110 protein-coding genes (2 of these 110 running past the window's edge) are annotated in these 114736 nt (G+C 68.8%); 20 read left to right on the top strand and 90 right to left on the bottom strand.

Annotated elements, in window-relative coordinates; genetic code table 11:
- Positions 1-124, top strand: the final stretch of a protein-coding gene (locus ELQ90_RS11255; RefSeq protein ID WP_128495379.1) for a hypothetical protein. It extends 302 nt beyond the left edge of the window; only the last 124 of its 426 coding nucleotides appear in the window; the start codon falls outside the window, past its left edge; the stop codon is at positions 122-124.
- A gap of 90 nt (positions 125-214) precedes the next feature.
- Here the strand turns inward: ELQ90_RS11255 and ELQ90_RS11260 are convergent, their stop codons facing one another.
- On the bottom strand, positions 215-3841 hold the full coding sequence (locus ELQ90_RS11260; protein WP_208020641.1) for a S8 family serine peptidase: 3627 nt from the start codon (positions 3839-3841) through the stop codon (positions 215-217).
- 379 nt (positions 3842-4220) lie between these two features.
- On the opposite strand from ELQ90_RS11260, the gene ELQ90_RS11265 reads away from it, so the two are divergent.
- Positions 4221-4676 (top strand): Hsp20/alpha crystallin family protein, encoded by a 456-nt coding sequence (locus ELQ90_RS11265; RefSeq protein WP_128495380.1) that lies wholly within the window; start codon positions 4221-4223, stop codon positions 4674-4676.
- A gap of 62 nt (positions 4677-4738) precedes the next feature.
- Here the strand turns inward: ELQ90_RS11265 and ELQ90_RS11270 are convergent, their stop codons facing one another.
- Positions 4739-5959 (bottom strand): NADP-dependent isocitrate dehydrogenase, encoded by a 1221-nt coding sequence (locus ELQ90_RS11270; RefSeq protein ID WP_128495381.1) that lies wholly within the window; start codon positions 5957-5959, stop codon positions 4739-4741.
- Between the two features lie 153 nt (positions 5960-6112).
- Here ELQ90_RS11270 and ELQ90_RS11275 point away from each other — a divergent pair, with 153 nt between their 5' ends.
- The 3 genes from ELQ90_RS11275 to ELQ90_RS11285 all read left to right on the top strand — a co-directional run bounded on the left by ELQ90_RS11275 (position 6113) and on the right by ELQ90_RS11285 (position 7516).
- The gene (locus ELQ90_RS11275; RefSeq protein WP_128495382.1) at positions 6113-6565 is read left to right on the top strand and encodes a GNAT family N-acetyltransferase; all 453 of its coding nucleotides are present in this window, start codon (positions 6113-6115) and stop codon (positions 6563-6565) included.
- Positions 6566-6570: 5 nt separating this feature from the next.
- Entirely contained in the window at positions 6571-6906 is a 336-nt protein-coding gene (locus tag ELQ90_RS11280) for an MGMT family protein (RefSeq protein ID WP_128495383.1), read from the top strand.
- A 118-nt stretch (positions 6907-7024) separates the two neighbouring features.
- Complete coding sequence (locus tag ELQ90_RS11285) at positions 7025-7516, top strand: hypothetical protein (RefSeq protein ID WP_128495384.1); 492 nt, start codon at positions 7025-7027, stop codon at positions 7514-7516.
- Positions 7517-7598: 82 nt separating this feature from the next.
- On the opposite strand, the gene ELQ90_RS11290 is transcribed toward ELQ90_RS11285, so the two are convergent.
- The 8 genes from ELQ90_RS11290 to sucC all read right to left on the bottom strand — a co-directional run bounded on the left by ELQ90_RS11290 (position 7599) and on the right by sucC (position 18618).
- A complete protein-coding gene (locus tag ELQ90_RS11290) occupies positions 7599-9416 on the bottom strand; it encodes an ABC transporter ATP-binding protein (protein WP_128495385.1) in 1818 nt (605 codons plus the stop codon).
- Positions 9413-11263: an ABC transporter ATP-binding protein gene (locus ELQ90_RS11295; protein WP_128495386.1), complete on the bottom strand. Its 1851-nt coding sequence runs from the start codon at positions 11261-11263 to the stop codon at positions 9413-9415. The genes ELQ90_RS11290 and ELQ90_RS11295 overlap by 4 nt, the downstream gene beginning before the upstream one ends.
- 389 nt (positions 11264-11652) lie before the next feature.
- A complete protein-coding gene (gene ddaH, locus ELQ90_RS11300) occupies positions 11653-12861 on the bottom strand; it encodes a dimethylargininase (RefSeq protein WP_128495387.1) in 1209 nt (402 codons plus the stop codon).
- Between the two features lie 65 nt (positions 12862-12926).
- Positions 12927-14528: a bifunctional phosphoribosylaminoimidazolecarboxamide formyltransferase/IMP cyclohydrolase gene (gene purH / locus ELQ90_RS11305; protein WP_128495388.1), complete on the bottom strand. Its 1602-nt coding sequence runs from the start codon at positions 14526-14528 to the stop codon at positions 12927-12929.
- 14 nt (positions 14529-14542) lie between these two features.
- Positions 14543-15124 carry a phosphoribosylglycinamide formyltransferase gene (purN, locus tag ELQ90_RS11310; RefSeq protein ID WP_128495389.1) on the bottom strand — a complete coding sequence of 194 codons (582 nt, stop codon included), beginning with the start codon at positions 15122-15124 and terminating at the stop codon, positions 14543-14545.
- Positions 15125-15165: 41 nt separating this feature from the next.
- Entirely contained in the window at positions 15166-16395 is a 1230-nt protein-coding gene (locus ELQ90_RS11315) for a cell division protein PerM (RefSeq protein ID WP_128495390.1), read from the bottom strand.
- A 138-nt stretch (positions 16396-16533) separates the two neighbouring features.
- The gene (gene sucD, locus ELQ90_RS11320; protein ID WP_128495391.1) at positions 16534-17421 is read right to left on the bottom strand and encodes a succinate--CoA ligase subunit alpha; all 888 of its coding nucleotides are present in this window, start codon (positions 17419-17421) and stop codon (positions 16534-16536) included.
- 33 nt (positions 17422-17454) lie between these two features.
- Complete coding sequence (gene sucC / locus ELQ90_RS11325; protein ID WP_128495392.1) at positions 17455-18618, bottom strand: ADP-forming succinate--CoA ligase subunit beta; 1164 nt, start codon at positions 18616-18618, stop codon at positions 17455-17457.
- Between the two features lie 183 nt (positions 18619-18801).
- Between sucC and ELQ90_RS11330 the strand changes: the two genes are divergently transcribed.
- Positions 18802-19590, top strand: a complete 789-nt coding sequence (locus ELQ90_RS11330) for an oxygenase MpaB family protein (protein ID WP_243696143.1) — start codon at positions 18802-18804, stop codon at positions 19588-19590.
- A gap of 40 nt (positions 19591-19630) precedes the next feature.
- Here ELQ90_RS11330 and ELQ90_RS11335 read toward each other — a convergent pair whose 3' ends face one another.
- Positions 19631-22069: an ATP-dependent helicase gene (locus ELQ90_RS11335; protein ID WP_128495394.1), complete on the bottom strand. Its 2439-nt coding sequence runs from the start codon at positions 22067-22069 to the stop codon at positions 19631-19633.
- Between the two features lie 73 nt (positions 22070-22142).
- Entirely contained in the window at positions 22143-23165 is a 1023-nt protein-coding gene (locus ELQ90_RS11340) for a glycerophosphodiester phosphodiesterase family protein (RefSeq protein ID WP_128495395.1), read from the bottom strand.
- 197 nt (positions 23166-23362) lie between these two features.
- On the opposite strand from ELQ90_RS11340, the gene ELQ90_RS11345 reads away from it, so the two are divergent.
- Positions 23363-24166 carry a Bax inhibitor-1/YccA family protein gene (locus ELQ90_RS11345; protein WP_128495396.1) on the top strand — a complete coding sequence of 268 codons (804 nt, stop codon included), beginning with the start codon at positions 23363-23365 and terminating at the stop codon, positions 24164-24166.
- An 80-nt stretch (positions 24167-24246) separates the two neighbouring features.
- On the opposite strand, the gene guaA is transcribed toward ELQ90_RS11345, so the two are convergent.
- Genes guaA through ELQ90_RS11370 form a run of 5 tightly spaced genes read right to left on the bottom strand, consistent with a single transcriptional unit; the run spans position 24247 to position 29048 of the window.
- Positions 24247-25833, bottom strand: coding sequence for a glutamine-hydrolyzing GMP synthase (gene guaA, locus ELQ90_RS11350; RefSeq protein WP_128495397.1), 1587 nt, complete (start codon positions 25831-25833; stop codon positions 24247-24249).
- Complete coding sequence (locus tag ELQ90_RS11355) at positions 25830-26273, bottom strand: DUF3817 domain-containing protein (RefSeq protein ID WP_128495398.1); 444 nt, start codon at positions 26271-26273, stop codon at positions 25830-25832. Before ELQ90_RS11355 ends, guaA begins: the two co-directional genes overlap by 4 nt.
- A 35-nt stretch (positions 26274-26308) precedes the next feature.
- Positions 26309-27154, bottom strand: a complete 846-nt coding sequence (locus ELQ90_RS11360) for an SURF1 family protein (RefSeq protein ID WP_166409003.1) — start codon at positions 27152-27154, stop codon at positions 26309-26311.
- Positions 27141-28517 carry a cation:proton antiporter gene (locus tag ELQ90_RS11365; protein WP_128495400.1) on the bottom strand — a complete coding sequence of 459 codons (1377 nt, stop codon included), beginning with the start codon at positions 28515-28517 and terminating at the stop codon, positions 27141-27143. Before ELQ90_RS11365 ends, ELQ90_RS11360 begins: the two co-directional genes overlap by 14 nt.
- A 3-nt stretch (positions 28518-28520) precedes the next feature.
- Entirely contained in the window at positions 28521-29048 is a 528-nt protein-coding gene (locus ELQ90_RS11370) for a cation:proton antiporter regulatory subunit (RefSeq protein ID WP_128495401.1), read from the bottom strand.
- A gap of 272 nt (positions 29049-29320) precedes the next feature.
- Here ELQ90_RS11370 and ELQ90_RS11375 point away from each other — a divergent pair, with 272 nt between their 5' ends.
- Positions 29321-30268, top strand: a complete 948-nt coding sequence (locus tag ELQ90_RS11375; protein WP_128495402.1) for a hypothetical protein — start codon at positions 29321-29323, stop codon at positions 30266-30268.
- A gap of 34 nt (positions 30269-30302) precedes the next feature.
- On the opposite strand, the gene ELQ90_RS11380 is transcribed toward ELQ90_RS11375, so the two are convergent.
- The 3 genes from ELQ90_RS11380 to guaB form a co-directional block, all read right to left on the bottom strand.
- Positions 30303-32033 carry a glycerol-3-phosphate dehydrogenase/oxidase gene (locus tag ELQ90_RS11380; RefSeq protein ID WP_128495403.1) on the bottom strand — a complete coding sequence of 577 codons (1731 nt, stop codon included), beginning with the start codon at positions 32031-32033 and terminating at the stop codon, positions 30303-30305.
- A gap of 50 nt (positions 32034-32083) precedes the next feature.
- Positions 32084-33202 carry a GuaB3 family IMP dehydrogenase-related protein gene (locus ELQ90_RS11385; protein WP_128495550.1) on the bottom strand — a complete coding sequence of 373 codons (1119 nt, stop codon included), beginning with the start codon at positions 33200-33202 and terminating at the stop codon, positions 32084-32086.
- 112 nt (positions 33203-33314) lie between these two features.
- Positions 33315-34814: an IMP dehydrogenase gene (gene guaB, locus ELQ90_RS11390; RefSeq protein ID WP_128495404.1), complete on the bottom strand. Its 1500-nt coding sequence runs from the start codon at positions 34812-34814 to the stop codon at positions 33315-33317.
- Between the two features lie 241 nt (positions 34815-35055).
- Between guaB and ELQ90_RS11395 the strand changes: the two genes are divergently transcribed.
- From ELQ90_RS11395 to ELQ90_RS11410, 4 genes are read left to right on the top strand one after another with little or no spacing between them, the layout of a single operon-like run.
- On the top strand, positions 35056-36375 hold the full coding sequence (locus ELQ90_RS11395; RefSeq protein WP_243696144.1) for a branched-chain amino acid ABC transporter permease: 1320 nt from the start codon (positions 35056-35058) through the stop codon (positions 36373-36375).
- 10 nt (positions 36376-36385) lie between these two features.
- Complete coding sequence (locus ELQ90_RS11400; protein ID WP_128495406.1) at positions 36386-37366, top strand: branched-chain amino acid ABC transporter permease; 981 nt, start codon at positions 36386-36388, stop codon at positions 37364-37366.
- Positions 37367-37400: 34 nt separating this feature from the next.
- On the top strand, positions 37401-38321 hold the full coding sequence (locus ELQ90_RS11405; RefSeq protein WP_128495551.1) for an ABC transporter ATP-binding protein: 921 nt from the start codon (positions 37401-37403) through the stop codon (positions 38319-38321).
- Positions 38318-39097 carry an ABC transporter ATP-binding protein gene (locus ELQ90_RS11410; protein WP_128495407.1) on the top strand — a complete coding sequence of 260 codons (780 nt, stop codon included), beginning with the start codon at positions 38318-38320 and terminating at the stop codon, positions 39095-39097. Before ELQ90_RS11405 ends, ELQ90_RS11410 begins: the two co-directional genes overlap by 4 nt.
- A gap of 296 nt (positions 39098-39393) precedes the next feature.
- Here the strand turns inward: ELQ90_RS11410 and ELQ90_RS11415 are convergent, their stop codons facing one another.
- From ELQ90_RS11415 to groES, 3 genes are all read right to left on the bottom strand, one after another.
- Positions 39394-40746: an ABC transporter substrate-binding protein gene (locus tag ELQ90_RS11415; protein WP_128495408.1), complete on the bottom strand. Its 1353-nt coding sequence runs from the start codon at positions 40744-40746 to the stop codon at positions 39394-39396.
- A 132-nt stretch (positions 40747-40878) separates the two neighbouring features.
- Positions 40879-41883: an EamA family transporter RarD gene (gene rarD, locus ELQ90_RS11420; RefSeq protein WP_424980813.1), complete on the bottom strand. Its 1005-nt coding sequence runs from the start codon at positions 41881-41883 to the stop codon at positions 40879-40881.
- A 146-nt stretch (positions 41884-42029) separates the two neighbouring features.
- Entirely contained in the window at positions 42030-42326 is a 297-nt protein-coding gene (gene groES, locus ELQ90_RS11425; RefSeq protein WP_128495409.1) for a co-chaperone GroES, read from the bottom strand.
- A gap of 133 nt (positions 42327-42459) precedes the next feature.
- Here groES and ELQ90_RS11430 point away from each other — a divergent pair, with 133 nt between their 5' ends.
- Positions 42460-43644, top strand: a complete 1185-nt coding sequence (locus tag ELQ90_RS11430; protein ID WP_128495410.1) for a THUMP-like domain-containing protein — start codon at positions 42460-42462, stop codon at positions 43642-43644.
- A gap of 18 nt (positions 43645-43662) precedes the next feature.
- On the opposite strand, the gene ELQ90_RS11435 is transcribed toward ELQ90_RS11430, so the two are convergent.
- The 9 genes from ELQ90_RS11435 to glmS form a co-directional block, all read right to left on the bottom strand.
- Positions 43663-43920: a DUF4190 domain-containing protein gene (locus tag ELQ90_RS11435; protein WP_279432136.1), complete on the bottom strand. Its 258-nt coding sequence runs from the start codon at positions 43918-43920 to the stop codon at positions 43663-43665.
- 99 nt (positions 43921-44019) lie between these two features.
- On the bottom strand, positions 44020-44442 hold the full coding sequence (locus ELQ90_RS11440) for an ABC transporter permease family protein (protein ID WP_128495412.1): 423 nt from the start codon (positions 44440-44442) through the stop codon (positions 44020-44022).
- 108 nt (positions 44443-44550) lie between these two features.
- Positions 44551-45609, bottom strand: coding sequence for a tRNA (adenosine(37)-N6)-threonylcarbamoyltransferase complex transferase subunit TsaD (gene tsaD / locus ELQ90_RS11445; protein ID WP_128495413.1), 1059 nt, complete (start codon positions 45607-45609; stop codon positions 44551-44553).
- Positions 45606-46100 carry a ribosomal protein S18-alanine N-acetyltransferase gene (gene rimI / locus ELQ90_RS11450; protein ID WP_341810322.1) on the bottom strand — a complete coding sequence of 165 codons (495 nt, stop codon included), beginning with the start codon at positions 46098-46100 and terminating at the stop codon, positions 45606-45608. Before rimI ends, tsaD begins: the two co-directional genes overlap by 4 nt.
- A complete protein-coding gene (gene tsaB, locus ELQ90_RS11455; protein ID WP_128495414.1) occupies positions 46097-46711 on the bottom strand; it encodes a tRNA (adenosine(37)-N6)-threonylcarbamoyltransferase complex dimerization subunit type 1 TsaB in 615 nt (204 codons plus the stop codon). The genes rimI and tsaB overlap by 4 nt, the downstream gene beginning before the upstream one ends.
- Positions 46712-46721: 10 nt before the next feature.
- Entirely contained in the window at positions 46722-47246 is a 525-nt protein-coding gene (gene tsaE / locus ELQ90_RS11460; RefSeq protein ID WP_128495415.1) for a tRNA (adenosine(37)-N6)-threonylcarbamoyltransferase complex ATPase subunit type 1 TsaE, read from the bottom strand.
- Positions 47243-48358, bottom strand: a complete 1116-nt coding sequence (gene alr / locus ELQ90_RS11465; protein WP_128495416.1) for an alanine racemase — start codon at positions 48356-48358, stop codon at positions 47243-47245. The genes tsaE and alr overlap by 4 nt, the downstream gene beginning before the upstream one ends.
- Complete coding sequence (locus ELQ90_RS11470; protein WP_128495417.1) at positions 48355-48717, bottom strand: holo-ACP synthase; 363 nt, start codon at positions 48715-48717, stop codon at positions 48355-48357. Before ELQ90_RS11470 ends, alr begins: the two co-directional genes overlap by 4 nt.
- Before the next feature lie 22 nt (positions 48718-48739).
- On the bottom strand, positions 48740-50590 hold the full coding sequence (gene glmS / locus ELQ90_RS11475; protein ID WP_128495418.1) for a glutamine--fructose-6-phosphate transaminase (isomerizing): 1851 nt from the start codon (positions 50588-50590) through the stop codon (positions 48740-48742).
- Positions 50591-50623: 33 nt separating this feature from the next.
- Between glmS and coaA the strand changes: the two genes are divergently transcribed.
- Positions 50624-51571: a type I pantothenate kinase gene (gene coaA / locus ELQ90_RS11480; protein ID WP_128495419.1), complete on the top strand. Its 948-nt coding sequence runs from the start codon at positions 50624-50626 to the stop codon at positions 51569-51571.
- Between the two features lie 29 nt (positions 51572-51600).
- Here the strand turns inward: coaA and ELQ90_RS17115 are convergent, their stop codons facing one another.
- The 6 genes from ELQ90_RS17115 to ELQ90_RS11510 form a co-directional block, all read right to left on the bottom strand.
- A complete protein-coding gene (locus tag ELQ90_RS17115) occupies positions 51601-53181 on the bottom strand; it encodes a serine hydrolase (protein WP_128495420.1) in 1581 nt (526 codons plus the stop codon).
- Between the two features lie 145 nt (positions 53182-53326).
- The gene (gene glmM, locus ELQ90_RS11490) at positions 53327-54691 is read right to left on the bottom strand and encodes a phosphoglucosamine mutase (protein WP_128495421.1); all 1365 of its coding nucleotides are present in this window, start codon (positions 54689-54691) and stop codon (positions 53327-53329) included.
- Between the two features lie 23 nt (positions 54692-54714).
- Positions 54715-55200: a 30S ribosomal protein S9 gene (gene rpsI, locus ELQ90_RS11495; RefSeq protein ID WP_128495422.1), complete on the bottom strand. Its 486-nt coding sequence runs from the start codon at positions 55198-55200 to the stop codon at positions 54715-54717.
- A 32-nt stretch (positions 55201-55232) separates the two neighbouring features.
- Positions 55233-55679, bottom strand: coding sequence for a 50S ribosomal protein L13 (gene rplM, locus ELQ90_RS11500; protein ID WP_128495423.1), 447 nt, complete (start codon positions 55677-55679; stop codon positions 55233-55235).
- Between the two features lie 132 nt (positions 55680-55811).
- Positions 55812-56738: a tRNA pseudouridine synthase A gene (locus ELQ90_RS11505; protein ID WP_128495424.1), complete on the bottom strand. Its 927-nt coding sequence runs from the start codon at positions 56736-56738 to the stop codon at positions 55812-55814.
- Positions 56739-56748: 10 nt separating this feature from the next.
- A complete protein-coding gene (locus ELQ90_RS11510; RefSeq protein WP_128495425.1) occupies positions 56749-57789 on the bottom strand; it encodes a GNAT family N-acetyltransferase in 1041 nt (346 codons plus the stop codon).
- A gap of 172 nt (positions 57790-57961) precedes the next feature.
- Here ELQ90_RS11510 and ELQ90_RS16635 point away from each other — a divergent pair, with 172 nt between their 5' ends.
- Together ELQ90_RS16635 and mdoH are read left to right on the top strand one after the other, a co-directional pair.
- Entirely contained in the window at positions 57962-58462 is a 501-nt protein-coding gene (locus tag ELQ90_RS16635) for a hypothetical protein (protein WP_166409005.1), read from the top strand.
- A complete protein-coding gene (mdoH, locus tag ELQ90_RS11515) occupies positions 58459-60492 on the top strand; it encodes a glucans biosynthesis glucosyltransferase MdoH (protein WP_166409007.1) in 2034 nt (677 codons plus the stop codon). The genes ELQ90_RS16635 and mdoH overlap by 4 nt, the downstream gene beginning before the upstream one ends.
- 233 nt (positions 60493-60725) lie before the next feature.
- Here the strand turns inward: mdoH and rplQ are convergent, their stop codons facing one another.
- The 12 genes from rplQ to ELQ90_RS11575 form a co-directional block, all read right to left on the bottom strand.
- Positions 60726-61271: a 50S ribosomal protein L17 gene (gene rplQ / locus ELQ90_RS11520; RefSeq protein ID WP_128495427.1), complete on the bottom strand. Its 546-nt coding sequence runs from the start codon at positions 61269-61271 to the stop codon at positions 60726-60728.
- 40 nt (positions 61272-61311) lie between these two features.
- Complete coding sequence (locus tag ELQ90_RS11525; RefSeq protein WP_128495428.1) at positions 61312-62301, bottom strand: DNA-directed RNA polymerase subunit alpha; 990 nt, start codon at positions 62299-62301, stop codon at positions 61312-61314.
- A 118-nt stretch (positions 62302-62419) separates the two neighbouring features.
- On the bottom strand, positions 62420-62818 hold the full coding sequence (gene rpsK, locus ELQ90_RS11530; RefSeq protein WP_128495429.1) for a 30S ribosomal protein S11: 399 nt from the start codon (positions 62816-62818) through the stop codon (positions 62420-62422).
- Positions 62819-62852: 34 nt separating this feature from the next.
- Positions 62853-63227, bottom strand: a complete 375-nt coding sequence (gene rpsM, locus ELQ90_RS11535; RefSeq protein ID WP_128495430.1) for a 30S ribosomal protein S13 — start codon at positions 63225-63227, stop codon at positions 62853-62855.
- A gap of 182 nt (positions 63228-63409) precedes the next feature.
- A complete protein-coding gene (gene rpmJ, locus ELQ90_RS11540; RefSeq protein WP_018191946.1) occupies positions 63410-63523 on the bottom strand; it encodes a 50S ribosomal protein L36 in 114 nt (37 codons plus the stop codon).
- A 65-nt stretch (positions 63524-63588) separates the two neighbouring features.
- On the bottom strand, positions 63589-63810 hold the full coding sequence (gene infA / locus ELQ90_RS11545; RefSeq protein ID WP_106561966.1) for a translation initiation factor IF-1: 222 nt from the start codon (positions 63808-63810) through the stop codon (positions 63589-63591).
- 260 nt (positions 63811-64070) lie between these two features.
- On the bottom strand, positions 64071-65207 hold the full coding sequence (locus ELQ90_RS11550; RefSeq protein WP_128495431.1) for a mannitol-1-phosphate 5-dehydrogenase: 1137 nt from the start codon (positions 65205-65207) through the stop codon (positions 64071-64073).
- Positions 65204-65644 carry a PTS mannitol transporter subunit IIA gene (locus ELQ90_RS11555; RefSeq protein WP_128495432.1) on the bottom strand — a complete coding sequence of 147 codons (441 nt, stop codon included), beginning with the start codon at positions 65642-65644 and terminating at the stop codon, positions 65204-65206. Before ELQ90_RS11555 ends, ELQ90_RS11550 begins: the two co-directional genes overlap by 4 nt.
- Positions 65641-67167: a PTS mannitol transporter subunit IIBC gene (locus ELQ90_RS11560; protein ID WP_128495433.1), complete on the bottom strand. Its 1527-nt coding sequence runs from the start codon at positions 67165-67167 to the stop codon at positions 65641-65643. The genes ELQ90_RS11555 and ELQ90_RS11560 overlap by 4 nt, the downstream gene beginning before the upstream one ends.
- Positions 67164-68831, bottom strand: a complete 1668-nt coding sequence (gene ptsP / locus ELQ90_RS11565; protein WP_424980814.1) for a phosphoenolpyruvate--protein phosphotransferase — start codon at positions 68829-68831, stop codon at positions 67164-67166. The genes ELQ90_RS11560 and ptsP overlap by 4 nt, the downstream gene beginning before the upstream one ends.
- A 54-nt stretch (positions 68832-68885) precedes the next feature.
- A complete protein-coding gene (locus ELQ90_RS11570) occupies positions 68886-69155 on the bottom strand; it encodes an HPr family phosphocarrier protein (protein ID WP_128495435.1) in 270 nt (89 codons plus the stop codon).
- An 82-nt stretch (positions 69156-69237) separates the two neighbouring features.
- Positions 69238-69555, bottom strand: a complete 318-nt coding sequence (locus ELQ90_RS11575; RefSeq protein ID WP_128495436.1) for a PTS sugar transporter subunit IIB — start codon at positions 69553-69555, stop codon at positions 69238-69240.
- Between the two features lie 219 nt (positions 69556-69774).
- Between ELQ90_RS11575 and ELQ90_RS11580 the strand changes: the two genes are divergently transcribed.
- Complete coding sequence (locus ELQ90_RS11580; protein WP_128495437.1) at positions 69775-71709, top strand: BglG family transcription antiterminator; 1935 nt, start codon at positions 69775-69777, stop codon at positions 71707-71709.
- Between the two features lie 21 nt (positions 71710-71730).
- Here ELQ90_RS11580 and ELQ90_RS11585 read toward each other — a convergent pair whose 3' ends face one another.
- The 25 genes from ELQ90_RS11585 to ELQ90_RS11705 all read right to left on the bottom strand — a co-directional run bounded on the left by ELQ90_RS11585 (position 71731) and on the right by ELQ90_RS11705 (position 86331).
- Positions 71731-72627, bottom strand: a complete 897-nt coding sequence (locus ELQ90_RS11585) for an aminodeoxychorismate lyase (RefSeq protein WP_128495438.1) — start codon at positions 72625-72627, stop codon at positions 71731-71733.
- A gap of 73 nt (positions 72628-72700) precedes the next feature.
- On the bottom strand, positions 72701-73528 hold the full coding sequence (gene map, locus ELQ90_RS11590; RefSeq protein WP_128495439.1) for a type I methionyl aminopeptidase: 828 nt from the start codon (positions 73526-73528) through the stop codon (positions 72701-72703).
- 3 nt (positions 73529-73531) lie between these two features.
- Positions 73532-74155, bottom strand: a complete 624-nt coding sequence (locus ELQ90_RS11595; protein WP_243696145.1) for an adenylate kinase — start codon at positions 74153-74155, stop codon at positions 73532-73534.
- Entirely contained in the window at positions 74152-75474 is a 1323-nt protein-coding gene (gene secY / locus ELQ90_RS11600) for a preprotein translocase subunit SecY (protein WP_128495440.1), read from the bottom strand. The genes ELQ90_RS11595 and secY overlap by 4 nt, the downstream gene beginning before the upstream one ends.
- Before the next feature lie 204 nt (positions 75475-75678).
- On the bottom strand, positions 75679-76377 hold the full coding sequence (gene rplO / locus ELQ90_RS11605) for a 50S ribosomal protein L15 (protein ID WP_128495441.1): 699 nt from the start codon (positions 76375-76377) through the stop codon (positions 75679-75681).
- Positions 76377-76562 carry a 50S ribosomal protein L30 gene (gene rpmD, locus ELQ90_RS11610; RefSeq protein ID WP_127050370.1) on the bottom strand — a complete coding sequence of 62 codons (186 nt, stop codon included), beginning with the start codon at positions 76560-76562 and terminating at the stop codon, positions 76377-76379. The genes rplO and rpmD overlap by 1 nt, the downstream gene beginning before the upstream one ends.
- A complete protein-coding gene (gene rpsE / locus ELQ90_RS11615; protein WP_128495555.1) occupies positions 76562-77254 on the bottom strand; it encodes a 30S ribosomal protein S5 in 693 nt (230 codons plus the stop codon). The genes rpmD and rpsE overlap by 1 nt, the downstream gene beginning before the upstream one ends.
- A 56-nt stretch (positions 77255-77310) precedes the next feature.
- Entirely contained in the window at positions 77311-77670 is a 360-nt protein-coding gene (rplR, locus tag ELQ90_RS11620; protein ID WP_128495442.1) for a 50S ribosomal protein L18, read from the bottom strand.
- Positions 77671-77672: 2 nt separating this feature from the next.
- Positions 77673-78209: a 50S ribosomal protein L6 gene (gene rplF, locus ELQ90_RS11625; protein ID WP_128495443.1), complete on the bottom strand. Its 537-nt coding sequence runs from the start codon at positions 78207-78209 to the stop codon at positions 77673-77675.
- A gap of 6 nt (positions 78210-78215) precedes the next feature.
- On the bottom strand, positions 78216-78614 hold the full coding sequence (gene rpsH / locus ELQ90_RS11630; protein WP_128495444.1) for a 30S ribosomal protein S8: 399 nt from the start codon (positions 78612-78614) through the stop codon (positions 78216-78218).
- Positions 78615-78721: 107 nt separating this feature from the next.
- Positions 78722-79309 carry a 50S ribosomal protein L5 gene (gene rplE / locus ELQ90_RS11635; protein ID WP_128495445.1) on the bottom strand — a complete coding sequence of 196 codons (588 nt, stop codon included), beginning with the start codon at positions 79307-79309 and terminating at the stop codon, positions 78722-78724.
- Positions 79309-79671 (bottom strand): 50S ribosomal protein L24, encoded by a 363-nt coding sequence (gene rplX / locus ELQ90_RS11640; RefSeq protein WP_128495446.1) that lies wholly within the window; start codon positions 79669-79671, stop codon positions 79309-79311. Before rplX ends, rplE begins: the two co-directional genes overlap by 1 nt.
- A gap of 2 nt (positions 79672-79673) precedes the next feature.
- A complete protein-coding gene (gene rplN / locus ELQ90_RS11645) occupies positions 79674-80042 on the bottom strand; it encodes a 50S ribosomal protein L14 (RefSeq protein WP_106561984.1) in 369 nt (122 codons plus the stop codon).
- A 34-nt stretch (positions 80043-80076) separates the two neighbouring features.
- Complete coding sequence (rpsQ, locus tag ELQ90_RS11650) at positions 80077-80397, bottom strand: 30S ribosomal protein S17 (RefSeq protein WP_128495447.1); 321 nt, start codon at positions 80395-80397, stop codon at positions 80077-80079.
- Positions 80398-80399: 2 nt separating this feature from the next.
- Positions 80400-80726 carry a 50S ribosomal protein L29 gene (rpmC, locus tag ELQ90_RS11655; protein WP_128495448.1) on the bottom strand — a complete coding sequence of 109 codons (327 nt, stop codon included), beginning with the start codon at positions 80724-80726 and terminating at the stop codon, positions 80400-80402.
- Entirely contained in the window at positions 80726-81145 is a 420-nt protein-coding gene (rplP, locus tag ELQ90_RS11660) for a 50S ribosomal protein L16 (protein ID WP_106561987.1), read from the bottom strand. Before rplP ends, rpmC begins: the two co-directional genes overlap by 1 nt.
- 2 nt (positions 81146-81147) lie before the next feature.
- A complete protein-coding gene (rpsC, locus tag ELQ90_RS11665; protein ID WP_128495449.1) occupies positions 81148-81900 on the bottom strand; it encodes a 30S ribosomal protein S3 in 753 nt (250 codons plus the stop codon).
- On the bottom strand, positions 81900-82265 hold the full coding sequence (gene rplV / locus ELQ90_RS11670; protein ID WP_128495450.1) for a 50S ribosomal protein L22: 366 nt from the start codon (positions 82263-82265) through the stop codon (positions 81900-81902). The genes rpsC and rplV overlap by 1 nt, the downstream gene beginning before the upstream one ends.
- 26 nt (positions 82266-82291) lie before the next feature.
- Positions 82292-82573 (bottom strand): 30S ribosomal protein S19, encoded by a 282-nt coding sequence (gene rpsS / locus ELQ90_RS11675; RefSeq protein ID WP_128495451.1) that lies wholly within the window; start codon positions 82571-82573, stop codon positions 82292-82294.
- A 12-nt stretch (positions 82574-82585) separates the two neighbouring features.
- Positions 82586-83425, bottom strand: coding sequence for a 50S ribosomal protein L2 (rplB, locus tag ELQ90_RS11680; protein ID WP_128495452.1), 840 nt, complete (start codon positions 83423-83425; stop codon positions 82586-82588).
- A 19-nt stretch (positions 83426-83444) separates the two neighbouring features.
- The gene (gene rplW, locus ELQ90_RS11685; protein WP_128495453.1) at positions 83445-83741 is read right to left on the bottom strand and encodes a 50S ribosomal protein L23; all 297 of its coding nucleotides are present in this window, start codon (positions 83739-83741) and stop codon (positions 83445-83447) included.
- Positions 83741-84391 carry a 50S ribosomal protein L4 gene (gene rplD, locus ELQ90_RS11690; protein WP_128495454.1) on the bottom strand — a complete coding sequence of 217 codons (651 nt, stop codon included), beginning with the start codon at positions 84389-84391 and terminating at the stop codon, positions 83741-83743. Before rplD ends, rplW begins: the two co-directional genes overlap by 1 nt.
- A 4-nt stretch (positions 84392-84395) precedes the next feature.
- Complete coding sequence (gene rplC, locus ELQ90_RS11695) at positions 84396-85052, bottom strand: 50S ribosomal protein L3 (RefSeq protein ID WP_128495455.1); 657 nt, start codon at positions 85050-85052, stop codon at positions 84396-84398.
- A 17-nt stretch (positions 85053-85069) separates the two neighbouring features.
- Positions 85070-85378 (bottom strand): 30S ribosomal protein S10, encoded by a 309-nt coding sequence (rpsJ, locus tag ELQ90_RS11700; RefSeq protein WP_022895514.1) that lies wholly within the window; start codon positions 85376-85378, stop codon positions 85070-85072.
- 512 nt (positions 85379-85890) lie between these two features.
- The gene (locus ELQ90_RS11705) at positions 85891-86331 is read right to left on the bottom strand and encodes a hypothetical protein (RefSeq protein ID WP_128495456.1); all 441 of its coding nucleotides are present in this window, start codon (positions 86329-86331) and stop codon (positions 85891-85893) included.
- Between the two features lie 306 nt (positions 86332-86637).
- Between ELQ90_RS11705 and ELQ90_RS11710 the strand changes: the two genes are divergently transcribed.
- The 3 genes from ELQ90_RS11710 (at position 86638) to ELQ90_RS11720 (ending at position 91452) form a co-directional block, all read left to right on the top strand.
- Positions 86638-86874: a hypothetical protein gene (locus tag ELQ90_RS11710; RefSeq protein ID WP_128495457.1), complete on the top strand. Its 237-nt coding sequence runs from the start codon at positions 86638-86640 to the stop codon at positions 86872-86874.
- A 5-nt stretch (positions 86875-86879) separates the two neighbouring features.
- Positions 86880-87092, top strand: a complete 213-nt coding sequence (locus tag ELQ90_RS11715) for a hypothetical protein (protein WP_128495458.1) — start codon at positions 86880-86882, stop codon at positions 87090-87092.
- Between the two features lie 154 nt (positions 87093-87246).
- Positions 87247-91452, top strand: a complete 4206-nt coding sequence (locus ELQ90_RS11720; RefSeq protein ID WP_128495459.1) for an efflux RND transporter permease subunit — start codon at positions 87247-87249, stop codon at positions 91450-91452.
- A gap of 73 nt (positions 91453-91525) precedes the next feature.
- On the opposite strand, the gene tuf is transcribed toward ELQ90_RS11720, so the two are convergent.
- The 15 genes from tuf to ELQ90_RS11795 all read right to left on the bottom strand — a co-directional run.
- Positions 91526-92719 carry an elongation factor Tu gene (gene tuf, locus ELQ90_RS11725; protein ID WP_128495460.1) on the bottom strand — a complete coding sequence of 398 codons (1194 nt, stop codon included), beginning with the start codon at positions 92717-92719 and terminating at the stop codon, positions 91526-91528.
- Positions 92720-92870: 151 nt separating this feature from the next.
- Positions 92871-94985: an elongation factor G gene (gene fusA, locus ELQ90_RS11730; RefSeq protein WP_128495461.1), complete on the bottom strand. Its 2115-nt coding sequence runs from the start codon at positions 94983-94985 to the stop codon at positions 92871-92873.
- Between the two features lie 81 nt (positions 94986-95066).
- Entirely contained in the window at positions 95067-95537 is a 471-nt protein-coding gene (rpsG, locus tag ELQ90_RS11735; RefSeq protein WP_128495462.1) for a 30S ribosomal protein S7, read from the bottom strand.
- Between the two features lie 4 nt (positions 95538-95541).
- A complete protein-coding gene (gene rpsL / locus ELQ90_RS11740; protein WP_128495463.1) occupies positions 95542-95910 on the bottom strand; it encodes a 30S ribosomal protein S12 in 369 nt (122 codons plus the stop codon).
- 357 nt (positions 95911-96267) lie between these two features.
- Positions 96268-97776: a hypothetical protein gene (locus ELQ90_RS11745; protein ID WP_128495464.1), complete on the bottom strand. Its 1509-nt coding sequence runs from the start codon at positions 97774-97776 to the stop codon at positions 96268-96270.
- 120 nt (positions 97777-97896) lie between these two features.
- Positions 97897-98544: a spermidine/putrescine ABC transporter substrate-binding protein gene (locus ELQ90_RS11750; protein WP_128495465.1), complete on the bottom strand. Its 648-nt coding sequence runs from the start codon at positions 98542-98544 to the stop codon at positions 97897-97899.
- An 89-nt stretch (positions 98545-98633) separates the two neighbouring features.
- The gene (locus ELQ90_RS11755) at positions 98634-99149 is read right to left on the bottom strand and encodes a hypothetical protein (protein ID WP_128495466.1); all 516 of its coding nucleotides are present in this window, start codon (positions 99147-99149) and stop codon (positions 98634-98636) included.
- The gene (locus ELQ90_RS11760; RefSeq protein WP_128495467.1) at positions 99142-101568 is read right to left on the bottom strand and encodes a transglutaminase TgpA family protein; all 2427 of its coding nucleotides are present in this window, start codon (positions 101566-101568) and stop codon (positions 99142-99144) included. The genes ELQ90_RS11755 and ELQ90_RS11760 overlap by 8 nt, the downstream gene beginning before the upstream one ends.
- Complete coding sequence (locus tag ELQ90_RS11765) at positions 101565-102887, bottom strand: DUF58 domain-containing protein (RefSeq protein ID WP_128495468.1); 1323 nt, start codon at positions 102885-102887, stop codon at positions 101565-101567. Before ELQ90_RS11765 ends, ELQ90_RS11760 begins: the two co-directional genes overlap by 4 nt.
- The gene (locus ELQ90_RS11770; protein ID WP_128495469.1) at positions 102884-103852 is read right to left on the bottom strand and encodes an AAA family ATPase; all 969 of its coding nucleotides are present in this window, start codon (positions 103850-103852) and stop codon (positions 102884-102886) included. The genes ELQ90_RS11765 and ELQ90_RS11770 overlap by 4 nt, the downstream gene beginning before the upstream one ends.
- Positions 103853-103907: 55 nt before the next feature.
- Positions 103908-109781, bottom strand: a complete 5874-nt coding sequence (locus tag ELQ90_RS11775) for an Ig-like domain-containing protein (protein WP_128495470.1) — start codon at positions 109779-109781, stop codon at positions 103908-103910.
- A complete protein-coding gene (locus tag ELQ90_RS11780) occupies positions 109781-111274 on the bottom strand; it encodes a serine/threonine-protein kinase (protein ID WP_243696146.1) in 1494 nt (497 codons plus the stop codon). Before ELQ90_RS11780 ends, ELQ90_RS11775 begins: the two co-directional genes overlap by 1 nt.
- 22 nt (positions 111275-111296) lie before the next feature.
- The gene (locus ELQ90_RS11785) at positions 111297-112502 is read right to left on the bottom strand and encodes an FHA domain-containing protein (protein ID WP_128495472.1); all 1206 of its coding nucleotides are present in this window, start codon (positions 112500-112502) and stop codon (positions 111297-111299) included.
- A gap of 130 nt (positions 112503-112632) precedes the next feature.
- The gene (locus ELQ90_RS11790; RefSeq protein WP_166409009.1) at positions 112633-112989 is read right to left on the bottom strand and encodes an FHA domain-containing protein; all 357 of its coding nucleotides are present in this window, start codon (positions 112987-112989) and stop codon (positions 112633-112635) included.
- A 562-nt stretch (positions 112990-113551) separates the two neighbouring features.
- A protein-coding gene (locus ELQ90_RS11795) for a transglutaminase TgpA family protein (RefSeq protein ID WP_128495474.1) crosses the window boundary here: on the bottom strand, positions 113552-114736 show its final stretch. The gene runs 1395 nt beyond the window's last position; only the last 1185 of its 2580 coding nucleotides appear in the window; its start codon lies off the right edge, out of view; its stop codon occupies positions 113552-113554.

Consider the following 114736-nt stretch of genomic DNA (forward strand, 5'->3'; position numbering starts at 1 on the left):
CTACGTCGACGAGGTCTCGGCGGCCGCCGAGGACCCCGAGAACGCCGACAGCGAGGCCGTCATGGGCTCCGTCACGGAGTTCCAGGAGCAGACGCAGGCCATCTCGGACGCGTGCGGTTCCTGACCCCGCACGACGGAACCGGCCCCCGCATGATCACTCATGCGGGGGCCGGTCCGTTTCCACCGGCGGACCGGTGACGGGGCGGGCGGGCGGCTAGAAGATCACCACCACGATCCGCTTGGGGCTCTTCGCCGCCTCGTGCGTCGCGTCACCCTCGTAGGTCGCGCGCACGGTGTGCACGCCGGAGCCGAGCTTCGGGAGCTTCACCGTTGCCGTCCCATCCGCGGCGAGCACGGCCTCGACCGTCTTCGACCCGACGGTGACGACGACCGCGCCGGTCGCCGGCGCGTCCGACGCGCTCGTGACCCGGATCGTCGCGGTGCGGTTCGACCAGCTGAATCCGACAGTCGGCGAGACCGAGAGCGAGACCTTCGACACGAACGGCACGACGACTCCCGCCGACGAGGCCGTCGCCGGAGCGAGCCCCTCGGCCGTCGCGGTCACGATGACCGTGAGCGACTTGCCCTGGTCGGCCTTCTTGACCTTGTACGTCGCCTTGGTGGCACCGGGGATGTCGACGCCGTCTGCCTGCCACTGGTAGGCGAAAGCGAGTCCCTCGGTGTCCCACTCCCCCGGAGCCGCGGTGAGCTTCTCGCCCACGTGCGGGGTCCCGGAGATCATCGGCGGCGCCGTGTTGACGGGAGCGTCGGGCGCGGGAGCCTCGCCGCTCGCGACCGTGACGACGGTGGCCTCACCGGTGTCGCCGTAGACGACGAGACCGACGTAGTCCGTGAGCGGAGCGAGACCCGACCACGACGCGGTGTAGGCGATCGGTTGCCCCTGGACGCCGTCGAGCTGGACCGGGTCGACGGCGAAACCGCCGGCACCCGTTCCCGGGACGACCGACGCCGTCGTCACGTCGAAGGCCGTCGTCCCGGTGTAGACGCTCGCCACGACGAGGTAGTCCCCCGCTTCCGGCGCCCAGACGTCGACCTGCTCGTCGGCCGAACCCGTCGCCGACTGCCAGCCCGCGACGGGCTCGCCCGCCTCGTCGAGCTGGTAGACCGTGAGGTCGAGGTCGGCCGTCTTGTCCACGGCGATGAGGGAGAACCGCGCGAACGAGGCGCCCTCCGGAACCGTGACCGGGTAGGTGAACTCGTCGCCTCCCGAGCCCGAGCCCGTGTGCCCCTCCGCCGAACCGTCGCCCTCGACGAGCGTCGCCGGAGCGAGACCCTGAGCGGACAGGGCGATGAAACCCGTCCCGCCCGGCGTCACCTCGACGTCGACCGAGCCGGAGACACCCTCGCCCGCGACCTCCTCCGGCGCCACGATCGTGACGGGCCGGACGGCGATCGGCGAGCGGACGGTGGTGCCGTCTTCTCCGTTCCAGACGAGCGCACCCGTGGCGAACTCGTCGAGAGGAGCGTCGGTCCGCGTGAACGTCACCGTGTAGGAGACGGACTCACCCTCGGAGATCGTGAACGAGGACGGCGTGACCTCGGCCGTGACGCCGGGGATCTCGATCGGCGCGGCCGTGTAGGTGCCGTCCGTCGTCGCCGTCACGGTGCGCGTGATGGTCTCGGGAGCGGTGAGCTCACCGATCGCGATGGACGCGAGGTTGAGGCTCGACGGGTCGATCGGCTCCACGTCGGGCGACAGTTCGTACCCCACGCCCTCGATGTACGACTCCCAGTCGTCCACGCCGTTGAGATAGAGGAGACCGGCGTCGAAGAACTCCGTCGGCTCCACCTGCCCGGCGCCCTGGACGAACGGGTCCGTCACGTCGTCGCCTTCTGCGTCCACGGTGTTCGAGGCGGTCGTCATGAGCGCCGACTTCACCTCGGAGGGCGAGGCGGTCGGGTGCACGCCGAGGTACAGCGCCCCGAGACCCGCGACGTGCGGAGCGGCCATCGAGGTCCCCGAGAGGAACTTGAAGGTCGGATCCGCACCCTCGGCGTTGGCACCGCCCGCGAGGATGGCGACTCCCGGAGCCGACACGTCGGGCTTCAGGATGTCGCTGCCGTCCGCGAGCACCGGACCGCGGCTCGAGAAGCCCGCGACCTGAGGAGTGGGCGGCGACGCGAACTCGGACACGTTGTCGGGGAGGAACGTCGCCGTCGCCCCCTCGGTCTGCGCGTACGCGACGATCGCGTCGTGGAACTGGACGTCCACGTGCACGGTCGGAACACTGTGCTCGTCGAGATCGATGGACCCCGCGATCGGGTTGACGAGCACGAGCCCGATGCCGCCCGCTCGAGCGACCTCCGCCGACTTCGCCGTCCGGTCGTACGTGCCGCGATCACACACGACGATCGATCCCGCGACGGCCGCGGGGTCGAGCGAGTCCGGTCCGCAGAGAGTGGCATCCGCCACGCCGTCGGCGGCGACGTCGCCCGCCCAGACGAGCGGTCCCGTGAGCGGTGTCGCGCCCTCCGTGCGGTCGACGGTGATGGACGCTCCCGGGAAGGCGCTGCCGTCGCCGAGCTCGACCGTGGCCTCGTAGCTCGGGATGGTCGACGCGGCGACGGTCGTGATCCAGGGAGAGGCGTTGTCGAGGGTCGAGGCACCGGGCCCGTCGTTGCCGGCCGACGCCGAGACGAAGATGCCGGCGGCCGCCGCGCCGAAGAACGCGTAGTCGGTCGAGGAGACCGTGGTCTCGGCCGCGCCGCCGCCGATCGAGTAGTTGATCACGTCGACGCCGTCGGCGACCGCTTGCTCGATACCCGCGAGCAGGTCGGTCGTGGCGCAGCCGTCGTCGGTCGTGACGGCGGGGTCCGGACCGGACCAACACACCTTGTACGCCGCGATCTTCGCGGCGGGCGCGACCCCGGAGATCTGGCCGTAGTCCACTCCCCCGACGCTCGCGTCGACCGCGTGGTTGCCGGCCGCCGTGCTCGCGGTGTGCGACCCGTGACCGTCGCCGTCGCGCGGCGAGACGTACTCGCCGACGCTCGCGTCGCCGATGCGATCCGCACCGAAGCCGTCGAGGTAGTACCGGGCGCCGATCACCTTCGTCGTACACGACGAAGCGGCGAACTGCTCGCCCTCCTCGCAGACGCCGCGGAAGGTGCCGCCGTCGGCCTTCGAGAAGACGATCTCGTCGCCGTCGAGGAAGGGATCGTCTCCGGGAGCCGACGTGAGCGGTTCACCCGCGAAGGACGGGTTCTCGGGAGCGATACCCGTGTCGAGGACTCCGACGACGACGCCGGCACCGGCGGCGTCGACACCGCCGACGCTCTCCCACACTCCGCCATCGCCCGACAGACCGAGGAAGTCCGTGGACGACTGGGCCGTCGGGTGCAGGATCTCCTCGGCCTCGAGCGAGGTCACGCGCTTGTCGGCCGCGAGAGCGCTCGCTTGGGCGCTCGAGAGATCGGCGGCGAACCCGTTGACGGTGAGCGTGTACGAGTAGTCGATCGTCGCGTCGACCTCTGCGGCCACGTCGGCCTGCTCGTCCGCGAGGTAGTCCGTGTACTCGGTGACGTCCTTCGCCCCCGGGTTCAGCTTGTCACCCGGGTCGGGCTTCGTCGCGTCGAACCCGGAGACACCTCCGTCATAGGTGGCGGCCGGGTCGTCGGCGAGCGTGACGACGTAGCGCCCGGCATCGAACGTCGTCTTCCCGCCCTGGGCGAACGGCGTCGTCGGGGCCGCCGTCGCGGCGCCTCCCGTGAACGCAATGGCCGCGGCCGCCAATGTTGCGGTGAGCGAAGCGGCGAGCACTCGGCGTGCCCCCGCTCCGCGTGCGCCGGCCCGTGGGCCGCGCGGAATGGAATATCTCACGGATACCTTCCCCGTCTCGTGAACCGACGACGCCGATCAATACGGCGTCGTATTGCGCGGGCTTCGGGTACCCGGGATCGAAACTAGCGCAGAAATGGCCCCCGAGGGAGGGCCAGGTGTAAACGTCGCGTTACGGCGGAACCATGTCGGTCGACAGGAGGACACGCGTGCGAACGCGCGATCACCGCGCGAAGAAGGCCGGATGGCGCGACTTATCGGCGTGACCGGCGGACGCACGCGGTGATCGCGCACGGCGAACGCGAAAGCTGGCACTCGCACATCGAGAGTGCTAATCTAATCTCAGATTGAGCGAACATCACTCAACTTTCAACCGACCGCACATCCGGCCGCTCAGCGGCCCCGACGAAGGAGAAAATCGATGGCCATGAACTTCGACCCGTTCCGCGAGCTCGACCGCGTCGCCGGTGCGTTCCTCGACACCCGACGGGGCCCCCGCCTGATGCCGATGGACCTCTACCGCGACGGCGACCACTACGTGATGGCCGCGGACCTCCCCGGTATCGACCCGGGCTCCGTCGACATCGACATCGACGGACAGCTGCTCACGATCCGCGCCGAGCGCACCCTCACCCAGGGCGAGGGCGTCGCGTGGCTCGCGAAGGAGCGCGAGTCCGGCTCGTTCCTCCGGCAGCTCAACCTCGGCCAGGGCATCGACACCGAGAACATCACCGCGAACTACGCGAACGGCGTGCTCTCCGTGACGATCCCGGTGAGCGAGAAGGCCAAGCCGCGGAAGATCGCCGTCGGCTCGGGCTCCGAGCAGTCCGACTCCGTCGACCAGGGACAGACGCTCCAGGTCAGCGAAGCGTCCTGACGACCCGACGACGAAGCCCCTCCCCGCACGTGCGGGGAGGGGCTTCGTCGTTCGTTCGGGCGTCAGGCGGAGGCCATGCGCTCCTGCAGGTTCGCGTCGAGCGTCGCGAGGAACTCCTCGGTGGTCTGGTACGGCTGCTCGGGTCCGACGAGGAGCGCGAGGTCCTTCGTCATCTTGCCCGACTCGACCGTCTTGATGACGACGTCCTCGAGGGTCGCCGCGAAGTCGATGAGCTCCTGGTTGCCGTCGAGCTTGCCGCGGTGCGCGAGGCCGCGCGTCCAGGCGTAGATCGAGGCGATCGGGTTCGTCGACGTGGGCTTGCCCGCCTGGTGCTGACGGTAGTGGCGCGTGACGGTGCCGTGGGCGGCCTCGGCCTCGACGACCTTTCCGTCGGGCGTCGACAGCACGCTCGTCATGAGACCGAGCGAGCCGAAGCCCTGGGCCACCGTGTCCGACTGCACGTCGCCGTCGTAGTTCTTCGTGGCCCAGACGTAGCCGCCCTCCCACTTGAGCGCCGACGCGACCATGTCGTCGATGAGGCGGTGCTCGTACGTGAGGCCTGCGGCGTCGAACTGCTCCTTGAACTCGGCCTCGAACACCTCCTGGAAGATGTCCTTGAAGCGACCGTCGTAGGCCTTGAGGATCGTGTTCTTCGTGGACAGGTAGACGGGGTAGTTGCGGGCGAGCCCGTAGTTGAGCGAGGCACGCGCGAAGTCGCGGATCGACTCGTCGAGGTTGTACATGCCCATCGCGACACCCGATCCGGGCGACTGGAAGACCTCGAACTGCTGCGGCTCCGAGCCGTCCTTCGGCGTGAAGGTCATCGTGAGCGTGCCCTCGCCCTCGAACCGGAAGTCCGTCGCGCGGTACTGGTCGCCGAACGCGTGGCGGCCGACGATGATCGGCTTGTTCCAGCCGGGGACGAGGCGCGGGATGTTCGAGATGATGATCGGCTCGCGGAAGATGACACCGCCGAGGATGTTGCGGATCGTGCCGTTCGGCGAGCGCCACATCTTCTTGAGGCCGAACTCCTCGACGCGCGCCTCGTCCGGCGTGATCGTGGCGCACTTCACGCCGACGCCGTGCTTCTTGATGGCCTCGGCCGCGTCAATCGTGATCTGGTCGTCGGTCTCGTCCCGCTTCTCGATGCCGAGGTCGTAGTACTCGAGGTTCACGTCGAGGTACGGGTGGATGAGGGTGTCCTTGATGGCCTGCCAGATGATGCGGGTCATCTCGTCGCCGTCGAGCTCGACGACCGTGCCTTCAACCTTGATTTTCGACAAAACAACTCCTGTAGGGAATACGGGCGGATCTCGCCGCACCAGCTTACCGCGCGGCCCAGTTGTCTCGACGTCGAGACAATCCGCCAGCGACCCGGCGCCGCCGTGTGCGGCTCATCCTTCCGCGCCGAGCGCTCCGACCGGTAGCCTGTTGACATGGCTGAGCTGAGACTCGAGGAACTGTCCGCGTCCACGATCGTCGCGGTCAACGCACTCACGCTCAAACCCGGCCAGGAGCAGTTCGTCGCCCCGGTCTCCTACGCCGTCGCCGCGGCGGTCGTCGACCCGACGACCAGTTGGCAGCGCGTCATCCTCGACGGCGACGAGGTCGTCGGGTTCATCCAGGGCAACTTCGACCCGAACGCTCCCCAGGAGGAGTTCCGCAGCATCCTCTGGCGGATCAACGTCGACGCGGACGACCAGGGCCGCGGCATCGGCACCTTCGCCGTCGAGGCGCTCCGTTCCGAGGCGGCCAAGCGGGGATTCAACCACCTCGATGTCATCTACGAGCCGGGAGAAAGCGGCCCGGAGGCCTTCTTCCTGCGGGTCGGCTTCACTCCCGTCGGGGAGACCTCGTACGGCGAGACCATCGCCGAGCTCGCCCTCTGACGAGCGTGCAGCGGGACGAGCCCTCCGCACCGGGCGAAGGCACCCCGCCGACGGGTGACGATTTCGTCGAGGAGGTGCTCGCCGTCGCCGCGGCCATTCCCGCCGGGTACGTGATGAGCTACGGCTCCATTGCCGCTGCACTCGGTTCGCGGTCCGCTCGTGGCGTCGGTCGCGTCATGGCGCATGCCGGCGGCACCGTGCCCTGGTGGCGGGTCGTACGATCCGGAGGACTCCCGCCCAGGGGCCTCGAGACGGATGCCCGCCCCCACTATGCGGCAGAGGGCACCCCGATCGTCGAGACGCCGTCCGGCTACCGGATCGACCGCTCCGCCTGGATCTGACGTCCCTCCCCCGCGGCCGTCGAGCGGAGTGAGGCGGCGCGACAGGTCGTGCTGCAGGATGAGTCGGTTCACCCCGCGGGGTGACGACGCGGGCGGGGGTGCCCGCGAGGCTGGAGTCATGGCCCCCCGCCCCGCCCGTCTCGTCGCCCTCACCGCTCTCGCCCTCGCGACAGCACCCGTCCTCGTGTCGTGCTCGGCGGTACAGTTCGCCTTCGGTTCGACGAAGAGCGCCGCTTACTCCGGCATCGACGACTTCCGTGCGGACACGACGCTCCCCGCGCCTCCCTGGGTCCCGGATGATGCGACGGCCATCCGCTACACGATCGATGTCGCGGACGGGTCCTCCATCGTCACCTTCCAGTCCCCGTCGCACTTCACGAGCGGGACGTGCGAAGCGGACGCGCAACGGTCCGTGGCGGCGGAGGCCGGGGAGATCCAGGCGCCGCTCCAGGACTCGTGGTGGCCGGAGACCCTCCCGGCTGCACTGTTCACGTGCGACACCGGCTGGACCGCCTTCGTCGACGGCGACGCGGTCTACGGCTTCCTCCCGGCCGGGTCGGAGTCCGACGGTCTCGGAGCCGCACCGCTCGACGCGACCGCCGGGCCCTGACGGCCGACTGTCGCCTCGACGACGAAGCGGGCGACGGGTGGGATCACCCGCCGCCCGCTCCATCGTCCACGGTACGAGGCCGTCAGACGAGCGAGTCCCGCCAGGCCGCGTGCATGCGCGCGAACCGGCCGGAACCACTGATGAGGTCGGCCGGAGTGCCGTCCTCGACGATCCGTCCGTGCTCCATGACGAGGACACGGTCCGCGATCGCGACGGTCGACAACCGGTGAGCGATGATCACGGCCGTCCGATCCGCGAGGAGCGTCTGGAGCGCCTCCTGGACGAGACGCTCGCTCGGGATGTCGAGCGAGGCCGTCGCCTCGTCGAGGATGAGCACGGACGGGTCGGCGAGGAACGCCCTCGCGAACGAGATCAGCTGCCGCTGTCCCGCCGAGACGCGACCTCCCCGCTTGTTGACGTCGGTGTCGTATCCCTTCGGAAGGGCCTCGATGAAGGTGTCGGCACCCACGGCTTCCGCTGCACGCTTGATCTCGTCGAGACTCGCCCCGGGCTTGCCGATGGCGATGTTGTCGGCGACCGTGCCCGAGAACAGGTAGGCCTCCTGCGTCACCATCACGATCGCGCGACGGAGGTCCTTCGGGTGGAGCTGCCGCAGATCGACGCCGTCGAGGAGCACGCGGCCATCGGTCGGGTCGTAGAAGCGCGAGATGAGCTTCGCGAGCGTCGACTTGCCCGCTCCCGTCGTCCCCACGAGAGCGACGGTCTGCCCGGCAGGGATGTCGAGCGTGAAGTTCGGCAGGACGACGCTGTCGGCGTTGTACGCGAACCGGACGTCCTCGAACGCGACGTGACCGCGCGCCTCCCACAGGTCGATGGGACTCGTGGGGTCCGGCACGCTCGGCCGCTCCTCGAGCACACCCGAGATCTTCTCGAGCGCCGCCGCCGCCGATTGGTAGGAGTTGTAGAACATCGCCATCTCCTCCATGGGGTCGAAGAAGCGACGCGTGTAGAGCACTGCGGCGAGGAGTGCACCGATCTCGATCGCCCCGTCGACCACTCGGAACCCACCGACGAGCAGCACGGCCGCGACCGTCACGTTGCCGATGAGGACGAGCCCGGGGTCGAAGAATCCGAAGAGACGGATAGCGCGCGCGTTCGCGTCGCGGTAGTCCTCGACGAGGTCGCCGTAGGTGGCCTCGTTGCGCTTCTCCTTGCGGAACGCCTTGACGGCGCGGATGCCCGTCATCGTCTCGACGAACTGCACGATGACGCGAGCCGATGTGACCCGTGTCTCGCGGAACACCGATTGCGACCGCTTCTGGAACCACCGCGTGAGGATGAACAGCGGGATGAGCGACACGAGCAGGACGAGGCCGCTCGTCCAGTCGAGCAGGAAGAGCGCGATGCCCGTGAAGCTCATGTAGAGGAACCCAGACACGAGCTGATTGATGCCCGAGTCGAGCAGTTCCTTGATCGAGTCGAGGTCGCTCGTCTGGCGCGAGATGATGCGTCCGGACGTGTAACTCTCGTGGAACTCGAGGCTCAGTCGCTGCGTCTGCAGGAACACGCGCTTCCGCAGGTCGATGAGGATCGCCTGACTGATCCGGGCGCTCAACACCGTGTACCACGCGATGAGGATCGCGCCGATGAGTCCCGTCACGAGATAGACCGCGACGATGAGCACGATCGGCATCCAGTCGGCGCGATCGACCACCGCGGGAAGCCCCGTGTCGATGCCGAAGGCGATGAGGGCGGGACCCGCGACCTGAGCGGCCGTCGAGACGACCACGACGAGCATCGTCCAGAACACCCGGACCTTGAGGGGTCCGAGGAGCGAGCCGAGCAGCCGGAGCGACCGGCGCCGGATCTGGCGGGACTCCTCCGTGGAGAAGTCGTCGCGTTCCTCGCCGCTCACTCCGAGAACGGATGACGAACTCATGAATCGACCTCCTGTCGTCCGTCGCCGTCGGCTGTCGCCGTGGCGAGCGGGTCGTCGTCGTCGAGGCTCGAGATCACGAACCTGTAGTGCTCGCTCGAGGCGAGGAGTTCGCTGTGGGTCCCGACGGCGGAGATGCGTCCGCGCTCGAGCAGCGCGACCCGGTCAGCGAGCATGACGGTCGAGGGCCGGTGTGCCACGATGAGCGCCGTCGTGCTCGCGAGCACGCGGCGGAGCGCAGCCTCGACGAGCGCTTCGGTGTCGACGTCGAGCGCCGACAGCGGGTCGTCGAGCACGAGCACGGCGGGCTTCGCCGCGACGGCTCGAGCGAGTGCGAGCCGCTGGCGCTGACCGCCTGAGAGGCTGAGGCCCTCCTCGCCGACCCGTGTCTCGACACCCTCGGGCAGCTCGCGCGCGAATCCGGCCTGAGCGATGTCGAGCGCCTCCTCGAGTGCCGCGTCGGCTTCGGGCGAGTGCAGGTCGAGGTCGTCACGCCCGAGCAGGACGTTCTCCCGGATCGTCGTCGAGAAGAGCGTCGCGTCCTCGAACGCCATCGCGATGTGACGACGCAGCTCGAGTCGCGACAGGTCACGGATGTCGACGCCGTCGATCGTGATGCGACCACCGGTCACCTCGTAGAGCCGTGTCGTGAGCGCGGTGAGCGTCGACTTGCCCGATCCCGTGATGCCGATGAGCGCCATCGTCTCACCCGGGTGCAACTCGAGCGAGACGCCGTCGAGCAGATCCGGTTGCCCGTCGGCCGTGTCCTGGAAGCGGAAGTGCACGTCGTCGAAGACGAGGCGACCCCGCGGGTCGTCGACGTGGGCCGGCGACTCCGGATCGGTGATCGTGTTCACCTCGTCCATGACCTCGAAGAAGCGGTCCGTCGCCGTCCGGGTGTCGAAGGTCATCGCGAGCAGGAACCCGATCGACTCGATCGGCCACCGCAGGATCGCCGCCGTCGCGAAGAACGCGAACAGCTGACCGACCGTGAGCTCACCCGTCGACGCGAGCCAGACGCCCGCGAAGAGGCACAGGGCGAACGCGATGTCGGGGAGCAGGAGAAGCCAGTACCAGATGCCCGCGATCGCCTTGGCCTTCTCGATCTCGGTCCCCCGAAGACTCTCGGCCTGCGAGGCGAAGCTCTCGAGAGCGTACGTGCCGCGGCCGAACGCCTTGAGCACACGGATGCCGTGCACGGACTCCTCGACGGCCGTCGCGAGATCGCCGGCCTGGTCCTGGCTCCTCCGAGCGATGCGCGAGTACTTCTTCTCGAAGACGAAGCCGTAGATCCAGATGGGAACCGCGCACACGATGAAGATCGCGCCGAGCAGCGGGCTCCACGTGAACAGCACGACACCGCCGACGACGATCGTCACGGTGTTGACCACGAACAGGACGAGACCGAACGAGAGCCACCGACGGATGAGGCTGAGATCGCTCATGGCACGCGACAGGAGCTGGCCGGACTGCCACCTGTCGTGGAAGGCGACCGGCAGGTCCTGGAGCTTGGCGTAGAAGGAATTGCGCAAGCGCGCCTCGACGTGCGTACCCGGGGTCAGGACGAACCAGCGTCGGAGCGCGATCATGACGGCCTCGAGCACACCGAGTCCGAGGACGAGGAGCACAGCGGGCCAGATGTTGGCGGAGTCGCCGGTCTCGAGCGCACTGTCGACGAGGTTCTCGAGGACGAGCGGGATCGAGAGCGCGACGAGCGCCGCGACGAGAGCGGCCACCATGCCGAGGGTGATGCTCGGGATGGCGGGTTTCGCCCACGGGTAGATCCGCCACAGCGCCGCGGCGGTACCGAGGCGTCGGGGCGGAGCGGACGGGGCGGGACGGTCAGGCATGACGACTGCTTCCTTGCGCGTGCGGACGGCGACGGGTCGAGTCGGTCGTCGACGAGAGGGGTGGAGGAGTTCGCTCGAAGCGAATGGGCCGACGCGGACGGTGCCGGGTGCCGGCCGCGTCGTCCTGTCGATGGGACGCCGGGGGTGCGCTCGCGTTATCGGGCGAGGGAGGCACTCGGGAAGGCGAGGATCCCGCCGGAGTGACCCGTCAGCATGCCCAGTCCCGTTTTCGGCGCGATGACGATGTTCATGTGACCCTCCCCTTTTCGACGACTCGTTGGCCGCGCGGGGCGACCGGAATCGCGACGCACGCAGCCTTACAGACTATTCACAGGGCTGCGCGCTGTGCAAGAGGACGCGAGAAGTCGCGACGATGAACAGCGGACGACTCAACCGAGCCGGACCGAGAGGCACGTGACGCAGCCCTCGAGCTTCTCGAACTCCGAGATGTCCACCGTGACGACGTCGTAGCCCAGTTCGCGCAGCAGCTCCGCGGTCTCGGGAGCCGCCGCCGACATGAGCAGGGTCTCGGCGTCGAGGGCCACGACCGCGACGCCCTCCTTCTCGGGCACGGGGAGGAACCGCGTGAACAAGCGCGATTCGTCCACGAGGTCGTCGTGTCCGATGACCGTGCCGTCGGGCAACGCGGTGACGGTCGACTTGAGGTGGAGGGCGCGAGTGACGGGGACCGCGACGACGTCATACCCTCGCGGCGTGAGGAACGCCCGGAACTGCGCGATGCCGTCGGCGTTCGTCCGGCTCGAGCGGCCGACGTAGACCGTGTCGCCGACGACGAGGACGTCTCCCCCGTCGAGGGTGCCGGGGTTCGTGACGCGTTCGATGTCGTAGCCGCGCGCAACCAGGACCTCCTCGACGCCGTCGGTCTCCGCGCGACGCGCTTCACTGCCGGAGCGGGCGATGATCGCGAGGCCGCCGACCACCACGACAGCGTCCTCGACGAAGACGGAGTCGGCGAGCCGCTCGGCGTACGGCACCTCCTGGGTGGTCCAGCCGTGCTCCGCGAAGGCTGCGACGTACGCGTCCCACTGGCTGTCGGCGAGGTCGGCGTCGATCTCACTGCGCTCGATGTGCGTCGTCTGACCCTCGGCGAGGTTCTTCGCGGGGAGGCGCACGAGGGCGACACGCGCCTCCGACGGCCCCGTCGTCCCCTCGGCGGCAAGGGAGCGGTAGACGAGCCGACCCACCGTCGGCACGGTCGCGATCGTCGCCACGAGGAAGCCGAAGTTGACGGTGAGGAGCGTCGACGCGATCGACGGCACGAACGTCTCGTCGATCGGCACGCCTTGCGTGAGCACCTGGACGGACGTTCCCGCGACGGGCGCGACGATGCCCGCGACGATTCCGGCGACGAGCGCGCCCCACCATCGTCCGAGCAGGCCGAAGACCCCGAACGCGAAGACGACGACGAACGAGATGAGCGACGCGCTCAGGAAGTACTGGTGGGCGGCACCGGTGATCGCGGGGTTCGAGCTGTCGGCGATCCAGAACGCCGTGAGCATGGCGAGATGGACGAGACCGGCCGATGCGAGACCGCTGAGGACGGAGGCGAGGAGGCGACGGCCCCAGGAGACGGACATGGACTCGAGCCTATCCGAGGTGCCCGACCTCCCCGTTCCGCGGGGAGGTCGGCCCATCCTCGGAATCAGTGGAAGAAGTGCCGCTCCCCCGTCACGTACATCGTCACACCCGCTGCTCGGGCCGCGGCGAAGACCTCCTCATCGCGCACCGATCCTCCCGGCTGGACGACGGCGCGCACACCGCCGTCGATGAGCACCTGGAGGCCGTCGGCGAAGGGGAAGAACGCGTCCGATGCGGCGACCGACCCGGTCGCGCGCTCGCCGGCCCTCGTCACCGCGAGGTGGCAGGAGTCGACGCGATTGACCTGCCCCATGCCGACGCCCACCGACGCACCGCCCGAGGCGAGCAGGATCGCGTTCGACTTGACGGAACGGCACGCCTTCCACGCGAACGCGAGGTCGGCGAGCGTCTCGGCGTCGGCGGCGTCACCCGATACGAGTTCCCACCCGGCCGTGAAGGACGCGGGGTCGGCGTCGGAGAAGCGGTCCGCCTGCTGCACGAGCATGCCGCCGGAGATCTGCTTCGACTCGAGGGGCTCGAGCTCGAACGACTCCGGCAGCTGCAGGATGCGGAGGTTCTTCTTCGTCCGCAGCACGTCGAGCGCAGCCTCCTCGAACGCGGGGGCGACGATGACCTCCGTGAAGATCTCCTTGACCGTCTCGGCCATCCCGAGGGTGACCGTGCGGTTTGCCGCGATGACGCCGCCGAAAGCGGAGACGGGGTCGCACTCGTGGGCCCGACGGTGGGCCGACGCGATCGCGTCCGGTGCCTTCGGATTCGCGACGGCGATCCCGCACGGGTTCGCGTGCTTGATGATCGCGACGGCGGGCTCGGCGAAATCGAACGCGGCACGGACCGCGGCGTCGGCATCGACGTAGTTGTTGTAGCTCATCTCCTTGCCGTGAAGTTGCGTCGCCTGGGCGATGCCCTGCCCGCCGGAACGCAGATAGATGGCCGCCTCCTGGTGCGAGTTCTCGCCGTACCGGAGCACGTTGCCGAGCTCGGCCTGGATCGTGAGCGAGGCCCCGAAGCCCTCGGACGTGTCGGTGAACCAGCCGGCGACCGCGGTGTCGTACGCCGCCGTGTGCGCGAAGGCGCGCGCGGCGAGCTCGCGTCGTTCCGCGAGCGTCGTCCCCTTCCGCTCCCGGATCGACGCGATGACGTCCGAGTAGGCGTCCGGCGACACGACGATCGCCACGTTCGGGTGGTTCTTCGCGGCGGCGCGCACCATGGCCGGTCCGCCGATGTCGATCTGTTCCACGATGTCGTCGCTCGGCGCTCCGCTCGCGACCGTCTCGGAGAACGGGTAGAGGTTCACGACGACGAGTTCGAACGGCTCGATCGAGAGTTCGGCGAGCTGCTCCTCGTGGGACTCGAGACGCAGGTCGGCGAGAAGCCCGGCGTGCACGCTCGGGTGGAGCGTCTTGACGCGGCCGTCGAGGGACTCCGGGAAGCCCGTGACGCTCGCGACGTCCGTGACGGCGTGACCGGCGTCACGGATGGTCGCGGCGGTCGAGCCGGTCGAGACGATCTCGACTCCCGCGTCGGCGAGCGCCTGCGCGAGGTCGAGCAGCCCCGTCTTGTCGCTCACGGAGATGAGGGCGCGCTTCACCTCGACGAAATCGCGGTCACGGTAGAGGCTCGAGTCGTGGCGGGGGCCGGCCATGCTGGTGCTCCTTGTTAGAGGGCCTCGAGGTCGAGACCGTTGGCGATGTCGAGAACGGTCTGCACGAGCAGGCGCCGTTCGACGGGCTTGATGCGTTCGTGCAGGGCGTGTTCGTCGTCCCCGGGGAGGACGGGGACGCGCTCCTGCACGATGATGGGGCCGTCGTCCACTCCGTCGGCGACGACGATGATCGACGCGCCGCTCTGTTCGGCGCCGGCGGCGATCGCGTCGCGTACGGCATGCGCGCCCGGGAACTCCGGGAGGTAGGCCGGGTGCGTGTTGATGAGGCGCGGGGAGAGATCGGCGACGACGCGGGGCGGGAGGAGCCTCATGAGCCCGCTCAGCACGACGAGATCGGGGTTCCACTCGCGGATGCGTTCGAGCAGAGCCTCGCCCCACTCGTCGCGGCTCGCGAAGTCCCGGTACGGGACGACGAAACCCGGAATGCCGAACTCCTCCGCGTGCGCCAGTCCGTCGGCATCGCGATCGGCACCCACCGCGACGACGCGGGCCGGGAAATCGGCGTCCGCTTGCGCCTCGAGAAGGGCACGGAGGTTTGACCCACCTCCGGAGATGAGGACGACGAGCGACAGCACCCCGCAATCCTAGCGGGCGTCCGGCGGACCGACCCGCCGTGTCAGCGCTCGACCGACGAGTACCGGCCTGACGCCATGCCGACGAGCGCCGCGACCCCCGTGGTGGCGAGCGTCGCGAGTGCGACCGCGAGCGGGGCGGGACCGACCTCCTGCAGACGCTCCGGTCCCATCGCCCCGGACGACGCGAGGGCCAGCAGCCCCATGAGCACGCTCGCGACGAGAGCGATGCCGACGGCCGTGAGCACGAGCGACCGGACGAGTCCGGCTGATCCGACGGCGCGGACGATTGCGGGGCGGACGGCGGCCGCCGCGAGGAACCCGACGAGCACGGGAACGATGAGTCCGAGGAAACCGAACGGCAGGTCTCCCGCCGGGATCGCTCCGAGCACGGGAATGCCCGGTACCGGGCCGAGGAGCGTCGTGGCGGGAGAGACGCTGGTGCCGACGCCGATCGCGAAACCGGGTCCCAGCAGCCAAGCGGCGCACCAGACGACGAGGTTCGGCAGGTAGGCGAGCTGGGCGATCGTGACGGCGATGCCCCCCGTGATCCCCATTCCCGAACTCTCGTAGAGGCCGATGACCGTGCCGAACGACGCGAAGAGCACGATCGCGACGGTGACGGCGGCGGCGCCGACGATGCCGGCGGCGACGATGGCTCCGCCGCGGAGCGACGCTGCCGCGATAGCGCGGCCGCGCACACCGATCCGGTCGGTCGTCCGCTCGACGTACTCCCCGACACGGCCACCGATGGGTTCGTCCCCGCGGCCGAGTCGCGCACCGATGAGTCCCACGGCGAGACCGACGAGGTAGACGAGCGGCGGAGAGCCGATACCGCCGAGCAGCGAGGGGCTCACGATCTCCTCGCGTGCCGTCACCGACAGGACGGCGGAGAGCACGACGACCGTCAGCGTCGCCGAGAGCACGCCCGTGAGCCACAGCCCCGAGTCGGCCGCGCGCCGGCCGGTCCGCGCACCCAGGAGCACCGTCACGAGTCCGATCCCGAGCGGGGCGAGCGACACGGTGAAGGGCTCCCCCGCTTCCAGGACTCCGAGCCGGGCGATCGTCAGGGGATCGAGCGCGACCGTGAGATCCGCACCGTGTCCGAGGAGCCAGACGTCGACGGCCGCGCGCCAGAAGACCGCCCAATCGATCGCGAAGCCGTACTGCACGGCCCACAGGAGGGTGAGCGGGACCAGGGCGATCGCGATACCGATCGCGACGACGATGAACGCCTCGAGGGCGGCGAGGAGCGCGACGGTCGTTCGATTCATGACTCGGCGAGCCTATCCGTCCAAGCGTCACTCTGATGGGCCGCCGCCCCGGCCTCCCGGGAAGCCGTCGGCCGGACATCGGTGAGACGACGACGCCCCCGCCCGGACCGATCCGGACGGGGGCGTCGAGGTGATGGGCTAGAGCCCGGCGATGATCTCGCGCATGAGGGAGGCCGCTTCCGACGGCGTCTTGCCGACCTTCACGCCGGCCGCCTCGAGTGCTTCCTTCTTCGCTTGTGCGGTTCCCGCCGAACCGGACACGATGGCGCCGGCGTGGCCCATCGTCTTGCCCTCGGGAGCGGTGAACCCGGCGACGTAGCCGACGACCGGCTTCGTGACGTTCGCCTTGATGAAGTCGGCGGCACGCTCCTCGGCGTCGCCGCCGATCTCGCCGATCATGACGATCGCCTTCGTCTCGGGATCGGCCTCGAAGGCCGCGAGAGCGTCGATGTGCGTTGTGCCGATGATGGGGTCGCCGCCGATGCCGATGGCCGTCGAGAAGCCGATCTCGCGCAGCTCGTACATCATCTGGTAGGTCAGGGTTCCGGACTTCGAGACGAGACCGATAGGGCCCTTACCGGCGATCGTCGCGGGCGTGATGCCGACGAGCGACTCGCCCGGAGTGATGATGCCCGGGCAGTTCGGACCGATGATGCGCGTCGTGTTGCCCTTGCTCTGCGCGTACGCCCACAGCTCCGCCGAGTCGCCGACGGGGATGCCCTCGGTGATGATCACGAGGAGCGGGATGCCGGCATCGATGGCCTCGATCGCCGCATCCTTCGCGAACGCCGGGGGCACGAACGCGATCGACACGTCGGCGCCGGTCTGCTCCATGGCCTCGACCACGGTGCCGAAGACCGGGAGTTCGACGTCGCCGTGGCTCACGGTCGTGCCGGCCTTGCGTGCGTTGACGCCGCCGACGATCTGGGTCCCGGCCTTGAGCATGAGGGCCGTGTGCTTGGTGCCTTCGCCGCCGGTGATGCCCTGGACGATGACCTTGGAGTCCTTGTTGAGGAAGATCGACATGGTGTTCTGATTCCTTTTGTGGTGGTCGTCCGGTTACGCGTTGGCCAGCTCGGCGGCCTTGTCGGCGCCTTCGTCCATGGTCGCGGCGAGGGTCACGAGGGGGTGGTTCGCCTCGCGCAGGATGCGGCGGCCCTCCTCGACGTTGTTGCCGTCGAGACGGACGACGAGAGGCTTCGTCGCGCCGTCGCCGATGATCTCGAGAGCCTTCACGATCCCGTTGGCGACCGCGTCGCACGCCGTGATGCCGCCGAAGACGTTGACGAAGACGCTCTTGACCTGCTCGTCGCCGAGGATGACGTCGAGACCGGCGGCCATGACCTCGGCCGACGCTCCGCCGCCGATGTCGAGGAAGTTCGCGGGCTTCACGCCGCCGTGCGCCTCACCGGCGTACGCGACCACGTCGAGCGTCGACATGACGAGGCCGGCGCCGTTGCCGATGATGCCGACCTGGCCGTCGAGCTTGACGTAGTTGAGGTCGTTCTCCTTGGCCTTGAGCTCGAGGGGGTCCTCGGCGGCCGTGTCCTTGAGCTCGTCGTGCTCGGGGTGGCGGAACTCCGCGTTCTCGTCGAGCGAGACCTTGCCGTCGAGCGCGATGATGTCGCCGTCCTCCGTGAGCACGAGCGGGTTGACCTCGACGAGAGTCGCGTCCTCGCCCGTGTAGACGGCGTAGAGCTTCACGAACACGTCCGCGACCTTGTCGACGAGCTCGGCCGGGAAGTTCGCCGCGAGGGCGATCTCGCGGGCCTTCGCCGCGTCGATACCGGTGATCGGGTCGACCTCGATACGCGCGAGGGCCTCTGGCTTCTCGACGGCGAGCTGCTCGATCTCCATGCCGCCCTCGACGCTCGTGAGCGAGAGGTACGAGCGGTTGGCGCGGTCGAGCAGCACGGAGAAGTAGAACTCCTGGGCGATGCGGGCACCGGCGGCGACCATGACGGTGCGCACGGTGTGACCCTTGATGTCGAGGCCGAGGATCGCCTTCGCGGCCTCTTCCGCCTCGTCGGGGTTCTTCACGACCTTGACGCCGCCGGCCTTTCCGCGGCCGCCGACCTTGACCTGCGCCTTGACGACGACGACGCCGCCGAGCTTCTCGGCCGCGGCGCGCACCTCCTCCGGCGTGGTCGCGACGATGCCCGGGAGCACCGGCACCTCGTACTTCTCGAAGAGATCTCGGGCCTGGTACTCGTAGAGGTCCACGTGATGTTCCTATCCGCGTCGATGCATTGTGGTCGTGACCGTTCGGCCCACCCCCGCAACGGGTCGCGATCCGGGGGAAAAAGCCGCCTCCCACTCTACTCCGCTCGAACGGAGGCTCCTGTCGGGACGGCCCTGGGTCGCGCTCGCGATGTCCGTACGATTGACCGGATGAGGCGCGTCGGGGTGATCAGGAACAGCGGGATCAGGGACATCGCTGCCGAAGCCGTCATCGTCGCGGCCGGCGGGCGCGCCATCCTCCTGCAGCTCGCGGATCCTGCCGTCGCGGCCGGAGTCGCCCGTCACAGCGATTTCGTGGCGGCCCCGCTCCGCCGGCTCACCGGGACGCTCGACTACGTCTACCTCGTCGTGTTCGGTACCGCGGCAGAACGCGCGGCCGCCCGCCGGCACGTCGAGCGGGCGCACACGCCCGTCCGGTCGGAGCCGGGAGAGTCGCCTGATTACGCAGCGGACGACGCACGGCTGCAGTTGTGGGTCGCGGCGACGCTGTACGACTCCGCGATGACGATGCACGACCTCGTCCTCCGCCCGCTCGACCCGGGCGCCGCCGAGCGGGTGTATCGCGAGTACGCCGTGCTCGGCACGGCCCTCGGGATGCCCGCGGAGCTGTGGCCGGCGACGACGACCGACTTCCGGTCGTGGTGGGACGAGCGCATCGCCACCCTCGTCGTGAGCGAGGAGGCGCGAGGGGTCGCGCGTGATCTGCTGCACCCCCGGCCGCCCGGGGCTCCTCTGTGGTTGCGCGCCGTGATGCCGCTCGCACGCCTCATCACGACGGGTCTGCTCGACGAGCGGATCCGGCGGCAGTTCGGCCTGCCGTGGAGCCCGTGGCGACAGCGCATTCTCGACGCCGTCCTCGGCTCGACCCGCATCGTGTGGCCGATCATCCCGGCCGGACTGCGCCACGCACCTGCGATCAGCTCCCTGCGACGTCATCGCCGACGACGCGCCTGATCACGCGGTCGGGACGAGCGCTCGCTCCCGCTCGAGCCGACTACAGCTTCTCGATCGGGGCGATCTTGATGAGGAGCTTCTTCTGGCCCGCGGCGTCGAAGGCGACGTGGGCAACCCGCTTGGAACCCTCGCCTGTGACGGCGAGGACGCGTCCCTCGCCGAAGTCGGTGTGGCGGATGCGGTCGCCCGCCGCGAGTTCGAGGTCGCCGTTGTCCCTGACGGTGCCCGTGACGGCGTTCGGCCATACCTTCTTCTCGGCTCGCGGCAGGGCGAAGCCGCCGTCGCGGTCGTTGTTCGGTCCCTTCCACCCGCGCGGCCCGTTGAGCGCCCCGGGACCGAAGCCGCCGCGCGAACGCGCTGTTCCGGGCGACTGACGCCACTCGATGAGGTCGTCCGGGATCTCCTGGAGGAAACGACTCGGCATCGCCACGGCGGTCTCGCCGAACTGGGCACGCGACATCGCGAGCGAGAGGTGCAGCTTCTTGCGTGCGCGGGTGATGCCCACGTAGAAGAGACGCCGTTCCTCGGCCGGGCCGCCCGGTTCGTTCGCGGACATCTTGTGCGGCAGGAGTTCCTCTTCGACGCCTGTGAGGAAGACCGCGTCGAACTCGAGCCCCTTCGCCGTGTGCAGCGTCATGAGCGATACGGTGCCGGACGAGTCGTCGAGCTCATCGGCCGCAGCGACGAGCGACACCTCGGTGAGGAAGTCGACGAGCGTCCCGTCGGGGTTGTTGCGCTCGTACTCCTTCGTGACGGCGACGAGTTCCTCGATGTTCTCGGCACGAGCCTCGTCCTGGGGATCGCGGCTCATGCGGAGGGCGTCGACGAGCCCGCTCTTCGTGACGAGCAGCGTGAGCACGTCGCTCACCTCTCCTTGAGCGGCGAGGGCTGTGGCCTCGTCGAGGAGCGCGCTCAACGTGCGGATGGAGCCGGCGACCTTCGGGCCGAAACCGAGGGTGTCGGCCTCGCGGAGCGCCTCGCGCAACGACGTCTCGGCGTTGTCCGCGAAGTTCTGCAGTTGCGTCTCCGTCGCGGGGCCGATGCCGCGCTTCGGGGTGTTGAGGATGCGTCGCACGGCGAGGGCGTCCGCCGGATTCACGACCGCCGTGAGGTAGGCCATGGCGTCCTTGATCTCGGCGCGCTCGTAGAACTTCGTGCCACCCATCACGCGGTACGGCAGCGCCGAACGGATGAAGATCTCCTCGAGCGCTCGCGTCTGGGCGTTGGTGCGGTAGAAAACGGCCATCTGGCTGTACGCCATGCCCTCGCGATGGAGCTTTTCGATCTCGTCGGCGACGAACTGCGCCTCGTCGTGACCGGTGTACCCCGTGTAGCCGACGATCTTGTCGCCGTCGCCGACGGCCGTCCACAGCTTCTTGTCCTTGCGGTCGAAGTTGTTGGAGATCACCGCGTTGGCCGCCGAGAGGATGTTCTGCGTCGAGCGGTAGTTCTGCTCGAGCAGGATGACGGTCGCACCCGGGAAGTCACGTTCGAACTCCACGATGTTACGGATGTCCGCGCCGCGGAACGCGTAGATCGACTGGTCCGAGTCGCCCACCACGGTGAGCGAAGCTCCGGGGATCGAGCCGTCGCCCGTGCGGACGGGGGTGTCGAAGCCCGCCCGCGCCACGACGTCGGCCGGAACGGGCCGCGTGAGTTCGCGGATGAGCGAGTACTGCGCGTGGTTCGTGTCCTGGTACTCGTCGACGAGGACGTGGCGGAAGCGCCTCTGGTACAGCGCGGCGATGTGCGGGAATGCCCGGAACAGGAAGACCGTCTGACTGATGAGATCGTCGAAGTCGAACGCGTTGGCCGCCGTGAGCTCGCGCGTGTAGCGGCGGAAGATCTCGAGGAAGGCGACCTCGTTGGGGTCGCCGACGTTCATGTTGCGGGCGAACGAGTCGACGTCGCCGAGTTCGTTCTTGAGCTTCGAGATGCGTGCACCGGCGTTGGCGGGGGTGAAGCCGAGGACGTCGGCGTCGAGGTCCTTGATGATGCGCTTGAGCAGCACGCGCGAGTCGGCCGAGTCGTAGATCGTGAAGCCCGATTTGAAGCCGAAGTTCTCGGCCTCACGGCGCAGGATGCGCACGCAGGCCGAGTGGAACGTGGAGATCCACATGCCGTCGGCCTCGCGGCCGACGAGGTGGCCGACACGTTCGCGCATCTCGGCCGCAGCCTTGTTCGTGAAGGTGATGGCGAGGATCTGGCTGGGGAAGGCCTCACGCGAACGCAGCAGCCCCGCGATGCGGCGCGTGAGCACGCTCGTCTTGCCCGAACCGGCTCCCGCCACGATGAGCAGCGCAGGGCCGCGATATTCGACGGCTTCACGCTGCTGCGGGTTGAGCCCGTCGAGGAGCGGGTCGCCGCGGCCGTCGCCCTGTGCCCGGCCCGTCCGCACCGGGGTCGACGAATCGACGATCAGCGGTGTCACCGATTCGCGAGAGGAGGGGGTCTGGGCGGGAGAAGAGCTGCTCGACATGTCCCCTCCAGTCTACCGGCGGGGTCCGACACTCCTTCGTCGCCCAGGTGCACGGAGCACGGCAGACGAACGGTCAGCCGCGACGGTCGACGAGAGCATCCCGAGCGGCGACACCGAGGTCCGTGTGGTCGACGAAGACGCCGTCGATACCCGTGCCGAGCACCGCCTGGAACTCGGACTGCCAGTCGCCGAAGGCGTCCGCAGCACCCCGCCGGAACCGCGGCGCGAGGAAACGGTTCTCGGCCCGGAGCGTCCACGCGTAGGCGGTCAGCCCCCGAGCGTGCAGTCGATCGACGAGATCCGTCGTCCCGGCAGCGTCGTCGTCGCCCAGCACGAGCGGCTTGTCGACGCTCACGCCGTGCACCACGCCGACGAGGGCGTCGAGGCCCGCGTCGGTCAGCTCCGCCGCGTACGTCGTCGCCGCGCCGCCGTCGCGCGCGACGAGATCCGCCGCCGCTCCGGAGCGCTCGACGAGGTAGACGAACTCCGCGGAGACGCCTCGCGCGGCGAGCCCCACGAGCACCGTCTTCTCGAAGCTCTCCACGACCAGCTCGGACCGGCCGTTCCAGCCGATGCGGGAGAGTTCGGCGGCGACCAGCTCGTCGAGCGGCAGCCCGAGGCCCTCGAAGTACGTCGCGTGCTTGATCTCGACGGTCATCCCGAGCGGGCGCCCCTGCTGCTCCGCCGCCGCATCGACGACCTCGGCGAGGTCGCTCAGCCGGAGGACGCCCTGCGTTCCGTCGAACGACGCCGACGACGGACGCACGCCGGGGATCCTCTCGCGGACGGTGAGCGTGCTGAGCTCCTCCCACGTGAAGTCCTCGGTGAACCACCCCGTGAGCTCGGCGTCGTCGACCGTCTTGGTCGTCCGCAGGTGCGCGAACTCGGGTCGATCGGCGACGTCCGTCGTCCCGGAGATCTCGTTCTCATGACGCAGCACGAGCACGCCGTCCTTCGTCGCGACGACGTCGGGCTCGACCGAGTCAGCCCCGAGGGCGAAGGCGAGCTCATAGCTCGACCGGCTGTGCTCCGGACGATACCCGGGAGCACCTCGGTGACCGATGATGAGAGGAGTCGCGCGAGAGGCTGACGGCATGACCCCAACCCTAACGAGCGAGCCGGTCGCGAGAGGCCCGTCAACCGGTGGACGACCTCCGTTCACACCCGGTTCTGCCCCGGAAAGACGCGGGAATCGCAAGCAGTCTCTCAGCGTTGTGGGATAGCGTGGACGCATCGCTCCCGCACAGGAAGCGCCGCATCCCAGCCGCACCGACTGAGAGTAGGACTACAGCAATGGCTTCCAACAACCCCGCCTTTAGAAACAACGCGTTCCAGGGGGGTCAGGCTGCGACGCTGAACCACGCGCAGCAGGGCCTCAGCGCCGAGGAACTCGTCCAGATGTACAACCGGCCGGCGGCGGGCTCCACGCAGACGGATCGCATGACCGTCGAGGACACGATCGCCAAGACGGGCATCTCCTTCGGAGTCCTCCTCGTCGCGGCCGTCGTCGGATGGATCATCCCGGTCCTCGCCGTGCCCGCCGCGATCGTCGGGTTCGTGCTCGCCCTCGTCAACATCTTCAAGCGCGAGCCGTCTCCCGCGCTGATCCTCGCCTACGCGGGCGCTCAGGGCCTGTTCGTCGGCGGCATCTCGAGCTTCTTCGAGATGCAGTGGCCCGGCATCGTCAGCCAGGCGGTCATCGCGACGCTCGTCGTCGTCGGCGTCACGCTCGCCCTCTTCGCGAGCGGCAAGATCCGCGCCTCGAAGCGTGCGACGAAGATCTTCCTGATCGCGATGGTCGGCTACGCCGTCTTCTCGCTCGTGAACGTCGGCCTCGTCATGTTCGGCGCGATCGACAGCCCCTTCGGTCTCAGCAGCCAGGTCGAGATCATGGGCATCCCCCTCGGTGTCCTCCTCGGCGTGTTCGTGGTCCTCATGGCCGCGTACTCGCTCGTGCTCGACTTCGACATGATCCAGCAGGGCGTGCGCAACCGCGCTCCCCGCAAGTACGGCTGGTCCGGCGCCTTCGGCATCATGGTGACCGTCATCTGGCTCTACATGGAACTGCTGCGCATGTTCGCGATCGCTCGCGACTGACCGACGCGTCACCAACACGAAGGGCCGGGAGGATTCTCCCGGCCCTTCGTCGTTCCCGCTTCACGAGCGGGAACGGGTGCTCATTCCCACTCGATGGTTCCCGGTGGCTTCGACGTGACGTCGAGCACGACGCGGTTGACGCCGTCGACCTCGTTCGTGATGCGGTTCGAGATGCGCGCGAGCACGTCGTACGGCAGTCGCGTCCAGTCCGCCGTCATGGCGTCTTCCGAAGAGACCGGGCGCAGGACGATCGGGTGGCCGTACGTGCGACCGTCGCCCTGGACGCCGACCGAGCGGACGTCGGCGAGCAGCACGACGGGGCACTGCCAGATCTCGGTGTCGAGACCGGCCGCCGTGAGTTCCTGGCGCACGATGGCGTCGGCCTCGCGCAGAAGGTCGAGACGCTCTTGCGTGACCTCGCCGACGATACGGATACCGAGGCCCGGACCGGGGAACGGCTGACGTCCCACGATGACCTCGGGGAGACCGAGCTCGCGACCGATCGCGCGCACCTCGTCCTTGAACAGGGTGCGGAGGGGCTCGACGAGCTCGAACTGCAGGTCCTCCGGCAGACCGCCGACGTTGTGGTGGCTCTTGATGTTGGCCGTGCCAGTGCCGCCACCGGACTCGACGACGTCCGGGTACAGCGTGCCCTGCACGAGGAAGCCGATGGGATCGCCGTCCTCCTCGACCGATTCCGCGATGAGGTCGGCCTGGGCCTTCTCGAAGGTGCGGATGAACTCGCGGCCGATGATCTTGCGCTTCTGCTCGGGGTCGCTGACGCCGGCGAGCGCCGTGAGGAACTGCTCGCGTGCGTCGATCGTGACGAGACGGACACCCGTCGAGGCGACGAAGTCCTCCTCGACCTGGCGGCGTTCGTCGCGTCGCAACAGACCGTGGTCGACGAACACGCAGACGAGCTGGTCTCCGACGGCCTCGTGCACGAGCGCGGCGGCGACGGCCGAGTCCACCCCGCCGGAGAGGCCGCAGAGCACCTTGCCGGTCCCCACTTGGGCACGGATCCGCTCGACCTGGTCGGCGATGACGTTGCCGGGATTCCAGTCGGGGTCGATGCCCGCTCCGCGGTGCAGGAAGTTCTCGATGACGCGCTGGCCGTACGCCGAGTGCTTCACCTCGGGGTGCCACTGGACGCCGTAGAGGCGACGCTCGTCGTTCGCGAAGGCCGCCACGGGCGTCGACGCCGTCGAGGCGAGCACCGTGAACCCCTCGGGGGCCGCGGCGACGGAGTCGCCGTGACTCATCCACACCGTCTGGTCGGCCGGCTGATCGTGGAGCAGGGTGCCCCCCTCGATCGCGACGTTCGCATCGGTCGAGCCGTACTCCCGCGCTCCCGTGCGAGCGACGGTGCCGCCGAGTGCGGTCGCCATCACCTGGAAGCCGTAGCAGATGCCGAGCGTCGGGACGCCGAGGTCGAACACCGCCGGGTCGAGCGACGGCGCACCCTCCTCGTAGACGCTCGACGGACCGCCCGATAGGACGATGCCGACGGGGTTCCGCTCGGCGATCTCCTCCGCGGAGATCGAGTGCGGCACGATCTCGGAGTAGACGCCGGCCTCGCGCACGCGGCGTGCGATCAGCTGGGCGTACTGGGCTCCGAAATCGACGACGAGGACGGGCCTCGGGCCTTCGGGAAGGTGGTCGGTCATGCTGTCGTGGCCTCCACTGACGGGGACGACGCCGCGGTTCGGCGTTCGAGGTACGAGGTGACCTCGCGGCCGATCCGGGCCTCGAGGAAGAAGGAGAGCAGGGGGACGATGCCGCCTGCCGCGATGAGCAGGAACTTCCAGAAGGGCCAGCGCATGAGCGACCAGAGCCGGAAGTCGCTGAAGAGGTAGACGACGTAGAACCAGCCGTGAGCGATGAGGATTCCGGTGGAGAGGTTCACGGCGACGGCCGTGTCTCGCGGAACGAAGGCGAGGACGCCGTAGGGGCCGCCGAGCTCGAGCTCGTAGCCGAGGCCGTACTTGACGATCATCTCGAGGCACAGCAGGAGGAGCATCACGCCCGTGATGATCGACGCGACCTTGTAGAAGCGGAGGGCACCGCGGACGCGCGGCAGGTCGCTTTCGCGTGGTTCGAGGGGCATGGTGCCAGTTTAGTCGTCCGTCGCCGTAGCGACCGTCACGGGCCGGACGACTCCGCGAGCGCCTTCTCCTCGGCCTCGCGCTCCCACGCGTCGCGACCGAGGCGGTACCAGAAGTACACGGCGAAGCCCGCGAAGACGACCCATTCGACGGCGTAGAAGACGTTGAGCCAGTTGAGAGTCGTCTGCGCCTCGGGACGCGGCGAGAAGACGGGGTCGAGCCCCGTCGGGGCGTCGGCCGAGATCAGGTTGACGCTGTAGATCTCCGGCGACGCCGTCTCCTGCCAGATGTTCACGAGGGCCGCTTCGGAGAGCGTCGTCATGGCGAAGGGGTCGTCGACGTCCTCGTCCGGGAGCTCAGGCGCCTCGGAATCGACGATGCGTCCCGTGAGGGTGACGACGCCGGCGGGCGCGCCGCCGGCGTTCCACTCGTCCGCCACGCGCGTCGCCGTCTCCTCGTCAGCGGTCCAGCCGAGCGCCACGGGGAGCGAGGGCCCGGCGGCGTCCTCCCCCGTCGCGAGGTGCCCCGCTACCCACCACCCGGTCTCGCCGTCGTTCACGCGATCGTCGATCACGAGGAAGTCCCCGCTCACCCACTGCCCGGTGACGTCGACGAGGCGACCGACGTCGTCCGTGCGGATCGGTTCGGCGGGGCGGACGACCTCCTCCATCCGCGTCGGCAGCTCCTCCGCACCGATCGCGAGCCCCGGATCGTTGGAGTCGACCGCGCGCGACAGCTGCCACTGGCCCAGGGCGGCGAACGCCCCGGCGATCACGAGAGCGAGGGCGAGCAGCGCGAGCCACCGCGGGGTCGCGAGGGTGCGCCACAGCGGCGCGTCGGGCACGATGCGGTCCTCGTCGACGAGGGGATCAGTTCGTGTCACGATGACCACCCGCCACGGGCTCGTCACGCTCGTGATCGGACGAGGAGCGTTCTCCGGGCTCCCCCGACATCGCCGCCTCCACGAGCGCGATCTCCTCCGCCGTCATGGCGTTCGGGCGAGCCGCGCGAGGCGTGGTCGCGGTCGAACCGGCGGCGCCGCGGCGCTTGCGACGCCGACTGCCGAGGAGGACCCCACCGATGCGCTCGGACTGCGCCGCGAGCATGGGACCGCCGATCGAGAGGATGAGGACGTAGAGTCCGGCGAACGGCTGGATGCGTTCGTCGAGACCCGCAGAGAGCGAGAGCGTCGCGAGGATGAGCGCGAATTCTCCACGGTTCTGCAGGATGACCGTCGTGTTGATGCCCTCCTGGGCGCCGAGGCCGTTCAGTCGGGCGACGACCTGGCCGGCGACGATGTTGAGGACGACGGTCATGAGCACCGCGGCGAGCACGGGCACGAGCACCCCGCCGAACGCCGAGGCGTCGAGCGCCAGCCCGAAGTTGAGGAAGAAGAAGGCGCCGAACACGTCGCGAAGCGGCACGGCGATCGTCTCGATCCGGTTGCGGAACCGCGTCGCCCCGAGGACGAGGCCGATCAGGAATGCCCCGATGGCGTCGGTCACGCCGAGGAGTTCGCCGATGCCGCCGAACAGGACGGCGAGCCCGAAGAAGAGGATCGTGAACAGCTCGTCGTCCTTCGTCCGCATGAGTCGCGAGACGACGCGACCGCCGAACCGCGCGATGGCGAACATGACGACGATGAACGTGAAGGACAGCGCGAGCCGACCGACGACGGGCCAGAGTTCCGTCTCGCCTGAGAGCACGACACCGACGATCGCGAGGTAGATCGCGATGAACACGTCCTCGACGACCGTGATCCCGAGGATCATCGGGGTCTCCCGGTTGGTGAGACGACCGAGCTCGATGAGGAGCTTCGTGACGATCGCACTCGACGAGGTCGCCGTGATGCCCGCGATGATGAGGGCCTCCGGCGTACCCCACCCGACGAGGAAGCCGAAGCCGAGCCCGACGGCCATGTTGACGAGGATGTACGTGCCACCGGAGACGAGCAGCTTGCCGGCGTTGCCGAAGAACTCGTCCTGGTCGAACTCGAGCCCGAGGTTGAACAGCAGGAGGACGAGACCCATGACCGCGATCAGCCCGATGTAGTCGCCCTCGAGGTCGAGCGGGAACCAACCCGTGTAGGGGGAGGCGAGCAGACCCACGAGCATATAGACGGGGATGGCGGGGAGCCCGATGAGCTTCCCCAGACGCCCGAGGCCCCACGCGAGGACGAACAGGAGCCCGACGACGACCATGTCGGCGCCGAAATGCGATCCCTCGACGGCGGCGGCAAGCGGCATGCGCTAGTTCCCGGGCGACGCGTCGACGGGAGCCTTCTTCGCCTCTCCCGTGCGGAAGAACGAGAACGCCTTCGCCACCTTCTCCGGGCTGCCCGCGACGACGAGGATGTCGCCAGGGAAGACGCGGAAGTCGGCCGCCGGAGCCGGGTTGGTCGATTCGCCGCGCACGACGGCGACGACCGTGAGACCGATGATGCCGTGCTCGGCGGGGTCGCCGAGCGGCTGGCCGGCGATGTGGTCTTCGTAGTCGACGGTGAACCAGTCGATCGAGAGGCCGGGAAGCTGATCGAGCGCCGTGAGCGACTCGGTGATGCGTGTGCCGCCGAGCAGCTCGGCGAGCGTGTGCGCCTCGTCCTCCGAGAGCCGCAGCGACACCTTGGTGGCGTCCGAGCCGTCCTCGTCGTCCGAGAACGTGATGAGGTCGCTGTGGCCGGAGCGGTGGGCGATGACGCCGACCTTGCCGCCGTCGTCGGTGATGAAGGAGTGCAGGACACCGACACCGGGGAGTTTCACCCTCCGAACGTCGACCATCGCACCCTCCTTCTCTCGAGTATCTCCAGCCTACCCGTCCGGCGCGGCGCGCCGTCCGGGTCGGGCGGTCCCGCCGTACGCCTCACGCGAAATCCCCTCCCCACACAGTCACACCCGCACGAGGGCGCCATGTACGAGAGGCGCCCCCGGTACCAAGGAGGCGCCCTCGGAGCGTATGGCAACCTGTCGTTGACAACCGACAGCGTGCCCCACCGACACCCAGCTCCGCCACGTCGTGTCACACCGAGGATGAGCACCGCCATCCTCTGGGCATGCCATCACTCTTCGAATCACCGCACATCCCCTTCGAGTTGTCCTCCGCACGTCGCACGAGTGGCCGCGCACGACCGACCGACCCGCGACTCGACCTGCAGCGTGTGCGTCGCGGCGTCTACATCCCGAGCAACGACTGGGCCGGCATGGGCCACGATGAGCGCTATCGCGCCTTCATACACGCGACTCTCGCCTGCTCACCGACGACGCCGACGCTCAGCCACTACTCCGCAGCAGCATTGAGGCGCCTTCCGATCGTCGGCGGGTGGCCCGAAACCGTCCACACGGTCGTCTCCGAGCGCGGCGGCGGCCGATCGAGCGGCGTCTACACGCGACACCGAACCTCTCATTCGCCCGAGGTCGACGTGATCGACGGCGTCCGCTGCACGAGTCTCGAGCGGACGATCGTCGACGTCGCACGAATCGGCTCCCGCGCCTCCGCGCTGTCGATGGCGGACCACGCCGTCCGACTCGGCCTCACGACCAGGGATCGCTTGCTCGAGGAGGATCATCGACTCGGAACGGGTCGCGGGTCGCATCAGTCACGGACTCTGCTCGCCATCGTCGCCCCCGAGGCCGCGAACGGAGGGGAATCCCTCGTCCGTCTACTCCTTCATGACGCGGGATTCGTCGCTCCGACCCTTCAACTCCGGGTCGATGACTGCGACGGGCTCGTCGGATTCGTCGACTTCGCGTGGCTCGACGCCGCAATCGTTCTCGAATTCGACGGCATGCGGAAGTATGCGGCTCCCGAATACACCGATGGAGCTCCCGAGGAGGTGGTCTGGCGCGAGAAGCGCCGAGAGGACCGGCTCCGAGCCCTCGGTCTCCGCGTCGTGCGGGCGACGTGGGGCGATCTCACGGGGCCCGCCCCTCGACTCTTCGACCTGGTCAGTCGTGCAGGAGTCCCCCGACGGCGCCTCGGCGGCAACGAGGGCGCCAGGTAGACCTGGCGCCCTCGTACGGGTGTAGCTCTTTGGGTCAGTCGGTCACGGAGGCGATGTCGGGCGCTTGCAGACGGACGCGGTCGGCCGAGGCGTCGTCCGGCTGCTCTTGTGACAGGCGTTCCGCCGCGACACGCTTGAGGTAGTTCTGAACCTCGCTCTGCGTGCGCCCCTCGTCCCACCCGAGGACCTCCGACATGAGGGCCGCCGCGACAGGTGCAGCGGAGACGCCGCGGTCCCACGCCTCGATCGAGATGCGCGTGCGGCGCGCGAGGACGTCCTCGAGGTGCAGTGCTCCCTCGTGCGATGCGGCGTACACGACCTCGGCCTGAATGTAGTCGTCGGCGCCCGGCAGCGGCTCGGCGAGCTCCGGTCGGGTGCGCACGAGGTCGAGCAGCTCGTCGGTCAGGACGCCGTAGCGATTCAGGAGGTGCTCGATCCGCACCTTGTGCACGCCGAACGCTCGCGCGATCTTCCCGCGCTTGTTCCAGGCCGCCTGATACCCCTCGGCTCCCAGGAGGGCGATGTCCTGCGTCGTCGACGGCGGGATCTTGCCGTCGAGAGCGTCGGCCGCGGCATCGATGGCGTCCTTCGCCATGACGCGGTAGGTGGTCCACTTGCCGCCGGCGACGACGACGAGTCCCGGCACCGAGTGCGTGACGATGTGCTCGCGCGAGAGCTTCGAGGTCTGGTCGCTCTCACCCGCGAGGAGTGGTCGGAGTCCGGCGTAGACACCCTCGACGTCCTCGCGCGTGAGGGGGACCGCGAGCACCTGGTTGACGTGCTCGAGGATGTAGTCGATGTCGGCGGCCGTCGCCGCGGGGTGCGCCTTGTCGAGGTTCCAGTCGGTGTCCGTCGTGCCGATGATCCAGTGCCGACCCCACGGGATCACGAAGAGCACGCTCTTCTCCGTGCGGAGGATCATGCCCATCGTCGATTGGAAGCGGTCGCGCGGTACGAGGAGGTGCACGCCCTTCGAGGCGCGGACCTTGAACTGGCCCCGCTCCCCCACCATCGCTTGCGTGTCGTCCGTCCAGACGCCCGTCGCGTTGACGACCTGCTTGGCCCGGATCTCGAAGCGCTCGCCCGTCTGGAGGTCGTGGGCCTCGACGCCGACGACGCGCTGCCCGACCTTCACGAAGCCCTCGACCTTGACCCGGCTCGCGACATGGGCGCCGTAGAACGACGCCGTGCGGGCGAGAGACGAGACGTAGCGGGCGTCGTCGACCTGGGCGTCGTAGTACGTGAGGCCACCCGTGAACGCGCTCGCGGCGAGCGACGGGATCGATCGCTGGATCTGACGCTTCGTCACGTGGCGGTGGTGGGGGACGCCGGGGGGACGCCCTCCCGAGTAGCTGAAGATGTCGTAGAGCAACATCCCCGCACCGATGTAGAAGCGCTCCCACACCGGCTTCGTGAGCGGGTAGAGGAACCGCACCGGCTTCACGAGATGGGGGGCGATGCGCTGCAGCAACAGCCCACGCTCGATGAGCGCTTCACGGACGAGCCCGAAGTCGAGCTGCTCGAGGTAGCGGATTCCGCCGTGCACGAGCTTCGAGGACCGGCTCGACGTGCCGCTCGCCCAGTCGCGTGCTTCGAGGAGGCCGGTCGAGAGGCCGCGCGTCACCGAGTCGAGGGCGGCTCCCGTGCCGACGATGCCGCCGCCGATGACGAGGACGTCGAGCTCCTTCGACGTGAGCGCCTCGATCGCCGCCGCTCGCTCCTCCGGGCCGATCTTGTTGGACCGGGATACAGAATTCTGGGCCATCGTCGCCTCCAGGCGTGCTCGTCGGGAACCTCTCGGCTCCGTTTTCGACGCTACTGCACGGGGTAGGGGGCGACAACCACTTCCACTCGCTGGAACTCTTTGAGATCGCTGTATCCCGTCGTGGCCATCGACCGGCGCAAGGCGCCCACGAGATTGGCGCTCCCCTCGGCTGTCGTGGCGGGTCCGTAGAGGACCTCCTCGAGCGAGCCGACCTGGTCGACCGACACGCGACGACCGCGCGGCAGCTGCGAGTGGTACGCCTCGGTACCCCAGTGGAATCCGCCGCCGGGGGCGTCGGTCGCCCGAGCGAGCGTCGTGCCGAGCATGACCGCGTCGGCACCGCAGGCGATCGCCTTGACGATGTCGCCGGCCGAACCGAGACCACCATCGGCGATGACGTGCACGTAGCGCCCGCCGGACTCGTCCATGTAGTCGCGACGCGCGCCCGCGACGTCGGCGACCGCCGTCGCCATGGGAGCGTGGATGCCGAGGCTCGCTCGCGTGGTCGAGGCGGCTCCGCCACCGAAGCCCACGAGAACTCCCGCCGCGCCCGTGCGCATGAGGTGCAGTGCTGCCGTGTAGGTCGCGGCGCCGCCGACGATGACGGGGACGTCGAGCTCGTAGATGAACTTCTTGAGGTTGAGGGGCTCCTGGTTCTTGGAGACGTGCTCGGCGGAGACCGTCGTGCCGCGGATGACGAAGAGGTCGACACCGGCTTCGACGACGGTGCGGTAGAGCTCCTGCGTACGCTGCGGCGACAGGGCTCCCGCGACCGTCACACCCGCTTCGCGGATCTCCGCGATGCGTTGGGTGACGAGTTCGGGACGGATCGGGGCGGCGTAGAGCTCCTGCATCCGAGCCGTCGCGCGCTCAGCGGGGAGCGAACGGATCTCGGCGAGGACGGGCTCCGGATCCTCGAACCGCGTCCACACACCCTCGAGGTCGAGGACGCCGAGTCCGCCGAGCTGCCCGATCATGATCGCCGTCTGCGGAGAGACGACCGAGTCCATCGGCGCCGCGATGATGGGCGTGGCGAACTGGAACGCGTCGATGCTCCACGTGACCGACACGTCCTCGGGGTCACGCGTGCGCCGGGACGGCACGATCGCGATGTCGTCGAACGAGTATGCCCGGCGGGCGCGCTTGGCGCGGCCGATCTCAACTTCCATGCTCACCAGCCCAGCCTACCGGCGTGGGCCCCCGGGAACGGGATCGGGCTCGCCCGCGATGTGCGGACGAGCCCGATCGGAGCACCACCGGGATGCGGTGGCGTCGCGTTTCTCAGCGGCGGTAGTTCGGCGCCTCGACGACGATCTGCACGTCGTGCGGGTGCGATTCCTTGAGACCGGCCGCCGTGATGCGCACGAACTTGCCGCGCTGCTTCAGCTCCTCGATCGTGCGGGCGCCGACGTAGAACATCGACTGCCGGAGCCCGCCGATGAGCTGGTAGGCGACGGCGGAGAGCGGTCCCCGGTAGGGCACCTGACCCTCGATGCCCTCGGGGATGAGCTTGTCGTCGCTCGGCACGTCCGCCTGGAAGTAGCGGTCCTTCGAGTACGAGGTGCGCTCGCCCCGCGTTTGCATGGCACCGAGCGAACCCATGCCGCGGTAGTTCTTGAACTGCTTGCCGTTCACGAAGACGAGGTCTCCGGGGCTCTCGTCGCAGCCCGCGAGGAGCGACCCGAGCATGACGGTCTCGGCTCCGGCGACCATGGCCTTCGCGATGTCGCCCGAGTACTGCAGGCCGCCGTCCGCGATGACCGGGACGTCGTACTCGCGTGCGGCGAGGTAGGCCTCGTAGACCGCCGTGACCTGCGGGACGCCGACGCCGGCGACGACGCGCGTCGTGCAGATGGAGCCCGGTCCGACGCCGACCTTGATGGCGTCGGCTCCGGCCTCGGCGATGGCGCGAGCGCCTTCGCGCGTGGCGACGTTGCCGCCGATGACGTCGACGCCCGCGAAGGCTGGGTCGGACTTCAGCCGACGGATGAGGTCGATGACGCCGGCGGAGTCGCCGTTCGCCGTATCGACGACGAGCACGTCGACTCCCGCGTCGAGGAGCGCGAGGGCGCGCTGCCAGGCGTCGCCGAAGAAGCCGATCGCGGCACCGACGCGCAAGCGGCCGTTCTCGTCCTTCGTCGCGAGGGGGTACTTCTCGCTCTTGTCGAAGTCCTTGACCGTGATGAGGCCCTTGAGCTTGCCGGCCTCGTCCACGAGCGGCAGCTTCTCGATGCGGTGCTGGGCGAGGAGCGCCACGGCGTCCTCTGGGCTGATGCCGACGGGGCCCGTGATGAGCCCGTCGCTCGTCATGACATCCGAGACCTTGGTCGTCGACTTCTCGAAGCTCGCGACGAATCGCATGTCGCGGTTCGTGACGATGCCGACGAGCGTTCCGTCGGCGTTGATGACCGGCAGACCCGACACGCGGAACTGCCCGCACAGGGCGTCGACCTCTGCGACCGTCGCGTCGGGAGTCGTCGTGACGGGATTCGTGATCATTCCGGACTCGCTGCGCTTCACGCGATCGACCATCTCGGCCTGATCGGCGATCGAGAGGTTGCGATGGATGATCCCGATGCCGCCCTCGCGCGCCATGGCGATCGCCATGCGCGCCTCCGTCACCGTGTCCATGGCGCTCGACAGGATCGGTGTCGCGACCCTGATGCGCTTCGTGAGCCGAGACGACGTGTCCGCCTCGCTCGGGATGACGTCGGTGTGCGCCGGAAGCAGCATGACGTCGTCGTAGGTGAGTCCGATAAAGCCGAAGGGGTCGGTGTCCATTGGCGCCTCTCAGTGTGCGATGTTCCCGCGGTCGAGCGGGCGCAGTCATCGGGCCCGGCCGGTTTGTTCCATCTTAAAGCTCAATACACGCTCGGCTATTCCCACAGTGCATAATTACGGCACGCCTTTCGACTACGGCGCGAAACATGACCGTCATGTAGAGGACGTAGCCTCAAGCACCGTCACATGGCACTGGACGAGGCACCGGCGACAACGCCGTCGCCCTCTTGGAGGTAAATCCTTGCACGCAGCTAGAACAACGGGACTCGTCCCGCGGCCCGTCGCCCTCGTCCTCGCGACGCTCTTCGCGGCGCTCGCGCTCCTCGGTATCGGCACGTCGGCGGCGTCGGCATCCACCGACCCCAGTGAGGAGCCCGCGGGTCCCGTCCTCTCCATCGGCGGAATCCTCCGCGACGGTGACGAGCCCGTCGAGGGCGTCGACATCGACGTCGAGGGTGGCGGGTTCTCCGAGACGGCGACGTCCGACGAGAACGGCCGCTGGAGCGTCGAGGTCCCCGAGAAGGGCGATTACACGGTCACCCTCGACACGGACACGCTCCCCGACGGGATCGAACTCCGCGATCCCGACCGCACGAGCGCGGACGTGTCCGCGGACGAGTGGCAGACGAGCAGCATCTCCCGCCTCTTCCCCCTCGGAGAGGACACCCGACAGACCTCGGGATTCTTCGACCTCTTCATGCAGCGATTGGTCTCGGGCCTCAACTTCGGTCTGCTGGTCGCCCTCGCGGCGATCGGCATCACCCTCATCTTCGGCACCACGGGCCTCAACAACTTCGCCCACGGCGAGCTCGTGACGTTCGGCGGCATCCTCGCCTGGGTCTTCGCCGTCCTCCTCGGGCTCAACATCTTCATCGCGATCCCCATCGTGGTCATCCTCGGAGCAGCGTTCGGGTACGTGCAGGACACGGTCCTCTGGCGTCCGCTGCGCAAGAAGGGCGTGAAGCTCGTCCAGGCGATGATCGTGAGCATCGGGCTCGCGCTCCTTTTGCGCTACTTCTACCTCTTCAACGTCGGCGGCGACACGAAGACGATGAATGTCGGGCTCTCCGACGCCGTCGTCCTCGGGCCGGTGCGCATCACGACGGGATCGATCCTCAGCATGGTGCTGTCGGTCGTCGTGCTCGTGGCCGTCGCGCTCTTCCTCACACGGACGCGCATCGGCAAAGCGACCCGCGCGGTGTCCGACAACGCGGCACTCGCGGCGGCGTCGGGAATCGACGTCGACCGCATCATCCGCATCGTCTGGGTCATTGCCGGCGGTCTCGCCGCTCTCGCCGGCGTCATGCTCGCCCTCTACCGCCAGGTCTCGTGGGACATGGGCTTCCAGGTCCTGCTCCTGATGTTCGCGGCGGTGACCCTCGGCGGGCTCGGCTCGGCGTATGGGGCGCTCGTCGGCTCGATCGTGGTCGGCCTCTTCGTCGAGCTGTCCACTCTCGTCATCCCCGCAGACCTCAAGTACGCGGCCGCACTCATCGTCTTGATCTTCGTTCTGCTGCTGCGCCCTCAGGGCATTCTCGGCCGCCGCGAGCGGATCGGCTAGGAAGGAAATCATGGACTGGGGAAACATTCTCGGCAACGCCGTCGGCGAGCTCATCAGCCCGACCACCGCGGCCTACGCCCTCGCCGCCATCGGCCTCGGCGTGCACTTCGGCTACACCGGCCTGCTGAACTTCGGTCAAGCGGCCTTCATGCTCATCGGGGCGTACGGGTTCGCGATCCCGACGATCGAGTTCGGCGCGCCGCTGCCCGTCGCGATCCTGTGCGCTCTCATCGCGTCCGTCCTGTTCGCACTGTTCCTCGGGATCCCAACGCTGAGGTTGCGCGCGGACTACCTGGCCATCGTGACGATCGCCGCCGCTGAGGTCGTCCGGTACATCGTGACGACGACCGGACTGACGGAGGTCACCGGAGCGGCGAACGGTCTGAGCGGGTTCAAGGGAACCTTCGCCGCGAGCAATCCGCTCCCCGAGGGCACATACGGCTTCGGACCGTTCACCTACAACTCCTACGACTGGTGGGTACGCATCGTCGGCTGGGGCCTCGTGATCCTCGCGAGCGTCCTCGTCTTCCTGCTCATGCGCAGCCCGTGGGGCCGCATCGTGAAGGGCATCCGTGAGGACGAGGACGCCGTGCGCAGCCTCGGCAAGAACGTCTTCTCGTACAAGATGCAGGCACTCGTCATGGGTGGAGTCATGGGGTCGATCGCCGGCATCATCTTCATCCTCCCCCGCGCCGTCCAGCCCGCGAACTACACGACCGGCCTGACGTTCTTCATCTGGACGATCATGCTCCTCGGCGGAGCGGCAACGATCTTCGGTCCCATCATCGGCGCGATGATCTTCTGGGTCGTCCTCTCCCTCACCCAGGGCGTGCTCTACGGCGCCATCGAGTCCGGATTCCTCGGATTCCTGTCCACGACGCAAGCGGGCCAGATCCGCTTCATGCTCGTGGGGCTGGCCCTCATGCTGCTCGTGATCTTCAGACCACAGGGCATTTTCGGCAACAAGAAGGAGCTGAGCTTCAGTGTCTAGCGACAACGCCGCGGGTGGAACGACGGCGCCCGCCATCCCTTCGACCCACCCGCTCGTGTCGGGCACCGTCGGCCCCGGATGTGCGAAGGTCGACCCGATCGTCGTCGCCGACGGCGTCTCACGGACCTTCGGCGGCCTCACCGCCGTCGACGTCGCGCACCTCGAGATCCCGCGTGGGAAGATCACGGCACTCATCGGCCCGAACGGCGCCGGCAAGACGACGATGTTCAACCTCCTCACCGGCTTCGACAAGCCCAACACCGGGACGTGGAACTTCAACGGCCGCTCCCTCGCGGGAGTGCCCGCGTTCAAGGTCGCGCGTGCCGGCATGGTGCGGACGTTCCAGCTCACGAAGTCGCTCGGCCGCCTGACGGTGCTGCAGAACATGCTGCTCGGGGCGACGAAGCAGCCCGGTGAGAACATCTTCACGGCTCTCGTGCGTCCGCTGTGGAAGTCGCGGGAGGCCGAGATCACGATCAAGGCCGACGAGCTGCTCGCACGGTTCAAGCTCGACGCGAAGCGTGAGGACTACGCCGCATCGCTCTCGGGCGGTCAGCGCAAGCTCCTCGAAATGGCACGCGCGCTCATGAGCGATCCGGAGCTCATCATGCTCGACGAGCCCATGGCGGGTGTGAACCCGGCCCTGACGCAATCGCTCCTCGGCCACATCAAGAACCTGAAGTCGGACGGTACGTCCGTCCTGTTCGTCGAGCACGACATGCACATGGTCACGCACATCTCCGACTGGGTCATCGTCATGGCCGAGGGCAAAGTCGTCGCCGAAGGCCCGCCGGAGACGGTGATGAAGGACCCCGCGGTGATCGACGCGTACCTCGGCGCTCACCACGACACGGATCTCGGCGACCTCACGGGCGGTCCCGACCTCGTCGAGGATGCGCGGGCCGCAGCCGAAGAGGTCCACGAGCACAAGCACCACGAGGAGGACAAGTCATGAGCGACGCGAGCATCCAGGCGTCCGGTACCGCGACGGCCGAGCGTCCCGAGGCGGTCCTCCGCACCGAGGACCTCGTCGGCGGTTACCTCCCGGGCGTCAACATCCTGAACGGCTGCTCGATCGACGCCTACCCCGGCGAGCTCATCGGCATCATCGGTCCGAACGGCGCCGGCAAGTCGACGCTCCTCAAGGCGATCTTCGGCCAGGTGAACATCCGCGGCGGCAAGGTCACGCTCAAGGGCGAGGACATCACGGGGCTCAAGGCGAACAAGCTCGTCGCGAAGGGCGTCGGCATGGTCCCCCAGAACAACAACGTCTTCCCGACGCTCACGATCGAGGAGAACCTCGAGATGGGGCTCTTCCTCAAGCCCTCGCTCTTCGCCGAGCGGTTCGAGTTCGTCGCCACGTTGTTCCCGGAGCTCGGCTCGCGCCGCAAGCAGCGGGCGGGTTCCCTGTCGGGAGGCGAGCGACAGATGGTGGCCATGGGCCGAGCGCTCATGATCGACCCGTCCGTGCTCCTGCTCGACGAACCGTCGGCCGGACTCTCCCCCGTCCGACAGGACGAGACGTTCCTGCGCGTCCACCAGATCAACCGGGCTGGCGTCTCGGTCATCATGGTCGAGCAGAACGCGCGCCGCTGCCTGCAGATCTGCGACCGGGCGTATGTCCTCGACCAGGGCCGCGACGCGTACACGGGCACGGGCAAGGAGCTCGCCCAGGACCCGAAGGTCATCGAGCTCTACCTCGGGACGCTCGCGGCGGATCAGGGGCACTAGAACGCGTCTGCGCCCACGCACGAGGAAGGCCCCCGGACGTTGTCCGGGGGCCTTCCTCGTGCGTCCACCACGTCCACGACGTCGTGAGCGCTTCTTGAGGACGCTCTCCGCGCGTCGATGACGCATGACGAGCCCGTGCGCGCCCTCGCAGCGCGCCCACCTCGCCCCTCCGCGGCCATCGCCGGGGATCCTCAGTCCGAAGACACTACTCGGATACCGGCCGGAGGTGCGCCCTGGCGACACGAACGGGGCGCCGGATCCGAAGATCCGACGCCCCGTCGTGGAGGTGGAGCGACTTAGCCGAGCGAGCCGAACTCGCTCGTCACGGGGGCGTAGGTGTTGCCCTCGCCGTACTGGTAGATGCCGATGTAGGCCTCGGTCGGGTCACCGTTCTCGTCGAACGTGATCGGACCGGAGACACCGTCGTAGTCGATGTCCGTGCCGTCGGCGAGGAGCGTGGCGCACGCGTCGAACGACTCGCACTTCTCACCCTCGGCGGAGACGGCCTGCAGCTGGCTCTGGATGCCGGGGCCCGAGGCGTCGTCCGCGGCGATCGCGGCGAGAGCCATGAGCATGACGGCGTCGTAGGACTCCGCGGCGTAGCTGTAGTCGGTCAGCTCGGAGTTGATGCCGAGGAGGCGCGACTTGAAGTCGTCGTTCGCGAGCACGCCGGGGAGGGTGCCCTGAGCACAGTTGAGGGTGCCCTCGTCGAAGTCGGCCGAGTAGTCGGCGAGGTTGCCGTCGACGAAGTAGACGTCCTCACCCGGGAAGCCCTGGGTGCCGACGAGCTCGGGGACGATGACCTTCGTCTGGTCGAACGCGATAAGCGCGATGGCGTCGGGGTCCTCCGCCATGACGGCGTCGATCTGCGAGCTGAACTGGCTGTCACCCTCGTTGAACGCCTCTTCGGCGACGATCGTTCCGCCGGCCGACTCGACGGCCGTCTTCACGTTCTCGGCGAGGCCGGTACCGTACGCGTCGTTGAGGTAGAGGAGACCGATATTGGTCGCGCCGTCATCGACCATGAGGTTGCCGAGCACGCGCCCCTGGAGGACGTCGGACGGCGCGGTGCGCCAGTAGTAGCCGCCGTCGTCGTAGGTCGTGAAGTCGGGCGAGGTGTTCGCCGGCGAGATCTGGACGACCTGAGCGCCCGTGACCTGGTCGATGAAGGTGAACGAGACGCCGGAGGACGCGGCACCGACGATGCCGGACACGCCCTGGCTGAGCAGGTCGGTCGCCGACTGCGTCGCGATGTCCGTCGTGGTGTCACCCGAGTCGCGGTGGATGACGGCGGCGTTTCCGCCGAGCACACCGGTCTCGGACGCGTTGATGTCCGCGATGGCGAGGTCGACGCCCGCGATCTCGGGCGGGCCGAGGAACGCGAGCGTTCCCGTCGTGGGCAGGATCGAGCCGAGGGTCAGGGTCGTCTCGCGGTCCTGAGCCGCGGTGATCTCCGCGGGCTCGAGCTCCGTCGTGGTCTCGGCGGCTTCGGGTCCACATGCCGTCGTGCTCGCGTCGGGCTCTTCCTCGTCGGTTCCTCCGCCGGTTGCCGAACAGGCGGTCAGCAGCAGCGTGCCGATACCGACCGTGGCGATACCGACGCCGACGCGTCGGCGGAGTGAACGCGAGGGGCTCGCGAATGCGCTCATGGTGCTCCTTCAATTACCTCAAATAGAGAAGATCGCGGCGGCAGGGTCTACCGACGCGTGCAGCCAAAGCTAATGGCGGGCCGAACCAGAAACAATACGGTCCTGTTACGGCCGTGTAACGCGACCCAATCGTTACATTCCGCGGTCGACGGGTGTGCTTCCTGCGGAATCCGTCGCGGCGGAACGGCGCGACACCGGAGTTCGCGGTGATCGGCTCGCGAGCACGAGATCGACGACGAGGACGACGAGGGCGACCCAGACGAGGCCGAACCCGACCCATCGCTCGAGGGGCATGTCCTCATGCTGGATGGCCACCCCGACGATGAACTGGAGGACGGGGGCGAGGAACTGCACGAGCCCCATCGTGACGAGCGGGAGCCGCCGGGAAGCCGAGGCGAAGAAAAGGAGGGGCACCGCGGTGATGACTCCCGACAACACGAGGAGCACGACGTGGGCGGGGCCCGCTGCACCGAAGGTGATGCCCGTCGTCAGCGACACGAGGACGAGCCCAGCGACCGCGAGAGGGATGAGGGTGAGGCTCTCGACGGTGAGCCCGGACAGCGCGTCCACGGTGCCGCCGACGCGCTTCTTGATGTACCCGTAGAGCGAGAACGACGTCGCGAGGATGAGCGCGATCCACGGCACGTCCCCGTAGCCGACGGCGAGCACGACCACCGCGACGGTCGCGATCCCCACGGCGACCCACTGGGCGCGACGCAACCGTTCGCGCAGGAGGACGACGCCGATGATGACCGTGAAGATCGGGTTGATGAAATATCCGAGCGCCGCATCGACGACGTGGCCGGTGAGCGCTCCGAGGACGTACGTCTGCCAGTTCACGAAGATGAGGAGGGACGCGACCACCATGACCGCCATGGTGCGTCGGTCCCGGAGGATCGCGAGGAGCCGGCCCCACGTGCGCGTCACGAGCAGCAGCGCAAGGCAGAACACGAGGGAGAAGACGATTCGCCAGGCGACCACCTCGATGGGGCCGGCCGGGACGAGCAGGAGGAAGAACACGGGGAGCAGGCCCCACAACACGTAGGCGCCCGCCGCGTACGCGAGCCCGCCGTGGGCCTCGACACCTCCGGGGCCGTTCGTCGGCGATGCGCCGATCTCCGTTCCCCGTCTCGTCACCGTCCGATCCTACCGGCGGGCATCGATCGACCGGTCGCATCTGGCGGCCCTCCACCCGCGAGATCCCGCCGGATTCGAGCGCCGCGGGAAACGAGACGGGCCCGCTCGACCGGAGTCGAGCGGGCCCGTCGGGCTGAAGAGGATCGTCAGCGGACGACGACAGCGAGGACGTCGCGAGCGGACAGGACGAGGAACTCGTCACCGCCGAACTTCACCTCGGTTCCGCCGTACTTGGAGTAGAGCACCCGGTCGCCGACGGCGACGTCGAGCGGAACGCGGTTCCCGTTGTCGTCGATGCGGCCGGGGCCGACGGCGACGACTTCACCCTCCTGGGGCTTCTCCTTGGCGGTGTCCGGGATGACCAGACCGGAAGCAGTCACCTGCTCCGCCTCGACCTGCTGGATGACGATGCGATCCTCGAGCGGCTTGATGGAGACCGACACGGTTGACCTCTTTCTTGTGCGAAGACTGAAGTTAGCACCCTCACCCTGAGAGTGCTAACGCCAGTCTACGGATGCGCTGGCACTCGTGCAACGTGAGTGCCAGCACTCGTACACGCGCTGGTAGCGTTGCGGGATGGACAGAGCGGAACTCGTGGAACTGCTCACGCCAGAGGGTCTCACACTCCTCGACTCCGTGTCGTTCGAACGGCCGATGGACATCCTCACGACGGTGTCGCGACTGCGCGCCGAGGGCCACTCCCCCGCTCTCGTCGCCGCCGTCATCGGTCAGGCGCGCTTGCGCTCGAAGGCGCGCCGGAAGTTCGGACCGTTCGCCGACCGCATGCTCTTCACCCCCGCCGGACTCGAGCAGGCGACGCGCTTGCGCGTCGCCGCCCTCCACGCCGGTCGCTACGCGTCGGCGGGGCTGCACTCGGTCGTGGATCTGGGCTGCGGCATCGGTGGCGACGCACTCGCCCTCGCGAGCCTCGACCTCGCCGTCACCGGGGTCGAACGCGACGAGGTCACCGCGGCGATCGCGAGCTACAACCTCGCTCCGTTCCCTGGCTCCACCGTCGTGCGCTCGGAGGCGGCCGACATCGACGTGGCGGTCTTCGACGCCGTTTTCGCCGACCCCGCCCGGCGGACGGCCGGACACGTCGAAACCGCCCGTCTCACCGATCCCGACGACTACTCGCCGTCGTTGTCGTGGCTGTGGGGGCTCGCCGAGCGGATGCCCGTGGGCGTCAAGCTCGGGCCGGGTTTCGACCGCGCACGCATCCCCGCGGGGTCCGAGGCTCAGTGGGTGAGCGTCGACGGTGACGTCGTGGAGCTCGGCGTCTGGTCCGGCCCGCTCGCACGCCATGGCGTGCGTCGATCGGCTCTCGTCGTCTCCGACGACGGCACGAACGAGCTGTCGGCGTCCACCGACAGCGAGGACGAATCCGTCCGCACCCTGGGCGAGTACCTCTACGAACCGGACGGAGCCGTCATCCGAGCCCGCCTGATCGGGGACCTCGGGCGTCGCATCGGCGCCGGCATGGTGAGCGATCGCATCGCCTACCTGACGTCCGACGAGCGGGTCGCGACCCCGTTCGCGGCAGCGTTCCGCATCGTCGCGGATCTCCCGCTCGACGAGAAGACGGTGAAACGCGAGTTGCGGACCCGGAAGGTCGGGGTGCTCGAGGTGAAGAAGCGCGGGGCGGACATCGATCCGGCGGTCTTCCGGAAGCGCATGGCACTGTCGGGACCGAACTCCGCGACGGTCGTGCTCACGCGCGTCGCCGGTCGGCACCGCGCGCTGCTCGCCGAGCGCGTCTGAGGACGGCGTCCCACTCTCTCAGGTACTCGTGGGGATCGATCCGAGGATGGGTGCCATCATCGCGAGGAAGAAGAGCGGCGCGACGACCGAGAGCACCACGATGACCGAGAGCACCACGATGACGACGACGAGGCCCGCGTTGATGTAGGAGATGATGAGGCCGGCCTTCGCCGGGCCGGCCCCCTGCTCGCCCGACGTGCGGAGCTGCGAGAGCGCGATGTGCCCCGTCACGATGCCGACGATCGGCATGACGAACGCGGCGATGATCGTGACGATCGCGAGGGTGTCGGTCGGAGCGGCTGGCGGATACGCGGCGTAGCCGTTCGGCTGCTGATACGGCGGGTAGCCCGTCGCCTGCTGCCCATACCCCTGCTGCTACGCGAGGATGTGGACCAGGCTGTAGGCGAGCCAACCGACGGACGCCAGCCCGCTCACGGCGGCGAGCACGATCGACCACGTCGAGATCGTGCGTGAGGCACCCGGCTCCCGGCGATTCCGGAGGGCGAGCACCAGACCGATGATCGACAGGGGAAAGCCCCACCCGATCGCGAGGCCGATGAGCGCGCCGAGGATCGAGAGCACGAGGCCCGCGACGGCGGACCGGGTCGCCGATCGCCGGTGAGGCGTGAAGGGGACGGATCCCGCCACCGGCCAGGGCTGCCCGGCGGGCGGCGCCGCGAATTGCGGGCCGGCCGGGTGCCCGGCCGGCTGGCCCCCGGCTGGAGGCGGGGCGAATCCGGGGTTCGACGGCGCCGCGAAGGGCTGCGACGCGGGCTCCTGGTATCGGGGATCGGTCACGGGGTCCTCCTCGGGACGGACGAGCGAGCAGGGGACGAAGAACGAGCGGGGAACGAGCCGGGCGATGACGGGCGCTCAGCGGACGCTGGGCGGGCGAGCCGCCACGTCTCACGGTACCTGGATCAGGGTCACCGGGAGCGTGGAATCCGCCGCAGCGAGCTGCGACGACGGCGCGTGTCCCGCCCGGATGCGCTCCGCGGCGAGCACGGCGATCATCGCTCCGTTGTCGGTGCAGAGATCGAGCGGCGGGATGCGCAGGTCGACGCCCGCTTCGGCCGCGCGTTGCGCGGCGACGTCCCGGAGCCGCCGGTTGGCGACGACGCCGCCGCCGAGGAGCAGACGCGGGACGCCCGTGTCGCGGCACGCGGCGAGCGCCTTCGAGACGAGGACGTCGACGACGGCCTCGCGGAACGACGCCGCCACGTCGGCCACGGGAACCGGGTCGCCGTCCGCTTCGCGCTTCTCGACCCAGCGGGCGACGGCGGTCTTGAGACCGGAGAACGAGAAGTCGTAGCGGTGGCGGTCGAGATCCTTCGGTGCCGTGAGACCGCGGGGGAAACGGATCGCTGCAGGGTCCCCGGTCGCTGCCGCCCTGTCGATCTCGGGTCCGCCCGGGTACGGGAGCCCCAGCACCCTCGCCACCTTGTCGAACGCCTCCCCCGCCGCGTCGTCGATGGTCTCGCCGAGCAGTTCGACGTCGTCGACGAGGTCGCGCACGAGGAGGAGGGACGTGTGGCCGCCCGAGACCAGGAGGGCCACAGTGGGGTATTCGATGCGCCCGCTGTCGGGAGTGAGGAGATCGGCTCCGACGTGACCGACGAGATGGTTGACCGCGTAGAGCGGTTTGCCGAGCCCCACGGCCAGTGCCTTCGCCGCACCCACTCCCACCATGAGCGCGCCGGCGAGGCCGGGTCCGATCGTCACGGCGACGGCGTCGAGCTCATCGAGCTCGACACCCGCCTCCGCGACAGCGGCGTCGATGGTGGGGACGAGCGCCTCCAGGTGGGCGCGGGCTGCGACCTCGGGGACGACTCCCCCGTACCGGGCGTGCTCGTCCATCGACGAGGCGATGCGGTTGGACAGCAGCCGTCGGCCGCGCACGATACCGATGCCGGTCTCGTCGCAGCTCGTCTCGATCCCGAGGACGAGCGGCTCGCGGGTGGTCATGACGCTCCCACGGGGCCGACACCCGCATCGGCGGGCGGCTCGAACTCGAGTCGCATCACGATCGCGTCGACGTCGTCCGGCTGGTAGTAGTGCGGGCGCACGCCGATCGCGACGAACCCGAGGTCGGCGTAGAGGGCCCGCGCCGCGGGATTGTCCTCCCGGACCTCGAGAAACACCCGCTCGGCACCGGCGAGCCGTGCCGCGCCGATGAGTTCTGCCATGATGGCCCGCCCGAGCCCGGCTCGGCGGAACGAGGGCGCCACGGCGATCGTCTGGATATCCGCGTCCTCGGAACCGCTCGGCGCGAGGACACCGCCGTACCCGACGACGCCCTCCACGTCGTCGACGACGACGAGGTAGCTCGTGTGCGGACTCGCGAGTTCCGACGCCATCTGGGGCCGCGACCAGGCGTCGCTCACGAACGTGTCCTCCTCGAGGGCCAGGATCTCCTCGAGATCCTCGACCGCGGCCGGTCGCATCGACACCGTCACGGGGTCACCCGCTTCCGGGAGGAGAGCGTCACGTCCGGCGCCCTCAGGTAGACGGGCTCGTCGGCCTCGCCCGCGCGGCGACCGGCGAGGGTCAGCGCCGCGAGACGCGCGACGAACTCGGCAGGCACGTCCATCGCGTCGAGCCGCTCGGCGTCGAGGACCTCGAAGACGTCGCGCGGAGCGAGTTCGGGTCCGCCGATACGCACGGGCCCCGAGGGGTCGACACCCGAGTAGCGGGTCCAGGCCACCTCGCGCCGGCGGGCGTCCGTCACGACGACGAGTTCTCCCGCGATCGGGGACTCGAGGCGAGCCGCCGCGATCGCATCGTGGCTCAGGACGGGCACGACGGGAACACGACGGGCGACGCCGAACGCGCGAGCGGCGGCGATCCCGATGCGGAGCCCCGTGAAGGGGCCAGGACCCATCCCGCTCGCGACGGCGCTCACCTCGGCGGGGCCGACTCCGGCGTCCTCGAGGACACCGCCGATGAGGGCTCCGACGACCTCGGCGTGCGTCAAGTGCCCAGCTTCGGAGCGCGCCGACGCGAGACGTCCCGACGGATCGCAGAGCGCGACGGACGTCCCGATGGACGAGTCGATCGCGAGAATCACGCCTGCCAGCCTACCCGCGCGGAAGGGCGCGACCGGCGGTCACGACGACGACTCGCGGCTCGTCGGCGACATCGGCGTCGACGGCGTCAACGGAGTCGGAGCCGGCGGGCGCCACGGTCTCCGACTCCTGGTCGTCCGCTCCACCGGTGGGGCGCTCGATCTCGATGTCGATCCATTCGTCGGCGACCGTCGCCACGACGTCGCGCCCCCACTCGACCACGACGACCGAACGGTCCAGATCGAGGTCCAGGTCGTCGAACTCCCGCGGGTCGCCCAAGCGGTAGGCGTCGACGTGCACGAGCGGCGCACCGCCCACGAGGCTCGGATGAGTCCGCGCGATGACGAAGGTCGGCGACTGCACGGGCCCCCGCACCCCCAGCCCCTCTCCGATGCCGCGAGTGAGAGTCGTCTTGCCCGCACCGAGCGGTCCGGTGAGGACGACGAGGTCCCCGGCCGCCAAGCGCGAGCCCAGCTCCACACCGAGCGCATGCATGTCCTCGGCCGTCTCCACGACGTGCCGCGCGGCCTCGATCATTCGAACCCCACATAGGTCCGACGGACCCGTCGGCCGATCCTCGTGACGATGTCGTAGTCGATCGTGTCGGCGTGGGCTCCCCACTCCGAGGCGGACGGGACACCCGTCGCGGGGTCCCCGAACACCACGACCTCGTCACCGACCTCGACAGGCGACTCCCCGACATCGACCACGAACTGGTCCATCGCGATCCGGCCTGCCACACGGTGCCGGATCCCCCGGATGGAGACCTCTCCGAGCGAGGACGCCTGCCGGGGCACGCCGTCGGCGTAGCCGATCGGGACGAGCGCGAGGGTCGAGCGGTCGTGCGTCCTGTACCGGTAGCCGTAGGAGACGCCGGAGCCCGGGTCGACCGACTTCACGGCCGCGACGTGTGACACGAGTCGCATCGCGGGACGCAGCCCGAGCTCCGCGGCGCCGATCCCGGGCACGGGTGAGAAGCCGTACATCCCGATACCGAGCCGCACGGTGTCGAACCGCGACTCCGGAAGCGCGATCGAGGCGGCCGTCGCTGCTGCGTGCACCATGCGGGGAGCGAGCCCCCGCGACCGAACGAGATCGAGCGCCTCGTCGAAGGAACGGATGGCGTCGCGGTCGTCATCGTCCGACGTGTTGGAGAGGTGGGTGAAGCAACCGTCGAGGTCGATGGACCCGTCGCGGACCGCCGTCGCCGTGGCGTCGACGACGTCTCCCCAGGCCGAACGCGCGACGCCGTTGCGGCTCAGTCCCGTGTCGAACTTGAGGTGCACGAGCGCCGGTCGATCGGGCGACGCGGCGTCGACGACGCGTGCGAGTTCACGAGCGCTCGAGACGCCGATCCGCACGTCGGCCGCGAGAGCGGCGTGGAAATCCTCCTCAGGGTCGTGCAACCAGCTGAGGATGGGCGTCGTGATGCCCGCTTCGCGCAACTCGAGGGCTTCCGTCACGTCGGCGGTTCCGAGCATCTCGGCCCCGCCGCGCACGGCCGCGCGAGCCGCGGCGACAGCTCCATGACCGTATCCGTCGGCCTTCACGACGCCGATCACCCGTCGCCCACCGACGTGCTCGCGGAGCGCCCGCACGTTGGAGGAGATGGCGTCGAGATCGACGACGGCCTCTCGGAGCGCGCTCACGACTGCTCCCTCGACTCGGCCACGACGTAGGCGATGGCGATTCCGGCATCGTGCGTCATGGACAAGTGCAGGACGTCGATGCCGCGTTCCGCGACGACACGCGCCGTAGAGCCGGAGAGCGCGAACGTCGGCGCTCCGCCGTCCCCCGAGACGATCGCTATGTCGTTCCACACGAGTCCTTCAGCGGAACCGAGGGCCTTCATGAGGGCCTCCTTCGCCGCGAATCGCGCGGCGAGGGAACGAAGCGGCAACGGCCGTTCGCTCTCAGCGAACAGGCGATCGCGCAAACGCGGCGTGCGCCCCACCGCCCGTTCGAATCGAGCGAGGTCGACGACGTCCACCCCGATGCCGACGATCACGGAGACACCTGCGTCACGAGGACTACTCGACCGTGACGGACTTGGCGAGGTTGCGCGGCTGGTCGACGTCGAGACCCTTCGCCGTCGCGAGGGCCATCGCGAAGACCTGGAGCGGAACGACGCTCAGGAGCGGCTCGAACAGCGGTCCGGCGAGCGGGATGCGGATGACCTCGTCGGCGGACGGCAGTACGGCGACGTCGCCCTCCTCCGCGATCGCGATGATGCGGGCTCCGCGCGCACGGATCTCCTCGATGTTCGAGACGACCTTCGAGTGGATGGTCTGAGCGCCGCGCGGGCTCGGGACGACGACGAAGACGGGCTGGCCGGGCTCGATGAGCGCGATCGGTCCGTGCTTGAGCTCGCCGGCGGCGAAGCCCTCAGCGTGGATGTACGCGAGCTCCTTGAGCTTGAGGGCGCCCTCCATGGCGATCGGGAAGCCGACGTGGCGCCCGAGGAAGAGGACCGCCCGCGTGTCGGCCATCCAGTGGGCGAGCTGCTCGATGGTCTCGTTGTTCTCGAGGACCGTCGCGATCTTGTCGGGGATCGCCTGGAGCTCGGCCGCTTGCGCGGCGATCTCGTCGGTGGGGAGCGCACCGCGGACGCGGGCGACGTGCAGAGCCAACAGGTAGAGCGCGGTGATCTGGGCGACGAACGCCTTGGTGGACGCGACGGCGACCTCGGGACCCGCGTGCGTGTAGACGACCGCGTCGGACTCGCGAGGGATCGTCGCGCCTTGCGTGTTGCAGATCGAGACGGTGCGCGCACCGGACTCGCGTGCGAACTTCACGGCCATGAGCGTGTCCATGGTCTCGCCGGACTGGCTGATGGAGATGACGAGAGTCCGGGGCGTGATGACGGGTTCGCGGTACCGGAACTCGTGGCTCAGCTCGACGTCGACAGGGACCTTCGCCCACTTCTCGATCGCATACTTCCCGACGGCGCCGGCGTACGACGCCGTTCCGCAGGCGATCACGACGATGCGATCGATGTCGAGGAAGAGCTCGTCGAGCCCGTCGAGCTCCGGGATCGTCACGGTGCCGTGGTCGTCGACGCGCCCGAGGACGGTCTTCGCGACCGCTTCGGGCTCCTCGCTGATCTCCTTCGCCATGAAGCTCGACCAGCCGCCCTTCTCCGCGGCGGACGCGTCCCAGCTCACCTCGAAGGGCTCCGCTTCGACGGGGTTGCCGGCGAAGTCCGTGATCTCCACGTCCGACGGCGTGATGGCGACCATCTGGTCCTGGCCGATCGCAAGCGCGCGGCGGGTGTGCTCGACGAACGCCGCGACGTCGGAGCCGAGGAAGTTCTCCCCGTCGCCGAGACCGATCACGAGCGGCGAGTTGCGACGAGCGCCCACGACGAGTCCGGGCTCGGCCTGGTGTACGGCGAGGAGCGTGAAGGCACCCTCGAACCGACCCACGACGCGGCGGAACGCGGCACGGAGATCACCCGTCTCGCGGTACTCGCGGCCGAGGAGGACGGCGGCCACCTCGGTGTCGGTCTCGCTGCGGAAGGTCTCGCCCTGCTCGAGCAGCTCCGCTTTGATGGCCGCGAAGTTCTCGATGATGCCGTTGTGGATGAGGGCCAGACGGCCGTCGTCGCCGAGGTGCGGGTGGGCGTTCGCGTCGGTGGGTCCCCCGTGCGTCGCCCAGCGGGTGTGGCCGATGCCGGTGTGGCTCTCGGGCAGGTTGCCGGCCGCGAGGTCTCCGCTCAGGACGGCGAGCTTGCCGGCGCGCTTGCGCGTGTGCATCGTCCCGTCGCCATCGATGACCGCGACGCCGGCGGAGTCGTACCCCCGATATTCGAGACGCCCGAGACCGCCCATGAGGACATCGATGCTGTCGAGCGGACCGACGTATCCCACGATTCCACACATGCTCTCCACCCTACCCGCAGTAGATTCGGTTGCATGCCCGACGCGAGCGCCACCACCCACCCCCAGACGACACCCTTCGACGAGATCGACCGCGCCGACTGGGCTCGACTGGCACCGGGTGCCGTCTCCCCGCTCACGGACGCCGAGATCGTGCAGTTGCGGGGCATCGGGGACCGGCTCGACATGCGCGAGGTCGCCGAGGTCTACCTCCCCCTCAGTCGGCTCCTCAGCCTCTACGCGCGATCGGCGAAACGCCTCCACGACGAGCGGACTGCGTTCCTCGGCGAGGACAACGTCCGCACCCCGTTCGTGATCGGGGTCGCCGGCTCGGTCGCCGTCGGCAAGTCCACCGTGTCACGTCTCCTGCGCGAGCTCATGTCGCGGTGGCCGGACACCCCGCACGTCGAGCTCGTCACGACCGACGGCTTCCTGTACCCGAACGCCGAACTCGAACGCCGCGGCATCATGAGCCGTAAGGGGTTTCCGGAGTCGTACGACCGGCGGGCGCTCCTGCGCTTCGTGACCGAGGTCAAGAGCGGCGCCCCCGAGGTGCGCGCGCCGTTCTACTCGCACCTCGTCTACGACATCATGCCGACGGCGAGCGTCGTCGTCCGCCGACCGGACGTGCTCATCGTCGAAGGACTCAACGTCCTCCAACCCCCCGTACGTGGTCAGATGAGCGTCGCCGACCTCTTCGACTTCAGCATCTACGTCGACGCGCGCACCACCGATATCGCGACGTGGTTCGAGGAGCGCTTCATGGCGCTCAAGCGCGGCGCCTTCACGAACCCGAACTCGTATTTCCAGGTCTTCTCCGACCTCGACGACGAAGAGGCGCGTGAGCGCGCCCGCTACTTCTGGTCGACCGTCAACGAACCGAACCTCGTCGAGAACATCCGTCCCACCCGGGCCCGCGCGAAGCTCGTGCTCGTGAAGGACTCCGACCACACGGTACGGAAGGTCCTCCTGCGCAAGATCTGACGCGGGCCGCCTCGGGGGCCGATCGGATGTCAGCCGGCGAAGCGGCTGCGGAGGTCGACGAAGGTGAACCAACCGCGCTTGCCTGCGGCCATCCCCCAATACTGCCCGCGTTGACTGTGCACGATCTCGACCTTGGTTCCGCCCGGTATCGTCGCCACAGCGCCGCCCCCGGGGGTGCTTCGAACGACCGTCGATCTCGTCGTCTTCATCTGAGCCTTCGGATAGACCTTCGTCTTCGTGGAGGACGGCAGTTGGTTCAGATGGAGATAGGCCGTCTTGGTGATCGCGGCGATCGCCTCCTTCGATGCCCCGCCGGAACCCAGCACCGAGATCACGAAGGTGCTCTTCGCCCCGTAGACGATTCCTGCATCGGCTTGGACCATGCCGGAGCTGAGCCAGAGTTCCCCTACCTTCGACGCCGTGCTGATCCCCTCGGGGACGCCGGAGCCGATCCGCGTCTTCCAGATCTGCGTCTTCATGAGATCGATCAGGTACTTCGTGCTCCCGGGCGACAGGAGGGATCCGGTCTGGAGGCGCTGCAGCAGGAGCGCCAGGTCGTTCGCAGTCGTGGTCTTCGTCCAGCCTGACGAATTCGTCCCCGAGAAGAACTGCGTCGCGCCGTAGCCCTCGCGGGCGAGCTTGGTGTTGAGCTTCGAACGGCCGAGCAGCGCCAGGAGGTCACGTGCGCAGTAGTTGTCCGAGACCTCGATCATCGCTCGCAAACACTCCCGCACCGTGTATCCGGACGAGAGCTTCCGGCCGAGCGAGGTGATGCCGTTGTCCGAGTTGTCGAGCACGGCGTAGGCGATGTAGAGCTTGCTGACACTCGCCGGTTCCTTCTTCGAGTTGCCGTAGGCCGTCACCGAGCGCTGCGCACCGCCGATCTCGCGAATCGTCACCCCGTATTTCCAGCCGTACTCGTCGAGGCGGACCTTCAACTTGTCGAGGAGGGCCTTCTCATCCGCGACCCCCGGCCACACGGGAACGGTCTGCGCCGACACGACGGCACGCGTCGTGTATCCCGGTCGCGATCCGGTGAACAAGACGCTGATCTTGTGTCCGACGTGCGCTGGCGTCAGCGTGAACGTACGCGACGTCGCCCCGGGGATCTTCTTGCCGTCGAGAGCCCAGTGGTAGCTGAAGGTCGTCGGTGACGGGGTCCAGTAGCCCGCGTTCGCCTTGAGCGTGGCGCCCTCGCGCGGGTTTCCCGCTATCTGAGGCACGACCGTCTGGAATTCGGCTGTCGCACGCGGCTGAGGTGAATTACCGTCGGGCGACGGCGCCCCGTCGTCGGGCACAGGCGTCTCGTCCGGGACAGGCGTCTCGTCCGGGACAGGCGTCTCGTCCGGGACGGGCGTCTGGTCCGGGGCAGGCGTCTCGTCCGGGACGGGCGTCTCGTCGGGGATCGGCGTGACGTCCGGGGCGGGAGAGTCGTCCGGAGACGGAGACTCGCCCGGAGCAGCCGACGGAGGGGCAGCGGTCTCGTCTGGCGCGACGTGTGCGACTGCAGCGGCCGAGAGAGGCTCGGCGCTCGCCGTCCCGACCCCCTCGAGAGGAACGAAGGCTCCGACGAGGACGGCCGCAGCCGCCGCCGCGATGGTTGCTCTCAAACGACGACGTTCCACGTGACTCCCTCATCCGCCTCGACCGAGTCCGACGATACGACGGCGCACTCTAGAGGAATATACCCGGACGGCGTCCGCCGCTGTCACCCCCCGGCCACGCGCGATCATCGCCCGCGCGGTCGAGCAGCGCTCAGATGGCGAGTCGCGACCGCACGATGTCCGCGAGAGCGTGCGCGTGCCGGTCGGCCGTCTCCTGATCCGCGGCTTCGACCATGACGCGGACGAGGGGCTCCGTCCCGCTCGGGCGGAGGAGGACCCGGCCGGTACCCCCGAGTTCGGACTCGATGCGGCGGACGGCGTCGGCGAGCACCTCGTCGGAGTCGAGGGCCGAGCGGTCGACTCCGCTCACGTTGACGAGGATCTGCGGGTAGACCGTCATGACCGAGGCGAGATCCGCGAGCGAGCGCCCCGTACGCGCCATCTCGGCGAGGACGTGCAGACCTGTGAGGATACCGTCACCGGTGGTCGCGTAACGGCTCATGACGACGTGACCCGACTGTTCCCCACCGAGCGAGAAGCCGCCGTCGCTCATCGCGCCGAGGACGTAGCGGTCGCCCACACGCGTCTCGACCATCGAGATGCCGTTCTCGGCCATCGCGATCTTGAGCCCGAGATTGCTCATCACGGTGGCGACGAGTGTGTCGGAGGCGAGCACTCCCCGACGCTTCATCGAGACCGCGAGGATCGCCATGATCTGGTCGCCGTCGATGACCCGACCCGTCGCGTCGACGGCGAGGCACCGGTCGGCGTCGCCGTCGTGGGCGATGCCGACGTCCGCGCCGAGCTCGACGACCGTGCGTGCGAGGAGATCGAGGTGCGTCGAGCCGACACCGTCGTTGATGTTCATGCCGTCGGGCTCGTTGCCGATGACGGTGACCTGCGCGCCCGCGTCGCGGAAAGTCTCGGGCGAGACGCCAGACGCGGCGCCGTTCGCGCAATCGAGCACGACGTGGATGCCGTCGAGTCGCTGCTTCTCGAGGCTGCCGAGAAGATGGACGACGTAGCGGTCCTCGGCGTCGGCGAAGCGCCGGATCCGACCGACGTCTCCCCCGGTGGGCATGAGGATGTCACGCTCGAGGTAGGACTCGATCCGTTCCTCGACGACGTCGGGCAGCTTGGTGCCGCCGCGCGCGAAGATCTTGATGCCGTTGTCGGGGGCGGGGTTGTGCGAGGCCGAGATCATGACGCCGAAGTCGGCACCGATGTCCTGGATGAGGAACGCCGCGGCCGGCGTCGGCAGCACGCCGGCGTCGAGCACGTCGACCCCGGAGCTCGCGAGTCCCGCCGCGACGGCGGCCGACAGGAACTCACCGGAGATGCGCGGGTCGCGGGCGAGAACCGCGACGGGCCGCCTACCGGCGGCCCGTCGGGCTTCAGCACTGCGACCCTTGCCGAGGACGACGGCCGTGGCCTGAGCGAGACCCAGTGCCAGATCGGCGGTGAGGTCCTTGTTCGCGAGGCCGCGGACGCCGTCCGTACCGAACAGGCGTGCCACGAGTGGTGGTTCGCTCTCGCGCTTTAGCGCTTCGAGAACTGCGAGGCCTTACGGGCCTTCTTGAGACCCGCCTTCTTGCGCTCGATGACGCGAGCGTCACGCGTCAGGAAGCCGGCCGCCTTGAGCGTCGGACGGTTGTTCTCACGGTCGATCTCGTTGAGCGCACGGGCGATCGCGAGACGGAGGGCGCCGGCCTGGCCGGAGGGCCCACCACCGGAGATGCGCGCGATGACGTCGTAGCTGCCGAGGAGGTCGAGCACCTTGAACGGGTCGTTGATCAGCTGCTGGTGCAGCTTGTTCGGGAAGTACTCGGCGAGCTCACGGCCGTTGACGGTCGCAGTGCCCGAGCCGGGGATGATGCGCACGCGGGCGATGGCCTGCTTGCGACGACCGACCGCTGCGCCGGGGACGTTGAGAACGGGGCGGGGGGTCGCGGTGTTCTCGGTCGCGGGCGTCTCGGTCGAGAAGCTGTCGGGGGTCTGGTCGAGGGAATCGATGATCTGAGCCACGGTGTGGAATCCTTTGTCGTTTTCGGCGGCGCTTACTGCGCGACCTGGCCGAGGGTGTACGTCTTGGGCTGCTGTGCAGCGTGGGGGTGCTCGCTGCCGGTGTACACCTTGAGCTTGCGGAGCTGGGCGCGACCGATGGAGTTCTTCGGGAGCATGCCGCGGATCGCCTTCTCGACGGCGCGGACCGGGTTCTTCTCGAGGAGCTCGGCGTAGGTGACCGAGGAGAGACCGCCCGGGTAGCCGGAGTGGCGGTACGCCTTCTTCTGCAGAGCCTTCGAGCCCGTGAGGGCGACCTTGTCGGCGTTCACGATGATGACGAAGTCACCCGTGTCGACGTGGGGGGCGAAGATCGGCTTGTGCTTGCCGCGCAGGAGCGTGGCGGCGTGGCTCGCGAGACGGCCGAGGACGATGTCCTCCGCGTCGATGACGACCCAGTCGCGCTGGATCTCCGCGGGCTTGGGGGTGAATGTGCGCGTCACAGTAGTGCTGCTTTCTTATCGGAGTTGGTCGATCGTGAATCCCGCTCCGTTGGGAGTTCTCGATGAGAACGCCGCAGGTGGAGGGCTCAACTTCGAGTGGGCGCCTGAACGGGCGCACACCAAGGGTCAACGTTAGTCGATCCCGTCCTCGTCGGCAAGCTCACGCTCGAGCGTACGGCGCGCCCGCGTCAGCGCCGCCCGCGCCGCGAGCTGGTCGTCGGGCGGGTAGGCGACCTCGACGAAAGTGAGCCCGCGCGCCGGCATGACGCCGAAGCGGCCGATCCGCTCCGCGTCGTCGCGGAGCCGCACGACCTCGGCGACCGTCATCCGACCTCCCCCGACGGCGACGCACGCGCCGACGATGGAGCGCACCATGCTGTGGCAGAACGCGTCGGCGCGCACGCCGGCCTTCAGGACGCCGTCGCCGTCGCGATGCCAGTCGAAGTCGAGGAGCGTGCGGATCGTGGTCGCCCCCTCCCGGGGCTTGCAGTAGGCGCCGAAGTCATGAAGACCGAGGAGCGCCGCGGCCGCCTCCCTCATCGCTTCGAGGTCGAGCACCGCGGGGACCCAGGCGGTGAAGGCCCGCTCGAGCGGGTTCCGGCCCGTCACGTAGTCGGCCACGCGGTACTCGTAACGCCGCCAGAGGGCGCCGAACCGCGCATCGAAGCCCTCGGGAGCGACCGTCGCTCGTGAAACGACGACGTCGGAGTACGGGCCGAGGATCCCGTTGATGCGTCGCCCGAGCGCCGATCCCGGATCGGTCGATCCTCCCCGGTTGCGGGTGAGACGATGGGACCGGTCCGCGTCAAGGTCGAGATGCACGACCTGCCCGACGGCGTGGACGCCTGCGTCGGTGCGACCCGCGACGACGAGGTTCGACGCCGTGCCGAACCCGCCGAACGACTGGTCAATGGCCTCCTCGAGTACCCCTTGCACGGTGCGGAGGCCCGGTTGCCTCGACCACCCCGAGAAGGCCGAACCGTCGTACGAGACGTCGAGGCGGTACCGCGTCGACGCGGATTCCGATGCCGAGGAGGTCTCCGATGTCCCCGAGGTCACGCCGTCGGCCTCACCATTCGGCGACGAACGCGAGCGATCGCGTCGTGGGGACGAAGCCCATCCCGGCGTAGAGCGAGTTCGCTCCCGTCGGGCTCGCCGTGTCGACGTCGAGCACGGCGCGCTCGAGGCCGGCGCGCCCGTACGACGAGAGGAGCGCCGCTATGCAGGCGGGAGCAAGGCGACGGCGACGGCGATCGCGCACGACTCCGATGAGGGCGACGTAGCCGCTCGAGAACCCTTGGGCGGCCCAGTCCTCCTCGTTGACCGTCGAGAGGGCGAAGGCGACGACTCGCCGACCGCCGGCGTGATCGTCTTCGACAGCGACCCACGACAGGTCCTCGCGGAACGACTCTCCACCGACGAACTGCTCCCATCGCTCGGGGACGGTGGGCTGGCTGCCCCAGTGATCACGGAAGGCATCGTTTCGCGCGAGCCTCGTCGCCTCGGAGAGCTCCCGCGTGAAGGGCACGATCTCGATGCCGTCGCTCGACGGGAACTCCGGGATCGGTTCCGCGACGACGCGCTCCATGGACGTGAAGTACCGCTCGAGGCGCAGTCCTGACCGGGTCATGAGACGTGCTGCGGCGTCGTTGCCCTCCTCCTGGTACGCGACGGTCCAGCCCGGGAGGCTCGAGTGGGAGGAAGCGAGCTGCTGCGCCGACCGGGCGTACTGCCAGTCGAACAGCACCCGACCGATGCCCCTCCCCCGCCACTCCGGATGGACTCCGCCGAATGCGTACGACTGCACGCGCGTCTCCTGGCCGGGACCGAGAGCCGTGACGCCCCACGCGATCACCGTGCCATCGGCGTCGAGAGCGATCAGGCTGTCGCACTCCGGGTCGATGTGCGAGCTCTCGAAGTCCTCTGCGATGTCCTCGCGGGGCGTCGTCCAGGTGGGATGGTCGACCGCATCCATGAGCCGCTGCGTCGCATGGATGGCATCGATGTCGGCGGCAGTGGCCGGGCGCCACTCGTGCACGTCTTCGTGGTCGGGAACGGGCAGCGCGGTCGGCGCTACGACGCGCTCCGACAGGGGTCCGGCGGGGGGCATGCCTCGAGCCTAGAACACTCCGATCGATGCCGCCCGTCGTCCACGGAGGAGTTATCCACACACCGCTCCACGTAAACGTGAGCATCACTACGCTTTTCCCGGCCGGCCGTGTCCGGCACCGCTCGACGGCGCGCGGAACGTTCGCACATCGTCAGGTACCAGGGGGAACCACATGATCCGACACACGGCAGACGCGCGCGCCTTCGGCGCCGGGGACACGTCACACGCCTACACGTCCGAGCCGTCCCGGCTCCACCTCGAGACCTTCGTCCGCGACCTCGGCTATCCGGCCGAGCGCGTCGACGAGGTCATCTTCCACTTCCGCCGCGAACGCGGCGCCATGACGGTCGACGACGCGGCGGAGCACCTCGCCGAGTGGATGTCCGCCGTGGGTCGCGTGCACGTGGGCGACGAGCGGTCGCTCACCCCCGAGGATGCCACGGCATCCTTCGTCCTGAGCGGCGCGGCCATGTGGCACTCCGACACGCTCTTCGCGGACCCGAGCGCGCTTCCGCCGGCGCACCGTGCGGCGCTCTCCGCGGCCTCGACGACCGTCGTACCGCTCGAGAGCCCGTTGCCGATGCCCGCGCAGGACCTCGCCGGTCCCCGCTGGGGTCGTCGCCGCCGCACGGAGCCGAGCGTCCACCGAGTGAGCTGGATGTCATCGCGGTGAGCGGGCGTCACGCGACGGCGATCACGTTCGACCACGACGCGAGCCACGCCGGTGCCGCCCGCAGCTTCGTCTTCTGGTCGACCTCCGTGACGACGGCGGTCGGAACCCTCGGCGCCTGGTGGGCGCTCGACACGGGCGGCCTCAACCCCGCGGAAATCGTCCAGATCGCCCTCTTCGCCGTCTGCTTCGCCTGGATCGCCTTCGCGTTCTGGACGGCCCTTGTGGGCTTCCGCCGTCTCGTGACGCGGCGAGCGGTCTCGGGCTTGCGCGGCCCGAACGGGTCGGCCGACACCCAGGCGATCACGAGCCGGGTCGCCCTCGTGGTGCCGATGAGGAACGAGGACCCTCACGCCGTCTTCGCCAACATCCGCGCCATCGGCGAGTCGATCGGTCGCAGTCGTCACCCCGAGCTCATCGACTTCTTCATCTTGAGCGACACCGTCGACCCCGACATCCAAGTCGCCGAAGAGGTCGCCTGGACCGAGCTGCGCGGGCACCTCGCGTCGATCTGCCGGGTCTACTACCGACGCCGCACCGACAACAGCGGCAAGAAGGCCGGCAACCTCGCGGAGTTCTGCCGCCGGTGGGGCGCGAGCTACGAGTACTTCATCGTGCTCGACGCCGACAGCCTCATGGAGGCCGACACGATCATCACGATGACGCGCATCATGGAGCTGAACCCCGGCGTGGGCATCCTGCAGGCCCCGCCGACGTCGATCGGCGGTCGATCGCGCTTCGCCCGCCTCCAGCAGTTCGCCGGCTTCGCCTATGGCACCGTCGTCACGGCGGGCATGTCGGGCTGGCAGGGCGGCGACTCCAACTACTGGGGCCACAACGCGATCATCCGGACGAAGGCGTTCGCGCGCTACTGCGGACTGCCCGTCCTGAGCGGCACCGGCCCGTTCTCGGGCGAGATCCTCAGTCACGACTTCGTCGAGGCCGCTCTCATGCGACGAGCCGGCTACGAGGTCTGGATGCTTCCGGAGCTCGTGGGGAGCTTCGAGCGCCTGCCACCGACCCTCCTCGACTACGCTCAGCGAGACCGGCGGTGGGCGGCAGGCAACCTGCAGCACCTCCGACTCCTCGGCACCGCCGGGCTGCACCCCATGAGCAGGCTCCACCTCTTCATGGGCGCGTCGTCCTATCTCATGTCGCCGGTGTGGCTCCTGTTCATCCTGGCCGGCGTGACGTCGGCCTTGCTCGACTCCGCAGCCTCCGAAGGCCCGACCGTCGATCCGCTCGCGGCCGTCGTCGTGTTCGTCTCGTCCACGGTTCTCGTCTTCGCCCCGCGGTTCCTCGGCCTCGTCGCGGTCCTCCGCGATCGCGACGCCCGACGCGCCCTCGGCGGCGCCGGACTCGTGATCCTCAGCGGCATCTTCGAGATCGTCGTCTCCGCACTCATGGCGCCCATCACGATGGTCATGCAGACGCTCGCTCTCGTCGGCATCCTGAGCGGCGCGAAGGTGTCGTGGGGAACCCAGCGTCGCGACGGCGAGCGTCCGACGGCGCTCGACCTGCTACGCGTCCACACCCCGCACGCCGTACTCGGCCTCGCGCTGCTCGTCACAGCGGTCCTCATCCCCGGCTCGGCCCCGTGGCTCGCCGCGATGATCGTGTCGCTCCTCGCCGCTCCACTGCTGACGGCGTGGACGTCCGGGACCGACCCCGAGTCGTCCGTCATGAGCCGACTCATCCGCGTGCCCGACGAGGTCGCACCACCGCGCGTCGTCGTACGCGCCGACGAACTCGTCGCCGTCCGGCCGACTCCCGTCACGGACGGTCTCCGCCGGGTCCTCACCGACGGGCGCGCCCACTCGGTGCACCTCGCCGTTCTCGCCACCGCCAGTTCAGCGCCGCCGACAGTACCCGAGCGTATCGCCCGCCTCGTCGACGACGGCGCCTGGGCGAGCATCAGCGTCGAGGACCGTGCCGTCGCTCTCGCGTCGCCCGAGTTCCTCCGCGCCCATCGCCGGAGTGTCGTCCGTCCGGTCCGCACTGCGACCACCGTCCTGGCCCCCGTGCACGGCTGAAGAGGAACTTCGCCCGGCGGAGACGACACGCACGACGCCGGAGCCGACCGACGGCTCCGCTGTCGTTCTAAGGGGTGTTCGTTCTCGGTCACCGGATGTCACGCACGGCGCTATCCGAACGGGCCTGCCCTCCCGCTCATCCGCTGACGCCTACCCTCGTCCCCGCATATACCGCGACACATGAAAAAGGTCCCCCGGAGCATCGCTCCGGGGGACCTTCTTGTGCGGCTCGACTACTTCGAGTCAGACTCCGACGCGGCCTCCGCCGACTCCTCGGCCTCGGTCGCCTCGGGCGTCGTGGTCTCCTCGGAGACCACGGGCTCTTCGACCGTCTCGGTCTCCTCGACCTCGGCGGGCTCCGGCTCGGTTGTCGCGGCGGCGGGCGCCGCCGTCGTCTTCGACCGCTTGACCTTGGGCGTCACGGGCTCCAGGACGAGCTCGATGACGGCCATGGGGGCGTTGTCGCCCTTACGGAAGCCGACCTTCGTGATGCGGGTGTAGCCGCCCTCACGCTCGGCGACGAGCGGCGCGATCTGCGTGAACAGCTCGTGCACGACCGACTTGTCACCGATGGTGCCGAGGACACGACGACGAGCGTGCAGGTCCCCGCGCTTCGCGAAGGTGATGAGACGCTCGGCGACCGGACGCAGGCGCTTGGCCTTCGTCTCCGTCGTGGTGATGCGCTTGTGCGTGAACAGAGCAGCCGCGAGGTTCGCGAGCATGAGGCGCTCGTGGGCGGGACCGCCTCCGAGACGGGGACCCTTGGTTGGCGTAGGCATTGGTGTATTACTCCTGTGTCAGTGGGAAAGCCGGCGGGACCTAGTTGGTCTCTTCTTCGAAGCCCGAGTAGAAGTGGGCTCCATCGAAACCAGGGACCGAGTCCTTGAGGGAGAGGCCCATCTCGGTGAGCTTGTCGCGCACCTCGTCCACCGACTTCTGACCGAAGTTGCGGATGTTCATGAGCTGGTTCTCAGACAGCGCCACGAGCTCGGACACCGTGTTGATGCCCTCGCGCTTGAGGCAGTTGTACGAGCGGACCGAGAGGTCGAGGTCTTCGATCGGGATCGAGAGCTCGCTCGAGAGCACGGCGTCGACCGGCGCGGGGCCGATCTCGATGCCCTCGGCAGCGGTGTTGAGCTCGCGGGCGAGACCGAACAGCTCCACGAGCGTCTTGCCGGCCGAAGCGATGGCGTCGCGCGGCGTGATGGCCTGCTTCGTCTCGACGTCGACGACCAGACGGTCGAAGTCGGTTCGCTCACCGGCACGCGTCGCCTCGACACGGTAGGTGACCTTGAGCACGGGCGAGTAGATCGAGTCGATCGGGATCTGACCGGCCTCGGAGAACTCGTTGCGGTTCTGCGTCGCCGAGACGTAACCGCGGCCGCGCTCGATCGTGAGCTCGAGCTCGAACTTCGCCTTGTCGTTGAGCGTCGCGATGACGAGATCCGGGTTGTGGATCTCAACACCGGCGGGTGCCGAGATGTCGGCGGCCGTCACGGCTCCGTCACCCGTCTTCCGCAGGTAGGCCGTGATGGGCTCGTCGTGCTCGCTCGAGACGACGAGTCCCTTGATGTTCAGGATGATCTCGGTGACGTCTTCCTTCACACCGGGGATCGTGCTGAACTCGTGGAGGACGCCGTCGATCCGGATGCTCGTGACCGCTGCGCCGGGAATCGACGAGAGCAGGGTCCGGCGGAGGGAGTTGCCGAGCGTGTATCCGAAGCCGGGCTCGAGCGGCTCGATGATGAACCGGCTACGGAACTCGGAGATGTTCTCCTCGGAGAGCGTAGGGCGCTGTGCGATGAGCACTGTTGATTCCTTTCGGCCAAGCGTCCGCTATATGACGCTTGCGTTGGTGAGGTATTGAGTTGTCTTCGGCCGTGCAGCGGGCCCGCCGAGCGATCGGCGGGCCCGCGACGGGGTGGAATCAGACGCGGCGGCGCTTGGGCGGGCGGCACCCGTTGTGCGCCTGAGGCGTGACGTCGTTGATCGAACCGACCTCGAGGCCGGCCGACTGCAGCGAACGGATCGCGGTCTCGCGACCCGATCCCGGTCCCTTGACGAAGACGTCGACCTTCTTCATGCCGTTCTCCTGCGCCTTGCGGGCGGCCGACTCGGCCGCGAGGCCGGCGGCGAACGGGGTCGACTTGCGCGAACCCTTGAATCCGACGTCTCCACCCGAGGCCCAGGCGATGACCGCGCCGGACGGGTCGGTGATCGAGACGATCGTGTTGTTGAACGTCGACTTGATGTGGGCCTGGCCCACGGCGATGTTCTTCTTTTCCTTCTTGCGCGGCTTACGAGCTGCCGTCTTCGGTGTTGCCATGTCTACTCCCTGGAATCCTGGTGGCGGGCGCTGGTTAGCGCGCCTTCTTCTTGCCGGCGACGGTGCGCTTCGGGCCCTTACGGGTACGAGCGTTCGTCTTGGTGCGCTGACCGTGCACGGGGAGGCCACGGCGGTGGCGGATGCCCTGGTACGAACCGATCTCGACCTTGCGGCGGATGTCGGCCTGCACCTCGCGGCGCAGGTCACCCTCGACCTTGTAGTTGCCCTCGATGTAATCGCGGAGGGCGACCAACTGGTCGTCGGTGAGGTCCTTCACGCGGATGTCTCCGCTGATTCCGGTGTCGGCGAGGGTCTTGAGTGCCCTCGTGCGTCCGACTCCGTAGATGTACGTCAGTGCGACTTCCACGCGCTTGTCGCGGGGAATGTCTACGCCGGCGAGACGTGCCATTGTGGCTCTCCTAGGAGTGTTGTGGAGGTGTGGGGCGATTCCGGTGCCAGGGCCTCCGACCCTGGGTGTCCCCCGCTCCCCGGCCTGCTGGCCGCGGAGCGGGATCTGGAACCGCTGTTTCAGGTGTTCAGTTGTGAGTGTGCGTGGTCCGTGCGGAGCCGACGGCCGCGCAGCACCGGGGCTCAGCCCTGGCGCTGCTTGTGACGCGGGTTCTCGCAGATGACCATGACGCGTCCGTTGCGACGGATGACCTTGCACTTGTCGCAGATGCGCTTGACGCTGGGGTTGACCTTCATCGTGTTTCCTCGTTCTCGCTGTCCTCGTACCGGGAGAAGTCCCGGCCGTTACTTACAGCGCGGACTTACTTGTAGCGATAGACGATTCGACCACGGGTGAGGTCGTAGGGCGTGAGCTCCACGATCACGCGGTCCTCCGGAAGGATGCGGATGTAGTGCTGCCGCATCTTCCCCGAGATGTGGGCGAGGACCTTGTGGCCGTTCGTCAGCTCGACGCGGAACATCGCGTTGGGCAGCGCTTCGACCACCGAGCCTTCGATCTCGATGACACCGTCTTTCTTGGCCATAGCCTCACTGTCGTTACTGTCGCTGGGGGTAGGTCCGCACTGGTCGTGCGGGTGATGGTCGGCGCCTGGCCCGTCGTCGCCTGACGCGCCGAACGATGGCACAAGGCACCAAAGGGATATCTTATGCTATTCCGCGCCGTTCCGCCACTCGGTGGCCGGGTCCACGACGACCCGGCTCCCCGAAATGGATGCTGACGGCCCGGCCCCCTCGTTGTCGAGGGAACCGGGCCGTGTCCACGGGGCGAAGGCTCGTGTCGCGCTCAGCGCGACGCCACGACCTCCACGAGGTGCGGCGTGAGCGGGTGCTCGGGCGGCAACCCGGTCACGCGTTCGACGAACGCCGCCGGAGCGAGGTCGGCGAGCAGCTGCTGGAGCTCGACGCTCTCGGGGTCCTCCGGCGCGTCGAAGCGGAGGGCGACGCCGATGGCCTCGACGAGGTCGTCGGTGAGCATCCCCCGCTCGGCGAGCTGGGAGGCCGGCCCAATGAAGCGCTCGTCCCGCGAGAGCTTCCGCAGCGGCTGGCGCCCGACTCGCACGACGGTGTCGGGGAGGGCGTCGTTCGCGAACCGCGCGAGGATCTTCTCGCGATAGGCGTCCTGCTCCGCCGGGTCGAGCTCGTGCTTGGCCACGAGGAGCGCCGACGTCTCGCGGAGGACCCGCTCGACGAGATCGCGCACCTCGGGGTCGGCGAACGCCTCGGCGATCCGCTGATGACCCGCGGCGAAGCCCGCATAGGCAGCCGTCGCGTGACCCGTGTTCACCGTGAAGAGCTTGCGCTCGATGTACGGGCCGAGCGCATCGACGAACGTCGCACCGGGGATGACCGGAGTGGCTCCCCCGAACGGCGTCGACTCGATGACCCACTCGCAGAAGGTCTCGACGGTGACGTCGATCCCCGCTGCCGGATCCTGCCCCGGGACGATGCGGTCGACGGCCGTGTTGGCGAAGACCGCCCGCTCGTCCACCGTCACGGCCGAGTCGCCGGCCGACGATCGGATCTCGGCGGCGAGGGTGTCGGTCGCCGAGATCGCGTTCTCGCACGCCATGACCGCGAGGCGGGGGGAACCGCTCGAGCGAGCGAGCAGTCCCTTCGCGATGACGGGCGCGACGAAGCGCAGGACGTTCGGTCCCACCGCGGTCGTGACGACATCCGCCGTCGCGATCTCCTCGATCAGCGCGGCCTCGTCGGCCGCGCTGTTGACCGCACGGAATCCCGTCACGGTCTTGGTGCGGCCGCCGGCTCCCACTTCGTGGACGTCGTAGGAGTCGGCGGCCGTGATCGCATCGATGAGGTCAGCGTTCACATCGGCGAAGACGACCTCGTAGCCGGCCTCGTGGAGGAGGAGCCCGATGAAACCGCGTCCGATGTTGCCGGCGCCGAAGTGAACGGCCTTCATTCTGCGTTGACCTCCTCGAGGAGCGCGTACAGCGTGTCAGCGTCCGTCGCGTTCACGAGCTTCGCGACCTCGTCCTCGTCGGAGAAGATGATCGCGATCTTCGACAGGATGCCGAGGTGTTCGTCCCCGACGCCGGCGATGCCGACCACGAAGCGCACCTCCTCCCCGTCCCAGTCGATCGGTGCGGGGTAGCGGACGAACGAGAGCGCCGACGTCTTGATGGCGTCCTTCGACTCGTTCGTGCCGTGCGGGATGGCGAGCAGGTTGCCCATGTAGGTGGACACGCTCTTCTCCCGCTCGAGCATCGCGTCGACATAGCTCGGGTCGACGGCACCGGAGGAGACGAGCAGTGCGCCTGCCTCACGGATGGCGTCGTCTTTCGTGGTGGCGGAGCCCTCCGCCACCACGTTGGCACGGGTCAGGATGTCGTCGCTCACTGTGCGGAACCTCCCTGGTGCTGGACCTGGTCGACGACCTCGTCGTACTTCGGCGAGTTCATGAAGTTGTCGACCGAGACGTGCTGCGAGTTCGGCGACTTCTGGCGCGCGCGGTCCGTGAGGTCCTTGTGTGTGATCACGAGGTCGGCGTCACCGGTGAGGTTCGCGATGGCCTGGTTGGTCACCGTGACGCCCTCGACGCCTGCCTTCTTGAGCTTGTTGCGGAGGACCGATGCGCCCATGGCGCTCGATCCCATGCCCGCGTCGCACGCGAAGACGATGTTGTGCACGGCCGTGGCGGTCGCCACCGTTGCACCCGCGGCGGGAGCCGTCGCGGCGACCGGGTTGGCAGCCAGTCCTCCGAGAACACTCGACTCCTTGCCCTTGTTCGCCTGAGTCTTCGCGACGGCGGCGGACAGGTCGCCGCCCTCGCCCGACGCGAGATCGCGCTTCCGCGACGCACGCAGGATGACCGACGCGATGAGGAACGACACCGCAGCCGACAGGATGACCGACAGGATCACGCCGATGAAGCTGTTGCGCTCCGTGGCGGCCAGGACCGCGAAGATCGATCCGGGCGACGCCACGCCCACGAGTCCGGAGCCGAAGGCGACGTTCGTCGCGACCCCCGTGGCACCTCCGGCGATGACGGCGAGCAGCAGGATGGGCTTGCTGAGGACGTAAGGGAAGTAGATCTCGTGGATACCACCGAGGAATTGGATCACGATCGCGCCCGGGGCGGTGGCACGGGCAGCGCCGATGCCGAAGAAGGTGAACGCAAGGAGCAGACCGAGACCCGGACCGGGGTTCGCCTCGAGGAGGAAGAGGATCGACTTGCCGCTCTCCGCGACCTGGTCCGCCGCGAGAGGCGTCAGCACGCCGTGGTTGATGGCGTTGTTCAGGAACAGGACCTTGGCGGGCTCGATGAAGATGCTCGCGAGAGGCAGCAGACCCGCGCCGAGGAGCCACTGCACGGCGTTGCCGAGAACCTGGCTGACGAACGAGAGAACCGGAGCAAGTCCGAAGAAGCCGAGCATCGCGAGCGCGAAACCGAGAATTCCGGCGGAGAAGTTGTTGACGAGCATCTCGAAGCCGGGGCGGATCTTGCCGTCCCAGATCTTGTCGACCTGCTTGATGAGCCACCCGCCGAGGGGGCCGCAGATCATCGCGCCGAGGATCATGGTCGTGTCGGCGCCGGCGATGACACCCATCGTCATGATCGCGCCGACGACGCCACCGCGAGTGTCGTAGACCATCTTGCCGCCGGTGTAGGCGATGAGGAGCGGGAGGAGGTATGTGAGCATCGGACCGACGATGCCCGGGTACTCGGTCCCGTTGGCGTCGGGGAATCCACCGAGCTGCGGCACGGGGGTCCACCCTGTCTGGATGAAGAAGGCGGTGATGATGCCCCAGGCGATGAATGCCGCGATGTTCGGCATCACCATGCCGGAGAGGAACGTGCCGAAGCGCTGGACGGCGACGCGAGCGCCGGCCGGCTTCGACGTGGTGGACGTCGTTGTCATGAGTGGGTCTCCTTGGGGGACTCGACCGCGGCGGTGACCGCGGCCCGGGCTTCGGCCGCGCCCGAGGCGGCCAGGGCGGTTTCGGCGAAGCGGCGAGCCTCGTCGAGGGTGTAGCGGGACAGTGATGCGCGCACGTCCGCGAGAGCGGACGGTGACATCGACAGGGTGGTGGCTCCGAGGCCGACGAGGACGACGGCGAGGAGCGGATCCGCCGCGGCCTCGCCGCAGATCCCGACGGGCTTGCCGGCGCGGGCGCCGGCGGCCCCGACCTCTCCGACGAGGCGGAGGACGGCGGGGTGCCAGGGATCCTGGAACGACGCGACCGACCCGAGCAGTCGGTCGGCGGCGAGCGTGTACTGCGTCAGGTCGTTGGTGCCGATCGAGGCGAAGTCCGCCTCGGCCATGACCCTGTCGGCGAGCAGGGCGATCGAGGGGACCTCGACCATCACGCCCACCGTCTTGAGTCCGAGCTCCTTGGCGAGCGAGACGAAGTAGGTGGTCTCCTCGACCGTCGAGACCATGGGCGCCATGACCCACAGGTCGGCGGACGTGACCTTGTCGGCCTCGGCGAGCGCCGTGAGCTGCTCGCGCAGGATGTCCTCGCTCACGCGGAGAGCGCGGAGACCGCGCAACCCGAGTGCCGGGTTCTCCTCGTGGGCGTCGTTGAGGAACTCGAGGGGCTTGTCGGCGCCGGCGTCGAGCAGTCGCACGACGACCTTCTTACCGGGGAACGCCTCGAGCAGCTCGACGTAGTGGGCACGCTGCTCGTCGATCGTCGGGGCACTGCCGCCGGCGTCGAGGAAGAGGAACTCGGTGCGGAAGAGTCCGACTCCCTCGGCGCCCTGATCCGCGGCGGCCTGAGCGGCCTTCGAGGATCCGAGGTTCGCGAGGAGAGGGATGGCCGTACCGTCTGCGAGGGCCCCGGGAGTCGCGGGTGCGTCGACGAGAGCGGCGCGGTCGGCGATGCGGGCGCGCGCCGCGGCGATCTCGTCGTCGCTCGGCTCTGAGACGACCGATCCGGCGGCGGCGTCGACCACGACGGTCTCGCCGTCCGCCAGAGACAGCGCGTCGAGCACACCGACCACGGCGACGATCGACTTCTCGCGAGCGAGGATCGCCGTGTGCGACGTGGGTCCGCCGTCACTCGTGACGAGAGCGAGCACCTTGTCGAGATCGAGGAGCGCCGTGTCCGCCGGTGCGAGGTCGCGGGCGACCAGGACGAACGGCTCGTCGAGCTCCGGCACGCCGGGCGCCGGGACCCCGAGGAGATCGGCGATCACGCGCTGGGCGACGTCGTCGAGGTCCGCTGCCCGCTCTCCGAGGTAGCCGCCCATCGCCGCGAGTTGGTCGCGGAAGGCCGCGAAGGCCTCGGAGACGGCCCGCTCGGCGGTCTTGCCCTGACCGAGCAGTTCGTCGATCGAGTCGGAGAGGGTCGGGTCCTCCGCCATCATCGCTTGCGCCTCGAGGACGTCGCGAGCGGTGCCCCCTGCCTTGGCGCCGCGGTCCTCGAGCGCCCGGGCGACGCGCCCGAGGGACTCGACCGCCCGAGCCTTCTCGGCGTCGACGCCGATCGTGCTCCGGACGTCTGCCGGCGTCGCGAGCGGCTCGGGCATCCGGGCGACGGGACCCACCGCCACCGCCTGTCCGATTCCGGTTCCGGTCATGCGCATGAGCGGGCTCCTCTTCCCTCGGATGGTGCGACGAGTGTCATCGTGCGCTCACGCCTGGTCGTGGTCGGTGACGAGCAGCTCGGTGAGCTCGTCGAGCGTCGCGTCGGCGCCGTCTCCCTCCGAGGAGAGCGTGACGTAGTCGCCGAACTCGACACCGAGGGAGATGACTCCGAGGATGCTCGCGGCGTTGACGGCCTTGCCGTCGCCCTTGGCGATCGTGACGGGGTTGGGCGCCGCAGCGGCCGCCTGCGTGAACAGCTTGGCCGGTCGGGCGTGCAGTCCGTGCGACGATCCGATGCGAACGGTGCGTGTAACCATGGGTCACTCCTCAGCCGCCGCCTGATGTCTGCTCCGACGTCGTCCGTCGGCGCGGTCCCCAGGTGGGGGCTCCGGCCGGCGTTCATGATCCCACCCCGGCGGCGTCGAGGGCGGTCTGGAGAGCGAGGGAGCCGTCCGCCGATGCGACGGCCGGTTCGGGGAGCACGGCGACGACGATCCGCTCGTCGGTCGCGTGCACGGTGTCGACGATCGAGTCGAGCCGATCGGCGAGGTGGGGTCCGACGAGCACGAGATCGACCCCGGACAACGAGGAGGAGAGGAGTTCGAGCGATCCGGCACGAGCCGTGATGTCGAGGCCCCGCCCGGCCGCGGCGCGGCGGAGGCGGAGGGCGACGAACGTCGAGGACGCACCCGCACCACACACGACGAGGATCTCCATCGATCCGTCCCTGCGCTTTCTCTCCGTGGTACTCGTGGCTGGAACGCCCACGCAATCAGCAGTCTCGTCGGCCGATCGTTCGCACGCCACCACGGAATCTTCCGCAGGGGCGGAAAGGTCCGCCCGTGCGCGGCGGTCGGGGGACGCGTCGGTCGTCGGAGATGATTGACTCGACGGGTGCACCGATGCGCGGCCGTCCGAGAACTGTGAGGAGCGCCCGTGACCCGCGAGAGACAGGACCGGATCCTCGCGCACCTCGCGCGCGCCTCCGACACCGTCACGGCGTCGGAGCTCGCGGACGCCCTCGGGGTCACCCCGCGGAGCGTCCGCACGTATCTCGCACGTCTCCGCGCCCGTCCGGGGGCAGAGGACCTCGTCGTCTCGGGTCCGACGGGCTACCGCCTCGACGAGGAGGCGTACGCGCGCTTCCGCAGCACCGAGTCGCGGTCGGCCACGACGATCGACACACCCCGCGAACGCAGCACCCGGATCATCCGCGAGCTGCTGGCCGCGGCGAACGGACTCGACGTCTTCGACCTCGCCGACCGGCTACACGTGAGCGAGTCGACCGTCGAGGCCGACCTCGCGAAACTGCGTCCCCTCGTCGCGGAGCTCGAGCTGCGGATCGCCCGGAACGGATCGACGGTCACGCTGTCGGGCTCGGAGCGCGACCGTCGGCGCCTCATCAGTCGACTCTTCCGCGACGAGACGACGCAAGGGCGCATCGATCTCGACGCCGTCGAGCGCGCTTTCGCGTCCGAGAGCCTCAGTGCGTTCAAGACGGCACTCCTCCGCGAGCTCGAGGCCCGGCAGTACGACGTCAACGACTACGGCACCGACAACGTCCTCCTCCACATCGCGATCGCCGTCGACCGCGTATCCCACGACAAGCGCGTGCCGGACGACGAGCGGCCCCAGCGGTCGGAGGGCTTCCACGGCGAGGAGTTCCCCGCTCTCCTCGACGCGCTCGTGACGCAGCATTTCGGCGTCGCGCTCGGACAGGGCGACGCCGAGTACCTCGGGTACCTCCTGTCGACGCGCGCGGTCGCCCCATCGACGTCCACGGAGGCCGGTGAGAACGACCGTCGGCGCTACCTCGCGGACGACGATCTCGACCGCGTCCGCCGCATCACCCAGCGCGCAGGCGCCGAATACGCCGTCGACCTCTCCGACGAGGACTTCATCACGCGGCTCGCGCTCCATGTGCACAATCTGCTCGAACGGGCGAGCGACCGCTCCTTCTCCCGGAACCCCCTCACGCGCTCGATCAAGACGTCCTATCCGATGATCTACGAGCTCGCCGTGTTCATCGCGCGGGAACTGCGTGACCTGAGCGGGGTCGAGATCGACGACGACGAGATCGCCTACATCGCGATGCACGTCGGGGCCCACCTCCAGCAGGAGGCGCGACGGGAGGACCTCGAGCCCGTCGTCCTCGTGTGCCCCAACTACTACGACCTCCACAGCGTGCTGAAGGCCCGCGTCCTCGCGTCGGTCGGGGACCTCGTCCGGGTCGAACGCGTCGTAACGCGCTCCGACGTGCCCTGGAACTCCCTCGGTGTCGACCTCGTGCTGTCGACCATCGAGCCCCCCGTGCCGGTGGACTCGGTCGTCACCGTCGGCCCGTTCTTCGGCGAGTCCGACGGCGACCGGGTACGACGGGCCGTCGCGCGGCTCCGCCGTGGTCGGCGGCGCTCGGCGATCGCGGCCGAGCTGCTCGAGTACTTCTCCCCCGCGCTCTTCGTCCGCAACCACTACACCGGTGACGAGGAGTCGATGATCCGCCAGCTCGGCGAGCTCATGATCGCGGACGGCGCCATCGACGAGGACTACCTCGACGGGGTCATCGAGCGCGAGCGGATGTCGTCGACCGCGTTCACCGACGCCCTCGCCGTCCCGCACGCGATGGCCATGTCGGCGGAGCGGACGGCGATCGCCATCGCCGTCAACGAGCACAGCATCCCGTGGGGAGACGCCCGCGTCAACGTGGTCGCCCTCATCGCGTTCAGCGCCGACGGACGAGCGCGCTTCCAGCCCGTATTCGATCAGATCGTCGAGGTCTTCTCCGTGCGGGAGGACGTGCAGCGCATCATCCGGGGATCGGACGACTTCCGGTCGTTCATCGAGGAGCTCGTGCACACGATGGACTCCTGAGGGCCTTCCCGGCTCCCGAGGTCAGCGACCGAGCAGCATCGCGTTCATCCCGGTCGTCAGCGCGACGTCGATCGCGAGGGGTCGATCGTCGATCGCCGTGACGGGGGCGGCGAGCCGCACGCTCGACACGAACCAGGCCGCGTCGGCCTGCTCGAGGGCCGCGACGGGCAGTGCCTCGTACTCCGTCCGGTACCCCTCCGCCTCGAGCCAGGCGTACAGGGCGGCCTGCGTGGTTCCGGGCAGGATCCCGCCGTCGGTCGAGGGCGTGACGATGCGGTCGCCGAAGCGCACGATGAGGCTCGAGGTCGGCCCCTCGAGGGCGAAGCCGTCAGAGGAGACGAAGAGCGCGTCGTGAGCACCCCGCCGCTTCGCCTCGCGGATCGCCGCCATGTTGATGGCGTAGGACAGCGTCTTGGCGCCGGCGAGGAGCCACGGAGCCCGCTCGGCGACGTCGAGAGGGAAGCCGCGGTCGAGGGTCACGACGCGGATGCCGTCGCGGCGCTCCGTGAAGTCCGAGGCGGCCGCCCGCGCGACGATCCAGGCTGTCGGCACGCCGCTGCCCTCGACACCGCGCGTGAGCACGATCTTGAGAGACCCCTGTCCCGTCGACGGCAGGGAAGCGACGGCACGCTCCATCGCCGCTCGCCACTGACCGATGTGAGGCGCCGGCAGATCCAACATGGCAGCGGATCTGCCGAGACGCGCGAGGTGCTCCTCGATGCCCTGCGGGCGTCCCTCGATCACGCCGAGCGTCTCGAAGATGCCGTCACCACGGGAGGCGCCGAGGTCGAGCACGCTGAGCGTGGGGGCCGCGGCGTCGTCCTCGCGGACGGACGCGGCGATCTCCTCCTCCGTCGGCGAGTCGGTCGCAGCGAACGGCGCGAGGAAGAACACACGGGGAGAGGACGGGGAGATCATGCCCCCGACGATACCGCCGCATCGTGTCGCGTCGACCGAGGACGCGAGACGCGGGACGGACTCGAGGTCCGCGTCAGGCGATAGGCGTCGGGACCACGCCGTACGGGGCGAGTCCGGCCGCTCCCCCGTCACGAGCCGTGAGGACCCAGATGCCGTCGGCGTGGACGGCGACGCTGTGCTCCCAGTGCGACGCCATCCCACCGTCGACCGTCGTGACGGTCCAGTCGTCGTCCTGCACGAAGGTCTCGGGGCTCCCCGCGACGACCATGGGCTCGATCGCGACCGCGAGACCCGGCTTCACGTCGGGTCCCTTGTGCGACACGCGGTAGTTGAACACGGGCGGCGCCTCATGCATCGAGCGCCCGATGCCATGCCCGATGTAGTCGGTCAGGATACCGAAGTCGCCTCGGCTCTCGACGGATCCCTGGACCGCATCGCCTACCTCGTTGAGGCTCTTCGCGCGAGCCAGTCGGGCGACACCCGCCCAGAGCGAGGCCTCGGTGACGTCGGAGAGCGTGCGCCGCTCCGCGACGATGTCGGGCCGGGAGCGATCGTCGATCACGACCGTGAAGGCGGAGTCGCCGTTCCAGCCGTCGACCTCGGCGCCGCAATCGATCGAGACGATGTCGCCGGGCTCGAGAGGCCGGTCGTTCGGGATGCCGTGTACGACGTCGGCGTTCACGGAGGCGCAGATCGTGTGATGGTACCCGGGGACGAGCATGAAGTTCGGCTGGCCGCCACCCGCCCGGATGGTGCGCTCGGCGATCGCGTCGAGTTCGAGCGTGGTGACGCCGGGACGGACCGCGTGCCGCACCGCGTCGAGCGCCGCCTCGGTCAGGCGACCGGCTTCGAGCATGAGACGGAGCTGGGCCGGCGTCTTGTAGATCGACTTGCGGAACACGCGTCAGACCGCGTCGGAGCCGACCGGCACGATGCCCCGATCGGCGAGAGCCGCCGTGACGCGCTCCGCGACCTCGTCGACGCGTCCGAGACCGTCGATTTCCGCGACGAGGCCACGATCGCGGTAGAGACCGATGACCGGCTCGGTCTGCTCGAGGTAGACGTCCTGCCGGTGGCGGATGACGTCTTCCGTGTCGTCCTCGCGCCCCTGCTCGACGGCCCGCTTGAGGAGGCGCTCCACGACCTCGTCCGTGTCGGCGACGAGGAGGACGACGGCGTCGAGACCCGCTCCCGACTCGTCCAGGATGCGGTCGAGTTCGGCGACCTGCTCGGTCGTGCGCGGGTATCCGTCGAGGAGGAAGCCGGCGACCGCGTCGTCCTGCAGGAGCCGATCGCGGACGATCTCGTTGGTGAGCGAGTCCGGGACGTACGAGCCCGTTGAGACGATCGACTGCACCTGCTTGCCGAGCTCCGTGCCGTTCTTGATGTTGTCGCGGAAGATGTCGCCCGTCGAGATGGCGGGGATCCCGAAGGTCTCGGCGATGAGCTTGGCTTGCGTGCCCTTGCCCGCCCCGGGAGGCCCGACGATGAGCAGTCGCGGACCGGCCTGCCCCTGAGCGCCGGTCACCGGAGAAGTCCCTCGTAGTGACGCTGCTGCAACTGCGAGTCGATCTGCTTCACCGTCTCGAGTCCGACGCCGACGATGATCAGAATCGATGCGCCGCCGAAGGGGAAGTTCTGGTTCGCGCCGACGAGCGCGAGGGCGATGAGCGGAATGAGCGCGACGAGACCGAGGTAGATCGAGCCCGGCAGCGTGACACGCGTGAGCACGTAGTCGAGGTACTCGGCGGTCGGTCGACCCGCGCGGATGCCGGGGATGAAGCCGCCGTACTTCTTCATGTTGTCGGCGACCTCCTCCGGGTTGAACGTGATCGCGACGTAGAAGTACGTGAAGCCCACGATGAGGAAGAAGTAGAGCGCCATGTAGAGCGGGTGGTCGCCCTGCGTGAGGTAGTTCGTGACCCACACGACCCACGCAGCGGGCTCCTCACCGGCCGCCGGCTGGTTGAACTGGGCGATGAGCGCCGGCAGGTAGAGCAGCGACGACGCGAAGATCACGGGGACGACACCAGCCATGTTGACCTTGATGGGGATGTAGGTGTTGTTGCCGCCGTACGTCCGGCGTCCCACCATGCGCTTCGCGTACTGCACGGGGATGCGCCGCTGCGACTGCTCGACGAACACGACGAGGGCGACGATCACGAGTCCGATCGCGAGCACGAGGAGGAAGACCTCGAAGCCGCGCGACTGGGCGATGGCCCACAGCGACGTGGGGAAGGTCGCCGAGATCGACGTGAAGATGAGGAGCGACATGCCGTTGCCGATGCCGCGCTCGGTGATGAGCTCGCCCATCCACATGATGAGGCCGGTGCCGGCGGTCATCGTGATGACCATGAGGAGGACGGCGTACCAGGTGTCCGTCGTGAGCAGCTGCGAGCACTCGGTGCTCGCGTTGGTGCCGAAGAGCGCTCCGGAGCGCGCGACCGTGATGAGCGTCGTGGACTGGAGGACGCCGAGGAAGATCGTGAGGTAGCGCGTGTACTGCGTGAGCTTGCCCTGGCCCGCCTGACCCTCCTTGTGGAGCGTCTCGAAGTGCGGGATGACGACGCGCAGCAACTGCACGATGATCGACGCCGTGATGTACGGCATGATGCCGAGCGCGAAGATCGAGAGCTGCAGGAGGGCGCCGCCCGAGAAGAGGTTGACGAGCTCGTAGAGGCCCGAGGTCCCCTGGTTCTGCTGGAGACACGTCTGCACGTTCGCGAAGTCGACGAACGGTGCGGGCACGAACGATCCGAGCCGGTACAGGGCGATGATGCCGAGGGTGAAGCCGATCTTCCGACGAAGGTCTGGCGTGCGGAAGATCCGCGCTACGGCGCTGAACAAAGGGGGCCTCCTGGTTTCGAGCCTGTGCTCGGCTCGTCGTCCCGGTTGGGATCCGGGTCCGCGTGAAACGGGCCCGGCAATCGAATCTAACCGATCACCGGGCCCGTTCGCGCACCTGGTCCGCTGGCGGCCCCGTTCCGAGGGCGACCGACGGCGTCGATCACGGTCTCGGAACGGGTCCGGCCTGTCGGGATTACTTCCTGACTACTTTACCGAGCCGCCGGCCGCGAGGATCTTCTCCTGCGCGGAATCGGAGACCTTGTCGACCGCGACGTTGAGCTTGACGCCCAGATCGCCGCCGCCGAGGACCTTGACCTTCTCGTTCTTGCGAACCGCACCCTTGTCGACGAGATCGGCGACGGTGACGTCACCTCCCGCCGGGTACAGCTCGGCGAGACGCTCGAGGTTGACGACCTGGTACTCGACCCGGAACGGATTCTTGAAGCCGCGCAGCTTCGGCGCACGCATGTGCGACGGGAGCTGGCCACCCTCGAACCCGGCCTTGACCGAGTAACGCGCCTTCGTGCCCTTGGTTCCACGACCCGCGGTCTTACCCTTCGAGCCTTCACCACGACCCACGCGGGTCTTGGCCTTCTTGGAACCCGCGGCGGGCCGCAAGTGGTGCACCTTGAGGACCTGGGCGCGAGCCGCGGTCGTCTCGGCGTCCTTCGTGGCCTTCTTCTCCGCCTTGGGAGCGGCGACGGCCGAATCGGCCGATGCCGTCGTACCGGCGGCGGCCTTCTTGGCCGGAGCCTTCTTGGCCGGCTTCTCGGAGGCGTCGGCCTCAGCGACCTTCGCCTTCGGCGCGGCCTTGGGAGCCTTCTCCGCAGTGTCGGACTTCGCCTTCGGCGCAGCCTTCTTCTTCGGGGTCTCCTCGGTGACGTCGTTCTTCTCGTCAGCCATTAGTCGATCTCCTCAACCTTCACGAGGTGAGCAACAGTGTTGACGTAACCACGGTTCTGCGCGTCGTCCGGGCGGACGACGACGTCGCCGATGCGCTTGAGACCGAGGCTGCGCAGCGTGTCCCGCTGGTACTGCTTCTCACTAACTTTGGACTTGGTCTGCGTGACCTTCAGACGACCGGCCATCAGGCACCTACCTTCGCCGCGGCCGCTGCTGCGGCGTCGGCTTCTGCTCGGACGAGGCGCTCGGGAGCGACCTGGTCGAATTCGAGACCACGACGGGCGGCGACGGCACGAGGTTCCTCGAGCTGCTGCAGCGCCGTGACCGTGGCGTGGACGATGTTGATCGTGTTCGAGGAACCGAGCGACTTCGAGAGGACGTCGTGGATCCCGGCGCACTCGAGCACGGCGCGGACCGGACCACCGGCGATGACACCGGTACCGGCCGCAGCGGGACGGAGGAGGACCACACCGGCGGCCGCCTCACCCTGCACGGGGTGCGGGATGGTGGAACCGACGCGCGGGACGCGGAAGAAGTTCTTCTTCGCCTCCTCGACACCCTTCGAGATCGCGAGGGGAACCTCGCGGGCCTTGCCGTAGCCGACACCCACGAGACCGTTGCCGTCACCGACGACGACGAGGGCGGTGAAGCTGAACCGACGTCCACCCTTCACGACCTTCGACACGCGGTTGATGGTCACGACGCGCTCGAGGAACTGGCTCTTGTCCTGGTCGCGACCGCCACGGTCACGACCGCCCTGGTTGCGGTCGCGCCCGCCGCCGCGACGGCCGGAGCGCTCGTCGCGCGTCTGGCTCTCGCTGCCGGCCGCCGTCTCGACGGGCTTCTCGGCCGTCTCGGCGACCGCCGTGTCGGACACGGTGGTTGCGGGAACAGTGGTCTCAGCCACAGTTTGCTCCTTGCTGGTTGCTTCGCTCACAGGTTCAATCCACCCTCTCGAGCACCCTCGGCGATCGCCGCGACGCGTCCTGCGTAACGGTTACCACCACGGTCAAAAACGACACCTTCGATGCCGGCCTGCTTGGCACGCTCGGCGACGAGTTCGCCGACGCGCTTCGCCTTGGCGGTCTTGTCACCCTCGAAGGTCCGCAGGTCGCTCTCGAGCGTGGATGCGGAGACGAGCGTGTGGCCCTGGGCGTCGTCGACGACCTGGACGAAGACGTGGCGAGCAGAGCGCGTCACGACGAGACGGGGACGGACGGCCGTGCCCTCGATCTTCTTCCGCAGACGCGCGTGGCGACGGCCACGGGCGGCGGACTTGGTCTTGACAGCCATGGTTACTTACCAGCCTTTCCGGCCTTGCGACGAACGTTCTCGCCGGCGTAACGCACACCCTTGCCCTTGTAGGGCTCGGGCTTGCGGATCTTACGGATGTTGGCGGCGACCTCACCGACGGCCTGCTTGTCGATGCCCGACACGGTGAGCTTGTTGTTGCCCTCGACCGTGAAGGTGATGCCGGCGGGCGGGTCGACCGTGACCGGGTGCGAGAAGCCGAGGGCGAACTCGATCGAGCTCCCCCGCTGCTGGACGCGGTAACCGGTTCCGACGACCTCGAGGCCCTTGGTGTAACCCTGCGTCACGCCGATGATCTGGTTGGCGATGAGCGTGCGGGTGAGGCCGTGGAGCGAACGCGACGTGCGCTCGTCGTCCGGACGGGTGACGAGGACCTGGTTGTCCTCGATCGTCGCCTCGATGGGGGCGGCGACGGTGAGCGCGAGCTCGCCCTTCGGGCCCTTGACGGCGACGTTACGACCGTCGATCGAGACGGTCACCCCTGCGGGGATGTCGATGGGGAGTCTTCCAATACGAGACATGACGGATTACCACACGTAGGCGAGGACTTCCCCGCCGACGCCCTTCTTCTCGGCCTGACGGTCCGTGAGGAGACCGGAGGAGGTGGACAGGATGGCGACACCGAGACCACCGAGGACGGTGGGGAGCTCCGTCGACTTCGCGTAGACGCGGAGGCCGGGCTTGGAGACGCGCTTGATGCCGGCGATCGACCGCTCGCGGTTCGGGCCGAACTTGAGGCTCAGCGTGAGCGTCTGGCCGACCGTCGCGTCCGCGACGGTCCAGTCGGAGATGTAGCCCTCCGCCTTGAGGATGTCGGCGATGTGCCCCTTGAGCTTCGAGTGGGGCATGGAGACGCTGTCGTGGTACGCCGAGTTGGCGTTCCGCAGTCTGGTCAGCATGTCTGCGACCGGATCTGTCATCGTCATGATGGATTTCCTTCGTTCACCAGGTTTCGGCACCCGTTACGCGAGAGACGACCTGTGGTGGTGGGGTCCGGCGATTGCCGGACCCCGTTTCTTGCAGAACTCCCAGCCTACTGCGCGGAGTCGGCCGACTTGAACGGGAAGCCGAGCGCCTTGAGCAGCGCGCGTCCCTCGTCGTCGGTCTTCGCCGTCGTGACGACCGTGATGTCCATACCGCGGACACGGTCGATGCGGTCCTGGTTGATCTCGTGGAACACGGCCTGCTCGGTGAGACCGAACGTGTAGTTGCCGTTGCCGTCGAACTGACGGTCCGAGAGACCGCGGAAATCGCGGATGCGCGGAAGCGCGAGCGACAGGAGACGGTCGAGGAACTCCCACATGCGGTCGCCGCGCAGCGTGACGTGCGCACCGATCGGCTGGCCCTCGCGCAGCTTGAACTGCGCGATGGACTTGCGGGCCTTCGTGACCTGCGGCTTCTGACCCGTGATGAGCGTGAGGTCGTTGATCGCGCCGTCGATGATCTTGCCATCGCGCGCCGCGTCACCGACACCCATGTTCACGACGATCTTCGTGAGCGTCGGGATCTGGTGGACGTTCGTGAAGCCGAGGTCGCCCTGGAGCTTCGGAGCGATCTCGCCCTTGTACTTCTGCTTGAGTCGGGGCTGGATTTTGCCAGCGGCCGGTGCAGTATCAGTCATTACTTGAGGTCCTTACCAGACTTCTTGTCGATGCGGACACGACGCGTCTTGGTGACGCCGTCCTTCACGACTTCCTCGGAACGGTAGCCGACCTTGACCGGCTTCTTGGTGTCGGGGTCGACCAGGACGACGTTGGAGACGTGGATCGGGGCCTCGTGGGTCTCGATGCCGCCCGTCTTCGTGCCGCGCTGGGTCTGGCCCTGACGCACGTGCTTCGTGACGTAGTTGACGCCCTCGACGATGACGCGGTTTCGCTCCACGAGCACCTCGATGACGCGTCCCTGCTTGCCACGGAAGCCGCCACGGTCCTGCTTGGGGCCACTGATCACCTGGACCAGGTCGCCCTTCTTGATCTTCGCCATGACTAGATAACCTCCGGCGCCAGCGAGACGATCTTCATGAACTTCTTGTCGCGAAGTTCACGTCCGACCGGCCCGAAGATGCGGGTACCACGGGGGTCTCCGTCACCCTTCAGGATCACTGCCGCGTTCTCATCGAACTTGATGTACGACCCGTCGTTGCGACGGGTCTGCTTCTTCACCCGGACGACGACCGCCTTGACGACGTCGCCCTTCTTGACGTTGCCACCGGGGATGGCGTCCTTGACGGTCGCGACGATGACGTCACCGAGGCCGGCGTAGCGTCGAGCCGAGCCACCGAGGACACGGATCGTGAGCAACTCCTTGGCGCCGGTGTTGTCGGCGACCTTCAGGCGCGATTCCTGCTGAATCATCCTGTACTCCTTCTACGAAGCAAGCCCGGGGGGCTTACTTGGCCTTCTCGAGGATCTCGACCAGGCGCCAGCGCTTGCTGGCGCTCAGCGGACGGGTCTCCGCGATGATCACGAGGTCCCCGATGCCGGCGGTCTCGAGCTCGTCGTGGGCCTTGACCTTCGAGGTGCGGCGGATGACCTTGCCGTAAAGCGGGTGCTTCACGCGGTCTTCGACCTCGACCACGATGGTCTTGTTCATCTTGTCGCTCGTCACGTAGCCGCGACGCGTCTTGCGGTAACCGCGGCTGGCGGCGTCCTTGACGTCGTGCTCGGCCGACTCGTGACCCTGCGCAGCCTTGTCAGTTGCGGTAGCCATGATCAGGCCTCCTTCGTCTCGTCGGGCGTCGTGGTGTCCTCAGCGGACTCCTTGGCGGCCTTCTTGCTCTTCTTCGGAGCCTTCGCCTGCACCTCGAGAGGAGCGGGGGTGGCCCGGATCCCGAGCTCGCGCTCGCGGATGACCGTGTAGATGCGTGCGATGTCGCGCTTGACGGCGCGGAGCCGTCCGTGCGTCTCGAGCTGGCCGGTCGCGGCCTGGAAGCGCAGGTTGAACAGCTCTTCCTTGGCCTTGCGCAGCTCGTCGACGAGTCGCTCGTCTTCGAATGTGTCGAGCTCGCTCGGGGTGAGCTCCTTGGAACCGATCGCCATTATGCGTCGCCCTCCTCGCGCTTGATGATGCGTGCCTTGAGGGGCAGCTTGTGGATTGCACGGGTGAGCGCCTCGCGGGCGAGAGTCTCGTCGACTCCCGCGACCTCGAAGAGCACACGGCCGGGCTTGACGTTCGCGACCCACCACTCGGGCGAGCCCTTACCGGAACCCATTCGGGTCTCGGCCGGCTTCTTCGTGAGCGGACGGTCCGGGTAGATGTTGATCCACACCTTTCCACCACGCTTGATGTGACGCGTCATGGCGATACGAGCGGACTCGATCTGACGGTTGGTCACGTAGGCGGGCGTCATGGCCTGGATGCCGAACTCGCCGAAGCTGACCTTCGTGCCACCGGTCGCCTGACCGGTACGCACGGGGCGGTGCTGCTTGCGGTGCTTGACTCTGCGTGGGATCAACATGGTTATGCCTCAACTCCTGCGGCGACGGGCGCCTCGCCTCGAGGGGCACGACGCGGACGGTCACTGCGCTCGGGGCGGCTCGACTTCTGGTTGGCCTGCTCGCGGGCGAGTTCCTTGTTCGTGATGTCGCCCTTGTAGATCCACACCTTCACGCCGATGCGGCCGAACGTCGTCTTGGCCTCGTAGAAGCCGTAGTCGATGTTGGCGCGGAGCGTGTGCAGGGGCACACGGCCCTCGCGGTAGAACTCCGAGCGGCTCATCTCGGCGCCGCCCAGTCGGCCGGACACCTGGATGCGGACGCCCTTGGCGCCGGCACGCTGAGCGCCCTGCAGCCCCTTGCGCATCGCGCGGCGGAACGCCACGCGAGCGGTGAGCTGCTCGGCGATGCCCTGCGCGACGAGCTGGGCGTCGGCCTCGGGGTTCTTGACCTCGAGGATGTTGAGCTGGATCTGCTTCTTGGTCAGCTTCTCCAGGTCGGCGCGGATGCGCTCGGCCTCGGCGCCGCGGCGGCCGATGACGATGCCCGGGCGCGCCGTGTGGATGTCCACACGCACGCGGTCACGGGTGCGCTCGATCTCGATGCGGGAGACACCGGCGCGGTCGAGCGAGGTGCTCAGCAGGCGACGGATCTTGACGTCCTCCGCGACGTAGTCGGAGTACCGCTGGCCGGGCTTCGTGCTGTCGGCGTACCAGCGCGACACGTGGTCGGTGGTGATGCCGAGACGGAAGCCGTACGGGTTGACTTTCTGACCCATTACTTCGTCCCCTCCTCGGGAGTGGCGAGCACAACCGTGATGTGGCTGGTGCGCTTGTTGATGCGGAATGCACGGCCCTGGGCTCGCGGCTGGAAACGCTTGAGGGTCGTGCCCTCGTCGACGTACGCCTTGGCGATGTACAGGTCCTGCTCATCCAGGTAGCTGTTGGTCGCGTCGGCCTTGACCCGGGCGTTCGCGATAGCGGACGCGACGAGCTTGTACACCGGCTCCGATGCACCCTGCGGGGCGAACTTCAGGATGGCGAGTGCCTCCTGAGCCTGCTTTCCGCGGATGAGGTTGACGACACGACGAGCCTTCATGGGGGTGACGCGGATGTGTCGCACGCGGGCGATTGACTCCACCATTTCTCTTCCTCCTTACGCCTCCGCGGTCAGCGGCGGCGGCCCTTCTTGTCGTCCTTCACGTGGCCACGGAACGTGCGCGTGGGGGCGAACTCTCCGAGCTTGTGACCGACCATGGTCTCGGTGACGAACACCGGGATGTGCTTGCGACCGTCGTGCACGGCGATCGTGTGACCGAGCATCGCCGGCACGATCATCGAGCGGCGCGACCAGGTCTTGATGACGTTCTTGGAGCCGGCTTCGTTCGCGGCGACGACCTTGCGAAACAGGTGGTCGTCAACGAAGGGGCCCTTCTTGAGACTGCGAGGCATCTTCTACAACTCCTACTTGCGCTTCTTGCCGACGTTGCGGCGACGAACGATGAGCTTGTCGCTCTCCTTGTTGGGGTGGCGCGTGCGGCCTTCCTTCTGGCCCCACGGGCTGACCGGGTGGCGTCCACCGGAGGTCTTGCCCTCACCACCACCGTGCGGGTGGTCGACCGGGTTCATCGCGACACCACGCACGGTCGGGCGGACGCCCTTCCAGCGCTTACGGCCGGCCTTGCCCCAGTTGATGTTCGACTGCTCGGCGTTGCCGACCTCGCCGACGGTCGCGCGGCAGCGCGCGTCGACGTTGCGGATCTCGCCGGACGGCAGACGCAGCTGGGCGTAGGGGCCGTCCTTCGCGACGAGACGCACCGAGACGCCGGCCGAGCGGGCGAGCTTCGCTCCCCCGCCGGGCTTGAGCTCGATGGCGTGGATGACGGTACCCGTCGGGATGTTGCGCAGCGGCAGGTTGTTGCCGGGCTTGATGTCAGCGCCGGCACCCGACTCGACGATGTCGCCCTGTGAGAGCTTGTTCGGCGCGAGGATGTAGCGCTTCGTGCCGTCCACGAAGTGGAGGAGCGCGATGCGGGCGGTGCGGTTGGGGTCGTACTCGATGTGAGCGACCTTGGCGTTGACGCCGTCCTTGTCGTTACGACGGAAGTCGATGACGCGGTACTGGCGCTTGTGGCCACCACCGATGTGACGGGTCGTGATGCGGCCCTGGTTGTTGCGTCCACCGGTCTTGGAGATCGGGCGGAGCAGCGACTTCTCGGGCGTCGATCGCGTGATCTCGGCGAAGTCGGCGACGCTCGACCCGCGGCGACCCGGGGTCGTGGGCTTGTACTTGCGAATAGCCATGTTTTCTTCCTCCCGCTTCCTAGCCGACAGCCGTGAAGATGTCGATGGAACCGGACTTGAGTGTGACGATGGCGCGCTTGGTGTCCTTGCGCTTGCCGATGCCGAACTTCGTACGACGCGTCTTGCCCGTACGGTTGAGCGTGTTCACGGACGCGACCTCGACCTTGAAGATCTTCTCGATGGCGAGCTTGATCTCGGTCTTGTTCGAGCGGGGGTCCACGACGAACGTGTACTTGCCCTCGTCGATCAGACCGTAGCTCTTCTCGGAGACGACCGGGCTGATGATGATGTCGCGCGGATCCTTGTTGGCGGCCATTACGCGGTCACCTCTTCCTTCTTGGTCTTCGCCGCGACGAACGCGTCGAAGGCGGCCTTGGTGAAGACGATGTCGTCGGAGACGAGCACGTCGTACGCGTTGAGCTGGTCCTGGCTGAGGACGTGCACCGTCGGGATGTTGCGGACGGCGAGAAGGCTCTTCTCGTCGTCGCGCTCGAGCACGACGAGGACGTGCTTCGACGAGGCGATTCCGCCGAGGTACTCGGCAGCGGCACGCGTGATGCGCTCGTCGGCGACCGAGAGGGTCTCGACGACGTGGAGACGAGCCCCACGGGCACGGTCGGAGAGGGCTCCGAGGAGAGCGGCCGCGATCATCTTCTTGGGGGTGCGCTGCGCGTAGCTGCGGGGAACGGGTCCGTGGACGATGCCACCGCCGGTCATCTGGGGAGCGCGGATCGAGCCCTGACGGGCGCGGCCGGTGCCCTTCTGCTTGAAGGGCTTGCGGCCGGCACCGGAGACCTCGCCACGACCCTTGGTCTTGTGGGTGCCCTGGCGAGCCGCCGCGAGCTGCGCGACGACGACCTGGTGGATCAGCGGGATGTTGGTCTGGACATCGAAGAGCTCTGCGGGGAGCTCGACAGAGCCCGCCTTCTTGCCTGCGGTGTCGAGAACGTCGAGTTCAGTAGCCATGGGGTCAGGCTCCCTTCACTGCGTTGCGGACGAAAACGATGCGCCCACGCGCGCCGGGGACGGCACCCTTCACGAGGATGAGGCCCTTCTCGGCGTCCACGGAGTGCACGTGGAGGTTGAGGACGGTGACGCGCTCGCCACCCATGCGGCCCGCCATGCGCATGCCCTTGAAGACGCGGCTCGGCGTCGACGAGGCACCGATGGAGCCGGGCTTACGGTGGTTGCGGTGAGCACCGTGCGACGCCGAGACGCCCTTGAAGTTGTGGCGCTTCATGACACCGGCGAAGCCCTTGCCCTTGGAGGTACCGACGACGTCGACCTTCTGGCCGGCCTCGAAGACCTCGTTCACCGCGAGCTCCTGACCGAGTGAGTAGTCGGAGGCGTCGGCGGTGCGGATCTCGGTGAGGTGGCGGCGCGGCGTGACGCCGGCCTTCTCGAAGTGTCCACCGGCGGGCTGGTTCACCTTGCGGGGGTCGATCTGCCCGTAGGCGATCTGGACGGCGTCATAACCGTCGACCTCGGGCGTGCGGACCTGGGTCACGACGTTCGGCGTGATCTGGATGACCGTGACGGGAACGAGCTTGTTGTTCTCGTCCCACACCTGCGTCATGCCGAGCTTCGTGCCGAGCAGACCCTTGCTGGTCTTGTTCTGCGTTGACATTCTTATCGTCCCTCGACTCAGAGCTTGATCTCGATGTTGACGTCGGCCGGCAGGTCGAGTCGCATGAGCGAGTCGACGGCCTTCGGCGTCGGGTCGATGATGTCGATGAGGCGCTTGTGGGTGCGCATCTCGAAGTGCTCCCGGCTGTCCTTGTACTTGTGGGGCGAACGGATGACGGCCACCACGTTCTTCTCCGTCGGGAGCGGCACGGGGCCGACGACGGTCGCACCCGCGCGGGTGACCGTGTCGACGATCTTGCGTGCCGAGGTGTCGATGACCTCGTGGTCGTACGACTTAAGTCGAATGCGGATCTTCTGTCCCGCCATTGTGTGACTCACTCTCTGTCTTGCGTCTTACGATCCCTCGCATTGGACGCGCTTCGTTCGCATCGGGCGCTCACGCGCCCCATGCCCGGCGCTCCTGTTGTCGCGCCGCTGCTCTCTCGAACACTGTTCTTCTGTCAAACCTCGCCGACCCCCGACCCGGCCCGTCGGTGTTCCGTCTTCATCGAAGGCGGACGCACGTGTAGCCGGATCGTGTGGGTTTCGGTTGAGTCGTCGTCCTGCTGCCCGCGGCCTAGACCGACGCCCCCACGCGGTTCTCGAGGAACCGGAGGACGTGCCTATGCACTGCCTGGCAGTGATCCGCGGTGACATCCGTGCGCGAGCGCACGACCATCCGCGGAGTGTTGAACTAGGAAAGTCTACGAGACGCCAGGCATTCATGCAACCCGGGCGTGTCGCGCCGACTCCCGCGCCATTCCGGGCGACATGACGAACGCCCCCCGAGCCGTCGAGCGGCTCGGGGGGCGTCCGTGTTCCGTTGGGGTGACCGGTGATCAGCCCTTGGCGCGCGCCGTGCGACGGCGAGCGGCCGAGCCGGCGATCGTGATGACCGCGCCGCCGGCGATGAAGAGTCCGGCGAGACCTGCGATGAGACCGGCGTCGGCTCCCGTGACGGCGAGGCCGTCAGCGGGGACCGCGGGGTCGGCCGCAGGAGCGTCGGCCGGGATCAACGACGGAGTCTCCACGGAGACACCGCTCTGTTCGGGAACGTAATCCTCGCCCGCCGCCTGGACGACGACGGCATCGGCGCCGTCGACCTCCACGGTGGAGGCGGAGGCCGCGCCGCCGGTGAATGCTGTCATGAGCGCTGCGAGCGTGACGACTCCCGCGGCCGCCGACGTACGGACGAAGGCGCTGGAGCGCCCCTCGTTCGACGAGTCGAGGTGCCGGCGGGTCTTCGTCACGGGTCGGGCTCCCGTTGCTGAAGTAACCATTTTTCGAGTTGCCGCTGCGTCGGCATCTCCCCCTTTTTCGGATTGATCGCAGTGATCCCACGCTAACGCAAACCTGAGCGATGCTCACTGCCTAATGTGAGTAACCCTCACCCCAGTACGGGGCACATGCTCATTGACCTGCAGTGCAGGAGTACACGGCCGGGGCGAGGTGGCCCGCCCGGGGGAGTATGCGCCGGGACGAAATGCCCCCCGAAGGGGTTAGGTGAGGCCGACTCACGTCGCATGATCGCCGTGTCCGATTCCACAGGCGGCCGGATCGGTCCGGCCGGAACGAAGGGAACACACATGAAATCCATGCAGACGCGGGCCGGTGTCCGGCTCGCATCCGTCGTGCTGCTCGCGGGCGTCGCCGTCGGCGGGCTCTCCGCGTGCGGGGGTCCCCCTGCCGGCTTCTTCCAGCAGCAGTCGCAGCAGTCGGGGCAGATCCCGTCGGGTGCCGTCGTCACCGGTGGTTCCGTCCATCAGGACCAGGGGACGTCCTACGGCGGCTCAACCGGCGGCGCCGTCACCTTCGGGAAGTGATCGGGATGCAGACAACGCTGAAGAAGAACGGCGAGCGCCAACCGCGCCGGCTCCGCAACCCACTCCGCGCGGCGGGCGCCATCGCCGTCGCAGCAGGAATGCTCATCGGAGCGACCGGGTGCGGCTACTCGCAGAACTGGGGGACGACGAGCGGCGGCAGCACGACGAACGGCACGACGCTCAACTGGCAGTACCCCACGCCCCTGCAGGCCCCGTGAACGGCGGTCGCTCCGGTCACCCGCATGGGCCGGAGCGACCGACCCGGTGGACCCGGCCGGTGACGCGCCTCGCGCTCGGCACCGTTCGGGCCGCTCCACCGCCTCGATCCTTGATCCCCGACCCTCCTGCGACACCCCACCCGAAGTGGATTCGATGAAGAACCTCGCCCGATTCAGCCTGCACAACCGGTCGCTCATCACGCTCCTCGCGATCGTGTCCGCCGTCTTCGGCTGCATCGCCTTCTCGTCCATGCGCCAGGACCTCGTGCCCGCGATGGCGTCACCGACGATCTCCATCGTGACCTCGTACGAGGCGGCGACGCCGACCGTGGTGGACAGCGAGGTCTCGAGCGTCATCGAGACGATCGTCGAGTCGGTCGACGGTCTCGAGTCGACGACGACGTACAGCGGATCGGGGCTGTCGCTCGTGACCGCGACCTTCGAACTCGGGCTCGACACGACGGACGTGAGCGAGCAGATCTCCAAGAAGATCGGCGAGAACCGCACGCTGCTGCCCGACGACCTCAAGCCGCAGGTCTCGGCGGCCTCCGTCGACGACTTCCCCGTCATGCAGTTCGCCATCAGCCCGGGCGAGACGCAACTGACGAAGACGCTGCAGGACTCCATCTCGAAGCGCGTCGAGGGTGTCGCCGGTGTCCGCGAGGCACGGTTCGTCGGTGTCGCCGACGACCAGATGCAGGTCAAGCTCGACGAGTCGCGGAGCGACGAGACGGGCATCCGCATCAGCGACCTCCAGGCCGCCATCCTGTCGGGAGGCGCCGTCGACGCGTCCGGCTCGGTGACCGAGGGCGAGCGCACGTTCGACGTGCAGAGCGGCACGGCCGTCGGCGACGCCGAGGACATCGCCGCGATCCCCGTCGTCGCTCCGAAGACAGGCGAGACCCTCACGGTCGGCGAGGTCGCGACCGTGCAGCACATGGTCCCGGGGGCGTCGATCGTCTCCCGTGTCGACGGCGATCCGACGGTCGTCATGATGGTCACGAAGGTCCCGAACGCCAACACCGTCGAACTCGCGAAGAACGTCGCGGCGGAGATGGCCGACGTCGACGCGAAGTACGACCTCGAGTCCACCGTCGTGTTCGATCAGTCCCCCTACATCCAGAAGTCGATCGAGACCCTTGCGACCGAGGGACTCATCGGACTCGTGTGCGCCGTCATCGTGGTGCTGTTCTTCCTCGCGTCGATCCGGACCACTCTCGTGACGGCGTTCTCGATCCCGAGTTCGATCCTCCTCGCGGCGATCGCGATGACCGCAGCCGGTTTCTCGATCAACATGATCACGCTCGCGGCCCTCACCGTGGCGATCGGACGTGTCGTCGACGACTCGATCGTGGTCGTCGAGAGCATCGAACGCGAGATGCTCGTGACGGCCGACCGGTTCACGGCCATCACAACGGGCGTCGCCACGGTCGCGAGCGCGGTGATGTCGTCGACGCTCACAACGGTCGCCGTCTTCCTTCCCATCGCCTACATCGGGGGGACGATCGGCGAGCTCTTCCGTCCCTTCGCACTCACCGCCGCCGCCGCCATGCTCGCGTCCCTCGTCATCTCGCTCACGATCATCCCCGTGCTCGCGTACTGGTTCGTGCACCCGCGCCCGCTGCAGCCGACGCGTCCGCGATTCGACGAGCGCGTCCGCAACCGCATCGACCGCGGCTACCGCCCCGTCATCACGTGGTCGCTCGCTCGACCCTGGCGCATCGTCGCGTTCAGCCTGGCGATCGTCGCGGGTACGAGCGTCATCATCCCGGGATTGTCCACCGGGTACCTCGCTCCCCTCGGCGACACGCAGATCCGCGTCATGCAGAAGCTCGATCCCACGACGAGCGTCGCCTCGCAGCAGAAGTCGGCGGAGATCATCGAGGGCGCGCTCGCCAAGGTCGACGGCGTCGAACGGGTCCAGACCTCGATCCGCTCGTCGGGATCCATCATCAAGGACGCGTCTCTCGGCGGTGGTGCCGGGATCGCGTCGTATCTGCTCTCGACGCCGCCCGATGTCGACCAGACGGCGATGATCGACGAGGTGCGCGACCGCCTCGAGTCGCTCCCCGAGTACGACACGCTGGGCGAGATCGACTACTCGATCGCGAGCGACATGGAGTTCTCCTCCGGCATCGAGATCTCCGTGACGGCGATCGACGACGCCGGACTGACGGAGGCCATCGCTGCGGTCACCGAGAATGTCGAGGCCCTCAGTACGGTCGCCGACACCGAATCGACGGCGGCCAACACGGTCGAGCACGTCGACATCGACGTCGACGGCGAGAAGACGATCGAGTACGACCTGACCGATCAGGACGTGCGCGACGCTGTCACCGGCGCGCTCTCGAGCGCCGAAGCCGGGACGATGGTCGTCGGCGGCGACACGCTCGACATCCTCGTGTACCCGGAGAAGAGGATCACGGCCACGGCGGACCTCGACGACATCCCGATCGACACGCCGATGGACGGCGAGAAACCACTGTCCACGTTCGCGACGGTCACGAAGACCGCGGGTCCCGTCGTCGTCCAGAGCCAGCAGGGGCTCCGGTCGGCCGTCATCACGGTCGAGCCGCGCACCGACAATCTCGGAGCGACGTCCGATCAGCTCGCGGCGGCGATCGATGACATCGACCTTCCCGACGGGGCGACCGTGAGCCTCGGCGGTTCGGTCACGGCTCGCGTCGACGCCTTCCAGCAGATGGGGATCGTGAGCCTCATCGCCGTGCTCATCGTCTACACGATCATGGTCGCGGCGTTCCGCTCGCTCGTGCAGCCCGCGCTCCTGCTCGTCGCCATCCCGTTCGCGGCGACGGGCGGCGCCATCATCCAGGGCATCTCGGGAGAGCCCATCGGCATCCCGTCGCTCATCGGTTGCCTCATGCTCGTGGGCATCGTCGTCACGAACTCCATCGTTCTCGTCGACCTCGTCAATCAACGGCGGGCGGCGGGCATGCCTCTCCATGAGGCGATCATCGATGGCGCCTCCCGTCGCATCCGGCCCATCCTCATGACGGCCGCCGCGACGGTCTTCGCACTCGTGCCGATGGCGCTCGGCTTCACGAACAGCAGCGCCTTCATCTCCCGTCCGCTCGCGCTCGTCGTGATCGGCGGGCTCGTGTCGTCGACACTGCTCACGCTCATCGTGCTGCCGGTGCTGTACTTCCTGCTCGAGCGGTGGCGCGAGCAGCGTCGCGATCGTCGCGTCGAGAGCGAGGACGACGGGGTTCCGCGCTACAAGCGCGGCGCGACCCCGAGCGCGGGCCGTTTGGGACGCCCGGCCGCCGCCGGACGCGCTCCCGTTCGCCCCTCGCCGCGGCGTGCACCGATCGAGCGCCCGAGTCGCTCGGAACCGCGGACCCGACCGCGCGTCGTGGCTCCGTCCCCGACTCCGCCGGAACGTCCGCTGCATGACCACGGCGGACGCACCTCCGCGCCCGATGGGTCGGAGCGCGGCGGCACCCGCACCCGGTACGTCGCTCGGCTCCGTTCCTCGACGACATCGAGCATTGATCGCGACCAGCCCTCGCGACAGGCGCCCCGATCGCGGGAGGCGGATCCCGCGCACCACGGCGTCTCCCGAGTCGCCCCGACGGGAGAGCCCGTCCTGCACATCGGTCCCGTCCGCGAGGACCCGACTCCGGCGACGCACCCGGCAGCGGATCTCGAACGCACGACCCGGTTCGTACCCGCCGTGACCGCGTCAGCGCCAGTACCATCGCCGTCCATGTCGGCGGCTGAGTCGTCACCGGATCCCCGTCCCGTCCCGCTCATCACTCCGACCCCGGCGCTCGCTCGGCCCTCCTCGGCCCCCTGGGGCGCGTCGACGGGCGCGGGCGCCGCGGCGCCGGGCGGGGGGCGACGGACGCATCGAGGCGCGTCGTCGCAGTACGTCACCTTCTCGCAGGACGAGGAACGGCTCGAGACCGCCACCCTGAGCACGTGGTGGACCATCGGGTCGGGCGGGCGGCGTCCGCTCCTCATGATCGATCCGTTCACCCCGCACGCGAGCCACGGCGTCGGCGTCGCGACCCCGGTCCGCGCCCTCGAGTTCTCGGGCAGCACCCTCTCGCCCGATCAGTTCTCGATGGCAGCCCGGCTCTCGCAACTCCTCCGGACCGAACTGCACGGCTATTCCTACTTCGCCGCCCAGCTCGTCCTGTGGGAGATCCTCGGGCCGAGCGTGGACCCCGACGTCGACGTGCGCGTCCCTGCCGAGGACGCCGACGTCGTCGGGCGCGAGTTCGACTCCCTGTACGATCGTGTGCTCAGCACGACGACCGAGCCGGAACCCGCCATGTGGGTCGTGACGCCCACCGCGGCGTCGGAGCCGCGCATGCTCATCGCCGGGCTCGATTGAGCAGCTTCCACCAGGCACGACGAAGGGCCCCGGAGCTTTCGCTCCGGGGCCCTTCGTCAGCAGTCGGAAAGGACTACTTGATGATGCTCGTGACGGTACCGGCACCGACGGTGCGGCCACCCTCACGGATAGCGAAGCCGAGGCCCTCTTCCATGGCGATCGGCTGGATGAGCTCGACCGTCATCTCCGTGGTGTCGCCGGGCATGACCATCTCGGTGCCCTCAGGCAGCGTGATGACGCCGGTGACGTCCGTGGTGCGGAAGTAGAACTGCGGGCGGTAGTTCGCGTAGAACGGGTTGTGACGCCCACCCTCGTCCTTGGAGAGGATGTACGCGGTGCCCTCGAACTGGGTGTGCGGCGTGACCGAACCCGGCTTGACGACGACCTGACCGCGCTCGACGTCCTCACGCTTCGTTCCACGAAGGAGCAGACCACAGTTCTCACCGGCCCACGCCTCGTCGAGCTGCTTGTGGAACATCTCGATACCCGTGACGATCGTCTTCTGCGTCGGACGGATGCCGACGATCTCGACCTCCGAGTTGATCGCGAGCGTGCCACGCTCGGCGCGGCCCGTGACGACGGTTCCACGACCGGTGATCGTGAAGACGTCCTCGATCGGCATGAGGAACGGCTTGTCCTTGTCGCGCACCGGGTCCGGGATGGACTCGTCGACGGCGTCCATGAGCTCGACGATCGCGTTGACCCACTGCTCGTCGCCCTCGAGAGCCTTGAGGCCCGAGACGCGGACGACGGGAGCGTTGTCACCATCGAAGTCCTGGCTGGAGAGGAGCTCACGAACCTCGAGCTCGACGAGCTCGAGGATCTCCTCGTCGTCGACCATGTCCGACTTGTTGAGCGCGACGAGCAGGTAGGGCACGCCGACCTGCTTCGCGAGCAGAACGTGCTCACGCGTCTGAGCCATGGGGCCGTCGGTGGCGGCGACCACGAGGATCGCGCCGTCCATCTGAGCAGCACCGGTGATCATGTTCTTGATGTAGTCGGCGTGACCAGGGGCGTCGACGTGCGCGTAGTGGCGCTTCGGCGTCTCGTACTCGACGTGCGAGATGTTGATCGTGATGCCGCGCTGGCGCTCCTCGGGAGCGGAGTCGATCGACGCGAAGTCGCGCTGAACGTTGGTGGCCGACGGGTACTTGTCGGCGAGCACCTTCGAGATCGCTGCGGTCAGGGTGGTCTTGCCGTGGTCGACGTGACCGATCGTACCGATGTTGACGTGCGGCTTGGTCCGCTCGAACTTGGCCTTAGCCACTGTGGGTCCTCCTCAGGACTCGTGTAGGTGCCCGGACGCTGGATTGCGCCCGGTTTTCTACGGGGTTTGTGTATTCATGTTACAAGGGTCTACCCGCTGCAACGACACCGTGTGATCCACACCGTGTGCTCGTCGGAACCCTCCGGGCGAACTACTCGCCCTTGCCCTTCTGGACGATCTCCTCGGCGACAGCCTTGGGAACCTCAGCGTAGCTCTCGAAGGTCATCGAGAACACCGCGCGACCCGAGGTCTTCGACCGCAGATCACCGATGTACCCGAACATCTCCGACAGAGGGACGTTCGCCCGGACGACCTTGACGCCGGAAGCGTCCTCCATCGACTGGATCTGGCCGCGGCGGGAGTTCAGGTCGCCGATGACGTCGCCCATGTACTCCTCGGGCGTGCGCACCTCGACCGCCATGAGCGGCTCGAGGATGACGGGGCTCGCCTTGCGAGCGGCCTCCTTGAAGCCCATCGAGCCGGCGATCTTGAACGCCATCTCCGACGAGTCGACGTCGTGCGCCGCGCCATCCATGAGGATGGCCTTCACGCCCACCATCGGGTATCCGGCGAGGATGCCGACGTTCAGCGCGTCGCGGAAGCCCTGGTCGACCGAGGGGATGTACTCGCGCGGGATGCGACCACCGGTGACCTTGTTCTCGAACTCGTAGGTCTTCTCCGCGGTCACCTCCATCGGCTCGATCGCGAACTGGATCTTCGCGAACTGGCCGGAACCACCGGTCTGCTTCTTGTGCGTGTAGTCGTGACGCTCGACGGCCTTGCGGATCGTCTCGCGGTACGCCACCTGCGGCTTGCCGACGTTCGCCTCGACGCGGAACTCGCGCTTCATGCGGTCGACGAGGATGTCGAGGTGGAGCTCGCCCATGCCCTTGATGACGGTCTGACCCGTCTCGGCGTTCTGCTCGACGCGGAACGTCGGGTCCTCTTCGGCGAGCTTCTGGATGGCGACGGAGAGCTTCTCCTGGTCGGCCTTCGTCTTCGGCTCGATCGCGACCTCGATGACGGGCTCGGGGAACGTCATCGACTCGAGGACGACCTGGTCGGACGGGTCGCACAGGGTGTCACCCGTGGTCGTGTCCTTGAGGCCGATGACCGCGTAGATGTGGCCGGCGGTCACCGAATCGACGGGGTTCTCCTTGTTGGCGTGCATCTGGAAGATCTTCCCGATGCGCTCCTTCTTGCCCTTGGTCGAGTTGGCGACGGCTGCACCGGAGTCGACATGACCCGAGTACACGCGCACGTAGGTGAGGCGACCGAAGAACGGGTGCACCGCGACCTTGAACGCGAGAGCCGAGAACGGCTCGGTCGCGTCGGCGTGACGCAGGACGATCTTCTCCTCGTCCTTGATGTCGTGGCCTTCGACGGCCGGGACGTCGAGGGGCGAGGGGAGGTAGTCGACGACGGCATCGAGCATCGGCTGGACGCCGCGGTTCTTGAACGCGGAGCCGCACAGCACGGGGTAGATCTCGCTGTTGACGGTGAGCTTGCGGATGGCGCCCTTGATCTCGGCGACCGTGAGCTCCTCGCCACCGAAGAACTTCTCGAGGAGCGCGTCGTCCGTCTCGGCGACGGTCTCGAGCAGTGCCTGACGGTACTCCTCCGCCTTCTCCTTGAGGTCGGCCGGGATCTCCTCGATCTCGTACTTCGCGCCCATCTGGACGTCACCCTTGGAGTCGCCGCGCCACGTGAGGGCGCGCATCTCGACGAGGTCGACGACACCCTCGAAGGAACTCTCCGAACCGATCGGGAGCTGCAGCACGAGCGGCTTGGCGCCGAGGCGCTTGATGATCGTGTCGACCGTGAAGTAGAAGTCGGCGCCGAGCTTGTCCATCTTGTTGACGAAGCAGATGCGCGGGACGTCGTACTTGTCGGCCTGACGCCAGACGGTCTCGGACTGGGGCTCGACGCCCTCCTTGCCGTCGAAGACGGCGACGGCGCCGTCGAGGACGCGGAGCGAACGCTCCACCTCGACGGTGAAGTCGACGTGACCGGGGGTGTCGATGATGTTGATCTGGTTCTTGTTCCAGAAACAGGTCGTCGCGGCGGACGTGATGGTGATGCCGCGCTCCTGCTCCTGCGCCATCCAGTCCATCGTCGCCGCACCGTCGTGCACTTCGCCGATCTTGTGGGTGATACCCGTGTAGAACAGGATGCGCTCGGTGGTGGTGGTCTTGCCGGCATCGATGTGAGCCATGATGCCGATGTTGCGGACCTTGTTCAGGTCGGTGAGCACGTCTTGTGCCACGGGTATTCCTCCGGGGGAGATAAGGGGTTCGGATGCCGAACGAGGCGGGGGCCGACACGGACGTGCCGGCCCCGGCAGCGACTACCAGCGGTAGTGCGCGAACGCCTTGTTCGACTCGGCCATCTTGTGGGTGTCTTCGCGGCGCTTGACCGCTGCACCGAGGCCGTTCGATGCGTCGAGGATCTCGTTGGTGAGACGCTCGGTCATGGTCTTCTCACGACGACCCTTCGCGTAGCTCACGAGCCAGCGCAGGGCGAGGGTGTTCGCACGGTGAGGCTTGACCTCGACCGGCACCTGGTAGGTCGAGCCACCGACGCGGCGGCTCTTGACCTCGAGGGTCGGGCGGACGTTGTCGAGCGCCTTCTTGAGCGTGACGACGGCGTCCTGACCGTTCTTCGCGGCGACACCGGCGAGCGCGTCGTAGACGATGCGCTCGGCGAGGCCCTTCTTGCCGTCGAGGAGGATCTTGTTGACGAGCTGGCTCACAACGGGGGCGCCGTAGACGGGGTCTGCGACGACGGGGCGCTTGGGAGCTGGTCCTTTACGAGGCATTTACTCAACCCTTCTTCGCGCCGTAGCGGCTACGGGCCTGCTTGCGGTTCTTCACGGCCTGCGTGTCGAGGGCGCCGCGGACGATCTTGTAACGGACGCCGGGGAGGTCCTTCACTCGGCCGCCACGCACGAGCACCATCGAGTGCTCCTGGAGGTTGTGACCCTCGCCGGGGATGTAGGCCGTGACCTCGGTCCCGTTCGAGAGCTTCACACGAGCGACCTTGCGCATCGCCGAGTTCGGCTTCTTGGGCGTCGTCGTGTACACGCGCGTGCATACGCCGCGCTGCTGCGGGTTGGCCTTGAGGGCGGGAGCCTTGGTCTTCTGGACCTTCGGCGACCGGCCCTTCCGGACCAACTGCTGAATGGTTGGCACTTCTTCTCCTTGATATGTGCTGCACGGTGACAGCGGGTGTTTTCGAGCATTCGCCTCGCGCTCCGCCCGATCGGATCGGAGGGGGACGTGACGAGTTCAACTGGACCCACCGGGCTCCCGGAGTCGAGAGCCTGTTGGTGTGGTGGGTATGCCGTGGGGGTGTCCCGCTCGGAAGGACGGCCTGACGGCCGTACTCGGAGAGCAGGGATCCCTGAAGTGCGTGAGTGACGAAGCGATCGGGAGTCACACTGTTTCAGGCATGACGACCGGCGCACCGAAGCGCACACCCGGCCAAGTGTAATCGGCCGGAGGGCCCCGGTCAAACGACCGAGGCCCCCCGGACGACGCCGTCCCGCGTCAGGGAACGTACGTCGCACCATCCTCCGTGAAGCCCGTGATCGCGCCGCCGACCTCGACGTCCATCGGGCCCGCCGTCGACGTCCCCGTCTGACCGGAACCGGGGTCCCGTACGTCGCAGTTGAGCTCGGCCGAGCCCGAACTGTCCGTCGTCACGGCCCACTCGCCGTCGGCGTACTCTTCGATCGTGAAGGCCGGGCGCGGCTCGAGCGTCCAGACGCAATTCGTGTACTCGTACGCGGGGTTCTCGCCGCGAGCAGAGAAGGGGCAGCCTTCCGGCCGGAAGTCGGTCGAGGCGACGCACCCGTCGATGTAGGCGTCGACCGCCTCGGTAGCGGCGGTCACCGCTCCCTCGGTCAGTGTGACGACGAGGGTGCTCGATTCGGCACCGTCCGCCGTGGTGGCCGTCGCGGCATCGGCTCCGAAGCCGAGGACGTCGACCGTGATCGGCTCCGCCGTGAAGAACGCGTCGTCGCTCGCGAGTGCGACCGTGTACGTACCGGGAAGGGCGCGGAGCTCGACCGAACCGGAGTCCGCAGGCTCGAGGGCCGTCGTGTCGACGCCCGCGACGGTCACTGCGGTCTCCGCCGGGCCCTCGATCGAGTAGCTCACGACACCGAGCTCCGGTGACTGCAGACGCCACGTGTCGAAGACGACGAACGCCTTGCCAGCTTTGGAGAGGGTGAACGTCGTCTCGTACGACTCGTCGCCCTGGGAAACGGTGGCCGCGACCTCGGCGGTGTCGCCGGTGATCGTGGTCTCGCCCAGCTCGTAGCCCGTGATGCGATCCTCGGCATCGCCGTACACGTCGTCCGTGAGCAGCACGTCACCGTCTCCGACGTCATCGCCCGACACGGCCAGGGCCTCCTCGGCGTCGCCGTCCACGAGCGCCGTCAGGTACTCCTCCACCTCGCGCTCGGGGGCGTTCGCCTGGGTGCCGAGCACTCCCCCGACGACACCGCCCGCGATGAGGAGGACGAGGACGACGACGAGCGAGATCCAGAGGGCGGCGCGACCTCGCTTCTTCTTCCGCGGCTGCGAGAGCGACGGGTCGGTGAGCGGGTACGGCGACGACGGAGGCTGCTGCGCGCCCGTCATCGCGTACGGCTGCGTGGGATAGGCGGTCGTGGGCTGCTGCGGGTAGGCCGTGGTCGGTTGCTGCGGCGGCTGTGGAGGGGCCGACCGGGGATCCGAGCCGGCCGGGTACCCTGTCGGAGGCTGCTGGTTCGGGTACTGCTGCGCAGGAGGCTGCTGGTTCGGGTACTGCTGCGCAGGAGGCTGCTGGTTCGGGTACTGCGGCGCCGGCGACTGCTGGTTCGGGTACTGCTGCGCCGGCGACTGCTGGTTCGGGTACTGCTGCGCCGGAGACTGCTGGTTCGGGAACTGCTGATTCGGCTGCTGCTGCGCGTACGGGTCGGGGACGCCGGCGGCTGCGGGGCCCTGCTGTCCGTCACCCTCGGGATTCTGCGGACGCCAGGGCTGCTGGCCGTCGTTCGGCGGGTACGACATGGACTTCCCCTTCGTCGGTCGGCGACCTCGCAAGTCTACCGAGGACCGATCGCGCCGGAAGGGGCAGCTCTGCCCGCCGCCCGGGTACGGCAGCGGCGGAACGGGAACCCGCCGTGGACGTCAGGTCCAGCGTGATGGCGGTGTGTCGAGGTGCACCGTGAGGTCGGCGAGCAGCGCCTCGACGTGGGGCTCGACGTGGCGCTCGATGCCCGCGCGGATGCGGCCGCGGTGTTCCTCGAGCGCGATGCACGCGAGCCGACCGGCGTGCGTGGCGCATTCGTCTGCGAGGCGCAGCTCCGTGCGCAGCGCCTGCTTCTCCTCCTCGGACAGGTCGCGGGGCTTCGGAGGCGTGACGTCGCCGTCGCTCTGGCCGGCGAGTTCACCGAGGGTGAAGAGATACGGCTCCCCCGGTTCCGGCTCGGGGTCGAGTGGGAGTCCCTCGAATTCCGGATCCAGTCCGCGCTCGGGGCGATAGCCGGCCGACTTGCGGCGCTCCGTCTCGAGCAGCTCCTGGTGGAGGAGCGGGAGGTTGCGTTCGGTGTACTCGTCGACGACTCCGTCGATGATCGTCTTCATGCGCGTCGAGAGGGCGTGCTGGACGGCGTGGGGCACGTCGGAGTCGAGCCCGGCGGCGGCGATGACCGGCGAGCCGAAGCATCGGCGGCACAACCGGGTCCGGCCACGTGTCGTGGCCGGACGCCACCGCGGCAGCCAGCGCAGCCACGCGTCGACTGCTTGGGCCACGGTCGTCTCGAGGGACCGCTCCATGGCTACACCGTAGCGCCGCTCGAGGCCGTACGGCGGAATTCCGCGGGACCGGCGGGGAAAATCACGCGTGCCCCTGTGCGACCTCCCCGTCAGTCCTGCTCGTCGCGTTCCCACGGCCAGCGCGGGACGGCTCCGGGCCGAGCGTCGGCGACGGCGGAGTAGGCGACCGCGACGACCGCTGCGATGGCGCCGGCGAGGTACGGGAACGCCGAGGCGAGCGTCGAGCCCGCGAACGCGACGCCCTCGAACACCGCACCCTCCTCGAGAGCCACGAGCGCGGCGCCCGACAGCACGTAGGCGAGGAGGACGGCGACACCGACGACGACGGGCCAGGAGCGCTGCCGCACCCGTGACGCCGGGCGCCGGGCGTCGCGCAGGAGCGCGACGCCCGTGACGATCACGGCCGCCGCGATCATGGCAGGGCCGACGAGCGCACCGGTGCCGGCGCGCGCGACGACGTCGACGTCCGCGAGGAGGCTCACGAAGCCGAACGCACACACCACGAGGGCGAGGTGGAGGACGACGGCGAAGGCGGCGACGACGGTCGCCCGGTCCCGCCCCGACCGTCGCTCGTCGTCCGGCCCGCCGACCCGCCCGTCAGTCATCGTTCCCCCGGCCCACGTGATCGGTCTCGCGCCGACCGCGCGTCGGCGCGCGCCGGGCGGGCGACGACGTCCCCCGTCGCAGTCCGAGGGAACGCAGGGACACGAGAGCGAGGAGGCGTCCGCGCCGGTCGACGCGTGAGTCGAGGGAGGCCCGGAGGTCGTCGACGAGGCTCCACGCGCGGTCGGCGTCGCCGTCGCTCGGCTCCATCGTGGAGAAGGTGACGCGGTCGGCGAGCACGGCGAGGCGATGTGCGCCGCGCGCGCCGTGCAGGTCCGCGAGTTCGTGGCGTGTGACCGACGGGGGCGGCTCGATGCCGTGGTCGACGACGGCGTCCCTGAACTCGCGCCAGCCGGCGACGACCCTGTCGGCGGGGTCGGGCGTACGGCGTCGGAGCGACCGTCGCCGCGCCTTCGCCGCGATGACCGCGATGAACGGCGAGAGGATGACGGCGACGACGATGACGACCCAGGACAGGACGCGAGCGATCTGGAGGAGGACGGCGAGGAACGGGTCGAGGACGGGCTGATCCTCCGGCTCGCTCGAGTCCGGTGCGGTCTGCTCGCTCCTGTCCGGCTCCTCCTCCGGCTGCGGCTGGAGGTCCTGGTACGGGCGGGCGATGAGCGTCGGGTCCTCCGGCTGCTCCTCGGGGACCGGGCGTTCCTCGGGGGTCGGGTCGATCGCGACCCAGCCCCGGCCGGCCGCCCTGACCTCGATCCACGCCGCGATGTCGGATCCCGTGAAGGCGACGGGACCGTCGGTCGCGCCCGTCGTGTTCGCGAACCCCATGACGACGCGCGAGGGGAAGCCGAGTTGGCGCGCGGCGAGCGCAGCGAGGGACGCGTACTGCTCACCGTCCCCCACCATCGGCGAGTCGCTGAGGAGGCGCGAGAGCCGGTCGAGGCCGTGCCCGGAGGGGCTCGCGGGCTCGTCGTCTCCGACGCCGTGACTGATGTAGCCGACGGAGCGGATGCCCTCGAGCACCGCCGCGAGGTTCTCGCCGGGTGCGGCACCGGCCGTCGAGTAGGCGTCGAGCACGTCGAGCAGACCCTCGGGCGAATCCCCCGGCTTGTCGGCGGCGCCGCCGGGGACGAGCGAACCGACGCCGTCCGGCGCGACGAGTTCCGGTTCGACGGCGTCGACGGTGTAGCCGTCGCCCGTGCGGAGCTCCGCCGTCACCGCGGCCGTCCCGGCGTTCGCGTTGTAGTAGAGCGAGTCGGCGAGTGACGCGCGTCGCTCCCCCGCGAACTCGACGGAGCCGAGGTAGCCGCTGCCGGGCAACCAGACTCCCTCGTAGGAGCCGATCGTGACGGTCGTGGTGCTCGGGGTCCCGGCGACGGTCGGGTCGAGTCGGAACGGGAGCCGCTCGAAGGAGCCGGACGCGCTCGGGTCCTCGGCGCTTCCGACGTTCCACACGACGCCGTCGAAGTCGTCCATGACCGCGAGACGGATCCGCGGGGAGGCAAGCCCCTCGGCGGTCAGCATGACCTCGTCGGCCCGCCCGTCGCGGTGGTACGCGCGGAACGTCGACAGCGGGCTCGGATAGTCGCGCGGGTTGAACGGCCGTTCGACGGCGTCGCGAGCGACGGCGCGTTCGCCTGCGGGAGGAAGGAGCGCGACGGCGCCGGTCGCCGCCGTGACGGCGACGACCACGACGATCACGGCGGCGATGATCGACGAGACGACCGAGCGGCGGCGGTCGCCCCGCGAGAAGGCGACGGCGCCCGTGACGTCCGTCGACGTCGCTGCGGAGACGGCGGCGCGGCGCTCGCGGAGACCCGTGAGCCAGAGGAGGAGGACACCGGCGAGGAGCGCGCTCACGACGACAGCGTTCCCGGGGGCGGAGCCCCGGGAACCACCGGGGCCGAGGACGATGCCCGCGACGAGGAGGAGGGGCGGCACGGCGGTCGCGAGCTCCGGGAGGCGTGTACGCAGAGCGATCGAGGTCGTGAGGATCGTGGCGAGGAGGACGAGGAGGAGGGCGGGGACGAGGAGCGCCTGGTAGTCGCCGACCGGGGTCGCGATGGTGAGCAGCCGCTTCCACGACAGGACGACGCCCTCGGCGAGCGCGACGAGCCCGTCGGGTGACGGCAGCACGCGAGCGATCGCGAGCGAGGGGACCGCGAGGGGCACGCCGACGAGCGCGAACGCGGCGACGGCCCACACCGTCATGATCCACGGCCCGGTCCCCCGCCGGGCGCCGACGACGGCGATGGTTTGACCGACGAGGATCCCGCCCGCGACGACGAGGAGGAAGGCCGTCGACGCGTAGACGGGCCACAGCGCGGCACTCGCGATCGCGATCGCGATCGACGAGACGACGGCGGTCGCCCACACGAAGCGCGACGACGTGCCCGACCGTGTCGGACGGGATCCTGCCGTTCGCGCTCGTCGCGCCTCCGCCCGCGTCGTCGCACTCATACGCCCGTCCTCAGAAGGGACGCTGACAGGTCCTCGAGGAAGCCGATCGTGAGCACGGTGAGGTCGCCGACGCGGCGCATGCTCGGGACGATCTCGGGATCGCACACGACGGCGACGACTTCGACGCCCGGCGGGAGGTTGGCCGCCGCGGCCATGAGCGACGTCGCCGTCGCCCGCGAGCCGCACACGAGGAACGCGAGCGAGACGCCGGCGATGCGTTCGGAGGCGAAGCGCACGACGTCGCCGATGCGGAGCGTCCCGGGCCGCGGATCGACGCGGCACAGGTCGTCGAGCAGTCGTGCGGGTGAGAGCGAGGCGAGGTGGTTGACGGCCGACGCCGCCCGCGGTCGCGCGGCGGTTCCCGCGGTGTCCATCACGGCGCTCGCGACGACCGAGACGTCGCGACCGTCGGCGATCGCGCGGGTCCCGAGGGAACCGGCGACGCTCACCGCCATCTCGAACTCCTCCTCGGTGGCGAACTCCTCGGGGTGGAGAGCGAGCACGACGAGGAGATGGCTGCGACGGCTCTCCTCGAACTGCCGCACCATGTACTGCCCCGTCCGCGCCGTGCTCTTCCAGTGGATCGCGCGACGTTCGTCGCCCGGGACGTACTCGCGTAGCGAGTGGAACGACAGGTCGCTCGCGGTGAGCTCGCTCGTCGGGATGCCTTCGAGGTCGCGGATGAAGCCCGTGCTGATGCTCGGGATGGAGATCGTGCGCGGATGCACGAACAGATCGACCCTGTCGTCCCACCGGCGCTCGCGCTTGACGATCCCGATCGGATCGGCCCTGATCGTCCGCACCGGCCCGATCGGCACCACTCCCCGCCGAGTCCCGGTCATGACGAACGTGTCCTCGAACCGCGCGCCGACGGCGAGGCCGGGGATCGGGAACACCGCGACGGCCTCGCCGACCGGGACCTCGACGCTGACCCGCCCGAGCCGGTGGCGCGTCGGGTTCGCGACGGCGAGGTGGATCGCGGCCTGATCGCCGACGACGACGCGCGACACGGGGATCGACATCGTCGCCTCGTGACGGGAGCGACCGACGAGGAACGCGACCGCGACGAGCAGCACGACGGACCCAGCCCATCCGATGAGCACGAGTTCCGTCCAGGCCGCGACGTACCCTGCGAGAAGGGCGACGACGACGACCCCCGCGATCACCCATCCGAGGGGCTCGACGACCGCCGTGAGCCGACGCCAGCCTGCGATGACCCGCGACGACACCCCCGAGACGGCGGCGACGGTCGCGGCGATCGCCGTTGCGAGCACCCCGACCCTCTCGCCGTGCTCGTCGGGGCGTCGGGTCGTCGTCATCGGGCGCCCTGCTCCTGGGGCGGAGGGGTGTCGATGAGGACTCGGGAGATGACGTTCGACGGGGTGACCCCGTCGAATTCGGCCTCGGGATCGAGGACGAGCCGGTGACCGAGGACGGCCTCGGCGAGCGCCTTGACGTCGTCGGGGATCACGAAGGAGCGGCCGGCGGACGCCGCGAGGGCACGCGTACCGCGGACGAGAGCGAGGGCTGCGCGCACGCTCGCCCCGAGCCTGACCTCGGACGCCGAGCGGGTGCCCTCCACGATCCGTGCGATGTAGTCGTTGATCGAGGAGTCGACGTGCACCGTCGAGACGAGAGAGACCATGTCGGCGACGGTGGCCGCGGGGACGACGGCCGAGACCTCCGCCGCGTCGCTCGAGTGCGGGTTCTCGAGAATGCGCATCGTCGACTGGTGGTCCGGGTAACCGATGGACGTCTTGAGGAGGAATCGGTCGAGCTGGGCCTCCGGGAGCCGGTAGGTCCCCGCCTGCTCGATGGGGTTCTGCGTCGCGATGACCATGAACGGGCGACCGACCGGGTGCCGGACGCCGTCGACGGTCACCTGCCCCTCCTCCATGACCTCGAGGAGGGCCGATTGCGTCTTGGGGCTCGCACGGTTGATCTCGTCGGCGAGCACGACGTTCGCGAAGATCGGCCCGCGGTGGAACTCGAACTCCTGGGACTTCTGGTCGTAGATGCTGACGCCCGTGATATCGCCGGGGAGGAGGTCGGGCGTGAACTGGACCCGGCTCGCGGTGCCGTCGATGCTCTGCGCCATCGCCCGGGCGAGGGAGGTCTTGCCCGTTCCCGGGACGTCCTCGAGCAGGAGATGGCCACCGCTGAAGAGCGCGACGAACGCGAGGCGGATCACGTGACTCTTGCCGAGCAGGATCTGGTCGACGTTCGCGATCATTCGGTCGCACACCCCCGCGAACCACGTGGCCTGCTCAGGGGTCATCGTCATGTCGGGTCCACTTTCGTCTGCTGTCGTCCGCGTCGCGTCGACAGGGCATGTATTCTCACGGCGCCGCCTTCCACTGATTGGCGTACACCGGCTGGCCGGGCACCGCGACCCTCACCCAGATGTTGCCACGAGTGACCGGGGTGTTCTCGCACGAACCGACCTGGTCGAGCGGAATCGCCTCCGCGACGAAGTTGTCGCAACTGAACTCGAGTGCGGTGCTCGGGACGCCGCCGATCGGGTGGCCGTCGGAGAAGGTCATCGTGAGCCCGTCGAGCTGCGGCGTGACACGCGTGCTCACGACGGGGCCGGGGGTCGCGTCGGGCGCCGACCAGTCGCTGCAGAGCCGGCCGGCGCCGAACTCCTCGCAGACCTGGAATTGGACGTCCAACACGTAGCCGTACTGTCGGTCCCTCGGCACGATCATGCGTGACGAATCGAGCACGCCCTCGGTCGCGACACCGTTCCCCGTCGCACGGTAGGAGACGGTCGTGGAGAGTGCGCCGCCGCCCGAGGCGTACCGCAGGTCGTTGACACTGTAGGAGTAGAGCCCCTTACTGAAGGGGGCGAGCGCGCCCCACCCGGTCGTTTCGGGCGTGCCGGGCCGTTGCAGCGGCGTCGCCGACACCTCAGGGCTTCCCGTGCAGCCCTGGCCGTTGTACGCGAAGACGACGGCTCGGTAGTCGACGTTCGGAGTGAGGCCCGTGAACGTGTGACTCGTCGCGACGCCCGCGTCGACGAACTCGCCGTCGGGGTCGGCGAGTCGGAGCTGCGGCGCGCCCTGGTCGACGCCGTCGACGCGGCAGCTCGGGAGCGAGCCGTCCGACGAGAGCGCGACGTAGTACCGCTGCACGGCAGCACCGTTGCCCGAGAACAGACCGGCCCACGAGACGGTCACCTGGGTCCCGGCCGACCGGTCGGCGTCGGCGCTCGGTGATCCCGACACGGTCGGGGCACCGGCCGGGGTGTTCGACCCCGAGACGCGGTTCCACTGCGGAGCGGCGCCCGTGAAGTCGTTGCGCGACTGCACGGCGAACGCGACGGGCGTGCCGTTCGGGATCGTCTCCGACCGGATGCTCTGCACGTAACGCGTGCCGACGGGGTCGTCACGGCCGACCGTGACGGTCTGAGTGACGGAGCCGACGGTGACGTCGTACGCGACGATGGGGCTCGCTCCCGAGGCGTCGGCGGGCTTCGCCCACGACACGCGGAGTCCCGAGTCGAGGGGCGTCGAGGCGAGGCTCGTGGGGGCCGGCGGGATGAGGTCGGACCAGGCCGGCGTGCCGAGAGCGGTGGGGTCACTCGTTCCGACGGCGTTCGTCGCGGTGACCTGGACGCGCACCGCGTTATCCCGGCCGTTGCCCGGCGTCCCCACCGCGCACACCGACGACGAGCACGGAGTCGTCGACACGACCTCGCCCGTCGCGACGCTCGTGAGCGTGACGGTGAAGGACTCGATCGGCGCGTTGTTGAACGCGCCGGGGGTCCATCCGAGGGTGAGGGACCGGTCCGTGACGGCTCGAAGACTCAATGCGGTCACGGGCTCCGGCCGGTCGCGGACCGAGATGCGGACGCCTCCCCAGACGAATCGACTCGGGTCGCCGGTCGCGTCGGCGACCTGGTACTGCAGGGACACGTCGGCGATCGCGGCGTCGTCGTCCACCTCGACCGTGAGAACGCGATTGTCCTCGGACGGCGAGATCGAGATGCCCGACGGGAGGCCGGCGCCGTCCATCCCTCGAACGGCGACGACGCGCAGGGGCGTGTCAGGGAAGGGGTTGGTCGCGCTGTCGTTCGCGAGCACGTCGACGGTCGTCGTGGAGCCGCGTGAGACGGGTACGCCGTCGGCCGCCGGCGAGGCGAGAGGCAGGGTCGAGGGCACGACGCGGACGTCGATCCGTCCGGCCGTCCCGGCGTTCTCGGAATCCGCCACGGCGATCGAGACGGAACCGCTCGACCCCACGGGAGCCGAGGAGGCGATGGTGAGGTCGAGCGATCGCCCGTCGATCTCGGCGGCGATGCCCTCGGGCAGCGGAGCGGCGACGGTGTAGCCGAGCTCCTCGATGCTCTCCGGGTACGGATAGGTCGTGAGCTTCGCGAGGTCGAGGGTCCGCGTCTCGCCGGGCTCCACGTCGAGGGTCGCACCCGTGAAGACGGGGGGCTGGTTGTCCCGTGGAGTGACGGTGATGGGGAGGACGAGGGTCGCGATCCGTCCGTCGGGGTCGTCGGCGCTCTCGCCGTCGGTCACCTCGAACAGGATCGACGCCGGCCCGAAGTACTCGTCGGCGCTCGTGAACTCGAGGGTGTCGTCGTCGACGACGAGGTCGTCGCCGTTGCCGTGAGCGGCCCGTACCGCCGCGCGGTCGGTGAGCCTGACATCACGGCCCCCGATCGCCACGACGTGATCGGACAGGTCGATGCGCACCGTCTCGCCGCTGCGGACCGTGACCGCGTCGGCGTCGCTCCTCAACTGCGGCAGCGCTTCCTCGAGGCCAGGGACGCGGACGAAGGCCCAGCCTTCGACGCCCTCCTCGTCCGGGTTCGAGACGCTGAAGGGCACGACCCTGCTGGAGTCCCCCACCTCGACGACGACGGCGCCGCGCTCGTCGACCGTCGCGACGTCTCCGAAGCGCTCCGGGACCCCGACCTCGAGATCGGAGACGGGTCCGTCGAGGTAGCTCACGTTGGCCCGGACGTCGACCGTGACGGTCTCACGGTCGAGGACGTCCTCGACGGTCAGGACCGAGTCGCGCGCGACGGGGACGGCCGGCGGCGCGTCGGCGTCCGTCACGACCGTGATGAAGTTCGACGACGAGCCGCCGCGCTCGTTGGCGATCGTGTAGACGAAACCGAACTGCCCCTCGACGTCGGGGAGTTCGACGTCCACCGCGTCGCCGGTGATCGTCGCGGCGATCCCCGGATCCGCCGGCTCGACCGACACGATCCGGAGAGAACCGCCGTCGGGGTCGGAGTCGTTCTCGAGCACCGGTACGGTGACGGTGCGGTTCGGCCGGGTGACGACGAGGTCCTCGACGGCGACGGGGTTGCGGGCCGCGTCGGCCCGTGTCGCGACGCCGATGCGGACGACGGCCGTCGATTGCGCTCCGAGGGCGTCGACGACCGTGTACTCGAAGGAGTCGGTCCCCGCGGCGTAGGCCCCCGCCTCGTAATCGAACCACGTCGGCCCGCTCGTGACGACGTTGCCGCTCTCCGGCGAGCTCGATTGTCCGACGAGTTGGACGGAGTCGCCGTCCGGGTCGATCCCGGACAACGGCACCTCGACGCGCACCGTCTCTCCGGCGAAGACGCGAGCGGTGACGGTGCGTGGCGCCGGCGGGGTGTTCGAGGCGCGGTCGATCTCCCGCACGCTGATCGCGACGTCGGCGTCCGCCCACTGCCCGTCGGGGCCGGACACGCGGTAGGTGATCGTGAAGTCGCCGGGGGTCGTCGGCGCGAGGTAGCGGACGACGTCGCCCGAGACGAACACGAGGCCAGCGTCGGCGGGGAGCCCCCTCGGAAGCTCGGCCGCGAGTGCGAGTTGACTGCCGTCGGGGTGCTCGTCGTTGTCGAGCACCGGGATGTCGACGACGTCGCCGACGCGCACCGACACCGAATCGGCGGTCGCGATGGGGGGCTGTGGGCGCTCCGGCTCGGGGATCTCGATCACCGTGATCGTCCCCGTCGCCGCGGCGTACCCGTTGCTGATCGTGTACGGGAACGAGACGGGGGCGTCGAGCGGCCCGGTCAGGACGACGCGCACGGAGCGCTGGTCGAGCACCTCGACGCGGAGGCTCTCGGCGACGTCGTCCGTCTGCACGTCCGTGACGAGGAGCACTCCCCCTGCCGGGTCCTCGTCGGTCTCGAGGACGTCGACCGACGTCGGCGTGCCGGCGCGCACGAACACGGTGTGCGGAGCCGGGATCGGCGCCTCGCCGACGGCCGGCGGGGTCGTCACCTGGATGCGGGCGACGCCCGCCGTGGTGCTCGTCCCGTCCGTGAGCGAGAAGTCGACGTAGTAGACACCGGCGGTCTCGCCCGTGAATCGGAACGTGCCGGCGTCGTAGTCCGGTACGATCCGCGCGTTCTCGCGCTCCGCCACCCCCGCGAGTCGGATGGCCCGCACCCCGCCGCGCGCATGCGCGAGCGGCGAGACGGTGATCTCCTGGCCGACGTGTGCGACCGCGGGGAACGGCTCGGAGATGATCGGAACGTCGTCGCGTTCACGCACCGTGACCGAGAGGCGACCGGCGCCCTCCGCCGCGCCGTCGGACACGACGAGCGACACGTCGGAACGACCCGTCGTCTCCCCCGACGACGTGAACACGACCGTGCCGTCGGGCTTCGAGAGCGCGAGTTCGGGAGCCGACGCCGCTGCGGAGACGAGATAGAAGGGGTCGCCGTCCGGATCGAACCACGTCGTGAGCACGTTCGTCGTCGCCCGCGAACCCGCCGCGACGAGCGTCTTCGGTGCGCGCATCTGCGCGGGGGCCGTATTCTCGTCGGGCGCGCGCACCGTGAGCTCGACGTTCGCGCTCGCACTCCCGCCGCGTCCGTCGCTCACCGTGTAGCCGAACGAGAACGAGCCGGTCGCGTCGTCCGCGAGGGTGACCTGCAGGGCCTGACCGTCGGACACGATGTCGATGCGGCCCACGTCGTCGGGGAGGGACTCCACCTCGTCGACGATGAGGACGTCTCCGTTCGGGTCGTAGTCGTTGAGCAGAACGGGCAACGGCGACGTGCGACCGGGACGACCGCCGAACTCGTCATCGACAGCGACGGGGGGACTCGGGGTCGTCTCGTACTCCGGCGGGGCGTCTTCGTCGTTCTGCTCGACGTCCTGCCGGTCGTCCTCGTCGTCGAGGAGATCGCCCCAGTTGTCGATGAGGACGTCGCCGTCCTGGACCGCCCACGAGCGACCCGTGCGGCCGTCGTTCAGGAGCACCCGACCGCGGTTCTCGCGGAACTGCGGAGCCGCTCCCTCCCGGAGGCCCTCGAGCGTCGCGGTCCGGACGTCGTCCCCGACGCACCGCTCGAGGAGCGTGCCGTCGTCCCACGCCGCGTACAGGCAGTCGCCGACGGCGACGGGGGCGACGGGTCGCCCGGTCGCCTCTCCCACCTCGCGCGTCTCTCCACCGTCGAGAGGGACCTCCACGAGACCCGTCGCCGTGCCGATGGCGACGGTCCTCCCGCCGTCGCTCGGCTGCTGGAGGACCGCCCCTGCCGCCCCGTCGATCGTCCGACGGGAACCGTCGACGTCGACGACGCCGCTTGCCACGTCGAGGAGCACGGTCGAGCCGCCGACCGCTGTGATGGCGATGTCCTCCCCCGCGAAGGCGTCGACCGCGGTCGTCTCGGCCACCTCGTCCTCCGTCGCGGCGTCGAGCGAGGACACCTCACCGAGGGACGGCGAGTAGACGACGAGCCGGCCGGCGGGCGAGAGCGCCGAGACGGATCCCGCCCCGAGCGTGAGCGTGGGTTCGGTCGACGCGTCGAAGTCGCCGAGGCCGTCGAGGGGAACGAACCAGACGTCCCCGTCGGCGACGATCACGAGCCGCTCCCCCGCGAGACCGACCGTCTCCGTCCCGGGGGGCAGCGGCACGTCCTCGTCACGCGTCGCCGTCGCGACGTCGACGACCGAGACCGCGGACCGCGCTCGGTCGACGACCACGACGGTATCGCCTTGCTGGACCACATCGAGCTCGCTCGACTCCACGGGGAACGCGCTGTTCAGTTCGAGCACCTCGAGGTTGGCACGACCGATAGCGGCGTCCTGCCCGTTGACGACCCAGACGGCCGCGTCGTCGAGCTCGGTGTTCTGGGTGCGATAGCCCGTCGAGGTCACCGCGAGCGTTCCGAGCACGGCGACGATCGCCGTCGCCGCCGCTCCCGAGAGCACGCGGCGACGGTGACGGCCGAGCCACGCGCGCACCATCAGCCCGTCCCGTCGGGGAACTCGACGCACTTCTCGGCGCTCGGCTCCCCGAGGCGACCGGAGCGGCGGACCGTCACGGTGATGCACTCCGACGCGCCGGGAGTGCCGTCGATGCGGAACTCGGAGGTGCGCTGGATGCTCTCCGAGCCGTCGGAGCTCGTGATGACGAAGTTGTCGCCCTCGAGGAGATCGTCGCTCGTCCACGAGAACACCGCGGTCTCGTCCTCGACCGTCGCCCCGATGTCGGTGATCACGGGGATCGCCGCATCGCCTCGACCGTTCGTGAGGAGCACCGTCGTGACGGCGGCCGCGAGCACGACGGCCGCAACCGCGATCGCCGCGACGATCGGACCGGTCCGTCGCGGCGCCGCGATCCGGCTGCCGGTGGTCGAGCGGCCATGCGTCGAGAGCGACTCGCGGACGACGGTACGCGCGTCCTCGACGGGGACGTCCGCCGGGGTCGCCTTGACCTTGCGCGGTCGGCGCCCCGGATCGACCTGTCGGATCGCGCTCGCGCGCGTACGATCGGCGGGGTCCGCGATCGGGGCCTGCGCCCACTCGTCGATCGCGATGTCGGGCTGCGTCTGCGCGAGACCGAGCTCGGCCTCGACCATCTGGAGTTCGCGAGCGAACTCCAGTGCGCTCGATTGCCGGGCCTCCGGTCGACGCGACATCGCGCGGCGGAGGACGAGCTCGAGCCGCTCGGGCACGTCGGGCCGCTCGATGGGCTGCAGTCTCCCCCGGGCGATGCGGGTCATGAGGTCGGCCGGGGTGTTCGCCCCGCCCGGGACCTCGAATGGGCTCCGGCCCGCGAGGAGCGAGTACACCGTCGCTCCGAGCGACCACACTTCGCTCGCGATGTCGCCGTTCGACGCAGCGGAGAGCACCTCGGGAGCGGACCATGGAACCGACAGGCCCACCGATTGCTCGGGCGCGACGGACCCGATGACCGCCGCGATGCCGAAGTCGCTCAGGACGGGGTTGCCGTACACCGTGAGCAGGATGTTCGACGGCTTGATGTCGCGGTGCAAGACCCCCGTGCGGTGCGCGGACTCGACGGCTCCGGCGATCTTGATGCCGATGCGCAGCACGTCTGCGACGCTCATCCGCTCCGACCGGTAGCGCTCTCCCACGGACGACGGGCACATCTCCATGACGAGGTACGGCCGTCCGTCGGCCGCGACGCCCGACTGGTGGACCGTGAGGATCGCGGGGTGCATGCTGAGCTGCGCCATGAGGTCGGCTTCGGCCCGGAACACGTCGCGCGAGGCCTGGTCGACGTAGCCGCTCAGCATGACCTTGACGGCGACCTGGCGCTTCGGACTGTCCTGCTCGTAGAGGAAGACGTCGGCGAAGCCGCCGGAGCCGAGGATGCTCGAGTAGGTGAAACCCGGAAGGACGGGGGGCGCGGACGGCAGGCGTGTATTCACGCGGGCGTCACCTCCGATCAGCGGGTTTCCCGCGCTGACGACGACGCCGGTGTTCGGCAGCACGAGTGACCTCATCCTAGGCCGATCAGACGGGTATTCTCTGCGGGTTCGGCACACCGCTCGGAGGCATGATCTCGAGCACGACACCGTCGCCGATGTCGATGAACGTCCCGGGGATGACGGCGATCCCCTGGCCGGCCCGCAGCCGCTGCCATTCGCGACCCGGAAGGATCACGGAGGTGCCGTTCGTCGAGCGCAGATCCGTCACGACGACCGAGTCGCCCTGCTGTCGGAGCTCGAGGTGGGTCGAGGAGACGAGCTTCGTCGGAGACGCGACGGAGAAGAGCCGGACGGGCTCGTCGAGCGGGATCCGCGGCTGCTTCGGATTGCGACCGATGTAGTGGACGACATCGAGGGGGTATGGCTGGCCGTCACGGACACGGAACGCGAAGGTCGTCTGGGTGCGCTGGTCGGGACGATCCGGCACGGCGGCCCTCAGGGTCGTGCGCTCATCCGGGGTCGGGGGAAGCGACGAGCGCAGCACCGTCCGACCGTCGTGCAGCACGGAGTCGGGGATCTCGCCGGCCTCGACGGGGATCGAGCCCGTCGCGACGGGGCTCTCCTGTGGGCGCGAGGGTGCCAGAGCCGCGCCGGTGGACGACTTGCCGGAGCCCCTCGGGGCGGCCGCGTGCGCTCCCGGGCGGCGGATCGTGAGGAGATCGTCGCGCCGCACGGTCCGATCGACCTCGCCCGTGAGATCGGCTGGGCGCACGAGGCTGCCGTCGTCGACGGCGGGTCGGGGAGGGAGCAGTCGACCGGCTCCCCATGCGATGCGGTCCGCGACGATGATGCCGCCGGCGACGGGGAACTCCACGGAAGCGCCGATGCCGCCGCCGGCCCGCGTGACCGTGCTGATCGCGACGACGCCCTCGAGCTCGGACCGCGCCCATGAGCGGTCCGCCGGCGGGGCGATGCGCGCCGACCCTCCCACCACGTCGACGTCGAGCATGCCCTCACCGTGGACGAGAGCGGACACGGCCGCCGTCTCGTCTCCCGCCGGGCGGACCGAGACGGCGACGAAGGACAAGATGCGGCCGTCCGCGAGCTTCTCGGGGATCGCGGCGATGATGTCGTCGAAGCGCGCCCCGGGCTGCGACACGACGGCCCACACGCCGTCCACGACGGGCTGGTCGACGGGGGTGAGCATGCCGACGACGGTCTCGGCGCCGACGAGGTACAACCACGATGGCGCCGGAGTCTCGAGACTGTAGCGGAAACCCGGCGACGACACTGGAACCCTTTCGCTCGCGAGCCTGACACTCCAGCCTAGACGCGCCCGACGGAGCGCGGCAGACCACGGACGGGGGCCACGATGCGCCGTTCGAGGGGCCGCGGCGGATCACGGCCCGGGTGCCGAGCGGCTAGCGGCCGACGCGCTGGACGACGACCCGCACGGCGCCGAGCAGGAGGCTGTGCCCGCTCGGGATCGGGGTCGGAGTCTCTGGCGCGCACGCGGTCTCGAAGCCGTCGTCGTCGACGACGGCCGTGCCGTTCGTCGAGTGCAGATCGGTGACCCAGACGTGGCCGCGGTCCCACGTGACGAGCGCATGGGTCTTCGAGACGCTGCGCGCGACGTCGTGGACCCGCACGAGCTCGGCCGACGGGCGCGCCGACTGGGCGACGGGGTCTCGGCCGAGCAGCACACCGCGGCCGATGACGGCGCTCGTGCCGTCGGGGAAGTGCAGCACCGGGCTCTCGATCGTGGTCGGGGCGGTCACGGGGACGTCAGCAGGAGGGTGGGGTGCGGCCTGTCCAGCTGCCTCCGGCGCCCGCACGGTGTCGACGGGCGCCGACGGAGCAACTGGTGCGACCGGCGGAGCCGACCCCTGCAGTGCAGCCGACGGCCCGCCCATCCCCGGCGGCAGCCCGATGAAGCCGGGACGTGACGACCGATCAGGGGAGGTCGAGGAGGCAGGAGGAGCAGGAGGAGCAGGAGGAGCAGGAGGAGCAGGAGGAGCAGGAGGAGCAGGAGCAGCAGGAGCAGGAGCCGGAGAAGCACCAGGCGCCGGGGATGCGACCTGCGGAGCAGGCACAGCTTCAGCAGGAGCACTCGGTGGAACGGGAGGCAACGGTGGAACGGGAGGCAGCGCTGGAACGGGAGGCGCTTCCGGCCTCCCGGCCGAACCCGGGAGCGGCGGCCTCGGCGGCACCGGCAACCCGTTCCAGTACTGGGTGCCCGGCTGCTGAGCCTCCGGCTGCTGCGCCTCCGACTGCAGGCCACCCGACTCCTGGGCCTCCGACCGCCGCTGGGCGCCAGAGGTCTGCCGGGATTCGTCCGGCTCAGGAGCTTCCTGCTGCGACACGGCGCTCGGCTCCCCTCCGTCGTCGTCCGTCGGTGACCGCTCGGCTCGAGCGGGAGCCGCCCGCGCGGCTGATGCGGAGGCGACTGCGCAGTCGCCGCCACCAGCCTACGCCGCGGCCCGCCGCCGCGACCTCGCGGCGCGCTCCCTGCCAGAGGACGTCGACGTCCCCGACGGGCGCTTCGCCTCCCGCGAAGACCGCCTCGTCGGCTCGTGCGGCGATGTCGCGGAGCGATCGCATGACGGCGGGGTCCGTCGCCGCGCCCTCGTGGTCTCTCGAGCGCCGGGACCGCTGCGCGGCGAAACTCGAGGCCGTGGCGATGCGCGTCTGGTTCGGCGGTACGGCGAAGCCGAGTTCGGCGTGTCCGTCGACGAGCTCGTCCCACGCACCGACGGCCCTCTCGTGCCCTTCCGCTGCTCGTCGACGTCGTCGCCGGCGCGCGGACTTGAGGAGCGCGATCACGAGCATCCAGAGACCCAGGATGAGGAGGGGCGTCGCGACGCCGATCGCCGTGTGGGCGATCCACGCGGGGAACACGAAGGCGTCGTCCTTCTCCTCGTCCTCGCCGTCGTCGGTGTCGACGGACGTGAGCAGGTCCTCCTGCTTCTTCTCGACCCGCGGGGGCTGCCGGACCTGCGGCTGGGGTTCCGTCTGCGGCTTCGGGTTCTGGTCCTGCGGGATCTCGGTCTCGTCGGGGGTCGGGTAGAACGGGATCCAGCCGACGCCCTCGAAGGGGACTTCGACCCACGCCGTGACGTCGCCTCCCATCACCTCGGTCGGCTGACCCTCGACGATGTTCTCGGGCGCGAAACCCATGACGACGCGAGCGGGGAATCCGAGCTGGCGAACCATGAGGGCCATCGCCGCGGCGAACTGCTCCTGGTCGCCGATCATCTGGTTGCGCGTGAAGAGCTCCTCGATGCGGTCGGCTCCGTGTCCCGCGCGCGACGGGACGCTGTCCGATGCGAGTCCGTGGCTGAGGAAACCGTTCGTGTGGAGGGCCGTCTCGATCGCACGGACCTGTTCGATGGGGGTCTGCGCGTCCGCGATGTACTCGGCCATCTTCGCCGTCACGACGTCGGGGCTGTCGACGATCGGGGGCATCGCGATCTGTGCGGGCTCTACGGATTGCAGCGCGTCGTCCGACGGGACCGCCTGCATCCC

Source organism: Labedella phragmitis (assembly GCF_004078635.1).
Classification (GTDB): Bacteria; Actinomycetota; Actinomycetes; order Actinomycetales; family Microbacteriaceae; genus Labedella; species Labedella phragmitis.

Excerpts from the sequence above, each read along its gene's own strand:
- rplR (WP_128495442.1), bottom strand. The coding sequence starts at position 77,670 with ATGGCTGTCAAGACCAAGTCCGCCGCCCGTGGCCGTCGCCACGCGCGT.
- ELQ90_RS11770 (WP_128495469.1), bottom strand. The coding sequence starts at position 103,852 with ATGACGATGACCCCTGAGCAGGCCACGTGGTTCGCGGGGGTGTGCGAC.
- ELQ90_RS11755 (WP_128495466.1), bottom strand. The coding sequence starts at position 99,149 with ATGACTGACGGGCGGGTCGGCGGGCCGGACGACGAGCGACGGTCGGGG.
- guaA (WP_128495397.1), bottom strand. The coding sequence starts at position 25,833 with ATGACCGACCACCTTCCCGAAGGCCCGAGGCCCGTCCTCGTCGTCGAT.
- ELQ90_RS16635 (WP_166409005.1), top strand. The coding sequence starts at position 57,962 with ATGATCCGACACACGGCAGACGCGCGCGCCTTCGGCGCCGGGGACACG.
- ELQ90_RS11335 (WP_128495394.1), bottom strand. The coding sequence starts at position 22,069 with ATGTCGAGCAGCTCTTCTCCCGCCCAGACCCCCTCCTCTCGCGAATCG.
- rpsC (WP_128495449.1), bottom strand. The coding sequence starts at position 81,900 with ATGGGTCAGAAAGTCAACCCGTACGGCTTCCGTCTCGGCATCACCACC.
- ELQ90_RS11430 (WP_128495410.1), top strand. The coding sequence starts at position 42,460 with ATGGACAGAGCGGAACTCGTGGAACTGCTCACGCCAGAGGGTCTCACA.
- rplO (WP_128495441.1), bottom strand. The coding sequence starts at position 76,377 with ATGGCTGACGAGAAGAACGACGTCACCGAGGAGACCCCGAAGAAGAAG.
- ELQ90_RS11265 (WP_128495380.1), top strand. The coding sequence starts at position 4,221 with ATGGCCATGAACTTCGACCCGTTCCGCGAGCTCGACCGCGTCGCCGGT.
- ELQ90_RS11410 (WP_128495407.1), top strand. The coding sequence starts at position 38,318 with ATGAGCGACGCGAGCATCCAGGCGTCCGGTACCGCGACGGCCGAGCGT.
- ELQ90_RS11510 (WP_128495425.1), bottom strand. The coding sequence starts at position 57,789 with ATGCCCCCCGCCGGACCCCTGTCGGAGCGCGTCGTAGCGCCGACCGCG.
- ELQ90_RS11715 (WP_128495458.1), top strand. The coding sequence starts at position 86,880 with ATGCAGACAACGCTGAAGAAGAACGGCGAGCGCCAACCGCGCCGGCTC.
- ELQ90_RS11760 (WP_128495467.1), bottom strand. The coding sequence starts at position 101,568 with ATGAGTGCGACGACGCGGGCGGAGGCGCGACGAGCGCGAACGGCAGGA.
- ELQ90_RS11705 (WP_128495456.1), bottom strand. The coding sequence starts at position 86,331 with ATGGTTACTTCAGCAACGGGAGCCCGACCCGTGACGAAGACCCGCCGG.
- ELQ90_RS11345 (WP_128495396.1), top strand. The coding sequence starts at position 23,363 with ATGGCTTCCAACAACCCCGCCTTTAGAAACAACGCGTTCCAGGGGGGT.
- ELQ90_RS11765 (WP_128495468.1), bottom strand. The coding sequence starts at position 102,887 with ATGACGACGACCCGACGCCCCGACGAGCACGGCGAGAGGGTCGGGGTG.
- rpsH (WP_128495444.1), bottom strand. The coding sequence starts at position 78,614 with ATGACGATGACAGATCCGGTCGCAGACATGCTGACCAGACTGCGGAAC.
- rplB (WP_128495452.1), bottom strand. The coding sequence starts at position 83,425 with ATGGCTATTCGCAAGTACAAGCCCACGACCCCGGGTCGCCGCGGGTCG.
- ELQ90_RS11290 (WP_128495385.1), bottom strand. The coding sequence starts at position 9,416 with ATGAGTTCGTCATCCGTTCTCGGAGTGAGCGGCGAGGAACGCGACGAC.
- ELQ90_RS11415 (WP_128495408.1), bottom strand. The coding sequence starts at position 40,746 with ATGAGCGCATTCGCGAGCCCCTCGCGTTCACTCCGCCGACGCGTCGGC.
- ELQ90_RS11750 (WP_128495465.1), bottom strand. The coding sequence starts at position 98,544 with ATGGAGCGGTCCCTCGAGACGACCGTGGCCCAAGCAGTCGACGCGTGG.
- ELQ90_RS11575 (WP_128495436.1), bottom strand. The coding sequence starts at position 69,555 with ATGGAGATCCTCGTCGTGTGTGGTGCGGGTGCGTCCTCGACGTTCGTC.
- ELQ90_RS11745 (WP_128495464.1), bottom strand. The coding sequence starts at position 97,776 with ATGTCGTACCCGCCGAACGACGGCCAGCAGCCCTGGCGTCCGCAGAAT.
- ELQ90_RS11340 (WP_128495395.1), bottom strand. The coding sequence starts at position 23,165 with ATGCCGTCAGCCTCTCGCGCGACTCCTCTCATCATCGGTCACCGAGGT.
- rplX (WP_128495446.1), bottom strand. The coding sequence starts at position 79,671 with ATGGCGAAGATCAAGAAGGGCGACCTGGTCCAGGTGATCAGTGGCCCC.
- infA (WP_106561966.1), bottom strand. The coding sequence starts at position 63,810 with ATGGCCAAGAAAGACGGTGTCATCGAGATCGAAGGCTCGGTGGTCGAA.
- ELQ90_RS11370 (WP_128495401.1), bottom strand. The coding sequence starts at position 29,048 with ATGGTCGACGTTCGGAGGGTGAAACTCCCCGGTGTCGGTGTCCTGCAC.
- ELQ90_RS11585 (WP_128495438.1), bottom strand. The coding sequence starts at position 72,627 with ATGATCTCCCCGTCCTCTCCCCGTGTGTTCTTCCTCGCGCCGTTCGCT.
- rplC (WP_128495455.1), bottom strand. The coding sequence starts at position 85,052 with ATGTCAACGCAGAACAAGACCAGCAAGGGTCTGCTCGGCACGAAGCTC.
- rpmC (WP_128495448.1), bottom strand. The coding sequence starts at position 80,726 with ATGGCGATCGGTTCCAAGGAGCTCACCCCGAGCGAGCTCGACACATTC.
- rplW (WP_128495453.1), bottom strand. The coding sequence starts at position 83,741 with ATGGCCGCCAACAAGGATCCGCGCGACATCATCATCAGCCCGGTCGTC.
- ptsP (WP_424980814.1), bottom strand. The coding sequence starts at position 68,831 with ATGACCGGAACCGGAATCGGACAGGCGGTGGCGGTGGGTCCCGTCGCC.
- guaB (WP_128495404.1), bottom strand. The coding sequence starts at position 34,814 with ATGGACACCGACCCCTTCGGCTTTATCGGACTCACCTACGACGACGTC.
- ELQ90_RS11570 (WP_128495435.1), bottom strand. The coding sequence starts at position 69,155 with ATGGTTACACGCACCGTTCGCATCGGATCGTCGCACGGACTGCACGCC.
- rplF (WP_128495443.1), bottom strand. The coding sequence starts at position 78,209 with ATGTCTCGTATTGGAAGACTCCCCATCGACATCCCCGCAGGGGTGACC.
- rpsK (WP_128495429.1), bottom strand. The coding sequence starts at position 62,818 with ATGGCAACACCGAAGACGGCAGCTCGTAAGCCGCGCAAGAAGGAAAAG.
- coaA (WP_128495419.1), top strand. The coding sequence starts at position 50,624 with ATGCCCGACGCGAGCGCCACCACCCACCCCCAGACGACACCCTTCGAC.
- ELQ90_RS11720 (WP_128495459.1), top strand. The coding sequence starts at position 87,247 with ATGAAGAACCTCGCCCGATTCAGCCTGCACAACCGGTCGCTCATCACG.
- rplP (WP_106561987.1), bottom strand. The coding sequence starts at position 81,145 with ATGTTGATCCCACGCAGAGTCAAGCACCGCAAGCAGCACCGCCCCGTG.
- tsaE (WP_128495415.1), bottom strand. The coding sequence starts at position 47,246 with ATGATCGAGGCCGCGCGGCACGTCGTGGAGACGGCCGAGGACATGCAT.
- rpmD (WP_127050370.1), bottom strand. The coding sequence starts at position 76,562 with ATGGCCGGTCGTCTGAAGGTCACGCAGACCAAGTCCAAAGTTAGTGAG.
- ELQ90_RS11315 (WP_128495390.1), bottom strand. The coding sequence starts at position 16,395 with ATGAATCGAACGACCGTCGCGCTCCTCGCCGCCCTCGAGGCGTTCATC.
- ELQ90_RS11560 (WP_128495433.1), bottom strand. The coding sequence starts at position 67,167 with ATGACAACGACGTCCACCACGTCGAAGCCGGCCGGCGCTCGCGTCGCC.
- rpsJ (WP_022895514.1), bottom strand. The coding sequence starts at position 85,378 with ATGGCGGGACAGAAGATCCGCATTCGACTTAAGTCGTACGACCACGAG.
- glmS (WP_128495418.1), bottom strand. The coding sequence starts at position 50,590 with ATGTGTGGAATCGTGGGATACGTCGGTCCGCTCGACAGCATCGATGTC.
- tsaD (WP_128495413.1), bottom strand. The coding sequence starts at position 45,609 with ATGACCACCCGCGAGCCGCTCGTCCTCGGGATCGAGACGAGCTGCGAC.
- rplD (WP_128495454.1), bottom strand. The coding sequence starts at position 84,391 with ATGGCTACTGAACTCGACGTTCTCGACACCGCAGGCAAGAAGGCGGGC.
- ELQ90_RS11355 (WP_128495398.1), bottom strand. The coding sequence starts at position 26,273 with ATGCCCCTCGAACCACGCGAAAGCGACCTGCCGCGCGTCCGCGGTGCC.
- ELQ90_RS11400 (WP_128495406.1), top strand. The coding sequence starts at position 36,386 with ATGGACTGGGGAAACATTCTCGGCAACGCCGTCGGCGAGCTCATCAGC.
- ELQ90_RS11550 (WP_128495431.1), bottom strand. The coding sequence starts at position 65,207 with ATGAAGGCCGTTCACTTCGGCGCCGGCAACATCGGACGCGGTTTCATC.
- rpsQ (WP_128495447.1), bottom strand. The coding sequence starts at position 80,397 with ATGGCTACCGCAACTGACAAGGCTGCGCAGGGTCACGAGTCGGCCGAG.
- rplQ (WP_128495427.1), bottom strand. The coding sequence starts at position 61,271 with ATGCCTACGCCAACCAAGGGTCCCCGTCTCGGAGGCGGTCCCGCCCAC.
- rplN (WP_106561984.1), bottom strand. The coding sequence starts at position 80,042 with ATGATTCAGCAGGAATCGCGCCTGAAGGTCGCCGACAACACCGGCGCC.
- ELQ90_RS11285 (WP_128495384.1), top strand. The coding sequence starts at position 7,025 with ATGGCCCCCCGCCCCGCCCGTCTCGTCGCCCTCACCGCTCTCGCCCTC.
- ELQ90_RS11710 (WP_128495457.1), top strand. The coding sequence starts at position 86,638 with ATGAAATCCATGCAGACGCGGGCCGGTGTCCGGCTCGCATCCGTCGTG.
- ELQ90_RS11365 (WP_128495400.1), bottom strand. The coding sequence starts at position 28,517 with ATGCCGCTTGCCGCCGCCGTCGAGGGATCGCATTTCGGCGCCGACATG.
- rplE (WP_128495445.1), bottom strand. The coding sequence starts at position 79,309 with ATGACTGATACTGCACCGGCCGCTGGCAAAATCCAGCCCCGACTCAAG.
- rpsM (WP_128495430.1), bottom strand. The coding sequence starts at position 63,227 with ATGGCACGTCTCGCCGGCGTAGACATTCCCCGCGACAAGCGCGTGGAA.
- ELQ90_RS11385 (WP_128495550.1), bottom strand. The coding sequence starts at position 33,202 with ATGGAAGTTGAGATCGGCCGCGCCAAGCGCGCCCGCCGGGCATACTCG.
- rplV (WP_128495450.1), bottom strand. The coding sequence starts at position 82,265 with ATGGTGGAGTCAATCGCCCGCGTGCGACACATCCGCGTCACCCCCATG.
- ELQ90_RS11275 (WP_128495382.1), top strand. The coding sequence starts at position 6,113 with ATGGCTGAGCTGAGACTCGAGGAACTGTCCGCGTCCACGATCGTCGCG.
- rpmJ (WP_018191946.1), bottom strand. The coding sequence starts at position 63,523 with ATGAAGGTCAACCCCAGCGTCAAGCGCATCTGCGACAAGTGCAAGGTC.
- rpsG (WP_128495462.1), bottom strand. The coding sequence starts at position 95,537 with ATGCCTCGTAAAGGACCAGCTCCCAAGCGCCCCGTCGTCGCAGACCCC.
- purH (WP_128495388.1), bottom strand. The coding sequence starts at position 14,528 with ATGGCCGGCCCCCGCCACGACTCGAGCCTCTACCGTGACCGCGATTTC.
- ELQ90_RS11295 (WP_128495386.1), bottom strand. The coding sequence starts at position 11,263 with ATGCCTGACCGTCCCGCCCCGTCCGCTCCGCCCCGACGCCTCGGTACC.
- ELQ90_RS11775 (WP_128495470.1), bottom strand. The coding sequence starts at position 109,781 with ATGGTGCGCGCGTGGCTCGGCCGTCACCGTCGCCGCGTGCTCTCGGGA.
- sucD (WP_128495391.1), bottom strand. The coding sequence starts at position 17,421 with ATGTCGATCTTCCTCAACAAGGACTCCAAGGTCATCGTCCAGGGCATC.
- ddaH (WP_128495387.1), bottom strand. The coding sequence starts at position 12,861 with ATGTCCGTCTCCTGGGGCCGTCGCCTCCTCGCCTCCGTCCTCAGCGGT.
- ELQ90_RS11380 (WP_128495403.1), bottom strand. The coding sequence starts at position 32,033 with ATGGCCCAGAATTCTGTATCCCGGTCCAACAAGATCGGCCCGGAGGAG.
- ELQ90_RS11375 (WP_128495402.1), top strand. The coding sequence starts at position 29,321 with ATGCCATCACTCTTCGAATCACCGCACATCCCCTTCGAGTTGTCCTCC.
- rpsS (WP_128495451.1), bottom strand. The coding sequence starts at position 82,573 with ATGCCTCGCAGTCTCAAGAAGGGCCCCTTCGTTGACGACCACCTGTTT.